The sequence below is a fragment of the Pseudomonas sp. B21-010 genome, assembly GCF_024749325.1.
GTDB classification, from domain to species: Bacteria; Pseudomonadota; Gammaproteobacteria; order Pseudomonadales; family Pseudomonadaceae; genus Aquipseudomonas; species Aquipseudomonas kilonensis.
In genome coordinates, this window is the sequence record NZ_CP087198.1 from 2,517,971 (window position 1) to 2,633,313 (window position 115,343).

The 115,343-nt window shown below is 59.8% G+C and carries 91 protein-coding genes and 5 pseudogenes (2 of these 96 running past the window's edge); 62 read left to right on the forward strand and 34 right to left on the reverse strand.

Annotated features, from left to right (window positions below):
• From LOY50_RS11265 to LOY50_RS11280, 4 genes are all read right to left on the reverse strand, one after another.
• On the reverse strand, window positions 1-3,691 hold the 5' portion of the coding sequence (locus tag LOY50_RS11265) for an AAA domain-containing protein (RefSeq protein ID WP_258690872.1). Its footprint begins 2,618 nt before the window's first position; 3,691 of the gene's 6,309 nt are visible here — the first part of the coding sequence; the start codon lies at window positions 3,689-3,691; the stop codon falls past the left edge of the window.
• Window positions 3,692-3,707: 16 nt separating this feature from the next.
• Window positions 3,708-4,352 carry a 4Fe-4S single cluster domain-containing protein gene (locus tag LOY50_RS11270; RefSeq protein ID WP_253473504.1) on the reverse strand — a complete coding sequence of 215 codons (645 nt, stop codon included), beginning with the start codon at window positions 4,350-4,352 and terminating at the stop codon, window positions 3,708-3,710.
• A gap of 2 nt (window positions 4,353-4,354) precedes the next feature.
• Window positions 4,355-6,187 (reverse strand): AAA family ATPase, encoded by a 1,833-nt coding sequence (locus tag LOY50_RS11275; protein WP_253473507.1) that lies wholly within the window; start codon window positions 6,185-6,187, stop codon window positions 4,355-4,357.
• 504 nt (window positions 6,188-6,691) lie between these two features.
• On the reverse strand, window positions 6,692-7,741 hold the full coding sequence (locus LOY50_RS11280) for a LacI family DNA-binding transcriptional regulator (protein ID WP_258690873.1): 1,050 nt from the start codon (window positions 7,739-7,741) through the stop codon (window positions 6,692-6,694).
• A 162-nt stretch (window positions 7,742-7,903) separates the two neighbouring features.
• Between LOY50_RS11280 and LOY50_RS11285 the strand changes: the two genes are divergently transcribed.
• From LOY50_RS11285 to LOY50_RS11345, 13 genes are all read left to right on the forward strand, one after another.
• The gene (locus LOY50_RS11285; protein ID WP_258690874.1) at window positions 7,904-8,992 is read left to right on the forward strand and encodes a fatty acid desaturase family protein; all 1,089 of its coding nucleotides are present in this window, start codon (window positions 7,904-7,906) and stop codon (window positions 8,990-8,992) included.
• A gap of 36 nt (window positions 8,993-9,028) precedes the next feature.
• Window positions 9,029-9,349: a MocE family 2Fe-2S type ferredoxin gene (locus LOY50_RS11290; RefSeq protein ID WP_018608132.1), complete on the forward strand. Its 321-nt coding sequence runs from the start codon at window positions 9,029-9,031 to the stop codon at window positions 9,347-9,349.
• Window positions 9,350-9,367: 18 nt separating this feature from the next.
• Window positions 9,368-10,600 carry an NAD(P)/FAD-dependent oxidoreductase gene (locus LOY50_RS11295; RefSeq protein WP_258690875.1) on the forward strand — a complete coding sequence of 411 codons (1,233 nt, stop codon included), beginning with the start codon at window positions 9,368-9,370 and terminating at the stop codon, window positions 10,598-10,600.
• A gap of 1 nt (window position 10,601) precedes the next feature.
• Window positions 10,602-11,450 carry a sugar phosphate isomerase/epimerase gene (locus LOY50_RS11300; protein WP_258690876.1) on the forward strand — a complete coding sequence of 283 codons (849 nt, stop codon included), beginning with the start codon at window positions 10,602-10,604 and terminating at the stop codon, window positions 11,448-11,450.
• The gene (locus tag LOY50_RS11305; RefSeq protein WP_258690877.1) at window positions 11,447-11,701 is read left to right on the forward strand and encodes a hypothetical protein; all 255 of its coding nucleotides are present in this window, start codon (window positions 11,447-11,449) and stop codon (window positions 11,699-11,701) included. The genes LOY50_RS11300 and LOY50_RS11305 overlap by 4 nt, the downstream gene beginning before the upstream one ends.
• Before the next feature lie 150 nt (window positions 11,702-11,851).
• Window positions 11,852-12,679 (forward strand): helix-turn-helix domain-containing protein, encoded by an 828-nt coding sequence (locus LOY50_RS11310; protein ID WP_214509191.1) that lies wholly within the window; start codon window positions 11,852-11,854, stop codon window positions 12,677-12,679.
• 223 nt (window positions 12,680-12,902) lie between these two features.
• On the forward strand, window positions 12,903-14,447 hold the full coding sequence (locus tag LOY50_RS11315) for an ABC transporter substrate-binding protein (RefSeq protein ID WP_258690878.1): 1,545 nt from the start codon (window positions 12,903-12,905) through the stop codon (window positions 14,445-14,447).
• A 168-nt stretch (window positions 14,448-14,615) separates the two neighbouring features.
• The gene (locus LOY50_RS11320) at window positions 14,616-15,632 is read left to right on the forward strand and encodes an ABC transporter permease (protein WP_046061801.1); all 1,017 of its coding nucleotides are present in this window, start codon (window positions 14,616-14,618) and stop codon (window positions 15,630-15,632) included.
• Window positions 15,629-16,513: an ABC transporter permease gene (locus LOY50_RS11325; RefSeq protein WP_024616670.1), complete on the forward strand. Its 885-nt coding sequence runs from the start codon at window positions 15,629-15,631 to the stop codon at window positions 16,511-16,513. Before LOY50_RS11320 ends, LOY50_RS11325 begins: the two co-directional genes overlap by 4 nt.
• Window positions 16,513-17,544: an ABC transporter ATP-binding protein gene (locus LOY50_RS11330; RefSeq protein ID WP_258690879.1), complete on the forward strand. Its 1,032-nt coding sequence runs from the start codon at window positions 16,513-16,515 to the stop codon at window positions 17,542-17,544. Before LOY50_RS11325 ends, LOY50_RS11330 begins: the two co-directional genes overlap by 1 nt.
• A gap of 24 nt (window positions 17,545-17,568) precedes the next feature.
• Window positions 17,569-18,525 (forward strand): ABC transporter ATP-binding protein, encoded by a 957-nt coding sequence (locus tag LOY50_RS11335; protein ID WP_253473529.1) that lies wholly within the window; start codon window positions 17,569-17,571, stop codon window positions 18,523-18,525.
• Between the two features lie 6 nt (window positions 18,526-18,531).
• Window positions 18,532-19,770, forward strand: a complete 1,239-nt coding sequence (locus LOY50_RS11340; RefSeq protein ID WP_253473532.1) for a serine hydrolase — start codon at window positions 18,532-18,534, stop codon at window positions 19,768-19,770.
• Between the two features lie 166 nt (window positions 19,771-19,936).
• The gene (locus LOY50_RS11345; protein WP_024616674.1) at window positions 19,937-21,118 is read left to right on the forward strand and encodes a hypothetical protein; all 1,182 of its coding nucleotides are present in this window, start codon (window positions 19,937-19,939) and stop codon (window positions 21,116-21,118) included.
• Window positions 21,119-21,513: 395 nt separating this feature from the next.
• Here LOY50_RS11345 and LOY50_RS11350 read toward each other — a convergent pair whose 3' ends face one another.
• The 4 genes from LOY50_RS11350 to LOY50_RS11365 form a co-directional block, all read right to left on the reverse strand.
• Window positions 21,514-22,143, reverse strand: coding sequence for a DUF2182 domain-containing protein (locus LOY50_RS11350; RefSeq protein ID WP_258690880.1), 630 nt, complete (start codon window positions 22,141-22,143; stop codon window positions 21,514-21,516).
• 169 nt (window positions 22,144-22,312) lie between these two features.
• Entirely contained in the window at window positions 22,313-23,848 is a 1,536-nt protein-coding gene (locus LOY50_RS11355; protein WP_253473541.1) for a tyrosinase family protein, read from the reverse strand.
• 109 nt (window positions 23,849-23,957) lie between these two features.
• Complete coding sequence (locus LOY50_RS11360; RefSeq protein WP_207281777.1) at window positions 23,958-24,380, reverse strand: hypothetical protein; 423 nt, start codon at window positions 24,378-24,380, stop codon at window positions 23,958-23,960.
• A gap of 22 nt (window positions 24,381-24,402) precedes the next feature.
• Complete coding sequence (locus tag LOY50_RS11365) at window positions 24,403-26,577, reverse strand: multicopper oxidase family protein (protein ID WP_258690881.1); 2,175 nt, start codon at window positions 26,575-26,577, stop codon at window positions 24,403-24,405.
• 674 nt (window positions 26,578-27,251) lie between these two features.
• Here LOY50_RS11365 and LOY50_RS11370 point away from each other — a divergent pair.
• Window positions 27,252-28,514, forward strand: a complete 1,263-nt coding sequence (locus LOY50_RS11370; RefSeq protein ID WP_258690882.1) for an SAM-dependent methyltransferase — start codon at window positions 27,252-27,254, stop codon at window positions 28,512-28,514.
• A gap of 356 nt (window positions 28,515-28,870) precedes the next feature.
• Entirely contained in the window at window positions 28,871-29,668 is a 798-nt protein-coding gene (locus LOY50_RS11375; RefSeq protein WP_258690883.1) for an alpha/beta fold hydrolase, read from the forward strand.
• Between the two features lie 4 nt (window positions 29,669-29,672).
• On the opposite strand, the pseudogene LOY50_RS11380 reads toward LOY50_RS11375, so the two are convergent.
• Window positions 29,673-29,771, reverse strand: a pseudogene (locus LOY50_RS11380) (thymidylate synthase); the annotation flags it as partial.
• A 49-nt stretch (window positions 29,772-29,820) separates the two neighbouring features.
• Complete coding sequence (gene lgt / locus LOY50_RS11385; RefSeq protein WP_258690884.1) at window positions 29,821-30,627, reverse strand: prolipoprotein diacylglyceryl transferase; 807 nt, start codon at window positions 30,625-30,627, stop codon at window positions 29,821-29,823.
• Between the two features lie 343 nt (window positions 30,628-30,970).
• On the opposite strand from lgt, the gene LOY50_RS11390 reads away from it, so the two are divergent.
• On the forward strand, window positions 30,971-32,623 hold the full coding sequence (locus tag LOY50_RS11390) for a RopAA-2 (protein ID WP_258690885.1): 1,653 nt from the start codon (window positions 30,971-30,973) through the stop codon (window positions 32,621-32,623).
• Between the two features lie 214 nt (window positions 32,624-32,837).
• Here the strand turns inward: LOY50_RS11390 and LOY50_RS11395 are convergent, their stop codons facing one another.
• The gene (locus LOY50_RS11395) at window positions 32,838-33,575 is read right to left on the reverse strand and encodes an NAD(P)-dependent oxidoreductase (RefSeq protein WP_258690886.1); all 738 of its coding nucleotides are present in this window, start codon (window positions 33,573-33,575) and stop codon (window positions 32,838-32,840) included.
• A gap of 197 nt (window positions 33,576-33,772) precedes the next feature.
• Here LOY50_RS11395 and LOY50_RS11400 point away from each other — a divergent pair, with 197 nt between their 5' ends.
• The 6 genes and pseudogenes from LOY50_RS11400 to LOY50_RS29095 form a co-directional block, all read left to right on the forward strand.
• Entirely contained in the window at window positions 33,773-34,549 is a 777-nt protein-coding gene (locus LOY50_RS11400; protein WP_258690887.1) for an EAL domain-containing protein, read from the forward strand.
• Window positions 34,550-34,681: 132 nt separating this feature from the next.
• Entirely contained in the window at window positions 34,682-35,167 is a 486-nt protein-coding gene (locus tag LOY50_RS11405) for an ATP-binding protein (protein WP_258690888.1), read from the forward strand.
• A gap of 678 nt (window positions 35,168-35,845) precedes the next feature.
• Complete coding sequence (locus LOY50_RS11410) at window positions 35,846-37,018, forward strand: ABC transporter substrate-binding protein (RefSeq protein ID WP_253473570.1); 1,173 nt, start codon at window positions 35,846-35,848, stop codon at window positions 37,016-37,018.
• A 1,294-nt stretch (window positions 37,019-38,312) separates the two neighbouring features.
• Window positions 38,313-39,362, forward strand: a pseudogene (locus LOY50_RS29085) (sensor histidine kinase); the annotation flags it as partial.
• Window positions 39,363-39,575: 213 nt separating this feature from the next.
• Window positions 39,576-39,911, forward strand: a pseudogene (locus tag LOY50_RS29090) (response regulator transcription factor); the annotation flags it as partial.
• Between the two features lie 519 nt (window positions 39,912-40,430).
• Window positions 40,431-40,772: pseudogene (locus tag LOY50_RS29095) on the forward strand (ATP-binding protein); the annotation flags it as partial.
• A gap of 9 nt (window positions 40,773-40,781) precedes the next feature.
• On the opposite strand, the gene LOY50_RS11420 reads toward LOY50_RS29095, so the two are convergent.
• From LOY50_RS11420 to LOY50_RS11435, 4 genes are all read right to left on the reverse strand, one after another.
• Window positions 40,782-43,712, reverse strand: a complete 2,931-nt coding sequence (locus LOY50_RS11420) for a DUF4132 domain-containing protein (protein WP_258690890.1) — start codon at window positions 43,710-43,712, stop codon at window positions 40,782-40,784.
• 31 nt (window positions 43,713-43,743) lie between these two features.
• Complete coding sequence (locus tag LOY50_RS11425) at window positions 43,744-44,184, reverse strand: hypothetical protein (RefSeq protein ID WP_258690891.1); 441 nt, start codon at window positions 44,182-44,184, stop codon at window positions 43,744-43,746.
• A 310-nt stretch (window positions 44,185-44,494) separates the two neighbouring features.
• Entirely contained in the window at window positions 44,495-45,250 is a 756-nt protein-coding gene (locus LOY50_RS11430) for an NADPH-dependent F420 reductase (protein ID WP_258691225.1), read from the reverse strand.
• A gap of 63 nt (window positions 45,251-45,313) precedes the next feature.
• The gene (locus LOY50_RS11435; RefSeq protein ID WP_258690892.1) at window positions 45,314-46,072 is read right to left on the reverse strand and encodes an SDR family oxidoreductase; all 759 of its coding nucleotides are present in this window, start codon (window positions 46,070-46,072) and stop codon (window positions 45,314-45,316) included.
• Window positions 46,073-46,194: 122 nt separating this feature from the next.
• On the opposite strand from LOY50_RS11435, the gene LOY50_RS11440 reads away from it, so the two are divergent.
• Complete coding sequence (locus LOY50_RS11440; protein ID WP_253478486.1) at window positions 46,195-46,776, forward strand: TetR/AcrR family transcriptional regulator; 582 nt, start codon at window positions 46,195-46,197, stop codon at window positions 46,774-46,776.
• A 119-nt stretch (window positions 46,777-46,895) separates the two neighbouring features.
• Here the strand turns inward: LOY50_RS11440 and dctA are convergent, their stop codons facing one another.
• Window positions 46,896-48,203 carry a C4-dicarboxylate transporter DctA gene (gene dctA, locus LOY50_RS11445; RefSeq protein WP_258690893.1) on the reverse strand — a complete coding sequence of 436 codons (1,308 nt, stop codon included), beginning with the start codon at window positions 48,201-48,203 and terminating at the stop codon, window positions 46,896-46,898.
• Window positions 48,204-48,309: 106 nt separating this feature from the next.
• The gene (locus LOY50_RS11450) at window positions 48,310-49,479 is read right to left on the reverse strand and encodes a mandelate racemase/muconate lactonizing enzyme family protein (RefSeq protein WP_253473592.1); all 1,170 of its coding nucleotides are present in this window, start codon (window positions 49,477-49,479) and stop codon (window positions 48,310-48,312) included.
• A gap of 99 nt (window positions 49,480-49,578) precedes the next feature.
• Between LOY50_RS11450 and LOY50_RS11455 the strand changes: the two genes are divergently transcribed.
• A complete protein-coding gene (locus LOY50_RS11455) occupies window positions 49,579-50,454 on the forward strand; it encodes a LysR family transcriptional regulator (protein ID WP_018600329.1) in 876 nt (291 codons plus the stop codon).
• Window positions 50,455-50,563: 109 nt separating this feature from the next.
• On the opposite strand, the gene LOY50_RS11460 is transcribed toward LOY50_RS11455, so the two are convergent.
• The 3 genes from LOY50_RS11460 to LOY50_RS11470 all read right to left on the reverse strand — a co-directional run bounded on the left by LOY50_RS11460 (window position 50,564) and on the right by LOY50_RS11470 (window position 53,382).
• Window positions 50,564-51,490: a sugar ABC transporter substrate-binding protein gene (locus tag LOY50_RS11460; RefSeq protein WP_253473595.1), complete on the reverse strand. Its 927-nt coding sequence runs from the start codon at window positions 51,488-51,490 to the stop codon at window positions 50,564-50,566.
• Window positions 51,491-51,571: 81 nt separating this feature from the next.
• Complete coding sequence (locus LOY50_RS11465; RefSeq protein WP_258690894.1) at window positions 51,572-52,363, reverse strand: TIM barrel protein; 792 nt, start codon at window positions 52,361-52,363, stop codon at window positions 51,572-51,574.
• The gene (locus LOY50_RS11470) at window positions 52,360-53,382 is read right to left on the reverse strand and encodes a Gfo/Idh/MocA family oxidoreductase (RefSeq protein WP_258690895.1); all 1,023 of its coding nucleotides are present in this window, start codon (window positions 53,380-53,382) and stop codon (window positions 52,360-52,362) included. Before LOY50_RS11470 ends, LOY50_RS11465 begins: the two co-directional genes overlap by 4 nt.
• Window positions 53,383-53,575: 193 nt before the next feature.
• On the opposite strand from LOY50_RS11470, the gene LOY50_RS11475 reads away from it, so the two are divergent.
• Both LOY50_RS11475 and LOY50_RS11480 read left to right on the forward strand, forming a co-directional pair.
• Entirely contained in the window at window positions 53,576-55,567 is a 1,992-nt protein-coding gene (locus LOY50_RS11475; protein ID WP_258690896.1) for a sigma-54-dependent Fis family transcriptional regulator, read from the forward strand.
• 301 nt (window positions 55,568-55,868) lie between these two features.
• Complete coding sequence (locus tag LOY50_RS11480) at window positions 55,869-57,770, forward strand: potassium transporter Kup (protein WP_258690897.1); 1,902 nt, start codon at window positions 55,869-55,871, stop codon at window positions 57,768-57,770.
• 30 nt (window positions 57,771-57,800) lie between these two features.
• Here LOY50_RS11480 and LOY50_RS11485 read toward each other — a convergent pair whose 3' ends face one another.
• Both LOY50_RS11485 and LOY50_RS11490 read right to left on the reverse strand, forming a co-directional pair.
• Entirely contained in the window at window positions 57,801-58,751 is a 951-nt protein-coding gene (locus LOY50_RS11485) for a magnesium transporter CorA family protein (RefSeq protein WP_214509220.1), read from the reverse strand.
• A 66-nt stretch (window positions 58,752-58,817) separates the two neighbouring features.
• Window positions 58,818-60,404: a RimK family protein gene (locus tag LOY50_RS11490; protein ID WP_253473610.1), complete on the reverse strand. Its 1,587-nt coding sequence runs from the start codon at window positions 60,402-60,404 to the stop codon at window positions 58,818-58,820.
• Window positions 60,405-60,496: 92 nt separating this feature from the next.
• Here LOY50_RS11490 and LOY50_RS11495 point away from each other — a divergent pair, with 92 nt between their 5' ends.
• Window positions 60,497-61,609 carry a GNAT family N-acetyltransferase/peptidase C39 family protein gene (locus LOY50_RS11495; protein ID WP_258690898.1) on the forward strand — a complete coding sequence of 371 codons (1,113 nt, stop codon included), beginning with the start codon at window positions 60,497-60,499 and terminating at the stop codon, window positions 61,607-61,609.
• On the opposite strand, the gene LOY50_RS11500 is transcribed toward LOY50_RS11495, so the two are convergent.
• Complete coding sequence (locus tag LOY50_RS11500) at window positions 61,593-62,852, reverse strand: MFS transporter (RefSeq protein WP_258690899.1); 1,260 nt, start codon at window positions 62,850-62,852, stop codon at window positions 61,593-61,595. The two genes, LOY50_RS11495 and LOY50_RS11500, sit on opposite strands and share 17 nt — an antisense overlap.
• A gap of 380 nt (window positions 62,853-63,232) precedes the next feature.
• On the opposite strand from LOY50_RS11500, the gene LOY50_RS11505 reads away from it, so the two are divergent.
• From LOY50_RS11505 to LOY50_RS11520, 4 genes are all read left to right on the forward strand, one after another.
• Window positions 63,233-64,252, forward strand: a complete 1,020-nt coding sequence (locus tag LOY50_RS11505; protein WP_214509363.1) for a substrate-binding domain-containing protein — start codon at window positions 63,233-63,235, stop codon at window positions 64,250-64,252.
• Window positions 64,253-64,416: 164 nt separating this feature from the next.
• Window positions 64,417-64,842 carry a YciI family protein gene (locus LOY50_RS11510; protein WP_258690900.1) on the forward strand — a complete coding sequence of 142 codons (426 nt, stop codon included), beginning with the start codon at window positions 64,417-64,419 and terminating at the stop codon, window positions 64,840-64,842.
• 23 nt (window positions 64,843-64,865) lie between these two features.
• Window positions 64,866-65,273 carry a VOC family protein gene (locus tag LOY50_RS11515; protein ID WP_258690901.1) on the forward strand — a complete coding sequence of 136 codons (408 nt, stop codon included), beginning with the start codon at window positions 64,866-64,868 and terminating at the stop codon, window positions 65,271-65,273.
• A gap of 225 nt (window positions 65,274-65,498) precedes the next feature.
• The gene (locus LOY50_RS11520) at window positions 65,499-67,241 is read left to right on the forward strand and encodes an OPT family oligopeptide transporter (RefSeq protein WP_253473626.1); all 1,743 of its coding nucleotides are present in this window, start codon (window positions 65,499-65,501) and stop codon (window positions 67,239-67,241) included.
• 1,002 nt (window positions 67,242-68,243) lie between these two features.
• Here LOY50_RS11520 and LOY50_RS11525 read toward each other — a convergent pair.
• Entirely contained in the window at window positions 68,244-69,401 is a 1,158-nt protein-coding gene (locus LOY50_RS11525; RefSeq protein ID WP_258690902.1) for a S9 family peptidase, read from the reverse strand.
• 1,195 nt (window positions 69,402-70,596) lie between these two features.
• Here LOY50_RS11525 and LOY50_RS29100 point away from each other — a divergent pair.
• Both LOY50_RS29100 and LOY50_RS29105 read left to right on the forward strand, forming a co-directional pair.
• Window positions 70,597-70,893, forward strand: a pseudogene (locus tag LOY50_RS29100) (HAMP domain-containing protein); the annotation flags it as partial.
• Window positions 70,894-70,950: 57 nt separating this feature from the next.
• Window positions 70,951-71,751 carry a methyl-accepting chemotaxis protein gene (locus LOY50_RS29105; protein WP_408980862.1) on the forward strand — a complete coding sequence of 267 codons (801 nt, stop codon included), beginning with the start codon at window positions 70,951-70,953 and terminating at the stop codon, window positions 71,749-71,751.
• Between the two features lie 25 nt (window positions 71,752-71,776).
• Here LOY50_RS29105 and LOY50_RS11535 read toward each other — a convergent pair whose 3' ends face one another.
• On the reverse strand, window positions 71,777-72,688 hold the full coding sequence (locus LOY50_RS11535) for a LysR family transcriptional regulator (RefSeq protein ID WP_253473635.1): 912 nt from the start codon (window positions 72,686-72,688) through the stop codon (window positions 71,777-71,779).
• A gap of 327 nt (window positions 72,689-73,015) precedes the next feature.
• On the opposite strand from LOY50_RS11535, the gene LOY50_RS11540 reads away from it, so the two are divergent.
• The 19 genes from LOY50_RS11540 to LOY50_RS11630 all read left to right on the forward strand — a co-directional run bounded on the left by LOY50_RS11540 (window position 73,016) and on the right by LOY50_RS11630 (window position 95,381).
• Entirely contained in the window at window positions 73,016-73,954 is a 939-nt protein-coding gene (locus LOY50_RS11540; protein WP_253473638.1) for a VOC family protein, read from the forward strand.
• A 15-nt stretch (window positions 73,955-73,969) separates the two neighbouring features.
• Entirely contained in the window at window positions 73,970-74,332 is a 363-nt protein-coding gene (locus LOY50_RS11545; RefSeq protein ID WP_258691226.1) for a Rieske 2Fe-2S domain-containing protein, read from the forward strand.
• A 178-nt stretch (window positions 74,333-74,510) separates the two neighbouring features.
• Window positions 74,511-75,635: an FAD-dependent oxidoreductase gene (locus LOY50_RS11550; RefSeq protein WP_258690904.1), complete on the forward strand. Its 1,125-nt coding sequence runs from the start codon at window positions 74,511-74,513 to the stop codon at window positions 75,633-75,635.
• A 128-nt stretch (window positions 75,636-75,763) separates the two neighbouring features.
• The gene (locus LOY50_RS11555; RefSeq protein WP_024618264.1) at window positions 75,764-77,443 is read left to right on the forward strand and encodes a DUF1302 domain-containing protein; all 1,680 of its coding nucleotides are present in this window, start codon (window positions 75,764-75,766) and stop codon (window positions 77,441-77,443) included.
• Between the two features lie 12 nt (window positions 77,444-77,455).
• A complete protein-coding gene (locus LOY50_RS11560) occupies window positions 77,456-78,820 on the forward strand; it encodes a DUF1329 domain-containing protein (protein WP_214509231.1) in 1,365 nt (454 codons plus the stop codon).
• A gap of 72 nt (window positions 78,821-78,892) precedes the next feature.
• Window positions 78,893-79,996 (forward strand): YCF48-related protein, encoded by a 1,104-nt coding sequence (locus LOY50_RS11565; protein WP_258690905.1) that lies wholly within the window; start codon window positions 78,893-78,895, stop codon window positions 79,994-79,996.
• Window positions 79,997-80,000: 4 nt separating this feature from the next.
• Window positions 80,001-82,529: an RND family transporter gene (locus LOY50_RS11570; RefSeq protein ID WP_258690906.1), complete on the forward strand. Its 2,529-nt coding sequence runs from the start codon at window positions 80,001-80,003 to the stop codon at window positions 82,527-82,529.
• A 126-nt stretch (window positions 82,530-82,655) separates the two neighbouring features.
• On the forward strand, window positions 82,656-83,858 hold the full coding sequence (locus tag LOY50_RS11575; RefSeq protein ID WP_258690907.1) for an MFS transporter: 1,203 nt from the start codon (window positions 82,656-82,658) through the stop codon (window positions 83,856-83,858).
• Between the two features lie 48 nt (window positions 83,859-83,906).
• Window positions 83,907-84,944 carry an aromatic ring-hydroxylating dioxygenase subunit alpha gene (locus tag LOY50_RS11580; protein ID WP_253473653.1) on the forward strand — a complete coding sequence of 346 codons (1,038 nt, stop codon included), beginning with the start codon at window positions 83,907-83,909 and terminating at the stop codon, window positions 84,942-84,944.
• Complete coding sequence (locus tag LOY50_RS11585) at window positions 84,944-85,894, forward strand: PDR/VanB family oxidoreductase (RefSeq protein WP_258690908.1); 951 nt, start codon at window positions 84,944-84,946, stop codon at window positions 85,892-85,894. The genes LOY50_RS11580 and LOY50_RS11585 overlap by 1 nt, the downstream gene beginning before the upstream one ends.
• Before the next feature lie 63 nt (window positions 85,895-85,957).
• Window positions 85,958-86,530: a cupin domain-containing protein gene (locus LOY50_RS11590; RefSeq protein ID WP_258690909.1), complete on the forward strand. Its 573-nt coding sequence runs from the start codon at window positions 85,958-85,960 to the stop codon at window positions 86,528-86,530.
• Window positions 86,527-87,519: a fumarylacetoacetate hydrolase family protein gene (locus tag LOY50_RS11595; protein ID WP_258690910.1), complete on the forward strand. Its 993-nt coding sequence runs from the start codon at window positions 86,527-86,529 to the stop codon at window positions 87,517-87,519. Before LOY50_RS11590 ends, LOY50_RS11595 begins: the two co-directional genes overlap by 4 nt.
• Window positions 87,510-88,517 (forward strand): NAD-dependent epimerase/dehydratase family protein, encoded by a 1,008-nt coding sequence (locus LOY50_RS11600; protein ID WP_258690911.1) that lies wholly within the window; start codon window positions 87,510-87,512, stop codon window positions 88,515-88,517. Before LOY50_RS11595 ends, LOY50_RS11600 begins: the two co-directional genes overlap by 10 nt.
• The gene (locus tag LOY50_RS11605) at window positions 88,504-89,289 is read left to right on the forward strand and encodes a cyclase family protein (protein ID WP_018600389.1); all 786 of its coding nucleotides are present in this window, start codon (window positions 88,504-88,506) and stop codon (window positions 89,287-89,289) included. Before LOY50_RS11600 ends, LOY50_RS11605 begins: the two co-directional genes overlap by 14 nt.
• A complete protein-coding gene (locus LOY50_RS11610) occupies window positions 89,286-90,200 on the forward strand; it encodes a LysR family transcriptional regulator (protein WP_258690912.1) in 915 nt (304 codons plus the stop codon). Before LOY50_RS11605 ends, LOY50_RS11610 begins: the two co-directional genes overlap by 4 nt.
• Before the next feature lie 99 nt (window positions 90,201-90,299).
• Window positions 90,300-91,310, forward strand: coding sequence for an ornithine cyclodeaminase family protein (locus LOY50_RS11615; protein ID WP_258690913.1), 1,011 nt, complete (start codon window positions 90,300-90,302; stop codon window positions 91,308-91,310).
• 28 nt (window positions 91,311-91,338) lie between these two features.
• The gene (locus tag LOY50_RS11620; protein ID WP_258690914.1) at window positions 91,339-92,355 is read left to right on the forward strand and encodes a dihydrodipicolinate synthase family protein; all 1,017 of its coding nucleotides are present in this window, start codon (window positions 91,339-91,341) and stop codon (window positions 92,353-92,355) included.
• A gap of 16 nt (window positions 92,356-92,371) precedes the next feature.
• The gene (locus LOY50_RS11625) at window positions 92,372-93,841 is read left to right on the forward strand and encodes an NAD-dependent succinate-semialdehyde dehydrogenase (RefSeq protein ID WP_258690915.1); all 1,470 of its coding nucleotides are present in this window, start codon (window positions 92,372-92,374) and stop codon (window positions 93,839-93,841) included.
• 406 nt (window positions 93,842-94,247) lie between these two features.
• Window positions 94,248-95,381 (forward strand): FAD-dependent oxidoreductase, encoded by a 1,134-nt coding sequence (locus LOY50_RS11630; protein ID WP_258690916.1) that lies wholly within the window; start codon window positions 94,248-94,250, stop codon window positions 95,379-95,381.
• Between the two features lie 81 nt (window positions 95,382-95,462).
• Here the strand turns inward: LOY50_RS11630 and LOY50_RS11635 are convergent, their stop codons facing one another.
• Both LOY50_RS11635 and LOY50_RS11640 read right to left on the reverse strand, forming a co-directional pair.
• On the reverse strand, window positions 95,463-96,197 hold the full coding sequence (locus LOY50_RS11635; protein WP_258690917.1) for an EthD domain-containing protein: 735 nt from the start codon (window positions 96,195-96,197) through the stop codon (window positions 95,463-95,465).
• Window positions 96,198-96,463: 266 nt separating this feature from the next.
• A complete protein-coding gene (locus LOY50_RS11640) occupies window positions 96,464-96,706 on the reverse strand; it encodes a hypothetical protein (RefSeq protein WP_253473682.1) in 243 nt (80 codons plus the stop codon).
• A 636-nt stretch (window positions 96,707-97,342) separates the two neighbouring features.
• On the opposite strand from LOY50_RS11640, the gene LOY50_RS11645 reads away from it, so the two are divergent.
• Window positions 97,343-98,359, forward strand: coding sequence for a substrate-binding domain-containing protein (locus tag LOY50_RS11645; RefSeq protein ID WP_408980863.1), 1,017 nt, complete (start codon window positions 97,343-97,345; stop codon window positions 98,357-98,359).
• Window positions 98,347-101,370 (forward strand): EAL domain-containing protein, encoded by a 3,024-nt coding sequence (locus LOY50_RS11650; protein WP_258690918.1) that lies wholly within the window; start codon window positions 98,347-98,349, stop codon window positions 101,368-101,370. Before LOY50_RS11645 ends, LOY50_RS11650 begins: the two co-directional genes overlap by 13 nt.
• Before the next feature lie 46 nt (window positions 101,371-101,416).
• Here LOY50_RS11650 and LOY50_RS11655 read toward each other — a convergent pair whose 3' ends face one another.
• The 4 genes from LOY50_RS11655 to LOY50_RS11670 form a co-directional block, all read right to left on the reverse strand.
• Window positions 101,417-101,905 (reverse strand): hypothetical protein, encoded by a 489-nt coding sequence (locus tag LOY50_RS11655; RefSeq protein WP_253473688.1) that lies wholly within the window; start codon window positions 101,903-101,905, stop codon window positions 101,417-101,419.
• Window positions 101,906-102,095: 190 nt separating this feature from the next.
• Window positions 102,096-102,896 (reverse strand): autoinducer binding domain-containing protein, encoded by an 801-nt coding sequence (locus LOY50_RS11660; protein WP_258690919.1) that lies wholly within the window; start codon window positions 102,894-102,896, stop codon window positions 102,096-102,098.
• Window positions 102,897-102,975: 79 nt separating this feature from the next.
• Window positions 102,976-103,560, reverse strand: a complete 585-nt coding sequence (locus LOY50_RS11665) for an aminodeoxychorismate/anthranilate synthase component II (RefSeq protein WP_253473690.1) — start codon at window positions 103,558-103,560, stop codon at window positions 102,976-102,978.
• Window positions 103,557-105,026, reverse strand: a complete 1,470-nt coding sequence (locus tag LOY50_RS11670; protein ID WP_253473692.1) for an anthranilate synthase component I family protein — start codon at window positions 105,024-105,026, stop codon at window positions 103,557-103,559. Before LOY50_RS11670 ends, LOY50_RS11665 begins: the two co-directional genes overlap by 4 nt.
• A gap of 657 nt (window positions 105,027-105,683) precedes the next feature.
• Here LOY50_RS11670 and LOY50_RS11675 point away from each other — a divergent pair.
• The 7 genes from LOY50_RS11675 (at window position 105,684) to LOY50_RS11705 (ending at window position 112,063) form a co-directional block, all read left to right on the forward strand.
• The gene (locus LOY50_RS11675) at window positions 105,684-107,036 is read left to right on the forward strand and encodes a phenylacetate--CoA ligase family protein (protein ID WP_003200644.1); all 1,353 of its coding nucleotides are present in this window, start codon (window positions 105,684-105,686) and stop codon (window positions 107,034-107,036) included.
• An 8-nt stretch (window positions 107,037-107,044) separates the two neighbouring features.
• Window positions 107,045-107,590 carry an acetyltransferase gene (locus LOY50_RS11680; protein WP_214509251.1) on the forward strand — a complete coding sequence of 182 codons (546 nt, stop codon included), beginning with the start codon at window positions 107,045-107,047 and terminating at the stop codon, window positions 107,588-107,590.
• A gap of 1 nt (window position 107,591) precedes the next feature.
• A complete protein-coding gene (locus LOY50_RS11685) occupies window positions 107,592-108,275 on the forward strand; it encodes an iron-containing redox enzyme family protein (protein ID WP_003200648.1) in 684 nt (227 codons plus the stop codon).
• 3 nt (window positions 108,276-108,278) lie between these two features.
• Window positions 108,279-108,890 (forward strand): flavodoxin family protein, encoded by a 612-nt coding sequence (locus LOY50_RS11690; protein WP_214509253.1) that lies wholly within the window; start codon window positions 108,279-108,281, stop codon window positions 108,888-108,890.
• Window positions 108,891-108,895: 5 nt separating this feature from the next.
• Window positions 108,896-109,801, forward strand: a complete 906-nt coding sequence (locus tag LOY50_RS11695; protein ID WP_258690920.1) for a DMT family transporter — start codon at window positions 108,896-108,898, stop codon at window positions 109,799-109,801.
• Window positions 109,788-110,672, forward strand: a complete 885-nt coding sequence (locus tag LOY50_RS11700; protein ID WP_258690921.1) for an alpha/beta fold hydrolase — start codon at window positions 109,788-109,790, stop codon at window positions 110,670-110,672. The genes LOY50_RS11695 and LOY50_RS11700 overlap by 14 nt, the downstream gene beginning before the upstream one ends.
• A gap of 185 nt (window positions 110,673-110,857) precedes the next feature.
• Window positions 110,858-112,063 carry a DSD1 family PLP-dependent enzyme gene (locus LOY50_RS11705; protein ID WP_258691228.1) on the forward strand — a complete coding sequence of 402 codons (1,206 nt, stop codon included), beginning with the start codon at window positions 110,858-110,860 and terminating at the stop codon, window positions 112,061-112,063.
• A 44-nt stretch (window positions 112,064-112,107) separates the two neighbouring features.
• Here LOY50_RS11705 and LOY50_RS11710 read toward each other — a convergent pair whose 3' ends face one another.
• The gene (locus LOY50_RS11710) at window positions 112,108-113,328 is read right to left on the reverse strand and encodes a multidrug effflux MFS transporter (RefSeq protein ID WP_258690922.1); all 1,221 of its coding nucleotides are present in this window, start codon (window positions 113,326-113,328) and stop codon (window positions 112,108-112,110) included.
• A 287-nt stretch (window positions 113,329-113,615) separates the two neighbouring features.
• Window positions 113,616-114,257, reverse strand: coding sequence for a LysE family translocator (locus LOY50_RS11715; RefSeq protein ID WP_258690923.1), 642 nt, complete (start codon window positions 114,255-114,257; stop codon window positions 113,616-113,618).
• A 172-nt stretch (window positions 114,258-114,429) separates the two neighbouring features.
• On the opposite strand from LOY50_RS11715, the gene LOY50_RS11720 reads away from it, so the two are divergent.
• Entirely contained in the window at window positions 114,430-114,699 is a 270-nt protein-coding gene (locus LOY50_RS11720) for a YceK/YidQ family lipoprotein (protein ID WP_253473702.1), read from the forward strand.
• A gap of 49 nt (window positions 114,700-114,748) precedes the next feature.
• On the opposite strand, the gene LOY50_RS11725 is transcribed toward LOY50_RS11720, so the two are convergent.
• Window positions 114,749-115,343, reverse strand: partial view of an EamA family transporter gene (locus LOY50_RS11725; protein ID WP_258690924.1) — the 3' portion only. The gene runs 323 nt beyond the window's last position; 595 of the gene's 918 nt are visible here — the last part of the coding sequence; the start codon falls outside the window, past its right edge — the gene reads right to left on this strand; its stop codon occupies window positions 114,749-114,751.

Below are 115,343 nucleotides of genomic sequence, written 5' to 3' on the forward strand. Positions count from 1 at the left end.
TGCGGAAAAACGGTAGCCACCGCGCAAGGCGCAGACGTTGCTCTTGCTTCAGGTCGAGCAGGGCTGCGACATGGGCCGCTATCCAGTTACGGTACGGCGCCGGGTCGTCGATTTCAAAGCTGGCAGGGTGTGCTTGCAGCGTGGCCTGACGGTTGTGTTCGGCCTGGGTGAAACTGTGCAGATTGTCGGTGAAAGCCTGCAAAGTCGCCCGGTCGGCGGCGAACGACTGCAACTGGGCCAATGGACTGCCTTCGTAGCGTGCGGGTAACCACAGGCGAATCAGAGGGGCGCAGCTTTCCTCCAAACGGGTCAGGCTAGCGAGGTCCAGGGAGGCCAGGCGTTGGCGCAGGGCCGGAAACTCGAGCGGGGCCGGGCCGGATTCCAATTCAATCAACTCGCCGAGCAGCCTGCGATAACTGAGGCCGGTATTTTCATCCAGGCGATGCAGACTCTGGTGGAAGCGGTCGAGCTCGCCCTCCAGGGCCTCGATGCGGGCCGCGACCTGTTCGCGCTGGCGCTGCCAGCCCTGTGCCTGGTTGCCGTTCGTGAACAGGCTTTCCAGTTGTTCGCGAATACCGCGGATGACGGGCTCGCGGTCTCGGTTCACGTCATTGAGCATGACGATGCGTTGGCCGAGGCCTTCGGCGACCAGGCGTTTGTACACTACCTCCAGCGCCGCATGCTTCTGGCAGACGATGAGCAAGCTGCGCTGGCGGCCAATGGCGTCGGCGACCATGTTGACGATGGTCTGGCTCTTGCCGGTTCCGGGCGGCCCCTCGACCAGCAGTCCCGGGCTTTGTCGAGCCTGGATCACGGCCGCTTCCTGGGATGGATCGCTGGCCACGGTGAAGTAACGTTGCAGCTCGCCTGGCGGTGCCTCGTGCGCGGTTTCGGCGGTAGTCTTGAGGCGCAACGCCGTTTCCAGGCCGGTACCGGCGGGCGACAGGGTTTTCAGTTGGCGCAGGTCTTCACCGATGGCTTGCCCCATGAAGGTCACGTGAAACAGCACCGCCGCGCAGTCCAGCTCGTCTTGGTAGGGCGCGATCTCCACGGTGCTGGCGGGAAGGTTGCCAAGGGCGCGTGAGCGAATGGTGGCAAGCATGCCGAAGGCATCCATCACATCCGCTGCACGAATTGACGAGCGGCCCAGCAGTTCATCGGCGGTCTTGCGCCAGCGTTTGCAGGTCTCCGCGCCGAGCACGCTTTCCAGCGCGGGGTTGAGCCGAACTTCCTCACGCTCACTGTCGAACGCTAAGGCGGCGTGACCTCGAGCACCCAGCTCCAGCAGCAGTTTCACGGGCCACAGTAGGAGCGGGATGATCCGCGTACGCGTGGTGCCGCGAGGGTCGCGATTGAGCAGGAACGGGAAGCCCAGGTACAGACCGTCGATGCCGGTGTCGCGTTTGTACAGCGCGCTTTGCCGGTACAAGGCATGCAGGCGCGATTCCAGCTGGCCGTTGAGCTGAAAACTCTCCGGGTCGAGGTTCACTGCCCGGGCATTACGTTGCAACAGGTGATCGAGCAAAGCCGCAGCCGGGCTGCGCTCGCTGTTCAGTTCGTTGACGTCGATCCGTGCGGTGCTCTTGCCGATGCTCATACGCACCAGTGGTCCGCGCATCACTGCGGTCACCACCTTCTTCTCGAAGAAGTCGAGGATCTGTGAGACGTACTGCTGTTTCTGTGGTTCCAGCCAATGACTGGACGGAATGGCGAGCAACACCAGCGCCTGGGCCAACGGCATACGTCGCTCCAGACGGAACTGCTCGGCCCACTCGTCCACTGCCGGCACGCCACAACGGGCAAAGCCTTGGATGCGTTCATCGACACTGCGGTACAGCTCAAGCCGCGAATGGAATAGCAGTTGGGTCGCCGCTTCGGAGTCGAACCAACCGACATCGGCAGTCCTGGCCAACTCGGCGGCGGCCTCTACAATCGAGGCCCCCGAACGGAACTGACTGATCGCCGCGCTGAGCAGCACGATCAGATCTTCTTCGGCGATCACCCGGCGCTCCGACAGTGAGGTCAGTCCCGGATGGTCGGTGTCTGGAAACAGGCGTTGGCGCTCTTGCCATTGCGTGGACAGCTTCGCTCGCGAGGTCGATAGCAGGAATATCCGCAGTTGCTCTTCGACCAACTCGATGTGTTGGTGCAGGGCACGCTGACGTACGTTTTCGGCGCGGGATTTGAGACGCGACAACCAGTTGTCGGTCTGCAATTGCTCCAGCAGGTCCGGGACCGACCCGCTGATCAGGCGATAGCCTTCCAGTGGGTGCTCCAGTAGCCATCCTGGTGTGACGATGTCGCCACGATGAATCAACGGGATTTCCGGATTGAGGATTCTCAGCGCCAGCATGAGACGGAAGTCATCCTCGATCCCTTCGTGCTGGACGACCTGACGTAAGCCGGCAACCAGCGAAGGGGCGAGACCGACCTGTTCGGCCCACGTCACGATCACACCGCGCAGCAAATGGTCCAGGGCCTGTTGCCAGTTATCCGCCTGGGCAGCCGCCAGGGCGAATACGCCGGGCTTGTGGAGGCGGCGCTCGCCCAGCAGTAGGGTCGCGCCTTCACCTTCGTCCGTTTGCTGGACGGAAGAGGCCGGTGCCTCGACCGCAACGCCGTTGAGCCAGCCTTCGACCTGCGGCCATTGCCAGCGCTGATGACGGTCGCGTGCCAGCAGACCTCGCAGCAGCAGGTGCAGGCGCGGGTCAAGGTCGTCGGGGATCGGTACTCCGTTGGCCAGCACGTGAATAAGAAATGCATTGGCATTGATGCCGTCGAAGCAGGCGCCCTGGGTCAGTTGCTCGAGCAGGATCATGCCCAGGCTCCACCAGTCCGAGGCAGCCGCAACGCCGCCAGCGATGGCTTCGGGCGCCATGTAGCGGCTGGTTTCCAGTGGCGATACGATGTCCAGGTCGAACTCGGACAGGCGTGCCGAGCCGAAGCCGCTGATGACCAGGTCCAGCGGTTCGCGGGAACGTACCAGCAGGCTGGCCGGGCGCAGGTCACGATGGCGCAGGCCGGCCTCGTTGAAAGCATGCAGCGCCAGGCCCAGTTCGTTGACCACATGGCGCACGCTGTCGCTGTCGCGGATCACACTGCCAAGTTCTGCCAGGGTCCCGCCGGTGAGTTCTTCAATGACCTCATAGGCACGGTCATCCCAACGGCCGGTGGCAATGATTTCGGGTACGTGCTCGCGTGGCAGTCGGCGGATCACATCATAGATCGCCGGGTCCGGTTCGGCGCCGGGTCGATACAGGGTCAGGACTGCCTGTTGCGCGGTTTCTTCGTGCTTGGCGAGGTATCGTTCTCGCACGCCGTCGGTGCTGCTGATCTGACGGATCAACCGCCAACCATCGATCAGGGTCTGGTGGACTCCCTCTGGTTCGCTGCTGTCTGGCTGGGAGTCGTCGGCCGTTGCTTGTGCAGGTGAGCTGCCACATTCAAGGCACATCAGGTCGCCATCGACCATCGGGTGACCATTTTCGCAGAGCAGGTCGGGGGCATTTCCCTGAATCGAACTGACCGGCGGGAAGGTTTCCTCAGTGAAGACGGCTTGCGGCCGCCAACCGGCGGCATGGATGGGTTCGCCGGCGAGGTCCCAGCCGCAGGGTCGTTCCTGAATGAGCCCTTCGCAGAACATTTCCTGGAGGGCGCGTTCGGTTTTGCAGTTGGGGCAGAAACGTATCATGAGAGGTGTGCTCCAATCAGCGGCGTCGCGACGCGTGTGCGCTGATCTGTAAATGATGGCCCTGTTCATGCAGCAGGTCGCGTAAGCGCAATAGGTCGTCACGCCGTGGGATGCCGGCCATCCAGACGCTGCCACTTTCGTCAAACATCAGGTCGAGCGCCTTGTCGGTGGGTTCGAGCAGGCGTTCGTAATGACCCAGGCGTGCCCGGCCCAGTGGCGTGAGCAGGCTTAGGCGTTGATTGTCACTGCCGCGCAGGGCCATGGTCTGACTGAGTGCTTCGATATAGGGATCGCTGATCAAGGCATCTATCAAGCCCTTGGTCTGGAGCAACGGCGCGTCGAGTTGTTCCAGGGAGTAGCCACTGTAGACCAGGATGTCGAGCTCGCTGAGTCGACGCAGGCCTTCGAGCAGCGATCGCAGGGCGTCGAACTGGTCGAACGGTTCCCCTCCGGAAATGGTGATTCCTTCGGCCTCGTGCAGCCAGGGGGTTATCTGTTCAAGCAGTCGCTCCAGCGACAAGCGTCGGTGCCCGGGCCCCCAGGTATCGGCAGAGATGCAGCCTGGACAGCGGATGCTGCAGCCCTGGAACCAGATACCAATACGCCGCCCCGGGCCGAGGGTAGTGACCGGAAAATGCATGCGCGACAGGCTAAGGTCCATGTTTAGTGACGTTCCATCTTCAGCCCGGTGATGTCCAACTCGGTGATCGTGAAGTGCTCGCCCGGTTGCGCGTCCTGATCGAACAGCGCCCGCGACAGGGGATTGAGCAGGCGTGCTTCTAACTGGTTGCGGATGCCCCGGCCACCGTTGGACAGGTCCTGCAGACAGAGGTTGTGCAGTGCCTGGCGTGCCTGGGGGGCCAATTCGATAAACAGGTTCTGTCCCTGCAGGTCGTCGAAGGTGGCGTTGACCATCTGTTCGAAGATTTGCACTGCAACGCCTTCGCGAATGAAGTCGAAGACGATGATGTTCTCGCCGATTCGATTGAGGATTTCCGGCCGGTTGAGTACCAGCTTGAAATACCGATCGATCTCGCTGTGCACCTTGTCCTGGACTTGTTCGAAGGCTTCGCCCGGCAGGACGTTGGCAACGCGTTCGCCATTGTCGCCCTGGCGATAGATCCCCAGGTTGGAAGTGAACACGATCAGGGCCTCCGAAAAGTACACCCGATCACCGCGGCCTGACGTCAGCACTCCGTCGTCGAGGATCTGCAGGAACTTGTCGAGAATCCGTGGGTGGGCTTTTTCGATTTCATCGAATAACACCACGCTGAACGGTTTCTCGCGGATCGCATTGGTCAGCTCACCTCCAACGTCATAACCGACGTAGCCGGGCGGTGCGCCGATAAGGCGTTGATCGGCATGCTCGGCGCTGAACTCCGACATGTCGAAGCGGATGTATGCACTTTCGTCGCCGAACAGCAGGCTGGTAATCGTTTTGGCGAGTTCGGTCTTGCCCACGCCGGTTGGTCCCGCGAGAAAGGCTACGCCCCGTGGACGGTTGCCCTTGCGACTGGCGCCGACGCCAGTCATCGCACGCTTGACGATGTCGAGCATGTGCGTCACCGCATGCTCCTGGCCTTTGACCCGCTGGTGGACGAGCGCGTCCGCATGCCGGATACGCTGACGGTCGATCTTCAGCCATGGGTCCTCGGTAACACCGATCTTGTAGCGTCGCACCGCATCGGCAATCTGCTCCATGGCGACACCCTCGACCCGCGCCAGTTGCGCAATGGCGCTGAGATCGAGCAGCAGCAATCCCTCGGTGTTCTGGACGAAGGCTTCCACAGCCTGATGCATGACCACCTCACTGGCGCCCTGGCTGCCACTGAGCCCTTTGAGCAACGCCGGTGCCAATGCACGGCGTGACAATTGATCGGGTTTGGACACGGGAATGTGGCGCAGGCGCGGGTTGTCGACCAGCAACCAGTCGGGCAAATCACCTTCTTTTTCCACCAGCCATAGCAGGGTATTGAAGAACGGTTTACGCAGCTGTGTGGCCGGACGGCTGCGAGCCTGATGGGATTGCACCAGGGCCTGGGTGAAGAGCTGATGTTCCGCCGCGCTGAGGGAGTCGTTGCGAACCACTAGGCGTGAGGCGAAATCGATGATCAGCGCGATAGGTTCGCCAGCACGACCCACCAGCCGTGGCAGGGTGGCGCCCAGCAGATCGATCCCTGCGGGTGCTACGCCATTTACCGGAGTCAGGCCAAGTTCCTGAAGCAACGTCTGGCCGGCTTCAGGGGCGGAGCCGGGTTTGTCGACTGCCCGGAAACCGGACACGGGATCCCAGGCGATGACCTGGGTGTAGCCAGCATCGAGCAGGGCATTACAGAGGGTTTGGTTGAAGCTCTGCGCAGTCACCGTGCCGGGCGCCACTTCACTGGCCTGCAGGTCGCGGATGTTGCCTGACAGGACGAATTGGCTCTTCAGCGGCAAGAAGCGGAGAAGATCTCGTAGCCAACGTGGGCTTTCAAATATGGCAATCCCTGACATGTTTCAGCTCGTAACGTTGGGGCGGTACGGGCAGGGTATTGCTCAATGCGCCCATTTGCCAGTGCGCTGCTACGAAAAGTTGTGCTGAGAGAGCGCTTCTGAGGGGGTGCTCGTTCACAGGGGGCTTTATGCAACTTGTGAAAGTCCTCTACACACCCGGCAAGGGGAGGGGGTAGCCAGGGGCAAGGGTGTCGCGGGAGACTGCGAATCTGAAGGAGGCCCGAGACCAAATGCTGGTTTGACGAACAGGAAGCGGATTAGGCGGTGCGGCGGGGTAGGGTAGCCAAAATTGCCAAACCCCAATACTTGCACGGAACGCTGTGACGTAGCTCCGACAGGCATAAGCAGCAAAGATCGCGCGAATTACCCTGGAAGATCTTCCCGTTTGCCACTGTGCTACCGAGCGTCTAGGGGCGGGATTGAATGTGCAGAAGCTAGCTGAAGCTGTAGTAAATGGCGGTTAACCGCGCCATCAAGGGCCGAACAGGTTGTGCTGCCAGCCCATCAGCTTTGGGAATTCTCCGATGTCACAATTTGCAGCGGAATATGCACCCGGTGACGCACAGGATCGAACTGCTGCGCAGTCTGCAATTCCACCAGTAGATCCACCAGCGCCGTTGCAGTCTGGCGCGGCTGAGAATCGATCACCACGTCGACCAGACCCTGGGCCAGGGCTTGGCGTGACAGCTCGGTGGACTCCTGCAAAATGCAACACAGCGCCGGGCGCTTGGGCAGTTGCGCCAAGGCGTTGATAATCCCGTCGCCACCGCCGCCTACCACACACAACCCGCGCAAATCGTCATGCCGAACCAGCAGGTCGAGGGTTGCTTCTTCGGTGATGTCGCAGTTATCCAGATTGATCAGCGGCTCCAGTGGGCGCAAACCAGGTGCGTGTTCGGCCAAGTAGCTGTGCAAGCCTTCGACCCGCTCCTGGTGGCCAAGAAAGCGATGGCCACCGAGCAGAATGCCGATGCTGCCTTTGCGCGCGCCACAGGTGCGGGCCAGCAGCCACCCCATCGTGCGTCCGACTACCTGATTGTCCTGGCCGACATAGGGCTCGGCCGCCGCCTCATGAATGCCCGACAGCAATGCCACCACGGGCACTCCGGCATCGCGAATCTGGGCGAGGGCGGCGTTGATCAGCGGGTGGGCGAAGCTGACCACCGCCAGACCGTCGCACTGCACCGCCAACTGTTCGATCTGGGCGATGATGGCGCTGGGGGTGCGATCAAAAACGTATTCGAATTGGCAGGTCAGGTTGGCCCCGGCGTGGCGCTGCGCGGCCTCGGTGATGGCTTGGGCCAGGTTGGCGTAGAACGCCTGGGCGGTGCCCAGCAACAGGATGCCGAAACGGTACGTGGGGCGGCGTTCGAGAATGCGTTGGCCGATCAGCCGCGCGGCAAAATAGCCCACGGCTTCGGCGGCCTGAAGCACCTGTTCGGCAGTGGCTGGATTAACCGGGGCGCGAGCGTTGAGTACGCGGTCGACGGTGGCGACACTTAAGCCTGCGTGTTCGGCGACCGTGGCGATGGTGGGGCGTTTATTGTTACTCATGATGAACCTTCAAAGCGTCTTGATAGAAAACTATCAAGCCCCGCAGGAGCTGGATGATAGCTTGATAGGGAATGTATTCAAGACCTTGAGGGGGCCTTCCGCGCTCTCTATATTTTCTTACGCAAAGCACCTGACATCTCACGCTTGCGGAGAACAATAACAATGTCTCAAGACAACACAGCCTCTACTCGGGACTATCGCCTGACCGGCCCTGAAGCCGCCCGCGCGGCTGAAAAAGGCCTTGTATCGGCCAGTTGGTACCAGTCGCCCATCTCCCGTCAACGCATGAAGCAACTGATGCAGCGCCGCGACGGCCCGGCCTTGCTCGACACCGCCATCTGGCTGCTGACCCTGGTGATCACCGGCCTCGGCGGCTACTGGTTCTGGGGCACTTGGGCTTGTGTGCCGTTTTTCCTTGCGTATGGCGTTCTGTACGCCACCGCCTCCAACCCGCGCTGGCATGAAACCGTTCACGGCACCGCCTTCAAGACCCGCTGGATGAATGATGCGCTCTACCAGGTGGCGAGCTTCATGTGCATGTTCGAGCCCCATGTGTGGCGCTGGAGCCATGCCCGGCACCATACCGACACCATCGTCGTCGGCCGCGATCCGGAAATCGTCGAACCGCGTCCACCGAGCTTGTTCATGATGCTGCTGAGCCTGTTCCAGATCCCGTTGCTGCTGAAGACGATGGGAGGCGTGTGCCGGCACGCTGTTGGAAAAATGGGTGCCGAGGAACAGACGTTCATCCCTGAGTCCGAATGGTCCAAGGTGTTCCTGGCGGCCCGTATCTGGCTGGTGATTTACGCCGTTGTCTTTGGCGCGGCGCTTTACCTGCACAGCTGGTTGCCGCTGATGTATATCGGCCTGCCCATCCTGTATGGCGGCTGGTTGTCCTACCTGTTAGGCCTCACCCAACATGTGGGCCTGGCGGAAGATGTGCTGGACCACCGTAGCAATTGCCGCACCATCTATATGAACCGGGTACTGCGCTTTCTGTACATGAACATGAATTATCACCTTGAGCACCACATGTACCCGATGGTGCCGTACCACGCCCTGGCGCAACTCCATGAAGAGATCCGCCACGACTGCCCGCCGCCTTACGCCAACATAGGCGAGGCCTTCAAGGAAATCATTCCGACCCTCTTGAAGCAGCGCAAGGACCCGACGTATTTCGTGCGACGCCCCGTCGGTAGCTCAAGGCCTGCCACCGACGCTCATCCACAGGCTGAAGCCACGCTGGGCTGACACCTTCCGGCTGTATCCCGAACAAGAGAAAACGCCATGAACGATCAATGGATCGATGTATGCGCCGTGGGCGAAATCAATGAAGAAGACGTCATTCGCTTCGACCACGGGCCGCATACCTATGCCATCTACCGCTCTGCTGACAACGAGTTTTTTGCCACTGCTGGCCTGTGTACTCACGAGTCGATCCACCTGGCTGACGGCCTGGTGATGGACCATGTCATCGAGTGCCCCAAGCACAACGGGCGCTTTGACTATCGCACCGGCAAAGCCTTGGGGGCGCCAGTGTGCGTCAATCTCAAGACCTATCCGGTACGGGTCGACGCGGGACGGGTTCTGCTCGCCATTTCGGCTTGACCGCCAGGAGTGCACGCCATGAATGCTCCACTGATTATCGTCGGTGCCGGCCATGCCGGTGGCCGTGCTGCGCTGACCTTGCGCGAGCAGGGTTATACCGGTCGGCTGATCCTGATCGGCGATGAACTCCATTTGCCGTACGAGCGTCCTCCGCTGTCCAAGGGCTTGCTGCAGGGCACGATGGACCTGGACGATTGCAGCCTGTGGAGGGATAGCCGGCTCACTGGACTGAACATCGAACACCTGGCGGGCAACCCGGTAAAAAGCCTGGATCCGCAGCACCACCGCCTGCAATTGACCGACGGACGTTGGTTGCCCTACAGCCGATTACTGTTGGCGACCGGGGGGCGAGCGCGTCGCTTGTCCCTGGTGCCTGAACCTCTGGCCAACGTGCTTTACCTGCGTACCCATGACGAAGCCCTGGCCCTGCGCAGCGCATTGATGCCCGGCACGCGCCTGGTGATCATCGGCGGTGGCTTTATCGGCCTCGAAGTCGCGGCAACGGCCCGGACCCTGGGCTGTCAGGTGACGTTGCTGGAAGCCGGGCCACGACTGGCCGGGCGAGTATTGCCTGAAGCTGTGTCCCAGGCCTTGTTGGAATTGCATCGGCAACAGGGCGTTGATGTGCGGCTGAACGTAGCGCTTGAAAGGGTACAAGGCATTGAACGCGCTGAGGCGGTGCAACTGGTGGACGGCCAGGTGCTGCCCTGTGACTGGGTGGTGGTCGGTATCGGCATGCAACCCAACATCGAATTGGCCGCGGCGGCGGGGCTTGAGGTGGGCCAGGGTATTCGAGTCGATGCCCAGTTGCGCACCAGCGCGCCAGACATCTTTGCTGCCGGCGATGTGTGTGAGTTTCGCCTGCACGCCGACGCGTTATTCCAGCGCCAGGAAACCTGGCGCAATGCCGAGACCCAGGGCCGCCACGCGGCATTGAATCTGTTGGGCGGCGAGTTGCCGTTCGAGGGTGTTCCCGGCTTCTGGTCTGATCAGTACGACTGGGGCTTGCAGACAGTGGGCGTGATCTCAACGACGCCACCTTCGGCCGTTCGCACCCTGGCAGGCGGTGGTCTGCTGCTGTTCTACCTGGACACCGAGCAACGTTTGCAAGGCGCCTGCGGTTGGGGACAGGGCAACAGCGTTGCCAAGGACATCAAGTTGTGTGAACGGCTGATTGCCAACTTGACCCCACTCTCTGTGGACGCATTGGCCGACGCCGATGTGTCGCTCAAACATCTGCTGAGGCCCTGACATGCGTGAATTCCTGGTATTTCAGTCCCTGTGGGCCATGCAAGATCACCGTGGTCAATGCGATTTTTCCCTTGAGGCGCAGGTGGAGAAGATTGCCGCTGCTGGCTTCGATGGGATCACCGACCATTTCTGGATCGCGCCACAGGCCGAGCGCCTGCATGCCGCTGCCAAGGCGCAAGGCCTGCAAATCGAAGGTCAACTGTTTCCCCGCACCGTGAGTGACTTGGCGCAAGCGCTTGAGGTTGCCTCCCGCTACGGCTGCCACCACCTCACGTTGCAAGCCGACGTCCGGCCGCGCACGCTGGCACAGGCGATCACACTGATCGAAGGCTGGCAGCGTCTGGCCGAGCAGGTGGACTTTCCGATCCTGCTGGAAACCCACCGCTATCGTCTCACCAGTGACCTGTTGTTCACTCTCGATTTGCTCGCGCAGATGCCAGACCTCAAGTTGTTGGCTGACTTGTCCCATTACGTCGTGGGCCGCGAATTACCTGAGTCGGCCGCGGCCGAAGACGACGAACAGATTCACACCATCCTACGACACAGTTGGGGTTTTCATGGGCGGGTCGCTAATAGCGAGCAGGTCCAGGTGCCCTTGACCTTCGCCCAGCATCGTCCCTGGTTGGACCGGTTTCTGGGCTGGTGGCGCTACGGAATCAAGGATTGGCTGGCGCGACCGAACACACCCGCAAGCCTGTCCTTCACCTGCGAGCTTGGCCCGCCACCCTATGCGATCACAGGGAGTGATGGGCGCGATATAACGGATCGCTGGGGCGAGGCGCTGATGCTGAAGGAGTTGATGCGTGGTGTTTGGGATGAGTGTCAGGCGGGGCGCGGATCTAAGGCATGATTGGTTACTGTTCTGTAACTCGCCAAGAAAAAGAAACCCCTTGGATTTCAACGAGTCGGTCACCAGATGCGAGTCTCGTTTCCCACTCCAAGATTCAGAAAAAAGCCACTCAGATGAGTGGCTTTTTTTTGCCTGAAGTTTATGTGCTGAGGCGTGAGCCGTCTCTCGTCTATCGTGCACTCTCGAATATCGAACCAAAAATTTGCTACCGACGTAATTTTCTGGAGCGCCAGGAAACACTGCATGCGTGAGTATTGTTGAACATTCCCCCACCCAGGCGCTATGGTCGGGCTTAATGCTCACGTCGATCACGAGGCGGCGAAGCCAAGCTTCTGAAAACCGTGATCCAAGCGACGTTTAGTCCAGCGTGTTGTCAATGGTGGCGTTAGGAATACTGTTAAATGCTGAGTTCCAATTCACCTCGGTCGGCGCAAGACTTCAGTCAAAACTTGCGCCTTCTCTGCGGGTACTACAAGTCGGTGGCGATGGTCTGCCGCTCCCTCGATATCAATCGCCAGCAGTTCAACAAATACTTGGGGGCGCAGGCGACTCCCTCACTGTTCACCCTTCGCAAGATATGCGCTTTTTTCGGGGTGGATGAGGATGAAATATTCTCCGACCATGAGTCGTTCCGCGCTTTGCTCAACAGGCAGCGCACGGCGCGAGAGCCGGACAGTGCTGTACCAACCGATTTTTTTCCAAGCTCCGCGCAGGAACTGTCGAAGTACCAGGGTTACTACTTTGTCTATTTGATGTCGCCCTCCGGATCAGGGGAGGTGATCAAGTCGATTACCCGCTTGACCCGTTCCGGCAACAAAATCCTGAGTAAAACGTACGAGCGAGTGAGACTGGGTGATGACCAACTGAAGAGTTTCGGCATCAATAAATATCGTGGGTTCTGCTTTGCCTCATCCGATCTGATTTACATCGTCGAGCACGAATACCTATCGTCTCGGGGCTACATCTGGTCGGCGCTTTACCCCTCCTATCGCAGTCGCTTCCGCTTTCTCAACGGCTTGGTGCTCGGCGTGTCGGGCGACAATTTTCGACGTCCTTTTGGTGCGCAGATTGTGTTTGAGTACCTCGGTGAATCGATCGATCTGCGTAACGCGCTTTCCAGTTGCAGCTGCTTCCCGATTGATGCCCCTGAGATACCCAGCGAGGTGAGGGCGCGGCTGCTGATTCGCCCATCCGAGGGTGAGTTCAACCTCGTTCCGCCGTTGTTCTAACCCCGCTTTAAAAATAGACGCCAGGTGACGCTTTCAAGCGTCATCTGGCGTTTTTTTCTTAGCGCTCGCGAAATTGAGCTGGCGGTGCGGCAGATCAATAATGAGCCACACCGCTCAATAGGCAGTTTCACGAACGGCCAAACACGTCGTTCATTCCAGCTGGATTAACGCCTGCTCGTGCAAGTGACCCGCTGCGCCCATCATAAAAATAAGAGGAACATCGATGAACTTCAAAAGAACCTTGATGGCAGGGTTGATGGCGCTTTCCATTACTGCGCCGTTGACCAGTGGCTTGGTGTGTGCGGCAAACAATACCTTGGTTGTCGCTGATCGAGCCTCTTTCAAGGATTGGGATCCAGCCTCGGCGTTTTCGGAAGAGGTGCGGGTGCTGGGCAATATCTACGAGACGCTTCTGGTCTATAACGCTCCGGGCAGTACCGAGGAGTTTTCCCCTGGGCTCGCCACGTCCTGGGAAAGCAGCGACAACGGCAAGACTTGGACCTTCAAGCTGCGGCACGGCGTTAAGTTTCATGACGGTTCGGCGTTCAACGCCGCAGCGGTCAAAAAATCCATCGACTACGTCAAAGCGCTAAAACAAGGCGCTGCGTATGTATGGAAAGCCCTGGATTCCGTCGAGATCGTAGCTGACGACACGGTAGTGCTCAAGTTCCAGAATCCCACTCCGGCCAATCTGATCGCGGCAGGTCAATACGCTGCTTATATCATTGCCCCGGCGGCGGTGGATAAGGGGCATGACTGGATGATGGCTCCCAACGCTATCGGTACCGGTCCCTATAAGCTTGGGCAGGTCGAACAGGGCCAGCAAGTGGTGCTCGAACGTTTCGATGGCTACTGGGGAGGCTGGAAAGAAGGGCAATTTGATCGCGTCATCGTGAAGGTCGTGTCCGAAGCGTCCACCCGCACCCAGATGATAAAAAATGGCGAGGCTGGCGTTGCCTGGGATATCCCCCTTGATCAGCTCAAGGTATTGGGAGAGAACCCTTCCATCAAGGTCAGTACCGCGCCTTCGTGGAAGAACTTCCAGTTCTTGATCAATACCCAGAAGTACCCTACGGATAACTTGGCATTTCGTCAGGCGCTGCAATACCTTTGGGACTATGAAGGTGTCACCAACGATATTTTGCACGGCTACGGCAGTGTGTCCAAGGGGCCTTTACCCACCAGTATCTGGGGGCATGCCAGCGTGCCTATGGCTTCTTACAATCTGGATAAAGCCCGCCAATTATTGGAAGCCTCTGGCGTACCCAAACAGGACTGGAAGGTCTCGATGCAGTACATCAGTGGCATCTATGCAAACGCCGCTGAGCTGTTCCAGGCGACGGCGTCTCAGGTTGGCGTAGAAGTGGAGTTACGTCCCGGCGAGTGGGGTGTGATCTGGGATAAGGCCAAGAAGCTGGACACCGCTCCCAACCTGCAATCCATGGCTTGGTGGCCCACATATCCGACACCCAGCGATTGGCTTTTCAGCGAGTTCCATTCAGAGAAAACCACGCTATTCAATCTGTCTCATTACAGCAACCCAGGCTTCGACCAGTTGATCGAGGAGGCGGTGGCGTTAGAAGGCAGTGATCGGGCTCAGTCCACTGAAAAGTACCAGCAGGCCCAGCAGCTACTGGCCAAGGACGCTCCTGCGATCTGGTACGCGGACGTGCAGCAGATACGTGTTTCCCGCAAAGACATCAAGGGCATGGAAAAGAGCCTGAATCCCGCTTATGAGGCAATTCTCTACTACAACTTGAATCGCTGAATGCTGAGTTGTTTGTGATGAAGTTGTAGGTGTAGGCCTGATTTACCTTGTAGACCGACAGTCGGTTGATTCGCCCGGTTACTCCTCAAGAGCTAATTTTCTTTTGAGGGCTTTGTGCTGGGCGTAAGAAGTCAGGGCCAAGTTTATTAGCCACAAAAGGTAGTATAAATGGCGAAGTATATAGCCCAGCGATTGATAGTGATGTTCTTCATTCTTCTGGGCGTGTTGACCATCACCTTCGTTCTGAGCCGAGCTCTTCCCGGATCCCCGGTAGAGATGATGCTGGGGAACCACCCCACGGCGGAGCAGATTGCCGTCGCGCGAGAAAAACTGGGGTTGGATAAACCTCTGCCGATCCAATACTTCAATTACATCGGCGATCTTCTCCAGGGTGATTTTGGCACCAGTTTGCGCACCGGGCGGCCGGTGGCGGAGGAGGTCATCAGGCGGGTAGGCGCGACGTTTGAACTTACATTCCTTGCAATGTTCTGGGTGGTGCTGCTCGGGGTGCCAATCGGCGTCATCTCGGCGGCCCGGCAGAACTCAGTGGTCGACAACGTGGCACGAGCGGGGTCCATCGCCGGGACGGCATTTCCCGTTTTCATCTTGGCCATGGGGTTGCAGTTGCTGTTCTACGGCAAGCTCAATTGGTTGCCCCTGCAAGGACGTATCGATGCTTCCATTCTTCTCGATAGCCCCTTTGAGCGAGTGACCGGTTTTTACCTGATCGACACGCTGCTGGCCGGCAATTTCGTAGCACTGTGGAGCGCCATCAAACACCTGACGCTGCCCGTGCTCACCCTGGTGGTCGTGACCTTGGCCACTGTCACCCGGATCACCCGCAACATGATGGTCGAGGTGCTCTCCGAGGAGTACATCCGTACGGCGGTTTCTTACGGTGTACCCAAGTGGCGTATCCATTACGCCTATGCCCTGAAGGCGACAATGATTCCGCTCCTGACAGTGGTGGGCCTGACCTTCGGTTATTTGCTCGGCGGTGCGGTAGTCGTTGAGTTCGTTTTCGATTGGCCCGGCCTGGGCGGCTTCGTGGTGTTTTCGATTGCCCAGAATGATTTCCCCGCTGTGATGGGGGCCACCCTGGTGCTGGCCACGACGTATCTGTCGATCAACCTGATTGTTGATCTCTTGTATCACCTTGTTGATCCGAGGCTGCGAGTCCAATGAGTATCCAAGACGTATCCCTGTCCATGCCCTCGCGAGCCCCATCATGGCGCATCAAGGCCCTGGCTTTTGCCTGCGATAACAAGTTGTTTGTATTTGGCGCGCTGTTATTGCTGCTGATCATCCTGGCGGCCATCTTCGCCCCCTGGCTTGCGCCTTATGAACCCAACAAAATTGTCTTTTCCCAAAAATTAATGGCACCCAACTGGGCACACTGGATGGGCACCGACGAGTTTGGTCGCGACATTCTTTCACGGGTGCTTTATGGCGCACGCACCTCGCTGATCATCGGAGTGAGCGTGACGCTGATCGCGATGCTGATCGGAATTCCGATTGGGCTTGTTTCCGGTTACTTCGGTGGTCGAATTGATACGCTGCTGATGCGTGTCTCGGACGTGTTCCTGGCCTTTCCACCGCTGTTGTTGCCGATCGCTATCACCGCTGCGCTGGGGTCGGGATTGGCCAACGCCATGTTAGCGCTCGCCGTCTCCTGGTTCCCTTGGTACGCGAGGATCATGCGCGGTGCGGTAGTACGGGTTCGTTCAGAAACCTATATCCATGCCGCTCGCTCCATGGGTGTCAGTCATTTCCGTATCTTGCTTCGCCATGTCCTGCCCAATGCCACCACGCCTGTGATCGTGCAGGGCTCCATGGACTTTGGTTACACCATTCTCGCCGCTGCCTCGCTGAGCTTTATCGGGCTGGGGGCCAAGCCGCCCATGGTCGAATGGGGGTTGATGGCCGCGGCGTCGCGCTCGCAATTGCTCGAAAATCCCTGGACGGTGCTGTTCCCCGGCGTCGCGATTTTTGTCCTGGTACTGGCCGTCAACCTGGTGGGTGACGGGCTGCGCGATGTGCTCGATCCAAAGAAGGGGACGCGCTGATGATCAACGAATCCTTGCAACCGTCTACTCCCGAACATCTCGCTGCTTCGAATAACGACGCAGCTCAAGAGTTAGTGCTGGAAGTGGAAGGGCTGACGGTGTCCTTCCCTGGTTTGTTCAAGACCGTAAAGGCCGTACGCGGCATCGACCTCAAGGTCAGGCGCGGCGAGATCCTTGGATTGGTCGGGGAGTCGGGCTCGGGCAAGTCCATGACGGCCATGTCCTGCCTTGGATTGATGCCTGAGGCCGCTCGGCTGGGCGGCAGTGTCAAGGTCGCCGGACAGCAGGTCAACGGTGCGTCGGCATCGCAGTTAGCGGATTTGCGCGGCGGTGGCGCGGCGATGATCTTCCAGAATCCGATGAAGGCGCTGAACCCGTTCTTCACGGTCGGCCGGCAGATGTTCGATGTCATCGGCTGCCATCGGCAACTGAACAAGACGCAAATCCGCGCCGAGGCGCTGAGCTCGCTGGAAGCGGTGAGCATGCCCGATCCTTTTCTGGCGCTAGCCAAGTATCCGCACCAGATGTCTGGCGGCCAGTTGCAGCGAGTGGTGATTGCCATGGCGTTGGCCTGTCGACCGAAACTGCTGATCGCTGATGAGCCGACCACCGCGCTGGACGTCACGGTGCAGGCGCAGATCATCGCCTTGCTGCGCAAGCTGGCGAAGGAGCAGGACCTGGCGATTCTGTTTATCACCCACAACCTTGGGGTAGTGGCTTCGCTCTGTGATCGAGTAGCGGTGATGTACGCCGGCGAAGTGGTGGAGAGCGGTCCGGTGGGCCAAGTGTTCAAGCGACCAGCACACCCCTACACCCTGAAACTGATGGGCACCGTGCCAAAGTTGGGGCAGGGGGCTCAGCCCCTGGGCTTCATCCCTGGGCAGGTGCCGAACATGGCGGCTCCCCCGCCTGGGTGTGCCTTCAACCCGCGTTGTGAGCGCGCCACCGGGCGATGCGTCCAGGCTGCGCCGAGGGTGGAGATCGGCGAGGAACACTGGGCGGCTTGCCACAACACGTTGGTCAAGGTGTGAGGCTTCTTTGAAAGGTAAACGGCTATGAATAACAACAAACAGCCCGCACTGCTGAGCGTCACTCAGTTGCACAAGACCTACGCCAGCCGCGACGGCCTGGTGACCGCCATCGACCACATCAACCTGGAGGTGCAGGCCGGTGAGACGGTCGCGCTGGTGGGGGAGTCCGGTTGTGGCAAAAGTACGGTTGCCGCGACCTTGCTCGGTCTGCTGCCAGCTGACAGTGGGCAAATTCTGGTCGAAGGTCGGCCGCTGCCTACTGATGCCAGGGCGCGGGGCAGAAGCTTGAGCATGGTGTTCCAGAATCCCTACGCTTCGCTGAATCCGAAAATGACAATCAAGGCGATTGTTGCCGAGCCGCTGAAGGTTGCCTTTGGTTTGCGCGGTAGCGCCTTGCGCGCGCGCATCCTCTCGCTGTTGGGAAATGTTGGAATGGGCGAGGAACACATGGAGCGCTATCCCCATGAATTCTCCGGTGGCCAGTTGCAGCGTATCGCTATTGCCCGGGCCCTGGCGCTCGAGTCAAGACTGCTGATCCTCGATGAGCCTACGGCGGCGCTCGACGTGTCGGTCCAGGCCCAAGTGCTGCAATTGCTCAAGACGCTGCAGACCGATAATGGCCTGAGCTACCTGTTCATCAGCCACGATCTTGCGACGGTCGAATACCTGGCGCAGCAGGTGCTGGTGATGTATTTGGGGCGCATCGTCGAGGCCGGGACTGTGGGGCAGGTGTTCGGTCGACCGCGCCATCCCTACACCCGTGCGCTGCTCAATTCAGTGCCCTCCATCGATCCTGATCGTCGTGATCAGTTGCAAATCCTCAGCGGCGAGATCCCCAGCCCCTTGAACCGGCCTACCGGGTGCCACTTCGCGCCCCGTTGCCCGAGGGTCAGTGAGCGTTGTCGCCGAGAGGTGCCAGCCGAGACCCAGGATCATGGCCACCGTTTTTCTTGCCACCACCCTCTGAACGATGAGAGCTGAACCCCTATGTACAATAAAAATGACATGACCGCTCCTGGCATTGGTTATCAGGATTTAAGGCTGATGCAGGGCTATCCGCCGCCCCGGGAAAAGCAAGTCCGTCAGCACAACTGGGACAGTCCACCCTATAACCGCTGGTCGTTCCAGCACATGAGCCAGCTGTTTCCGGTGGCTGCTATTCATCGTGGTCCCGGGCCGGTCAGCGAACTCAAGCGCAACGAGCGTTCACTGGACGACGTACATTTCCAGCGGATCGACGGCAGGCAAACCGATCTGGCGACCTTCCTGACCGATAGCTACACCGATGGTTTCTTGGTGCTTCATCAGGGCAAGGTGGTTTCCGAGCAGTATTTCAATGGTATGCAGCCGCACACGTTGCATCTGTTGCAATCGGTATCCAAGACCATCGTCGGCAGCCTGGTCGGCAGGTTGATAGGCCAGGGCAGAATCGATCCCCAAGCGCACGTCAGCCACTATGTGCCCGAGCTTTCGGCAAGCGGCTATGGCGATGCCCGGGTACAGGATCTGCTGGATATGCGCACGGGCGTGAGATTCAGGGAGGACTACACCGATCCGGATGCTGAATTCATCCAGTTGGATATCGCCTCGGGTTGGCGTGAACGGGGAGAGCGAGAGTCTCCTGACAGCATTTATGGTTTGTTGAAGTCGCTGAGTAAAGACCGTGAGCATGGTCAGTTCTTTGAGTATCGCTCGGTGGACACCGACATGTTGGCCTGGGTCTGTGAGCGGGCCTGCGGCGAGCGGCTCCCCGTTTTATTGAGTCGGGAGATCTGGTCAAGACTGGGGGCAGAGCAAGACGCGAATATCACCCTCGATTGTGTTGGAACTGCATTGGCCGATGGCGGGATGAGCGCCACGCTGCGTGATCTCGGGCGTTTTGCCCAGATGTATTTGCAGGGTGGACATTTCAATTGCCAGCAGATCGTCCCAGAGACGTTTGTGCGTGCATGCGGACGTGGTTCCACACCCGCTTTCGAAGTCCTCTACGGCTACTACACCAAGAGCTTTCCGACTGCGGCTTACAGCAATCAGTGCTGGGTATTGGACAGTGAACAGGGCACCTACTCGGCGCGCGGAGTATTTGGTCAGAGTATCTATTGGGATCCGGCTGCTGAAGTGGCGATCGTAAAACTTTCCAGTTGGCCTGACTTTATCAATCCAGAATGGACGTTGGACACCTTCCGTGCTTGTGCCGCTGTGGTTGAAGAACTTCAGCGCAACTGACGCCGAAGTTTAAACGACTGCGGCTTCTCAAACACCGTTTAGCCCGCTAGCACCTGGACGCTGTTCCAGCCTCAGTCTCGGCGGGTCATACCTATTTCATCCAGACCGCGCTTTGCCGTGGCCGGGATGGTTGTTGCCAAAAATAAAACTTAAAGACGGAGCGACCATGAACTTGAACACCACCCGGGCCTTGCGCTCATTGATCCCGCTGGCGCTGTCGTACGCGCTGTCCACGCCTGCGATGGCGGTACAGGTCACTGACAATCTCAATCTTGGTGGCGCGGTCCGGGCGCGTTGGGACTATGACCCGGATCGCGACATCCAGAAGTTCAACTTCGATACCGTGATCCTCTCCGCCAAGTACAACTCTGATACTTGGATCGGCGAGGCCAAGTACCGTTTCTACGGACGAGCCTACCCTTACCAGTACACAGAAAACGTAGGTGACGTCCAGTTCGCCGAGTTCGCCTGGATCGGCTACAAGTTCAACCCTGACCAACAAATCCAGGTCGGTCTGAACCAGGTGCCGTTTGGTTTGCAGCCGTATTTTGGCAGCACGTTCTATCAAACCCTGGGCAACGTCGTGGGACTGGAAGACCTGGAAGAACTTGGCGCCAAGTACATCCAGCAAAGCGGTGACTGGAATATCCAGGCCGGTTACTACGTTCGCCCTGCCTCGCAGGGCAAAGGCACCAGCAAGGGCGAAACCTACTCCAGCGTTGTCTCCGAAGCGGACAGCTATGTCATCGACGGCAGCAACAACCAGGAACGCAACACCGTGGTACTGCGGGTGGCCAAGGCGATGGACTTGGGGCCGTGGAAGTCCGAAGTCGGGATTTCTGGCCTGACCTCGTCCCTGGAGAACCGCGACACCAACAACGACGGCCGGCGCAATGCCGTGGCGGTGCACTACATCGGTAAAAACGGGCCATGGGGCGTGCAACTGCAAGCTGCGCGACAGCAGATGTCCCCGCGCAACCCCGGCACTGATGAACTGGTGACTTTCGGCGGTTACGACGCCACTTACAACGTCGCCAGTCGCGGCAACTTGTACGTGGCGGATGTGAGCTACGACGTTGGTGGCAAGTACCTGTTCGATCAGATCAGCGGTGTGCAGCTGTACGCCAACTACAGCGCCTTCGATAAATCCGCAGACGACTTCAAGACCTCGCAACGGATGATTTTCGGCACTTCGTTCTCGTTCAGCAAATTGTGGATCGCCACGGAATGGTTGTACGGCAAGAATGATCCGGTCATCGGTGGCAGCAGCCTCACCCAGAGTCTGGGGGCTGGTGGTAGTGATCAGTGGGAAAACCAGCTGTACATGAATATCGGCTATTACTTCTGATTTGGATTTTTTGGGCAACTTACGGATGTTCGCGTAGACCAAATGGCGGGGCTGGGAATCATACCTCTGGTCCTTGATGCCCTTCAAAAACAACTCCAGAGTCAAATCTTTTGCTGCTCCAGCAATAAAAGAAACCCCTTGGAATTCAACGAGCCGGACACCCGATACGAGTCTCGCTTCCCGCTCCAAGATTCAGAAAAAAGCCACTCAGATGAGTGGCTTTTTTTTGCCTGAAACTTGCCTGCGAGCACATAGTTTGGGATTTGTATCTGACGAACTGTGTCGTGCGGGCTCATCCTTTGTGCCGAACAGCGCGTGCGGACCCGGGCTGCATGCGATGAGGGTGGAAGGGAGGGGCCAGGCGGATCGCATGCGTGAAGCCTTGTTTTAAACGGTCAGCCCCAGCGCGGCGTTTTGGCTGCGATGAGCCGTTCAGCCAGCAGGATCGCGCCCGCCAGCAACATCATCGGAATGTGCCAGGACCCGCTGACAAGCGGCACGACCATCCAGGCCCAGCACGAAACGATACAAAACAGGCCGTGCGCCAGGCCTCGGATCAGGCAATCCCTGTTGGCAGCCCAGCCGAACAGACTTAGCCGCCCCATTCGGTGGCCACGATTGAGGGCTGCGCGGTGCCACGGGCTCGCGCTCCACAGCATCGCAACCAGCAGCGCCACGGCCAGGGCATTTTCTGCGGCAGCCATCTGTAGCAACAGCGCCAGGGCGATCAGGAGCGGGCCGGCGGCCATCCACATGGCACCGTAACCGAGCAGGAAGCCGACTGACGCTTGTATTCGCCTGCTTGGCAGGCTGGAGCGCCAGACGTGTATGAGTGGCGTCGCCAGGAGGGGCGGCATCATGGCCAGGAGCATCAAGGCCCAACCGGCCAGGATTCGCTGGGGTGGGTTGAGTGCCAGCTCCGCTTGCAGGGCGGCAGGCCAACTCGTGAAGATCGATAGCCCATCCACAGTGACGCAAAACGCAGGTCCGTTGGTGGTGATGTCGTTGTAGACGGACAAGGCCAAGCCGAGTCCCGCCATTGCCAAAAGCACCGGCCAGGGGTCGTAGGTAAATTGGCGTAGAACAGAGCCTGGGCGCATGAGGTCGTTCTCGACGCTGATGTCTATCTGGCGTTCGTCGACGGCTGAAGCCGGACTTCAACGCCTGAAGTCCGGCACCCTTGGTCCAGCAGCGCTACTGAGTTTGCAGCAATAGATGCACATCAATGACGGGATCGCCCATCAGCTTCTGCGGGAACCGATCGCCGATGAAGTCCTTGTTCACCGGCTCTACCCAGACGCTCAGCTTGCCGCCCAACACGGCCGCCATGGGTAACTCGAAATCGAATTGGGTCATGGCATTGGCCACGCAATTGGCGCAGCTTTGAACCTCTACCGGTTGAAACAATGCTCTGGAGGCGATGGTCTTGCCGTCTTTTTGCAAGTGCACCGAGAAGCTGCCGGGGATCTTCAGGCGATTGATACCGCTGACCCGCACATTGACTCGATCTGCTTCAACCGTGAAGTGTTTGGACGCAGCGAGCGTACGCTGGGTCTTCGGCAGGAAATCGACGTTCGAGCCTGTCGCCGCGGGCGCATAGTCAATGCCGAGTTGACCGACCGAGTCGATGATCGCCAGCGTGTTCAGCTCTAGTGGGGTGCTGGTGAATGGGTTCAGGGTTTGCAGCGCCGTATCGTTGAAGATCTGATAACTGACGGGGTCGGTGACTTCGTTGATGGTCGTGAGCAATCCATGCAGATCGGTGGCCAGCATTTTTTTCTGCCATTCCCAGAACAGCCTGTCCCAATTGCAATGGAAGAACCAGAACACTGGGTCGAAGGCCGCCACTTCCTGGTTCTGCATGGTGGTGCCAATTGAGTTGTGACCACTGTCGTGGGCGGCAATGATGGTGTTGTGGGCGGCGCCGGACCAATAGCCGTGGAAGTCCTCCCAGTCAGTTTTGCTCATGGCTCGGTTCACATCATCAGTCACCCCATTGCTCAGCAGGTTCCGGGCGATCGTGTCGTAGGGGAAACGTGTGGTGACGTAGCCTTCCGGATAATCGGAGCTGGCCGCTTGCTGCAACGTGTACTGGTCGAAGGGCGGGCTTTTAAGCACGTCGGGGAAGGGCGTGGTGATATCCCAGTAGGGCAGGGTGACGTTCGCACAGCCGGGGACCGATCTCAGGGCGTTCTCGAAGCTGACCAGATAGGCTCGGTGCCAAGGGTTGTAGCCCGGGACGTGATGCATGCAATAGGTATTGGGTGCCGGAAACCAGTGATAAGCGGCCTGCGTGAAGTAGCTGTTGGGATCGGTGGGCTCCATGGCCATAATGGCTGAAAACGCCTGTTTGAGCAGATCGAGCTCGGCGCTGGACAGCGTGGTGATGTCCTTGCGGACCCTGGCGGTGGACGCGTCTGCGCTGAACAGTGACCGCGCAGCGAAGTCCGTTGCGTTGGCGCTGGCAGCGGGGACTCCTTTCGGGTAGCCGTTGTTCATCCAGTTGAGAAAGGTACCCACCCAGTCAGCGGGCCAGGGGCGGTTTGGCGGCATATTGCCCCCCGCCACTTGTTGGTAGATATCGCCTGCGTGCTTCATCACCGCGTCGTAGCTGGCCAGGTCGAGGCCTTGCCTGGCCATGTGCGCCTGGTCTACTGAGGTGAACATGTCGCGGATCTGCCCGTACCAGGTAGGTTGGGCGACAGGCGCTGTGGTGGAGGTAGTAGTCATGCCGACTCCTTGTCGTCAATAACGAACGTTGCAGTGGATCGGATCCTGGGTCGCCAGCATTGCTTGCTCTACATCCCTGTCGGCCCGGTAGTATCCCGACAAACAGTACCTAGGTACTTTTGACGCAGATGAACGAGGCGACCAGTCCAGCGGGTTCGCCATTGTGAGGTTTCATGCGGATGACCGACCCGGTGATGGCCGGAACCTGGCTCACGCCGTTGGGCCAACGCTCCGTCAGCGATCCGTCATAATCGTAGAAGTAGTCTTGTGTCGAGGTCCCGGGACGCCCGCTGCCCGCAATGTGCACATGGTCTGGACGACCGTGGCCATGGGTGATGACCCCCTTCAAATCCATGACGGCGTTTGCCCCGAAACTGAGTTCGCCGATGAACGTCTCGTTGGCGGTGTCCTCTACGGTCCATACACCTTCGGCGAACAACAGCGCCTCCAGTTTTTTCGGGTCACCGTCAGTCAACGCGGGGTTGTTGAGAAAACTTCTGTACGTCCATTGTCCTGCGAAGGGATTGCTCATTACCGATAGCTCCTGATCAGGGTTACTTGGAGTCCGAGTGTTGATGTGCCGTGTGCTTCATACCGGCCATGCCAATGCCACCGCCGATAGCAGTGATGTCCGGCACGATCTGGATATTGGTCATCATGCCGCCGTCTTCGTGGTCGAGGATGTGGCAGTGGATGACGAACTCACCGATGTAGCGGTCGTAGTGCGTGCGCACCAGGACCTGATAGTCGTTCTGCACGAAGATGGTGTCCTTGAACTCATGCCACATCCCGCAATATTGATTCTGTAGGCCCAGTTCGTCGGCTGGCACCAGGCACTCGCCGTTGGGGCCGAAGATGCTTTTGGGCTTCTCGCCCGGCTTGGCGTAGAGCACGTCCATCACCTGGAACGGGTTGACGTGGATGTGAAAGATATGAGGCTCGCCCTGGGAGGTCAGAACCCAATCGTCTGTCGTATTGACCTGTCGGGTGAAATCGATGCGGTCCGGATCGTAGGACTTGTAGTTGATGTAGAAGCCGAACGGACCGGTCCACGGGTCTCCCGGTTTCTGCGGCGCGTTGGCGGGCGGTGAGGGCGGGAATGGCGGATTGCCAATAAAAAAGTCGGCCTTCTGAATGTCGTCATTGACCACGGCGTTCTTCAGGTCATCCATCCCGCGCCAGGGGTTCAGGTCTCCGGTTCGCAGCCCTTCCAGCGCTGCGGCAGGGAGCGACTTATCCGTTTTGTTAGCGTCGTACAGCGCTTGCAGGATGTAGCTTTGCGGATCATCAGTCACAACCTGGCCGCCCGACACGATGACCGTGGCCAGCAATTGTGTTTCGTTCGGACCCTGGCCGCCCGGGCCACCGTTGGGGCCTGCATTGGCGCGTTCAGCGGGAGTCGCTGCCTGGTTCAGTACACAGTAGGTGCCGTCGCGGGGGAACATCAGCAGCACATCGCTGCGATAGCCCGGTTGCAGGAAGTTGCTGCCGATGCCGCCGCTCACGCTCTTTTTGTTGACGCCGATGGGGCGAATTGCAGTGCGTGTGAGTCCGTCGGCGGCGATCTCGAACTGAGGTACGAGCTCGACCGGTTTACTGGTGCCCGGAACGGTCGCCGGGCATAGATCGGCGATCACGGCGGCCTGCTCCTTCGGTGTGCCGCTGAGTACACCCTTTAGCGCAAGCGTGGCTTTGGGGCTGGTCGGGTTCATGGGCACGATCTGCAGGTTTATGGTGTCGTGGATACCTGCGTGAATGAAGCGCCAGCGTTGAATTTCTCCTGCGGCGATGCCCTGGAGGGTCGGTTGCACCACGCCGTTGATGCTGGTGAATCGACCGCTTTCATCCCAGACAGTGGCCGAGGCGAGTTGCGCATCGAAGTTCTCTACCACACCTGTCTTGCCGCTGGGGCACGTCCAGGTGTCATCTTTTTGCTTGATGATGCCGCCCTTGTCGTCGAAACACGCATAGGGAATCTGCTGGAACAGAAAGACTTGTTCGGTAAAGGGTTTCCCGGCTGCGTTTTTGAGAATGGTGTCGATGTCTCCTGGCTTGCCGCCGGTGTAGGGTCGGTCACCGCGTACGATCAGGGCGCCCGCAGCGCCGCTGGCGACCTGCAGGGCAGTGGAACCATGCCTGTGCGCGTGGTACCAGAAGGTGCCTGAAGGGTGATCGGTGGGGATGTTGATTTCATATTCGAATTGGGTTTGTGGAGCGATGTTCAACAGTACGTTGTCGCTGTTGCCAGACGGTGAAACGTGCATCCCGTGATAATGCAGATTGATCGTATTGAAGCAGCCCGGCTGGCCATTCGCCGGATCCCCCCCTCCCGGACAACTGGGATCGTCTTTATCCAGCTGGTTGTCCAGGTGGACCCGCAAGGTGTTGCCTGGCTGCACATCGATCAGCGGCCCCGACAGACAGCCGCCATAGGAACGCAGCTTGACCTTGTCCTTGGCACCGTCGGGATTGCCCGGGTTGTAGATATAGTTTTCGCGCTGCTGCACTTGCAGGTTGAGTTCGACGGTTTGTCCGTCGCGGGTAATGTCGCCCTGCGGGTTGCAATCTGTTTTCGCAAGGGTCGACTCAGTTGCCTTCAGCGTGCCCGGCGCGCCTTTTTCAACAAGCCTGGGCGGCGCCAGGAACGGCTGGGCGGCGAGTTCGGCAAACACTGCCTGGGAGGTTGTACAGACCAACAACCCGGCCAGGACTATACGAAGCGAAGTCATATTGTTCTCCCTGCGCCATTGCGCGAATGTGTGCGACAGCCTTGGCGGCCGTGTGTCCTTTGATCAGCTGATTTACATGGGAAACGGCATCGATCCTGCGGTGAGGCTGCATGTTTCCCAGTAAGAATCTTTGCGCTTGAGCACATTGGCGCTGTTCGCAGCCATGCCGGAGGAGTCGCAGGTGCGACCTGCGGCTGGGCGGTGGCCCGGCGATTGGGTGGCGCGAGGGAGGGCGGGGTTGTACGGCGGTCCTCTGCGAGCCATCCGATTGAATGACTCGTAAGGGGCACTGATATCGAGCAAGTCCACGCGATCATGGGCCGCTATTGCAAACAGGTACTGTCCTGGTGCGGACATGGCTCCCTCCTGGGGAACATCATGACGAACGCGTTTGCGTCGCCAGATGTGTAGCTTCCTGCTAATCAGCGTTGTGATGCCCGGACGGCAAGATCGGAGGTCTTGTGGCTCGGAGCCAGTATCCTGAAAGTCAGCTTTGGGAGCATAGCCGGCGCTATTCTATCTGCAAGATATTTTCGTAGGCATTTTCTGAGGGGGAGCCGGTAGGGGTCATTCATAGGGACCTGTCCGATCCTGGGGAAACGGGAATAACCTTAGAGCTATATGAGGTGGGGCTTTAGAATGCGCCGCATAACTGTCCATTTGAAAGGATCGACATGCACAGGCATCAACCCGCACAACCGGCCATCGATCATCCACAAGTGGTGGAGGGCGTCGACATCGCACAGCGCGCCGACCTGTTCGCCAGATACCTGTCACCAACCGAATTGTGTCAGGTACGTCAGCGCATGCTGGACCATGCCGGCGACTGGGAAGTGCTCATCGAGCAGGCCGCGCAGCAGATGGCCGCCGGCGCGGCGCCGCACGACGCTGCAGTGCAGGATTTGGCGCGTCGCTGGGCCGCGCTGTTTCGCGCCTCCTATGCAGGTGATAACGCGGCGCTGGATGGAAAAGTCCGCAGTGCGTTTGCTCACGAACCCGGGCTGTCGGCAAATATCGATATCGGACTGACCGTCTTCATGCAGCGGGCATTAATGCATCTGCATCGGCCGTCCGTCATCCCTAATGGAGTCCGCGACGACATCCCTAAACCGAGTGCGCGCATGACCGCCACGCTGCGGGCCGCGCACCAGTTGCTCGACATGCCGCTGATTCTGGACGACCCGCTGGCCTTGGCGATCCTGGGCCCGACACAGGAGGCCGAGATGCGTGCCGATCCCGATCGCCACAGCAATCCGGTTTCCAACGTAATGCGTGCCACTATGGCGGTGCGCAGCCGGCTGGCTGAGGACAGTTGGTTACAAGCGCAGCGTCAAGGAGTGCGCCAGTACGTAATCTTGGGCGCCGGGCTCGATACCTTCGCCTACCGCACCGGTTCGCCTCAGGATGCGCATCTGTTCGAAGTCGACCTGCCGTCCATGCAGCGCTGGAAACGCGACTGCCTGAGGACGGCGGGCATCGAGGAGCCATCCCACCTGCGCTATGTCGCGATTGATTTCGATCAAACAACTTTGGAGCAAGGGTTGCTTGCATCCAGCTTCAATCCTGATCTGCCGGTCATCTTCTGCTGGCTGGGGGTGAGCATGTACCTGACTGCGGATGTCGTTCTGCATACCTTGCGTTATGTTGCCGCCTGCGCGCCGGGCAGCGGTATCGTGTTCGACTACTTGATGGAACCTGAGCTGCTCACGCTGAGCGAGCGCACCAGCCTGGAGATGATGGCGGCGGGATTGGCAGCGCAGGGCGAACCCCTTCAGAGCCATTTCGACCCCGAGATGCTTGAACATCTCTTGCGCCAGTTCGGCTTCCGGCAGATTGAGCATTTCGGACCGCAGTCGCTGAGCGAACGCTATTTGTCCGGTCGCAGCGACGGCCTGCGTTTGAACGAAGTGTTCCGCATGATTCGGGCAACCGTATGAGCTGGCCGAAAAGCGAAATGCGAGCATCATCTGCACATTCGAGCCCGGGCACGACCAGGCGCTATACCGAACGCCGTCATTTGCCGCACCGGAGCTTCCAAAAATGACCCGCTGAGTTCGGTCAAAACCAGCATTCGCGTCAGACAGAAAACGGCCAGAAGCGATCGTTCAACCAAGGGGCAATGCGGTGACGGGGCGGCGTTTGATGTCTGCATTTCGGCCATAAGCCTGTCGACGCGCTCGCCTATTGACCCTGATCCAGGAGATTGATAGGGTTGCCTCTCTTTCAAAACGCCCTCCCGGTTCGCCGGGAGGGCGTTTTCGTTTTGGTTCCCCAACCACAAAGGAACCATGAAATGAAAGCACCCGTTGAAATCAGCTTCGGAGCTGACACCCGCTTAGGGTATGTGCGGTACGGCAATGGCCCCACTCACGTGCTGGTCATGCATGACTGGCTGGGCGATCACTCCAGCTACGACGCCGTCATGCCCTGTCTTGACGGCCACGCGTTTACCTATGTTTTCGTTGATGTCCGTGGCTACGGGCAATCCATTGAATTGGCTGGCGAATTTACGGTAGAGGAGATTTCCTCCGATTGCCTCATGCTCGCCGACCAGCTCGGTTGGACGCGCTTCCATGTGGTCGGCCATTCGATGACCGGGATGATCACGCAACGTCTTGCGGCGGACGCTCCGTCTCGCGTCGCGAGCGCGATAGCGGTGTGTCCCGTTTCTGCCGCTGGCAATCGGTTGAGTCCAGAAGCCCTGGCGTTCTTTGCCAGCACGATAGAAGACGACGAGGCCCTTCGGCGTCTGTTCAAATTCGTGACCGGAGGTCTCTCCGATGGGTGGGTTGATCTCAAGGTCCAACAAAGCCGCGACACGGTCTCACCTGCCTGCCGGGCGAGTTACCTCGAAATGCTGATCACAGCAAATTTTGTTGATGACGTTCGAGGCCTTGAAACACCGTATTTGGTTATTGTCGGCGACAAGGATCCCGGACTTGATTGCGCGGCTATGGCGCGCACCTTTCTGGCGTGGCATCCGAACGCGGAACTGCACGTTATCCCCAACTGCGGTCACTACCCGATGCAGGAGTGCCCGCCTTATTTCGCAACCGTTATCGAGGGTTTCCTGAAGCGCAACACCGGTTGACCTGAATGGCGCCGGGAAAACTGATGGTGTTCACGCCAGAGCGGTTGGCCTGCTTGGTGCCGTTCTTGATGATGTGGGCGACCCGCTCGAGATATTGCTTCATGAGTTACCTGGGCCCTTTGAATGCAGGGCGCGAGCCCTGTCATTCGAATTTAAAGCGCGGCGCTTTTGCCCGCCGGAGCGCGGTTATACGCCAGCCAGATCAAGATCAGGCCGCCGATGATCATCGGCAGGCACAGTACCTGACCCATGGTCAGCCAGTTCCACGCCAGATAGCCGAGCTGGGCGTCGGGTACCCGGACGAACTCGACGATGAAGCGGAAGATTCCGTAGAACAACGCGAACATCCCGGACACCGCCATGGTGGGCCGCGGTTTGCGCGAGAATAGCCAGAGGATAGCGAACAGCGCGACGCCTTCCAGCGCGAACTGATACAGCTGCGACGGGTGACGCGCCAGTTGCAACTCATCGGTTGGGAAAACCATCGCCCAAGGCCCGTCAGTCGCCTTGCCCCACAGCTCGGCATTGATGAAGTTGCCAATACGCCCGGCACCCAGGCCAATCGGCACCATTGGCGCGATGAAGTCCATCAGCTCGAAGAACGACTTGCCGTTGCGCTTGCCGAACCACCAGGCCGCCAGCATGACCCCGATAAAGCCGCCGTGGAACGACATACCTCTTTTCCACACTTCGAGGATCAGGGTCGGGTTGGCCAGATAGGTATGCAAATCGTAGAACAACACATAACCCAGTCGACCGCCGAGAATAACCCCCATCGACATCCAGAAGACCATGTCGGAGAGTTTCTCCTTGGTCCAGGTCGGGTCGAAACGGTTCATTCGGCGCAACGCCAGCAGCCAGGCACCACCGATACCGACCAGGTACATCAGGCCGTACCAGTGGATTTTCAGTGGGCCAATGACCAGGGCCACCGGGTCAATCTGCGGGTAATGCAGCATTGCGACTCCTCGTTAGTCCGGCTTCGTAGCCTGCTCGGAACGCTTACGCTGGAAGGCTTGTAACGACTCACTGACGCACCGGCCCGCTGCGAGTTTGCGCGCAAGATCCTGTTCCTCGTTTGGGGGTGCCAGGTCAGGGGGCGCGCGACAGCTTTCAAAAGTCTTCCAGGTCATTTTGGTACGCACGGCGAGTGCGCGTGTTATCCAGTAGCCGCTTGGTGTTCATTTTTATCACATCCTTTGGAACGCTTCTCTCGGCACGGTCACTCAGGTGTAAGGATGTCGCCGCTCATACCGGGGTCATTTGCATTCTTCCAGCTGCCGATCACTAAGAGGACATGCCATGGATACGCCTAATGTACGTGCAAGCCGCGAGCTGACTCGTGTACCTGATGAGATACAGCAGGAAGCAACGCAACAGGCCTCTCACTCTCCTGACCTCGGCGCTATCGGGTTAGCGATGAGCACGCGGCTTCAAAACCATTTCGAGGCTCACCTTGAAACAGAAGCGGGCTCCGATCAACCCGCTGCCCCCGCTTCAAGCACCCGCAACACGGAGCTGAGAGCCATTCGCGATGACCGTGCTCAACGGTTGGAGGCAGGCGGCTATAACGTCCATGACATGGAGAAAGCGGAAAAAAACGCAGCCAGGGCCGACAGATTGTTTGCGTCAATAAAGTCAGGGATGGGGGGGACGCCTTTTGCGGCGCTTACCGAGGCAGGAAATTTCCAGCCGTCCATCCTCCAGGTAGCGGGCAAGCATGCCAATACCGTACGCGAAGCGGCTATAGAGAACGCCATGGCATGCTTGTATGCCGGTATGGCGGATGCTGGCGGTAACAAGATGATCGCGGGCTTCAAGCCTGGTTATTACCTTAAGCCCGAGAGCAATACGCTGCACCCGGCGCTTCAAGCATCAGTGGCGGAAAAGCTGCTGGCGTTGGACAAAGGTCCATTGCGTAATGCTTTTGACGAAGCCAATAAGTGGCTTACCGGGTTTGCCGTACGTAATACGGCAATGTACGCGTCAACGCTTGCCATGACGGCTGCTGGCAAAGAGCACCTGGATGCAGTCCTGCAGCCTGCGCTACGACCGGTCACGGCTATCATCGTGGGCATGGCAATCGAGCATTACAATGTGAGCCGCGATCGCACTAACCATTTAGCTGACCCTGCGATGCTCTATGGTCGTCGCGATGCTGTGCCGCAAGGGCAGGCTCATAAGCCTATTGATCAAGATACCGAATGGCTGGATGACTTCAGGACGTTAAAGGATCTCGATGCCACTGCCCTGGTCAAGATGGTCTCCGCACGGCTGGGTGAAGGCGCGGCTACGGCTCTGAATGCGGTCATCAGCGGCGACGCCTTGAAAGAGATAGCAGACCCGGTCAGTGTCTTGGGAAATGGCCTGCTGATTGGCGGTTTTTCTGCCATGGGCGCGGGTACAGCCGCCACAGCCAACTTGGCCAAGTCGAAGGAGCTGGGAAAAATGGCGGCTACCGCAGCCTCGGAGGGTGTAAAAAACGTATTGGGTACCCTGGCTTTCGGGCTGTGGGCAGCTGGCGCCTCGCTAGGTGGATCATTGCCGAAAAAAGCCGTCGCTGCTGTCGATGCCCATGTACCAAAAGCAGTAGAAGGGAGCGCAGATGCAGCTGGCAGGGTGGCGGTCAAGGGCGGTGAGCTTGCAGTCAAGACATCGCTCAGCGGCGCCAGATTTGCCAAGGAGACAGCTGTTTCAGCAACCCACCACACAAAAAGTGCAGCCCAAGCGGTAGGGGATGGAGTCATTGGCGTTGCCAGCGCCATTGGCACCACCTCCCAATCGGCCTGGGACAAAAGCATTGGAGCCCTGAGGCAACGCGCCGCAGCTACCTCACAAAGCCAAGCCGTTCATGGGCAGAGCGTGCCCATGCGGCCGCTCGCAGCTACGCAGGACCAGGCATCGTCCTCAGCGCCCGCGCGTCCGCCTGCTCAGGATGATGGCGATATCGTGTAGCAGCCTTCCTCGTCGAGAGAACGTCATTGAAAAGTATGTGGCTGGCGACGATCGTTGTACGCGACGGCCGGTTCGACAACGGTTGCTGTCCTCGACGCGGCGAGCTTTTGGATCGCAGGTTATTTTAGCGGGCGTTGAATTGGCCGCAGGCATGACCGCGAGTGTTGAGATCATCCCGCTTTGAGGCTTTTGTGCTTTTCAGCCAGCCAATCAATCAGGGGAGGGCACGACCCTCTAAAATCTCGAATCCGTCGTCGATGGGGGTGTAACCAACAACTTCTCGGGTCTTATCAATGGAAAGGCGCTTGTATCTATTGTCTGATACGCCATGAACCACATGGAACCCGTTCAGCTCTGCATCCACGCAACTTCTAAGCAACGCTACGACATCCCTCTCGCTGATAAACGCAGCTACATCTCTGTGGCTGTGAGTCTCTCCATGCTGAAACTCGGCTACGTTTGCAATGCGGACTGCAATGGTTGTCATTTGACCATCGTTTGCATACATCGATGCGAGAGCCTCCCCAAATGCTTTGCTGACCCCATAAAGATTTCCTGGCCTGGGCGACATATGTTCATGTACCTGGACGTCCATCGGGTAACCCTCAATGGCTTGGGCACTGCTCGCAAATATGAACCGCCTGCAACCTTGTGCCTTCGCGGCGAACAGCATGTTGTAGGTGCCAACAATATTTACAGGCAGGAGGGAAGTCATGAAGTTAGCGTCTGGACTCGGGTCGGCAGCTAGATGAATCACGGTGTCGATGCCGTCGCAGGCCTCAAGGCAGCTTGACTGATCCCTGACATCAAGAGAGAAACTTTGTGCGGATTTCGGAAATTTCTGTACGTCTATATCAGCAAGACGCAAATCCAATCTATCGGCTTGCGCTGTCCAAAAAGCAGTGCCAATCCGACCCGCCGCACCTGTGACTAGAATTTTTCGCACGCTCATGTGTATGTGTCCTTACCGTTAAGCTGAATTGAGCATTTGGGATCAGCAGTGCCTGATACATGTCGCACCGATCAAGGTGGGCGGTGGGGGCCGGTCGATAGCGCTTCAGAAACTTCGGCCCGCGCCGACTCAGGTGGTGTCGGCTACAGTTCCTTGTAACCACAGGAATGTATCACGACCGCCACGGAATATTGATCATGACGAAACGCCCTCCGTTCCAATCGCTTGGCTGCGCCGAATGCCGCAACCACGAGGCGTTGGGGTTTGACTTCACCATGGCCTTCCAGCCTGTTTTCAACGTCCGGACACACGCTGCGTTTGCTTATGAGGCGTTGGTCAGAGGTGTCAATGGCGAATCGGCTGGCTACATCCTGGGGCTCGTGAACGACAGCAACCGCTACCGATTCGACCAGGCCTGCCGGGTGAAAGCCATCGAGGAAGCCGCAAGGCTGGGCCTGCTGGAGATTCCCGATTGCTTGCTGAGCATTAACTTCCTGCCCAACGCCGTATACCGGCCAGAGACGTGTATCCGGGCCACCCTGGAAGCGGCGCGCCTGACCCACTTTCCGCCAGAAAGGCTCATGTTCGAAGTGACCGAAGGCGAGAAGGTGGTAGACCCTGAGCACCTCAAATCGATTTTCGTGGAGTACGAGCGCCAGGGTTTCATTACTGCCGTCGACGATTTTGGCGCGGGCTATTCGGGCCTTAACCTGCTGGCCATGTTCCAGCCGCAGGTGCTGAAGATTGACATGGCACTGACCCGAGGCATCGATCAAGACTCGGTCAAACAAGCGATCGTCGAAGGCATCATCCTGGTCGCCAGGCGCTTGGATATCCTGGTCATCGCCGAAGGTGTCGAGACCCGTGAAGAAAGCTTGACGCTTCTAGGCATGGGGATCGAGCTGATGCAGGGATATTTGTATGCAAGGCCCGAGGTCGATCATCTCCCGGCCGGATGCTTTGACTTGGGTTGACGTGTCCAAGCCCTTCATCATGTTTCCTGATGGGTGTGAACACTGCCAGTCAGTTGCCCATTCGCCATTCACCGCATTGTGTCCATGGTATTCGATGGGCCATTATCGGGCCTCGACATAAGGACACGTCCCATGCCCACGCCTGTACTTCACCTCTTGTGCGGTAAAATTGCTTCGGGAAAATCCACGCTGGCCCGATCGTTAAAGGCTGAGCATTCGGCCATTTTGTTGAGCGAAGATCACTGGCTTTCAAGGCTCTACCCTGATCAGATCAAATCGGTAGCGGATTACATCCTGCATGCGCACCGGATCCGGGATGTCCTGGGGCCGCTGGTCATCGACATGCTCTCGACGGGGACTCCCGTGGTTCTCGATTTTCCTGCCAACACTCCAGCAGATCGTCATTGGCTACGCAGCCTGGCTGACGCTGCGAAAGTCCCTCACCGTGTTCACTACATCGAAGTGAAAGATGACATCTGCCGTCAAAGGCTGCACCACAGGAATGCGCGTGCCGAGCATGACTTCGCAGCCAGTGATGCTGAATTCGATCTGATTACGAGCTACTTTCGTGCACCAGACCAGGCGGAAGGGCTGGATGTGGTCATGCACCGAACGTGATCCGTTGAAAATGTCGGGGCATTAAAGGTGGGTTTGCGGCTCGCGAAATACGGGGCATTGACTTCATAGGTTCGCTACGGCAGGGGTCCTTCACGATGCCATCCAGTTATCCAAGAAATCCGTGTGTATGTCTGTGGATAACCGCGCTGAGGCCAGGTAGGCAGAGCGTTTTAACGGGTGCTCAAAAAATGTACAGGCAGATTGGTATCATCCCGCCGTAGGCCATTGAATTTAAACAGGGCGCTGAAAACGGGGATCACCTTGCATGCATGTTCATCGACTCCATTCGAGAAGTGGCGAGCTTGGCAGCTGGAATGTCTGACAACAAAAAGCCCGTGCATGACGGGCTCTCTGTATGGGGTCAAATCCTTTTGTCTGTTCAATCTGTGCTTCGTATTGTAGGTATTTCGTGAAAAGCATGTTGCGGGGCGAAATAATCGGCATTTAGTCGGACTGCGAAGCCAGCTCGGTTTCCACCCAGAACGGGGCGGACGACGATATTGAGCACCGGCCCGCGTTCGCTTACCCAGGTGTTGTAGCCCGGTATGACCTTGTGAGGCGCTCAGTTGGCTGAAATCCTTCCATGGCCGCGCGAAGCGGGCACGTTGAGACTATGCTCATTGCCACTGCAGGCAATGTACTGGTTTCACTTGTCGTCCACCAAGGAAAGGAGTCTGTATGTGTCTGATTCTTCATGCCCGGTTCTATTATCTGAATGGTCGAATGCGCAGTCTGGTAACGCGTGTCCATCGGCGCATTTCGAACACTCACAAAATCTTCTGGCGCTTGGCCGGCTGCGTGACCGGGCTGGCGCTGGTTGCTGTCACTCCAGCCCACGCTGCCGACGGCGGCATCGCCGGCGGCCCTACCGCAAGCTATAGCATTGCCTTCAGCAACTCTTACGCGGGCAGCGATTTCCGCAAAGTGATGGTGCGCAACTGGCAGGAGATTGCGGTCCAGGCGCAAAAGGATGGCTTGATCCGCGAGGCTCCGGTGATCAGTGCCAATAACTCGGCATCGGAACAAGCGGCCCATATCCAGGACATGATCGTCAAGGGTGCCAACGCCATCGTCATCCTGGCCGCGTCCGACACGGCCCTCAACGGGGTGATCCGCGATGCCTGCAACGCCGGCATCGTGGTGGTCGTCATGGCCAGCCTGGTCACCGAACCCTGCGCCTATACCGTGGACTACAACTGGTCCGCCATGGGCCGCGTGGAAATGGACTATATCGCCGGGCGCCTCAAGGGGAACGGAACGCTGCTGGAGATTCGCGGCATTGCCGGTGATGCCACCGACAAGAACATCAGCGACGGCATTCGCAAGGCCGCTGGCGACTATCCAGGCCTGAAGTTCGCCAAGACTGTATATGGGAACTGGACGGCTTCTGTCGCACGCAAGGAGGTGGCGCTGGCGCTGCCGTCGCTGCCCAGCATTGATGCCGTCGCGACTCAGGGCGGCGACGGTTATGGCGCGGCCATGGCGTTCAAGGCGGCGGGACGCCCTTTGCCGATCATCGTGATGGGGAACCGTCAGGACGAACTCGCCCTGTGGAAACAGGAGCGCGATGCCAATGGCTACGAGACCGTTTCGGTCTCCGCTTCCCCGAGCGTCTCCCAGGTGGGTTTCTGGGTGGCCCAGCAGATTCTGGCGGGCAAGCAGGTGCCGAAGTTCGTCGAGGTACCGCTGGTACGCATCGATGCGAAAGACCTGGACACCTGGCTCGCCACGATGCCGGTGGGCGGCGCTGCCAATCCTCTCTACAGCCAGGCTTCCGTTGCGGCGATGATCGACGCGGCCATCAGCAATGTGGCGGCGCCGAAGCCTTTGCCGGAGGTGACGAAGCAGTAGTGGCAGGCGTGGAGCGAGGAGGCGTGGCGCCATGTTGACATTCAAATCCTCCACGGACAGGCCCATTGCCGTCAGGATTGGCCTGGCGGTCGCCGCGCTGGTGTTCCTGATGCTGGTGGTATCGCTCGTGAACCTCTATGGCCTGCGAGGCATGGTGCGTGCGGTGGATTCCGCCAGCCATTCCGCGGAAATTCTGGCCTCGGTCAACGGGGCCACCGGGCGGGTGGAAAACTTCATCGCCACCCGCGACCAGGAAAGCCTGTCCCAGGCCGAAGGTATGGTGGCGACGGCTATCGCCGGCCTCACCGCCATTCCGGTGGCAGAGGCGCAATCGCTCAAGGGCAGTCTGCAACGGCTCGCCGCGGCAATCGCCACCCTGCGAGCGGCGACCCTGACCATGGATGGCGAAACGGAGAACATGACAGCCCATTATGGGCGGATGCGAGAGGCGACGATCCTCGTCGAACAGGGCATCGCCGATGGACTGAAGGGGATTGATGCCCGCGCCGCTGAGCACGAGGCGCGGGTGAGCGGCATCGAAAGTGCCCATCGCATTCTGGATATCCTGCGCGACGGCGAGCGGATCATCATCGTCAATGTGGCCAAGGTGCTGGTGTCCGGTGATGGGGCGGCCGTCACCGCGGCGCGCAACGCCTGCGCGGCACTCCCGCCGGTGGTCGAGCAATTGCGCGAGTGGATGGAGGCGCCGCAGGAGCGAGCGACTTTGGACCAATTGGCGACGGCGGTCGCTGGTGTCAGCCAGGCGGTCGAGCACCTTGGCGAGGCGCCCAAGCTCCGGGGCGACGAGGCTTTGCGGCATCTGGCCGCTGTCGAGGGTGTGGTCGAGCGCCTCGATGCCATTCTGGGTGAAGTGGACGAGCATGTTTCCCGTGACGAAAATGACATTCAGGCAGCAACCGGCTTGTTGCACAACGCAGCCGCGTTGTCCAAGCGTTTCGCCGAACGTGTTGCCACCCTGGAGGCGCAGACCTTGTCGTTTCGCCTGTCACCGTCGGCCGAGGTTGCCGGCTCGGTCGGCGGCATCCTCGACGAGCTCTCCCGTCTCGCGCGCGTTCTTCCTTCGTCCGTGGGGTTGCAAGCCAAGGCTACCCCCCTGACTGTCAGCGACCAAATTGCCGGCTACCGGGCGGCATTCGCCCGGTTTAATCAGGCGAGCAACGCCTTGAGCGGCGCGCGCGACCAGGTTCGCAACGAGGCACGAAGCGCCGGCCTGTTGGTGGCGCGCTTCGCTGGCCAGGCGCGCTCCGACGCCTTGATCCACAATGATCGCGGCATGCTTGCGACGATCGTTGCCGGTACCGTCGCCATCCTGCTGGCCGGCGCCATCGCCTGGAGCACGTCGCGATTCATCGCCCAGCCCATCGTGGCCCTGGCCTCGGTCATGCGTCGGCTTGCGGCCGGCGACCTGAACGCCGAGATCGCCAGCGCCGAACGCGGCGATGAGATTGGAATCATGACCCGCGCCGTACGGGTGTTCCAGGAGAATGCCCTGCGCATCCGGGTGCTGGAGGCCGAGGCCGAAGCCGAGCGACAGCAAGTCCAGGCCTCTTTGGAGAGAATGGTCGCCGAGCGGACCGACACGCTGCACCACCAGACCGAGGTGCTGGAGGCGCAGGCCATCGAACTCATTCAGGCGCGCAACCAGGCCGAGACGGCCAACCAGGCAAAGAGCGATTTCGTGGCCACGGTCAGCCACGAACTGCGCACCCCCCTGACCCTCATTCTCGCTCCCCTGGAGCAACTCTCGGCGGCGACCACCCCGCCTGCGGACTGGCATGTGCAAGTCGACCGCGCCCAACGCAACGCGCTGCGCCTGATGAACCGGGTGAACGACATCCTCGATTTCTCCAAGGCCGAAGCGGGCAAGTTCGAGTTGTGTCCGATGCCAGTTGACTTGAGCAAGACGGTGGGTGTGCTGGCCGAGGATGCCGCCATGGTGGCCGAGGGCAAAGGCTGCACCTTGACCTGCAGCATCGATCCCACACTTGGCACGGTGTTCCTGGACCCCCGGCACTTCGAGAAGATTCTTCTCAACCTGGTGAGCAATGCCATCAAGTTCACGCCCGCTGGCGGCACCGTACACCTGGCAGTGACCGCGATTGATGGCGAGCGATTCGAGCTCGCGGTGCAAGACTCGGGGATTGGCATTGCGCCTGACAAACTGCCGTTGCTGTTCCAGCGTTTTTCCCAGATCGACAATTCCGCCACGCGCCATTACAGCGGCACCGGCATCGGTCTCGCCCTGGTCAAGGATCTGGTCAAACTGATGGGGGGCGAAGTCGGCGTCAACAGCGAGCCCGGGCAGGGCTCGTGCTTCTTTGTTCGACTGCCGCTGGGGGCAGAGCCAAACACCGTACCGACCGAAACCAGCAATATGCACGAGCGATCGTCACCGAGCACAGCAAGCACAACCGAGCAGCGCCACCTGCGTTTCGACGACGGTCGCCTTGGCGGTCGCAACGATCAAGCTACGACGCAAGGCGCAGACGACGAGCAGCACCCGGAACACGCCTTGCGATCCAAGGTGCTGGTAGTCGACGACAGTCCGGAAATGCTTGGCTATCTCCGCGAGCTGTTGCGCGACGACTACAGCGTCGCCACCGCAACTGATGGAGAGCAGGCCTGGGCACTCCTGCAGCTCCACCCCATCGATGTCGTCGTCTCGGATGTGATGATGCCGAAGCTCGACGGCTTCGGCCTGACAGCCAGGATCAAGGCCAGCGCCGGTTTTGCCCATTTGCCCGTGATCCTGGTGACCGCCCGCGGCGGTAGCGAGGCCTGCGTCTCCGGGCTGGAGAGTGGCGCCGATGACTATATCGCCAAACCCTTCTCGCCGCTGGAGCTCAAGGCTCGCGTACGCGCGGCGTTGCGCATGAGCCAGGTGCAAACCGAACTGAATGCAAAATCCCGTCAGGCGGGCATGGCCGAAATCGCCACGACTGTGCTGCACAACGTCGGCAACGTCCTCAACAGCGTGAACGTATCGGCAGAACTGGTCAGCAGCCAGATGCGCACCTCCAAAGCCCAGGGGCTGGGCAAGGTGGCGCAAATGATGAGCGAACACGTCCATGACCTGAGCGATTTTCTCACCAAAGACCACAAGGGAAAGATGCTGCCCGATTACCTGCTCAAGCTGGCGAAAGTGGTGGCGCAAGAGCAAGAGGGCATCATCGAAGAACTCGTGCAACTCACCAAGGGCATTGACCACATCAAGACCATTGTCGCTGCCCAGCAGTCCTATGCCGTCGCCGTCAGTATTGTCGAGACAGTGCCGGTCGCAGAGTTGATCGACGATGCCTTGCGCATGAGTGCTGGATTACTGGCGCGCCAGGAAGTGACGGTGGTCAAGGACATTGCCGACTTGCCCCTGCTGCCCCTGGACCGGCACCGGATGCTGCTGATCCTGGTGAACCTGATCAACAATGCCAAGCAGGCGTTGGACGGCGTGATCGATCGCAGCCGATGCGTCACGTTCAGCGTGTCTCTCGCTGACGGGGCAGTATTGCGTATCGCGGTGGCCGACAACGGCAATGGGATTGCGCCTGAGCACTTGGCGCGGATCTTTTCCCATGGCTTCACGACGCGCAAGGACGGTCACGGTTTCGGCCTGCACAGCTGCGCGCTGGCCGCGCAGGAAATGGGTGGCAGCTTGACCGTGCGCAGCGACGGGGCCGGACAGGGCGCAACCTTTATCCTCGATATTCCCCTTGATGCGCCGCTGAGTAATCGGTGAGCGCCGAGATCAGCCGCCGCGCTGTATCTGCTCCAGTATCAGGCTGTCGGTGATGTTCATGTCGTCCAGCAGCAGAAACATCTTGCTCAGCACCTCGGCCATTTTCCTGTCGGTGTCGGCGAACGGCAGGTAGAACTCCGTGGAGCTGCTGCCTGCGGGCACGATGCACAGGTAGTTGCCAGGTTCGATATGGATGGCCGCGCTGCCCAGGTGAATGCGGTAGTTCGCACGCTGGCCGGTAATGTGCAGAAAATGTCCTTCACATTTAACGTTTCGCAGCCCTAGCCCTTGAATCAACTCACCGACCAGTTCGGCGCGTCGTTGCACGGTTTCTTGGCTGGTGCTGTAGTCGTCCGCGGTGTGGGCCACGGAGACCAGCAGATCGGCGTCGCGCATGATTTCCGAGAACAGCAGCGGTGGTACTTGCTCAAGGGGTAGGGCTTTGTGGTCGCGGTAGAACGCAATCGTGTCGAAGGTAAAGTGTTCTGTTTCCGAGAGGTAATGGCCGGTGTCCAGAAAGTTGAACAGGGCGAAGATGCCGTGCTCTTTGCTCTCGTAGTAGATGTCCTCGACGCTTGAGGTCGACCAGTTGCGGACCTGCAGCAACCGGGCGGCGACTTTACCTTTGAGGCGGTGACCGGCAAAGCGGTTGGACCACAGGCCGGTGTCTCGCTCAGCAGGAGTTAACAGGTACAGCTCGCGAAAGGCCTGTTTGAACGGCTGCACGCGGCGATGGGTCACCACTTCTTTCTGCCAGGCCGACAGTTGTCCGGCCGTGAATAGATGAAAAGGGTGAGCGATACGCAGAGTCCTTTCAGCGACGTATTGGCGACCTTCCAGGTCAGTCACCGTCAGCGTTGCGGCATCGAGCCAGCCCAGCGCAGCGTCGTCGGCCTGCACAATCAGCTGTTCGAGCAGCAGGCGAACCGCGGGCATTTTCAACAGCGGCTTCAGGTCGTCCAGAGCCAGGGTTTCGCCGCTGCTCATCATCGCTTCCAGGGTGCGGCAGAAGCGCGCGATCTGTTCCTTGAGCTGGGTTTGCTGCGTTTTGAGGGCGATGAAGTCTGGGTTTTTGCGCACCGCAGGCGGTGCGGTCTTGAGTGTCTTTGCGGCTTTGCAGATGTGCAACGAGGGCGACAAGCCGTCGATGACGAGCGTGATGTCATAGCCATCGATGGTGGCGGCCGTCAGCGCGGATTCGGCGATCTGCGATTCCATGGCCCACTCCAGGCGAATCGCCGAGGGGTAACCGGCGACACGCGCCAGGTTTTCCAGGCCTGCCTGCACCGCTGCGTGGGAGTTGGCCTGGCGTTGAGCGCCGTATTTGCGCACCTCTTTGTGCAGTTTCTTGAGCGTCAGATAGCGCTGGCGTACGTCGTCCGGCCCCGTGACGGGCAGCAGGCCATAGATGCGCATTGCCGGCTGTGCGTGGCGGGATAACTTCTTTTCCAGCGCCGGTCGACCGATGCCCTGGTAGGCGTCGAGCAGCACACGCGTCTCGGGAAACGCCCAGTGCGAGGGTTCGAGCGCCGCGAGGTATTCGCGCAGGTGGTCGGGGTTGGCCTCGGCCAGTGCCTTGTCCAGCAGGTAGCGGTCCACCACACCCACGGTTTCATCCAGCGTATTGGGCAGGTCGGTGCCCCAGCCGGACTGAGGTGCCAGTGCAATGTTCAGGTATTCACGCTGGAAGGCTTGCAGATCACTCCAACCGAGCGCGTCGAGCACCACTCGGCTGGCTTGTCCGGCGTAGGGCAGGGCGGTCAGCAGGCTATTTCTGGAAAAGCCGGTCAGCGCCGGGAGCAGCTCTTCCGACGGGTGCTTGGGCAACGCCTGAAGCGACAGGAAGCGTTCGAGCACCGCGGCCGTGTAGCCGAATCCGTCGAGAAAGTTATCCGGCGTCATGCCCAGTCGTTCGACGACCGCCAGGGCCTGCAACAACCAGCGGGTCTGATACACCTCTACCGAACGGAAGGTGTCAGCCAGCTTCTCGGCGTTAGCGGGCAATCCAGCCAGGGCGTCCTCGACATAACGAACGGTGAAGTTCACCAGTTCAGGGGGCACCGCAGCAGCTTCTTCAGTGAGGGGCTCATCGCTCTGGGACGACTCATCATCGACGCCTTCATCTTCCGGGGCCTCGTCGTTTGAATCGTCCTCGTCGAACGCTTCCTCGGCGTAGCGATCCAGGTCCACATCATCGCTGTCCAGCCCGGTGTCGTCGGCGTAGAACATCATGGCGCGGCCCCAGGTATTGGCTGCCCGGACGAAGCGAGGGTAGTCGAGGCGGCCCGCTTCCAGCAGGCCCAGCGCGATGCGCTGGATTTCCTTGTGCACGTAGATATACGCGTCGGCGATTTTCCTTTGTTCGTCACAGGGCGCTGAAGGGGGCTGCTCGCGGTTCCAGCTGCCGTCCAGCAACCATTCGGCGAAGGCCTGCCAGGCCGGGGTGGGCGGGTAATTGCTCAGGCGATTGATGCACGCCGGGACGTCAGGCAAGGCCCAGGCCTGATCCGGGCTTCTTCGGTAATAGGCCGGGCCATCTTCGTCAGTGGGCAATGGATAGTCACTGTCCTCGAAGGCAAATTGCAGCATGTGCTGCAGTCGCGCGCAGATCTGCTCCAGTGAATAGGCATCCGGGTGAGCCGTGATCCAAGCATCGCAGAGTCGATATTGCAGGCCATAGCGCTGTTGATCGCGGCGGTCCTCCAGATCGTCCCAAACGGTCGGGAATACAAAACCATCAGCCAGCGCTTTGGGCCCCTCCTGGGGATGCTGCCTGACCCAGTCAGCGGCTATGCGCAGGCAGTCGATGCCGTCCCAGAAATCGGGCTCGAATTGGTCATATTGGCTGAGCTCGGGATAGTCATCCAACGCGCTATCACAGAATGCTCGCAGCGCAGCGAGGCGTGTGGCTTGTTCGGGCACAGGACGGCGTGATTGCATGAGGGTATCCGAGGGAAGTGAACGACGAAGATCAACCGCCAATCAGCGGCACGAGGCGGATAAACGCGAGCGTGGAAGGGGGGCTCAATTCGATTGTCTCAGCGAGACTTTGCAGCATGACGCCGTTGTGCAGAACGCGGAACGCACGCGCTTCAAAACCCTTCAAGGCTCGTTTGATCTCAACGCCGACATCCAGGTCTGGAGCCGCGCTGGCCTGAGGCATGACCACCGCGCCTTCACTGGCTTGCCGAAGAACCTCCCGCTCGCTCAGGTATTGGCGATCGAGCACTTCACGCATCGACGCTTGTTCCAGGCAGTGCTGGACCGACAGCGCGGCGATCTGTTCGGCCACGGTCAGGCGAATGAGTTCGGCGACCGTCAAGGTCAACGAACTCGGTGTCAGGGTGACAGGGGGCAGCAAAGGCTCCTGGCGTGCGCCTTTCAGGCAATAGCTATGAACCACGAACTCCATGACGCATTCCTTGCAAGCCAGGCCAGCCGGGGGGATGGCGCATTAGCATATCCGGGTCTGCAATAAATTTCATCGCGCTGCGTAATGCTAAGGCTGGCCTGTGCTCTTGGTGGAGACAATTTTGCCGTAACGCAGCCATGAGCACCCGAGAACCCCGGTGGGAGCGAGCTTGCTCGCGATAGCGTCGGTACATCCAACATCACTGCAAGCTGACCCTGCTCCCACAGGGGGACCGAGTCAGGCAGTGGTACCCATAGTGGCTTTTCGTTTGTATTGCAGGGGGCGGGAGTAGTGATGCCTGATCCAGTAGTCAGGCTGTCATTGCACGATTAGTGGCAACAATTTGCTCATGCGTGAACTGGCTGCCGGGCGCCATGAACTTGGCCAGAAGTGCGTCCCGGTTTTGAGGCGCCTTCGTTTTATCAGCCGCACATAAGGCCGATTTCAGCGCCGGCAACGTGAGTTCGGTGCAGTACGCAGGGGTACCTGGTTGCTGGCGCCATGAGCCCTCAAGGCTGCCAGCGGCAAGCGCGGTGAAACCGGTATCCTCGACGAGATCCTGCGCGATTGCCTCGGCATTGGCGTCATCCCCAGCGACAGGCAAGGCGATGCGTGTTGAGGACCCGGCGGGTTGGCCTTTGTCGGCAAGCGTCGCAGCGAGGAGGGCGTTCCATGCCTTAACGACCGGGCGGCCAATCTGCTCGCTTACCCAGACGCTCTCGGGTTTGCCGTCGTCAACTTCCTTGATTGCCCCATCCCGTCCCGGATAGTAATTGGATGTGTCAATGACGACGACTTGCTCGGGAACATGACTTAACGTCTGCTTGAGATCAGGGTATTTCGCGAAGGGGATCGAGAGGATAACAACGTCCACCTCGGACACCGCCTCTTCCTTGGTTACCGCCTGTACGCCGATTTCATTGGCAAGGTTCTGAAGGCTCCGAGGGGCCTTCGAGTTTGCCAGTTTGACCTCATGGCCGCACGCAGCGAGCTTACGGGCAAGGGTAGCCCCGATGTTACCCGCGCCGATAATTCCGATTTTCATTTCAATGACTTCCTCGCCTATCAAACTATTCAGTTACCCACAAACGGTGCCCCGTCGAGGCAGGTGCTACCGACATGGTTAACATCATTCTGCCGGTGCTTTGTATCCCGCAAGCATGTTCAATATCTCATCATGGGCACCATTCGCTTCAGCAAGCCGCAATGGCTTGGCGCGTTCGACGACAAGTTCGCGCGGGGTCGGAGAGATCTCGAGCAGTTCGAAGATTTCATTCAAGAACTCGTCCAAAGGCATGGCGTGTTCGTCATTTTCCTGCCCAAGCAAAGTGGTGCGCACACCCGGTGGCGCAAGCTCGATAACCTCGACTGACGAGGCCTCCAGTTGCACGCGAAGGCTTTGAGTGAACGAGTGAACGGCCGCTTTGGTTGCGCTGTAGGTCGGTGTCGCAGGCAGCGGGACGAATGCCAAGGCCGAACTGACATTGATGATCGTTGCACTGGGCTGCTTGATCAGTTGGGGAGTGAATGCGTACACCATGCGAATCGTGCCGAGCAAGTTCGTTGTCACGATATCTTCGGCGGTGCCCAGGTATTGCGGATCAGTCAGGTCCTCCCAGTGCATGATGCCCGCGTTGTTTATGAGCACGTTCAGATTCGGGTGACTGATCGCAAGCGCTTCGCTGGTGCGCTGGATGGATTTTGGATCGCAGACGTCCAGCAATACCGATTCAAGACCTGGATGTTCCGACACGATCTTGTCGAGCAGAGCCTTGCGCCGTCCCGCGATGATGACGTTGTTTCCCGCCTTGTGAAGCCTGAGCGCCAGACCAAGGCCGATGCCTGAGGTGCTGCCGGTAACCAGGATCGTGTTGCCAGTGCTGTTCATAGTAAACTCCGGTAGGGGTATTCAAGCGGACAGCTGTCCACTTGCTGAAAAAACTACCGGACAACTGTCCGCTTTGCAATGCAGCGAAGGAAAAAACTTTGCCCAGGAATGAAGAATTGGCGATGCGTTCTGACGCCAAGAAAAACCGAGAACGAATTCTGAAGGTCGCCGTGGCAGAGCTGACACTCGATCCTGCGGTCCCGCTGAGCGCGATTGCGAAGAAAGCCGGCGTGGGGCAGGGCACGTTCTATCGCCATTTCGCCAACAGAGAGGCGCTGGTATTCGAGGTTTATCAATTCGAAATGCAGCAAGTGGCCTCGCTGGCCGAACAACTGCTCGCTACAAAACCACCTAAGGAGGCCCTGCGAGAATGGATGGATTGCCTCGTTGAATATGCAATGACAAAGTCCGGACTTGCGACCGCGATTCGGCAAGCAGCCTCTACTTACGAGTTCCCAGGGAAGTCGGGATACGCCCCCGTCCAGGCAGCCGCCGAGTTGCTTTTGAGGGCAAATGAAAAGGCCGGAACGATTCGTAGCGGGGTGACCCACGACGACTTTTTTCTAGCCACTGCCGGAATATGGCAAATAGATTCCCAGAGCGAATGGCGCTCACGTCTCGCCAGATTGATGGACCTGGTCATGGATGGTCTATGCGCTGGCAGCCCCGAAAGCCTGAAGAAGAAACCGTCCAGAACTGAGTGACCGCAGGGAAGTAGAGCGGCTATCAAGATCGTCTTTCAAACGAAAACGCAAGATTACTGCTGCTGCATCACGACCGGTCATGCCGTGTTCGAAGCGGCATGACCGGTGCGTTTTGCCGATTACTTTTGTGCCAGCAATGCCTTTCTTGCTGCCTTGTCGTGTTTCATGGCGGCGATTTCACGCTCGCAGGCCTCGACATCGAACGAGTTGTCCCACTTGGCAATGGCGATGGTGCCGATGCCGTTACCGATCAGGTTGGTAACGGCTCGCGCTTCGTTGAGGAACCGGTCAATGCCCAAGAGCAAAACCAGGCCTACCAGGGGAATGGAGTGGATGGTTGTGAGCGTTGCAGCCAGCGTTACGAAACCCGCGCCCGCCACGCCAGCCGAGCCTTTTGAGGTCAGCAGGAATACGCCCAGCAGAATTATCTGATCCACAAAGGTCAGTGGCGTATTGGTCGCCTGGGCGATAAAGATGGCAGCCATGGTGAGATAGATGCAGGTGCCGTCCGCATTGAAGGTGTACCCCGTAGGCAACACCATGCCCACGACGGATTTTTTGCAGCCAAGCTTTTCAAGCTTCACCATCATTCGCGGCAGCACGGCTTCGGTTGAGCAGGTGCCAAGCGTGATGAGAATCTCATCTTTGAAATAACGAAGAAATTGCATCAGCGGCATGCCCGACCATCGAGCAACCGAACCCAGCACCACCACGATGAAAATCAAGGTCGTGATGTAGAGCGCGACCAGCAATTGGCCGAGTGACAGCAAGGTCCCAATCCCGTATTTGCCAATAGTGAAAGCCATGCCGGCACCGGCACCAATCGGAGCCAGGCGCATGACCATTGCAACGACCTTGAACAGGCCTTGCAGGAACAGATCAATGGTGTTGATCAACGGCTTGCTGGTTTCGCCCATTTGAACCAGGGCTATACCCATCAATACCGAAAGCAGGATGATCTGAAGCATGACGCCATTGGAGAAGGCGCCGATGAAGGTTTGCGGGATGATATTGAGAAAGAAATCGATGGCGCCGCCTTGCTCACTGGCAGCTTGGCTGTATTTGTTAATGGCACTTCCATCAAGCGCGCTGGCGTTGATGTTCATGCCGACGCCAGGTTTCACGATGTTGACCACAATAAGGCCGACGGCCAGGGCGATGGTTGAAAGAATCTCGAAGTAGATCAGCGCTTTTACGCCAATTCGGCCGACTTCCTTGATACTGCCCATCTTTGCGATACCGACAACGACCGTACCGAAAATAATGGGCGCCAACAGCATTTTGATCAGTTTGATGAAGCCATCGGCAAAGGGTTGGAGCTTGGCTCCGATATCTGGCAGGAAGTAACCGATTGCTGCACCGATCACGATGCCGATGAGTACTTGCACATACAGCTGGCCATACCAGCGGGATTTGGAGAATTCCACGGAAGCACCTCATTTTATTTTTGTGATGGGCATGTGGCTTGACGTTGGTGGGCGATGCCTGCCTGGTGCTGCGGCCCCTTGCACAGAGACCGCAGGTCGAGGGTGATCAGCCTTCGCTCAACTCACGCATTACAGCGTACAAAGCGGACTTGGCTTCGAAGCCAACACCTGGAATATCCGGCAGGCCGACATAGCTGTTTTCCACCTGGATCCCGTCAGCGAAGCCACCGAAAGGCTGGAACACATCCGGGTACGATTCGTTACCGCCAAGGTGCAGACCTGCTGCGATGTTCAGGGACATCTGGTGACCACCATGCGGAACTACGCGGCGGGAAGACCAACCCATTTCTTCCATCACCTTGAGGGTGCGCATGTACTCCACGAGCCCGTAGGACAGTGCACAGTCAAACTGGAGGTAGTCGCGATCGGGGCGCATGCCGCCGTGGCGCAGCAGGTTGCGGGCGTCCTGGTGGGAGAACAGGTTTTCCCCGGTGGCCATGGGCAGTTCATAGTGATTTGCAAGCTCAGCCTGCAAGGCGTAGTCAAGCGGGTCGCCGACCTCTTCGTACCAGAAGAGGTTGTACTTCTTGATGGCTTCCGCGTAAGCAATACCGGTCTGCAGATCGAAACGACCGTTGGCATCGACGGCCAGTCGACGACCGTCGCCAACCACTTCGAGTACCGCTTCGATGCGACGGATATCTTCGTCCAGCGGCACCGCACCGATCTTCATCTTGACGACGTCGTAGCCACGATCCAGATAGCTCTGCATTTCCGCCTTGAGCTTGGTCTGGTCTTTGCCAGGGTAGTAGTAGCCGCCCGCTGCATAGACCCAGACCTTGTCATCGGCCACGCCGTTACGGTAACGGTCGGCCAGCAGGCGATACAGCGGTTTGCCTTCAATCTTGGCGACGGCATCCCATACGGCCATGTCGATGGTGCCCACTGCGACCGAGCGCTCGCCGTGGCCGCCTGGCTTTTCGTTGGTCATCAAGGTTTTCCAGATGGCGAACGGGTCCAGGTTGTTGTTGGCATGGTCGATGAGCGTGTCTGGATCCGCTTCCGTAATGCGCGCCAGGAAACGATCACGCATCAATGCGCCCTGGCCATAGCGTCCATTGGAGTTGAAGCCGTAGCCGATGACAGGCTTTCCGTCGCGAATCACATCAGTGATGACAGCGACAACCGAGCACGTCATTTTCGAAAAATCGATGTAGGCGTTAGCAATCGGGGAGGCAATGGAAACAGTTTTTTCACGAATGTCTACGATGCGCATGGCGGGGTCCTCTTGTTGTTTATGGCCCCACGTTAGGCTTTGCGATGTCACCCGCCCAATGCTATTAATGCCGCACCCTATGCACAGGAGGCATGGCCCTTGGAACTCGTTTGGCTTGAGGATTTTTCAGCGCTTGCGGAGTACGGCAGCTTCGTTCGGGCGGCTGAAGCGCGGCACGTTACCCAGCCGGCGTTCAGTCGCAGAGTGCGCTCGCTGGAGAGCTGGATGGGGGTGCAATTGTTCGTTCGAACGCCTCAAGGCGCGACACTGACTGAAGCCGGCAGGCAAATTTTGCCGAGTGCCCAGGAGGCTGCCAGGCGCTTGTACAGAATGCGCAACGAGGCTCAAGAGGTTGCTGGGATGGCTGCCAGGTCGCTTCAGTTTGCGGCAACGCATTCCCTGTCGTTTACATTTTTTCCCAGGTGGCTTCGAAGCTCGGAGAGCGGTGCTCCCATCGAGGCTGTGCAACTGCACTCCGATAGCATGGCTGTCTGTGAGCAGATGCTGATACATGGCCAGGTTCAGTTTCTGCTTTGCCACCGCCATCCCGACGTTCCACCGCTACTGGCCCCTGATCAGTTCATCGGCAAGAAGGTGGGTGAAGACGTTCTTGTTCCTCTTGCGAGTGCCTCCGCCAACTTCGGCACCTCGCCTGCGGCCTTGCCATACCTGGCTTACACCCATGAGTCTGGGTTGGGGCGTATCGTCGCCCACAGGCTGCGTGGCAAAGAAGATTACCTTCACCTCAAACCCCTTTTCAGCAGCCACCTTGCAGCGGTGCTGATGTCCATGGCCCTGGAAAGCAAAGGCGTGGCCTGGTTGCCCAAGAGCCTCACCGAGCAGGAAATGCTGGATGGGCGCTTAGTCAGGGCGCTCGACGAAAGCTGGGACATACCGCTGGAAATTCATCTGACCCGTCCATCGGCGCCGCTCAGTCAATCTGCCGAAGCGTTCTGGGCCCGGCTGGGGCAGTGACCCGGCGCGTTTCATGTAACGCGCTGCGTTGCTCAATAAAAATAGAATTTGAGTGTGCAAATCGCCGCTGATCCCTTGCCGGGACCACGGCGAAGTGCCGAGCGTGTCGCTACTTGTAATGTTGTTCAAACACCGCCAACTGCTCAGGCTTGATCAACTGAAAGGGCACCCAGACGTCCGTTTCCACCGGCTCTCCCTTGATCATCTTGAGCGCTGCCTGTACTGCACTGGTCGCCTGGGCCTTGGGGTCCTGGAACACCGAGGCGACCAGCATCCCACGCTTGATCGCTGCCAGGCCGTCAGGCAAGCCGTCGATGCCGACAATCGCGATCTCGCCCTTGGCTTTGCCGGCCTGTTGCAAGGCCATGGCCGCACCGATGGCCATCTCGTCGTTGTTGGCGACGATGGCATCGAAACGACTGCCCGCCAATAGCCAGTTGCTGGTCAGGTCCATCCCTTTGTTGCGCTGCCACTCGGCGCTTTGCTGTTCGACAATCTTGATCCCGGGGTAATCCTTGAGCACCTGTTTGACGCCTTCGGTGCGGTCGTGGGTGGCGTTTTGCGCCAGGTCGCCCATGATGATCGCAAGGTTGCCCTTGCCGCCGAGCTTCTCGGCCAGGTAGCGCATTTGCAGCTGTCCGGCCTCGATGTCATTGGACGCGACCGTGACGACGCCTTTGGGCAAGGTGCGCTCGTCCGGGTGACGGTTGACGTAGACCAGTGGCGTCTTCGCTTCGACCGCGGCGCGGGTGATGTTGGCCGTGGCGGAGGTGTCCACCGGCAGGACAATGACCGCATCCACTTTCTGGTTGATAAAGCCCTGGACCTGGTTGAGTTGGCGCACCACATCGCCTTGGGCGTCCTCGAACTGGATCTTCACGTTTTCCTTTTTCGCGGCCTCGTCCAGACCATTACGCACGTAGGTCATGAAGTTGTCGTCGACCCTGGCGATGCTGACGCCGATGCGATAGTCGGCGGCGGCCCATTGGCTGAACAGCAATAGCAGGGTGGCGAAAAGCAGTGTGCAACGACGCATGATGGTTTTCCTTTTGTTGTTATGAGTTGTACGTCACCAAGAGATGAAAATCTGCCGCACGTGTTGAATTCGGCGCGGGCTTTATCCATCAAGCGTGAAGGCCTGCCGGAAACGCTCAAGCGCGACCTCGCTGTCACCGCTGGCCCAGCCTTCGAGGCCGACGACACCGCTGTATCCCATGCCGAACAAGGCCCTGGCAATGGCGGGATAATGGATTTCACCGGTGCCGGGCTCCATGCGCCCCGGGACGTCGGCGACCTGGATCTCGCCGATGGCGCTGCCGGCGCGCTGGATCAGTTCGATCAGGTTGCCTTCGCCGATCTGTGCGTGATAGAGGTCCAGGTTCATCTTCAGGTGCGGGCTGCCCACGGCCTCGATCAACGCCAGGGTGTCGTCGGCGCGGGCGAACGGCGTGCCTGGGTGGTCGACTTCGGTATTGAGGTTTTCCAACAGGAATACCCGACCCGCGTCTTCGCCCAGGCGGGCGATTTTTTCCAGCGTCTTGCAGGCGCTCAACCACATGCGGCCGGTGGCCTGGGCCACGGGTTTGACCGGCAAGCCCTGGTCACCCAGGCCGGTGCCATGCAGGTTCAGGCTGGGGCAGCCCAATTGAGCGGCGACGGCCAAGGATTCCTGGGCGCTGTCGAGCAGGTGCTGGATGCCCTCGGGATCGGTAAGGTTGCCGGAGATGTAGCCGGTCATGGAGGTGAAATCCGCGCCGGTCGCCACGAGGGCCTGAATGTCCTTGGTCGTCCAGTTCCATATCTCGACGCTGAAGCCCAGCGCGCGGATGCGTTTGACCCGCTCGATAAAGGGCAGGTCGAGAAAGACCATCTCGGCGCTGATCGCCAGTTTGAACGGCGTGAAACTCATGAAAGCGCTCCTTGCACACGCACTGTTTTGCCCTGTTGGAAAGATTCGATACAGGCGCGGGCGATGGCCAGTGCCGCCCGCGCGTCTTCACCGCTGGCCAGCGGTTTCTCGCCGCTGCGCACGCAACTGACGAAGTGGTTGAGCTCGGCCACATAGGCATCACGCAGCAGGTCGGTGTCCATGCGCTGGGTGTCGGCCTGGACCCCATTGGCCAGGTACCGCAGCAAATCAGAGTCGTTGACGTTGCCCATGGTCAGCATGCCAGCGCTGCCGAACACTTCGCCGCGGACATCGTAGCCATACACGGCCTGGAAATTGGCCTCGGCCGTGGCGATGGCGCCGTTATCGAAACGGATCGTGACCACCGCGGTGTCGAGAAACCCTTTGTCCTTGTAGGCCGGTGCGATCAGGGCATCGGCCATCACAAAAACCTCAACCGCCTCGGCGCCCGGATTCAGGTAGCGCAGGGTGTCGAAGTCATGGATCAGCGTTTCCAGGAAGATCACCCATTGCGGCGAGGCGGCCGGGTTGTTCAGCGCTGGGTCGCGGGTCAGCGAGCGCAGCAGTTGTGGCGTACCGATCCGGCCGCCGACCACGTCCAGGTGAGCGGTGCGGAAACTTTTGGCAAAGCGACGGTTGAAGCCGACTTGTAGTGTTACCCGTGCGTCGGCAGCGGCGGCGATGGCGCGGTCGGCTTCGTCCAGGGTGATGGCCATCGGTTTTTCACAGAACACCCCTTTGCCGGCCCGGGCCGCACTGATCACCAATTCGGCATGGCTGCGTGCCGGGGCGACAATCAGCACGGCGTCGATGTCCGGGTCATCGAGTAATTGCTGTGGGTCGGTATAGACCTTCTGCACGTCCAGTTCTGCCGCCAGGCGTGCGGCTTGGCCGGGGGTAGGATCGGCGATGGCGGCGAGGCAGGCGCCGGGGATGTGCCGGGCGGCGGTCAGGCCGTGAAAACTGCCCATGCGGCCGGCGCCGATGAGGCCAAGGCGAAGGGTTTTGGATGTGCTCATGAACATGACTCCCTTTATTGTTTTTACGACTCGGCGGTAAGAATGTCCTCGTCTGTGCAAGCAGGGAGCAAGCGCTGTGCCAAAAATTAACTGATTGATATTTAAGGTTTTTTATCTTCTTGTTTTTGAAATAATGTTCATTTTTATGACATGTCTATACTGACATGTCGAAAATATGAACATGTGGCCGAATATGAACCAGCAACCTGCAGCATTGAGCGCCGAAGACCGTGACTACCTCACCACGCTGGGCCCTGCGTCGTTGAACGAAGGGCCAGGCATTGCGCTGGATGGAGCATGGCGCGCGTGTTTGCAGGGGGGTACCGAACGGCCTGCCGGGATCCGCCGGGTGATTTGGGAGTCCTGGTTGCGCAGCGTCGATGCCGGCCTCGATCCGGAAGACGGCGAGTACCGTTTTGTCGCGCCTGCCGACCTGACCGCGACCCTGGCAGCCAACCGGGTGCTGATCGCCGCGGCGGCGCAAGTCATGCGCGGTTTGCTCGCCTATAACCCCAGGGGCCATATCAACCTGACCGATGCCGAAGGCACGACTTTGTATTTCTGTGGCCTGGACCTCACACCCATTGGCAGTCGATTGCTGGAGTCGGTACAGGGCACCAATTGCACCGGGCTGGCTATTGTCGAGGACCGTTTGGTGTATGTGCTGGCCGAGGAGAACTTCGGACTTGGCCTGCGTCAGCGCCGCATGCATTGCGCCGCCGCGCCCATCCGCGATGCACAGGGCCGGACGCTGGGCATGTTGACCTTGACGGCAGAGCCCGGCTGGTTTCATTTCCATACGCTGGGCACGGTCCAGGCCGCGGCCGAGGCGGTCTCGCGGCAGATGGCGCTGCAAGCCTTGCTGGAAGAACAACAAACAGTCCTTGAAGTGCTCAACGAGGGCTTGGTGGTATTGGATGAGCAGGGCTGCATCAAGGCGCTCAACCATTACGCTCGGCAGTTGTTCCGCGTCGGCCGTGACCTGCTCGGCAGTCCGTTCAAGAGCCTGGGCCAGAGCGAATTGACCGATGCAGTCCTGCTCGCGGGCGGGGAAGGCGTGCGCGACCTGGACTGCACCTTTGAGCTGCACGACCGCAGCCATCTGGCCTGCCTGGTGTCGGTCTGCCCACTGGAGCAAGGCGGGCGGATTGTGTCGTTGCGCGAGAACCGACGCATCCGGGAAATCACCCGGCGGATCATTGGCACCCAGGCCAGCTACACCTTCGAAACCATCCTTGGCCGTTCACAGGCGATTGAGGATGCACTGCACCTGGCGCGGGTTGCCAGTCGCAGTGATTCGACCACGCTGATCCTCGGTGAGAGCGGCACTGGCAAGGAGTTGTTCGCCCAGGCCATCCATAATGGCAGCGATCGATGTGGCGGGCCTTTTGTGGCGGTCAACTGCGGGGCGATTCCCCGTGACCTGGTGCAGAGCGAACTGTTTGGTCATGTCGAAGGCGCGTTCACCGGAGCGGCGCGCGGTGGGTCGGCAGGCAAGTTCGAATTGGCCGATGGCGGGACGATCTTCCTCGATGAAATCGGTGATATGTCCTTCGATGCACAGGTCAGCCTGCTGCGTGTCCTGCAGGAAGGCGAGGTGACACGGGTGGGGGCGAAAAAATCGCTGCGGGTCAACGTGCGCATCATCGCCGCCACCCATCGCAACCTGAGCCAGGCAGTGGCCGAAGGCGCCTTTCGCGAGGACCTTTACTACCGGCTCAACGTGCTGAACCTGACGGTGCCGCCACTGCGAATGCGCCGCGAAGATGTGCCGTTGCTGGCGCGGCATTTTCTTGCGCGATGTGCCCGGTCGCTACGCAAGTCGATGCAGGACCTTTCGCCCGCGGCGCTGGACATGCTTGGCGCCTATCACTGGCCAGGCAATGTCCGTGAGTTGGAGAACGTCATCGAACGGGCGACCAACCTGGCGATGACTGAACTGATCGAGCCGAGCGATCTTGCCCTGGATATCAGGCAGCGAGGGCGCTCATCGATATGGGGAAGTGCCCCTGAGCCGCGGATGGCGCCGGATCTTGGTACCCATGAGATGAATGCCATCATCGCCGCCCTCAAAGACACACGCGGAAACATCCGCCTGGCTGCTCAGCGGCTGAATGTGTCGCGGGGTGGGTTGTACAACAAAATGAGCCGGTTTGGACTCAAGGTCGATGCGTTCCGTTCTTAGCGGGATGCTGTCGTAAATGCTCTGGAAATTGCCACGATCCCTAGCTGGGCTGCTGGTATAGAGCGTGCGCGATAACGCGTAGCTGCCGTGATGGGGAGGCGTTAACGCGCAGTCCTGACGATGACAGACCAACGGGGAATGTAAAAATTTTACGGTTTTTTTACGGTAGGTGTTTTGGCCCACAACGATACTGGCCGCGATTTTCAGGTCGTCCGAGCGCCTTGCATTTCCAATGGCCTTGGCAAATCGTATTGCTCAAGGATGGCATACACTTCCCCCCGTAATTTGAGAGACGCAACCCTTGAGCGAAGCAGCGATTCCCGCCCATGAAGACTCCCATGCCAAAACATCAGGAGTGGGCTTGCTAGTTGCCGCGGTGGGCGTGGTTTATGGGGACATTGGCACCAGCCCGCTTTACACACTCAAGGAAGTGTTCGCCGGTCACTACGGCGTCCAGGCCAACCAGGACGGTGTACTGGGTATTCTGTCGTTGATCTTCTGGTCACTGATCTGGGTCGTCTCGATCAAGTACGTGCTGTTCATCCTTCGCGCCAACAACCAGGGTGAGGGGGGCATCATGGCCTTGACCGCATTGGCACGTCGGGCTGCGGCACCGTTTCCCAAAATGAGCAGGGTCCTGGTATTGCTCGGGCTCTTCGGCGCGGCACTGTTTTACGGGGACAGCATGATCACCCCGGCCATCTCGGTGCTCTCGGCGGTCGAAGGGCTGCAGCTTGCGTTTGATGGAATCGAACAGTGGGTCGTTCCGCTGTCCGTGGTCATCCTGATAGCGCTGTTCCTGATCCAAAAACATGGCACGGCGCGTATCGGCATCCTGTTCGGCCCGGTCATGGTGCTGTGGTTCATGGTGCTGGGTGCGCTCGGCATTTACGGCATCCTGCAACGACCGGAAGTTCTGCAGGCGCTCAATCCTGCGTGGGCAGTGCAGTTTTTTGTGGTGCATCCGGGGATTGGCGTGGCCATTCTGGGCGCCGTGGTGTTGGCATTGACCGGTGCTGAAGCACTGTATGCCGACATGGGCCACTTTGGCCGCAAGCCCATTGCTCGCGCCTGGTTCATTCTCGTGTTGCCCGGCTTGGTGCTCAATTACTTTGGCCAGGGCGCCCTGATCCTGGGAAACCCGGAGACCGTGCGCAACCCGTTCTATTTGCTGGCGCCTGAATGGGCACTTTTACCGATGGTCGCGCTCTCCACACTGGCCACCATCATCGCCTCTCAAGCCGTGATCTCCGGTGCTTTTTCCCTGACTCGCCAGGCCATCCAGTTGGGTTACGTCCCTCGCATGTTTATCCAGCACACCTCCAGCCAGGAACAGGGACAGATCTATATCGGTACGGTTAACTGGGCGTTGATGGTGGGCGTCGTGCTGTTGGTGATTGGTTTCGAGTCGTCCAGTGCGTTGGCCGCAGCTTATGGCGTCGCTGTGACGGGGACCATGTTGATCACGACAATCTTGTCCTCGGCCGTCGTCCTGCTCCTGTGGAAAACGCCGCGCTGGCTGGCCATCCCGATGCTGCTCGGATTCTTGCTGGTAGACGGTCTGTATTTCGCGGCCAATGCATCCAAAATTTTTCAGGGTGGCGCGTTCCCGGTGATTGCCGGCATCAGCCTGTTCATTTTGATGACGACCTGGAAGCGGGGCAGAAAGATTATTGTTGAGCGGCTGGATGAAACCGCACTTCCTCTACCTCTATTCATCGCCAGCATCCGTACGCAGCCTCCCCATCGGGTGCAAGGTACGGCCGTGTTTCTTACGGCCAGGACAGATGCTGTTCCTCATGCACTGCTGCACAACCTGCTGCATAACCAGGTTTTGCATGAGCAAGTGGTATTGCTCACAGTGGTGTCCGAAGACAGCCCTCGTGTGAGTGCTGACCGACGGTTTGAGGTTGAAGCCTATGGGGAAGGGTTCTTCCGGGTCAGTCTGCACTTTGGCTTTATCGAGGAGCCCGATGTCCCCTTGGCCTTGAGTCTCTGTCACTTGGCTGAACTGGACTTCAGTCCGATGCGCACCACCTATTTCCTCAGCCGGGAGACGGTGATCCCGACCAAGCGCATCGGAATGGCCCGTTGGCGAGAAACCCTGTTCGCGTTTTTGCTGAAGAACGCCAATAGCAACCTGAAGTACTTCAAGTTGCCGTTGAACCGGGTGATAGAGCTGGGCACACAGGTCGAGATGTAAAGGAGTCATCGAGTATCCAGAGGGGCTCGTTCAATGCGGGCCATTCATGCTGGATGAACCACGCGTCAGACGCTTGAGCGCGATAACCATCAGGCCCCCGGCTACAACCATTCCTGTGAGAAAAAGCGGATAGGCAATCCACCAGGGAACGGCTGAGGTCATCATGCTGAACTCGGACATGCCACCAATGCTGGCGATCAGGTTGAGAGGCAGGAAAACCACATTGATCAGCGTCAGTTTGCGTAACAGGTTGTTCATGGTGTTGTTCATCAAATTGCCGCGTGCGTCGATCAAGCCGGCAAACACCCTGGAGTAGATTTCCGCCTGTTTGTTGCACTGGGTATTTTCGATGATCAAATCGTCGATAAGCGCAATCGCCTCGACGCTGAAGTGCTCTTTTTCCGCATGGTTGCGCAGCCGAGTCAGGACAGCGCCATTGCTGTGAATCGCATTGATGTAGTAGATCAGGCTTTCGCTGAGGTTAAACATCTGGACCAGATGTCGATTCTCCATCGAGGCGTTGAATCTCTGCTGCAGCTCGCGAGCCACCATCTTGATCACCTTGAGGTGGCCCAGGTAGTGGTGGAGGTTGTTGAACAGTATGTCCAGCAGCACATCTTGCGTTGTGTGCAAGGGGTGCCGCTGCCCCAATCCACTCAACTGGGAGTCGTCAGTCGCGATTATCAGCAAGCGTGTTTTAGAGAAGAGCAAGCCGAACGATGAGACCTCAAAGGCCAGGCTATCTCCGCCCGAGTAACTTTCCGGACGCTTCCAGATCAAGAACAGGTTATCCGGATGGAATTCGATGCGTGAGACTTCGTCCGGATCCAGTGCCGAAGCCAGCGCGTGATCGTCCAGTTTGAACTCGCTGCGCAACAGATCTCGTTCTGCCGCATCGGGATTACTGAACAACATCACATCAGCATTGAGCTGTTCAACCGGTACCAGCGCCCCGTTGGCGAGCAGAAAACTCTTGATCACGTCTGACCTATGGCGTTGTTGACAGAGGAAGTCAGTGTCTTGCAGGTCGTGTAGCGGATCAAGTATTCACCAGGCCTGACCGCGACGTTTCAGCTCAAGACGGCGAATGAACTCTTCCAGAACCAGGGAATACAGGTCGTCCTGCAAGTAGGCGTCTTCGATGCCCGCGTCCATGTTCGGGTTGTCGTTAACCTCGATGACCACCACCTTATCCCCCGACTGTTTCAGGTCGACCCCGTACAAACCATCTCCAATGAGATTTGCGGTCTTCACCGCCAGCTCCACCACCGCCCGCGGTGCTTCGTGAACCGCCAAGGTGCGGCATTCCCCATTAATGTCCTGACCCTTGGCCTTGTGGTTGTAGATTTGCCAGTGACCTTTGGACATGAAGTACTGGCAGGCGAAAATCGGTTTGCGGTTGAGTACGCCGATGCGCCAGTCGTACTCGGTGTAGAAGAACTCCTGAGCCAGTAGCAATACCGAGTGCTCGAAGAGCTCAGCGGTGGCATCCAGCAGCGCCTGTTGGCTTTCAACCTTGATTACGCCACGGGAAAAACAACCATCGGGAATCTTCAGCACTAATGGAAAGCCCAGGCGTTCACCGACTCGCTCGAAGTCTTCCGGTCGCTCCTTGTAGAGAATCTCGGTTGCCGGCATACCCAATTGATGGCTCTTGAGCAGATCAGTCAGGTACACCTTGTTGGTACAGCGCAGGATTGAAGTGGGATCGTCCATCACCACCAGGCCTTCGCTTTCCGCCTTCTTGGCGAAGCGATAGGTGTGGTTATCCACGCTGGTGGTTTCGCGAATCAGCAGGGCGTCATACTCGGCGATTCGCGAGTAGTCTTTCTTTTCGATCAGATCGACATCAATGCCCAGGCCTTTGCCCACCCTGATAAAGCTTTCCAGTGCCTTGGCATTGGAAGGCGGCAACGATTCTTGTGGGTCATGCAATATGGCCAGGTCGTAACGGGCCACGCGGGGTGACCGCGGTACTCGCCAGATCTTGCGGCTGAAACTGTCCAGCGAGTTGGCAAATTGATCCTCCTGGTCTTCGCGTAGCTTTTGCAAGACGCCAGGCTTTATCCCCTCAATGTGCCAACTATTGCTTTTACGGAACTCCACCAGGAGGATCGGACATGGGAATATTTCGAAAATTTGCCGGGCCAGTTCCTGCAAGGGCTCAAGGTTGGTTTTACCAAAGTAAAGAGTGAGCGTGAATCCTTCGGTATTACTATAAAGGTGGTTGTTCAGTGCTTTGTCCAGCGCCTTGTCCAAGTCATCCAGCGCGAGGCTGTACAGTGATTTTCGGGTCAACTCGCTGATGGTCCGCACAGACGGAATAACTTTATGGCCGCGTGCTTCTGCCAGCAATGAGCAGTAATACCCGTGTCCTAGGTACTTGTAGCTCCGACACAGATTAATAACCTGAACACGCTTGCCCGCCTCGCTTTCAAGGGGTTGCTCGAGATACTCCTGGGCACTCATCACATCGTCTGATGGAAAATAAGACGCCCAGTCTTCTTTACGCTCAACAATAATAACGACTTGGCTTTGCTGCCTCTGTGCACTCGATAAATAAGTAAGGTTTGATATTGCCGCTAACCGATTTTGCTCTGATACTTCACGCCGATCACCCTGTGCCGCTGACATATGAGAAGGTCCGTTGGAGAACAAGTCCTTATCTATTAAGCACGATACTTTTTAGAAGTCTCGTTTCGTTACGCAATTTTTACGGCGGCTATATGAACCTGGTATTTCGCAAGGCGACACACGATGATCTGAAGTCTCTGCTGGAATTGGAAAACCAGTGCTTTACCCATGACCGGCTGACGCCGCGCAGTTTCCAGTGGATGATCGGCCGAGCCCATGCCAGCCTGATCGTCGCGCAGGCCGAGAGCCAATTGATGGGCTACTGCCTGGTCTTGTTCCACCGCGGCACCTCGCTGGCGCGTCTGTACTCCATCGCCATCGCCACCCATAGTCGTGGCCTGGGCTTGGGGAAACAGCTACTGGATCAGGCGGAAGAGTGCGCACGCGCGAACGACTGCGCCTACCTGCGACTGGAAGTCCGACCGGATAATCCGGTTGCCATCAGTCTTTATGAGCGCAATGGGTACCGGCGCTTCGCCGTGGTAAACGACTACTACGAAGACCATTTGCATGCACTGCGCTTGGAAAAGCGTGTTGTGCAGCCTCGGGAAAACCGTGAGCTCCAGGTACCTTACTACCAACAGACCACTGAGTTTACCTGCGGCCCGGCTTGCCTCTTGATGGCCATGAAGGCATTGCAACCCGATCGTTTAATCGGGCGTAGGGACGAACTGCAGATCTGGCGTGAAGCCACCACGGTGTTCATGACTTCAGGGCACGGTGGTTGCAGTCCCCAAGGGTTGGCACTCGCGGCCTGGCGCCGGGGGTTTCGAGTACGCTTGCAAGTGAGTATCGCAGGTCCGCTATTTCTCGACGGTGTGCGCGACGAACATAAAAAAGAAGTAATGCGCCTGGTACATGAAGCGTTCTGCAGCGAACTCGCGCAGAGTGATGTGGAGCAGGTGAGTAGCAACCAACTGGACCTAGCTCAGGCACTGAAGGAGGGCGGTCAACCCCTGGTGTTGATCAGCAGCTACCGACTGACGCGCTCGAAAGCCCCACACTGGGTCATTGTCACTGATTACGATGAGGACTTCGTCTACCTGCATGATCCAGACATTGATCATAGTCAGCACCGTCAGGCACTTGACTGCCAGCATCTTCCCGTCAGCCACAAGGCATTCGACAAAATGTGTGTTTTCGGCGGCAATAAGCTACGCGCCTCCGTGACGATTTACCCTCGTCAATCTATGCCCATGGTATGAAGCGATACCCACCCCTGTTTCGGTAATGAAGTGGATAGAACGACCAAATGGCGAGCCCCTGCACGACGACTGCTGCTGTCACGACGGCGACGATGGCGTGATTCGGATCGGTGAAGAGGGAGCGCACCAGGCCGAACAAGGCCGGGGCGAAGGCGTAGGTGGCTTGGCTGATCGCGACCATCAGGGCGATCACCCTGGCGGTTTGTTCTCGGCTGAACTCGGTCTGGGCTATCAGTGGCGGCAAGGAGGTGGCATTGCCAATGCCCGAACCGATCAACACCACGGCTATCCAGGCCACTGTCGGGTGAAGGTCCAGACCGAGAAGCATCAGCGTGCCCAGCATCTGGATGGCATAACCGAGACAGGCCAGTTGTCGGCGGTTCATGCCTTGGATCATCAGGCGTGCGGCGACGTATCGGCCGCCCATCGCACTGGCAGTGGCCAGACCCATGGCGAATGAGGCGTCATGCGCCCCCATGCGACCCACCAGGATCGAGTACAGGTGCGCGATCAAGCCGATCTGGGCGAATAGCCCCAAGGACATGCCGGCTGCCAGGGTGCGGAACCTTGCCGACCTGAGGGTCTGCATGGCGGTCCACGGCGTGGCGTCGGTGCTGATCGGCACGGGTTCCGGTTGGTCTGCATTGTCGGGATGTTGTCCCAGGCTTTGTGGGCTTTTGTTGAAGACCAGGAAAGCGAAGACGCCTATGAGCAACACCGCGACAATGCTGATTACCAGCGCCGCCATGGCAAAGCCGAAACGCTCGATCAGCAACACCCACAGCGGCGAAAAGATCACGCCACCCAGGCTGGCGCCGTTGTAGGCCTTGCCCAGGGCCTTGGGTCTTTCCTTGACGTACCACGGCGCGATCAGGGTGTTAACGGCCGCGGCACCCAATGTCACCCAGCCGATACCCGAGCAGACGGCGCCCGTATACAGCACCCATAACTGGTTGGCGTGAGCCCAGATGTTCACGCCGATACCCAGGAGGATGCTGCCCAGCAGGGTGATGGCGGGTATCCCGAAGCGTGCGTAAAGGCGTGGCAGGTTGGCGATGACAAGCGTGCCGCTGAGAAAGTGCAAGGTCACGGCAGCCGAGACCTGGGCGATCGGCCAACCCGTGCGCTCCATGACCGTTTGCATATAAATCGGCGGCCCATAGAAGCCGATTCCCCAGCCGATAATCGCCAGGATGAACGTGCAGGCCAGTACAGTTTTTCCAAAAAAACGGGTGCGTGTCATCGCCATCTCCTCCATGTTTGGCTCATAGGCTATGGGATCGACAGGCTCCTCACTTCGTGGTGCGTCGAACAATGGATGTCGAGCGAGGACCGGGGCTGGAAGGATGTTACAAACTTGCTATTCCCCTTTCGGGCCGATGACAGCAGAACCGACTATCCTTGCGGACACTGAATTTGAACACTGCATCCATAAAAAAAAGAGACGCCATGACACATTATGATCGCGCCATCGGCTCCAGACCCGGCATCACACGCTGTGATCAAACCTGTAAGGCCAGGTCCCGGTTGCTCAAGATAATTTCAATGACGGCTTTCTGTCTCTTCGCGGCAACGCCCGGATACGGCCAGGATCTACCGGCAGCGACGGACGCCACAGTGACGGTGAATCAAGCACAGGAAATGGTTGCCAAGGCCACTCTCGGCGCCGTTCCCTGGAGTGGCCCCGAATCCGGCCCGCGCGCCCAGCGCGGCAAGAGTATCGCCATTGTCGCAGAAGATATGCGCAACGGAGGTATTGTCGGTGTCGCCCAGGGCGCTCGCGAGGCCGCCAAGGCGATGGGCTGGACGCTGAGGGTATTCGATGGCGCTGGCTCCTCGGCCGGGCGTGCAAAGGCCTTTGCCGATGCCCTGGCGGCGAACCCCGATGGCCTCATTCTGTGCGGTGCCGACGCCCTTGAAAACAAGGCGGCGCTGGCCGTCTTCGCCGACAAGGGCGTGCCAGTGGTGGGCTGGCACGCCGGAGAGCGGCCCGGGCCGATTGATGGGACGCCGATGGCCATGAACGTCACGACCGACCCGCTCGAAGTGGCTCGCATCACGGCCATGGCGGCAGTGGCGCAGTCGAACGGAAAGGCCGGGGTGGTCATCCTGACCGACTCCAGGTACAGCATCGCCATGGCGAAAGCCAAGGCCATGGAAAACGTGATTCGGGCCTGTCGGGAGTGCTCGTTGCTGGAGGTGCGCGATGTCGCGATCTCCGAAAGCCGCGAGAAAATGCCGGCGATCACCACGGAACTGCTTCAGCGCCATGGCAAGCGTTGGACCCACACGTTGGCCATCAACGATATCTATTTCGACTACGCGGTGGCCACCTTGGCCAGCGCCGCGATACCCCGCGACGGCATCAGTCTGATGTCGGCCGGTGACGGGAGTGCTTCGGCGTTCTTGCGCATACAGGAAAAAAACTACCAGACCGTCACCGTGGCCGAACCGCTCAATGTGCATGGCTGGCAGGTGATCGATGAATTGAACCGACTGATGGCAGGTCAGCCGGTGAGCGGTTTCGTGGCACCGGTTCACTTGGTCAATGCCGACAATATCACCTTGGACGGCGGGACGAAGCTCCTGTACGACCCCAGCAATGGTTATCGAGACATCTATCGATTCCAGTGGAATCCCTGAGCGCTGGACGTGGCTCACGGCCAGGGAGCCTGGGTCTCCCTGGCCGCCAACGGTCTATCGAAAAATAATGGCGTCGACCTGTCGATTTCGGCCATTGCCATTCGATTAGTCCGTAGAGCCGCCACAAGGGCGGCTTGATCCATCCATTCTCAGGAGATACCAGCATGCGATTTATGGTGATCGTCAAAGCCAGTCCGGAATCGGAAGCCGGAGAAATGCCCAGCGCGGACCTGCTGGCCGCCATGGGTGCCTACAACGAAGAACTGGTCAAGGCCGGGGTGATGCTCGCCGGTGAAGGCCTGCATCCCAGTGCCGAGGGCGTGCGCGTGCAGTTTTCCGGCAAGGACCGGACGGTGATCGACGGGCCCTTTGCTGAAACCAAGGAGCTGATCGCCGGCTTCTGGATCTTCAAGGTCCAGTCACTGCAGGAGGCCATCGACTGGGTCAAGCGCTGCCCGAACCCGATGGTCAGCGACAGTGAAATCGAGATCCGCCAGCTCTTCGAGCTCGAGGAGTTCGGCGAGTCCTTTACCCCTGAATTGCGCGAGCAGGAAGAACGCTTGCGGGCGCAGATGTCCGGCCAATCGTGAAACCGACTGCAGGAGACCCGACCATGAGAATCATTCCTTACCTGACCTTCAACGGTAACTGCAAGCAAGCCTTCGCTTTGTATGAGGAGGTACTGGGCGGCGAACTGTTTTCCATGTCTTTTGCCGAGGCCCCCGAGGAAACCGGGATGCCCAAGGATCCCAACCTGATCATGCACACTTGCCTGACCGTCGGCGCTTTCAGCCTGATGGCCTCCGATTGCCCGCCAGGCCAGCCGTTTCGCAAGCCGCAAGGCGTGTCGGTTTCCCTCAACGTCGACAGCGTGGGGGAGGCCGAGCGGCTATTTAAAGGCTTGAGTGCAGGTGGCAGCGTGTACATGCCCTTGGAGAAGACCTTTTGGGCGGAACGCTTTGCCATGTTCGAAGACCGTTTCGGGATTGCCTGGATGGTCAATTACGAGGGGGGAAAATAAGTCGAGCGCAGCCCATGGATGGACGACTCGGGTGAACCTTGCGCCAATACTGCGTTCACTTATTGAGGTGCCGTTTTAAGTGGTCCTGTGGGAGCGAGCTTGCTCGCGATGGCGGTGGATCAGTTACGGGGATGGAGACTGACACTCCGCCATCGCGAGCAAGCTCGCTCCCACAAGGGATCAGGCTGAATTTGGCCGCTGCCTCAGTGCCGATAAGGAATTCGCATGCATCCAACCTCGTCCACATTCCCCTTGAACGCCGCCGTCGAACGCGAGCTCAGTCCGCGTGCGGTCAGTACGGGAATCGTCCTCGGTATCCTGCTGACGCCTTCCAATGTCTATGCCGGGTTGAAGATCGGCTGGTCGTTCAATATGTCGATCATTGCCTTGCTGGTTGGCTATGGCATCTGGCAAGGCTTGGCGAGTCGATCGGTGGGGCGACTGCCCTGGACGCTGCACGAAAGCAACATCAACCAGACCGTGGCCTCTGCCGCTGCGTCGATCATTTCCGGTGGGCTGGTCGCGCCCATCCCGGCCTATACCTTGCTGACCGGCCAGCAGTTGGACGCCATTCCCATGGTGGCCTGGGTCTTTTCGGTGAGTTTCCTGGGGATTTGGATTGCCTGGTACCTGCGGCCCTCATTGCTCAATGACAAGGCGCTGAAATTTCCCGAGGGCATGGCGACCCTGGAAACCCTGCTGCATATCTATAACCACGGCCACGAAGCCGCGACGCGCTTGAAGGTGCTGCTCAGCGCCGCGTTGCTGTCCGGGCTGGTCAAGGCGGTCGACACCTTCATGTGGACCATCCCGCGCTGGTCTCCGAGCGCCCAACTGGAGCGCCTGACGTTTACCGCTGACCCTTCGCTGTTGTTAGTGGGGTTCGGCGGCATCATCGGTATTCGCGTGGGCCTGACCCTGCTGCTCGGTGCCTTGCTGGCGTGGGGCGGGTTGGCGCCGTGGCTGCTGGAACAAGGCTTGGTGCGGTTGCCGCACGGTAGCAGCGGCCCGCAGTTCGCGGCACTGGTGGAGTGGTTGCTCTGGCCAGGGGTGAGCCTGATGGTCTGCTCGACCCTGGCCTCGTTGGCGATTCGCTTGTGGGCATTGCACCGGTCCACCAAGGCGGGCGGCGGGGCGATCTGGACGATACCGAAGCCTGGGCCTGCCACTGGTTTTGTACTGTCGATCATCCTGGTGGTGAGCCTGCAAGTGCTGTTGTTCGGCATCAATCCGTGGATGGCCTTGTTGACCATTCCCTTGGCGATCTGTCTGGCGGCGGTGGCCGCCCGGGTGGTGGGCGCCACGGGCATTCCGCCGATCGGGGCCATCGGCCAATTGTCCCAGTTGAGCTTTGGCATCGTCGCGCCGGGGCAGGTGCCGATCAACCTGATGAGCGCCAACACCGCCGGTGGTTCGGCCGGGCAGTGCACCGACCTGATGAATGACTTCAAGGTCGGCCGGGCGATCGGCGCCACGCCTCGCAAGCAGCTGATCGCCCAGACCCTGGGGATTTTCGTCGGTAGCATCGTCGGGGTGTTGGCTTACCTGGCGCTGATCCCGGACCCGCAAACCATGCTGCTCACCGAAGAGTGGCCGGCCCCGGCGGTCGCCACCTGGAAGGCCGTGGCGCAAACCCTGACCCTGGGCCTGGACTCGTTGTCAGCGAGCATTCGCTGGGCGATTTTCATCGGCGGCCTGGTTGGCTTGCTGTTGGGAGTCCTCGACAGCCTGCTGCCGGCGCATCGGGCCCGCTACTTGCCAAGCACGGCGGCCTTGGGCTTGGCTTTCGTCTTGCCGGCCTCGGTGTCCCTGATGATGGCCCTCGGTGCGGTGCTGACGTGGTTGGTGAGCTGTCGCTGGCCGAGCCTCACGGAACGCTTCGCCATCACCGCTGCGGCGGGGTTGATTGCCGGGGAGAGCATTACCGGGGTGGGGGCGTCGTTGTGGCAGATGCTTGGGAATGGGTGAGATGGAGTAACTATCGACGGTTGGTCTCGTCAATGCGATGGGCGCGCTTCAGAGTGGTGTGTATATCCGTTTCTGCGGTAACGGCTGCTTAGGGTTCCGCCCTTACGGCGGGTCACTTTTGGAAGAGCGCCAAAAGTAACCAAAAGCGCTTTGCCCCACCACTCGGCACCTCGCCTAGGCTCGGTTTGCCCTCACTCCGGCATTGCTCCGTGGGCCGCCGCGAAGGGCCATCCATGGCCCAGCGCGGCTACCTCGGCATCCATGCCGGGATGCCCACTCCACAATGCCTGCGTTCGGCCAGCGTGGTTTAACGGGGCGTCCAGATCAAGATCAAAAGCAAAGCAAGAGCGGGGCATGTCCAACATCTATGTGGCTGCGCCATCGCTATCGCGAGCAAGCTCGCTCCCACAAGGGATATTTAGCAAACACCAAACCGATATACACCCAAGATCACCTGTGGGAGCGAGCTTGCTCGCGATCAGGCCGGCATATCCAACATCACCGCAAACTGACACACCGCTTTCGCGAACAAGCCCGCTCCCACAGGAGAAACGCGGTCCCACCAAGAACCAGGTCGGCTACCAGGCCGCCTCGCGGTGGACGTTGATCTCGGGCGCCCCGTTAACCACGCTGGCTGAACGAAGGTATTGCGCAGTGGGCAACCCGGCATGGATGTCGGGTTAGCCGCGCTGGGCCATGGATGGCCCTTCGCGGCGGGCCCACGGAGCAATGCCTTCGTTCAGGCATGCCGAGCCTAGGCGAGGCACCGAGTGGTGGGGCAAAGCGTTTTTGCTTACTTTTGGCGCTCTTCCAAAAGTGAGCCGCTGTAAGAGCGGAACCATAAGCGGCCGTTACCGCAGCAACGGATATACACACCAAAGCAACTAGACACCGAGCTTTCTCAAAAAAAACCAAAAAAAAACGGCGCTTCCCATTTCTGAAAGAAGCGCCGTTTTTCCTAAGTGAACAGCATTACAGTCGTGCCGGGACGTTCAACCCCTCTCATGCAGTACGACCACCGAGCACTTCAGCCACCCAATCGGCAATGTACTGACCAGCATTGATACTGTTATCGAAACTCGAATGCTGCACGCCACCCTCACGTTCGGTGAAGACTTTCAGCTCGCGCTTCGGACTGTTGACCAACTGCTCGTAGGTACGGTGTGCCCACTTCAGCGGAATCTGCGAATCCTTTTCACCGTGGGTGACCAGGAAAGGCACCTTGATGCGATCCAGGATGCCGTCCAGATGAACATTCTCGGCGATGGCCATGAACTCATCGGTGTCATTGGCGCCCCATACCCAGGCCACGTGCGACCAGTAATGCGGCACCGGGAAGCTGCCTTCCTTTTCCAGGCGACGCTTCTGTACATCACGCCAGTCATGGTTGGCACCCCACACCACGCCGCAAGCGAAGCGCGGCTCGAAGGCGACCGCGCGCGGGCAGTAGTAGCCGCCCAGTGACACACCTTCCAGTCCAATGCGTTTGGCATCGACATCGTCGCGGGTTTCCAGCCAGTCCACTACACGGCTGGCCCAATGCTCACTGTCGAAACGCGCCGTCAGGTGATGCAGGCGCAGTGCTTCGCCTGTGCCAGGCTGGTCGATGATCAACGACGACACACCCCGTTTGGCCAGCCAGGCGGGCAGGCCGACGCGGTATTTCATTTCTTTGGTGGAATCCAGTCCATTGACCTGCACCAGAATCGGCGCCGGGCCGCTGACGCCTTCGGCACGGACCAGCAGGCCGGAAATATGTTTGCCTTCGTAAGGGATTTCAACGCGCTCGCAGTTTTCTCGTGCCAGTTCGATACCGCGTTGGAAGGTGTGCAGAAAGCGCTGGTACAGCTCCGTGCGGCCAGGAGCGCCATGGGCCTGCAGGCGTTCGCAGCTCAGGTAGTAGGTGGCGGCGCGGTTGTATTTTTCACCGGCAGACAACATTCGACCCTTGCCTTCGTCTTCTTCAGCCAGGCCGCACAGCTTGTCGGCCATGTTCGCCCAGGTCTCACGGAAGGCCTTGCTACCGGCGGCGTCCGGTTGTTTGGCGGCCTCCTGCAGCGGCGCGCACATCTCTTCGATTTCGCCGATGCGGGCGCCCATTTCAATGGCCAGGTCGACGGAAAGATTCCACACGTAGTTGGTCGGGAAGTAGCGGAACATGATTGTTATTGTCCTTGTGCAAGCAACGGCAGGCGGCCAGGTCCGGCGCGGGAATGGCCAGGCCTGACGGTTCGAAGCAGGCTAAGGGGAGGCCAATGGTTTGGCCAATCGCGAGTCGGGATGGGAGGTATTGCGAACGCTGATAGAGCGTGTGTGCGCCATGGCCTAAGGGTTCTCTTCTCACCGTTCAAGCCGCAAATCCGGATACCTATCATCGTGCTTTGCGATTGCTCATAACGCAGGATGCGATTGGTGTCGTCGAGGTACGACTCATTAGAGTTGCGGCTACACCGCGCTATTGGTCGGAGTCCCTGGCGCGCACAACAACAAGAATAAGGTATCGGCAGATGAGTGAGTCCAAACCCGGCACAGCGATCAGCCTGGGCGCCAAGGGCAGGCTGTTTTTCCATGACCGTGCGAGGAGTCGGACATGCCTGTACTGAGCCGTGTGTTTGGCAATCTATCGGTGGGGGCCAAGCTGTCGCTGGGTTTCGGCCTGGTGCTGCTGGTGACGTTGGCGGTGGCGGTCACTGCTTTTCGTTCCCTGGGTGTGTTGCAGCAGCGCGGTGAACAGTCGCGTCAGGAGTCGTCGATCCAGGCACTGATCCTGCGTGCGCGTATCGCCGAGAAAGCATTCGCCCTGGACCTTGCTCCACAGCGCCTGGACCAGGTCCGCGAGGTGATCGGCACACTGAACCGGCAACTCGATGCTGAGCCCGCCAATAGCGCAGTACGCACGGCCGCTAGCACGTATCTGGAGCAGTTTCTCGGCTATGCCGATTCGTTGCGTCGGGCTCGGGAGGCGCGCTTGCGCATGCAGGCACTGGCGCAGACGGCTGGCGACAGTTTTACCCTGCTGTTTCTCGATCAACTGGATGTGCTCAACACCCGGTTGGGGCAGGGGACACCGCCGGACAGCGATCAGATGGTGCGGCTTGAGCAGACGGCCGCGTTGCGGGACAAACTCGCCAAACTGCGTGACAGCGAGCTGTACTACTCGCTCGATGGCGAGGAGCGTTACCGCAGCGACTGGGAAATGAGCATGAGTGACCTGCTGGCCGCCATGCAGGCACTGGATCTTGGCGAGCAGCAAGGCGAGTCGCTGCAGGAGGCGAGCACTGCCCTGGGCGACTACCGCAAGGCCTTCCGCGAGTTCGTCGACAGCCGTGGGCAAAGTGCGCAAAGCAGTGCGGCGATGAACGCGCAGACCGAGCAGGTAAGCAAGCTGCTGGCCCAGGCCGATGAGCAGCAAAGGCAGGCGGTCCTGGACGATAATCGCAATGCCGATCGCCAATTGGGTTTGATCACTGTTCTGGCACTCGCCTTGGGCATTGGCGCCAGCCTGCTGATCCGCCAGTTGATTGTGCAGCCGTTGCGCCAGGCCGTGCAGTTGGTCCAGCGCGTAGCAGCGGGGGACTTGAGTGATCCGCCGTCAGACAGTGGTCGTCGTGATGAGTTGGGCCAACTGTTGGGCACCGTGGGCAGCATGTTGGGCAGTCTGCGGGGATTGGTCGGGCGCATCGACCGAGGTGTCGGCTCGCTTAACGGCATGGCCGGCAGTTTGGCCGAAGTGACCTTGAGCAACAGCCGTGGTGTCGAACATCAACGCCAGGAAACCGAACTGGCCGCCACCGCCATGCAACAGATGGCCGCCACGGCGCAGGAGGTCGCGCGCAACGCGGGTGAGGCCAGCGAAGCGGTGGCGCATGCCGACCAACAAGCACGTGAGGGCGATGAACTGGTTCGCCAGGCGGGTGGCAAGATCGACCACCTGGCCGTGGAGATGAGTGGTTGTGCCGAGGCCATGCGGTCTTTGCTGGTGGAGAGCGCGGCGATTGGTGGTGTGCTCGATGTCATCAAGGCGGTGGCCGAGCAGACCAACCTGCTGGCGCTCAACGCCGCCATCGAGGCCGCGCGGGCGGGGGAGCATGGTCGTGGCTTCGCTGTGGTCGCCGATGAGGTGCGTGGCCTGGCACGACGCACACAGCGCTCGACCACGGAAATCGAAGGGTTGATCGTTCGTCTGAGCAGTGTTGCCCAACAAGCCGCCGAGCGCTTGCAAGGCAGCCATGTGCTGAGCGATGAAACGGTGGTGCTTGCCGCACAAGCCTCCCAGGCACTGGCGCGGATTACCCGGGCGGTGTCCCGCATCGAGCAGATGAACCAGCAGATTGCCGCGGCTGCCGAGCAGCAGAGTGTGGTGGCCGAGCAAGTCAGCCAGAGCATGACGCGGGTGCGCGAAGTGGCCGAGGGCAGTGCCAGGGAAAGCCTGCAGCTGCAAGTCTCGACGGCCGATTTGCAACAGGTTGGCAGCGAGCTCAAGGCGGCCGTCGGGCACTTTCGTACCTGACCTCGCCCGCGAGCAATGGCTGCTACTACTGTTCCAGCTCGTTGATGATCTGACTGATTTTCGCCCGCAGCCAACGGTGCATCGGATCCCCCTCCATGGTCCGGTGCCAGAGCATGAACTCACGCATCACCGGGATTTTTACCGGTGGTTGCAGGATGCGCAGCGGCAGGTAGTTGGCGTAGAGCCTGGCCATGCGCTGGAGCATGGTAGCGACGCGTTGGGTACCGACGATCAGTTGCGGCAAGGTGTTGAAGTCGTGGGTCACCACTTCCATGCGACGGGTGAAACCGTACTGGCTCATCAGCCATTCTTCGACGCTTAACTGCCGGTTGCGGCCAAAAATCACCGAGACATGGCCCATCTCGATGTACTGATCGAGGCTGATGCTGTCGCCCACTTGGGTGTTGCCGTCCCACACCACGCAAACATGCTCTTCTTCGAACAGCAACTGCGATGGGTGGCCTTCGATGAGATAGCGCTCAGGCACGATCATCATGTCGGCCTCGCCGCGCATCAGCAGCTCGGTGGACGTGTCGCCGGGGCCGAGCAGTTCGAAAGTGATGTGCGGGGCCTCCAGGGATATTTTCTGGATCACCCGGGCAAACAGGACGCTGATCAGATAGTCCGACGTGATCAGGCGGAAATGGCGCTTGCTGGTGGCGGGGTCGAACACCGGTTTGGCGGTGATCGAGGACTGGATCGTCAGCAGTACCTGGCGCACGGGCGCCGCCAGTTCACGGGCATAGGGCGTGGGCTGCATCTTGCGCCCGACCTGCGCCAGCAGTTCATCTTCGAAGTAGAGGCGCAGCCTGCCTAGTACGCCGCTGGTGGCGGATTGGGTCATGTGCAGGCGTTCGGCGGCGCGGGTGATGTTCTGCTCTTCCAGTAACACATCAAGCGCCACCAGGAGATTGAGATCCAAGTGGTTAAAACGCATGGCGGTCTCGATTCTTGTATTTATTTTGTAAATACCTTCCGACCTTCCTATCGCGGCGTCAAGTCCCATGAGTGGGCGAATCGAGCGACGCCTGTTCGATTTTTCACGGCACTTGGCGCGGTGCAGCCAGGTATCGCATTTGCCGATAGGTCGCATCCCGACAAGCGATTAGTCAGTGCGTTTCTGCCCCTTCAGTATCGGCCCACAGTCGGTTGGCCGTGAGGCTTTATCGACTCCAAGACCAGCCTCGGCAGCGCTCCGCCTGGCACGGCTCCCGCAAGCGGGGTGCTGGCCTGCGCTGAATAATTACAATGGAGTGGTAACTCAATGAACATCATTGGCCTTGATGCCTTGATTTTTGGCGTCGACGATATTCAAGCTTGTACTCATTGCCTGCGTGACTACGGTCTGCTGCCTGTCGATGTCGACAGCGAGGGCGGTCGTTTTGAAGCCCTCGACGGCACTGCCGTGATTATCCGTCGTGCGGACGATGCCAGTCTGCCGGCGGCCATCGGGCCTGCGCCTTCGATTCGTGAAACCGTTTACGGCGTGGCCAGCGCGGCTGATCTTGAGGCCATCGCCGATGAGCTGGGGCGTGATCGCCTGGTGACCCGCGGTGCCGAGGGTTCCGTGCACAGTGTGGACGACATGGGCTTTGCCATTGGTTTCCAGATCAGTGTGCGGCGTGCGTACAGCGCGCCGGCGGACCTGACCAATGCGCCGGGCCATGCCCCCCAGCGCCCGGTCAACCAACCGGGCATCAGCCCCGATATGCAGGCCCTGCCGCGGACCCTGTCCCACGTGGTGTATTTCGTGCCGGATGCGGCCAAGGCCGAGGCCTTTTACAAACGCCTGGGCTTCGTGACCACCGACACCTTTGTTGGCGCGGGTCCGTTCATGCGTCCCGCCGGTTCCGATGACCATCACTGTTTGTTCATGATCCAGACGCCACCGCATATGAAGGGGTGCGAGCACTTCACCTTTCACATGGGCAGCGGCACGGAAGTGCTGTTGGCCGGGCGCCGCTTCGAGCAGCAAGGCTGGACCAGCTTCTGGGGACCGGGCCGTCACCTCTTTGGCTCCAACTGGTTCTGGTACTTCAACAGCCCGCTGGGCTGCCACATCGAATACGACGCAGACATGGACAAGCACGATGACGCCTGGCAAGCGCGGCAGGCGCCATTGTCGGCGGATAACTCGCAATTGTTCCTGTTCACTTCCCGGGAAAAATGGTTCCCCAGCGGCCCGCCGCCCAAGCAGGCCTGAGTGCGAATGTCGTCCATGAGTCACGACGCCATTGTTCTCTGTCACCTGGATGACGTGGTCGAAGGGCAAGCCCGTGGGTTCGATCCCCTGGGCACGGGGAAGGACAGCGTGTTCGCCCTGCGCCATGGCGGCGAGGTGCGGGTCTATCGCAACAGTTGCCCGCACCTGGCGGTGCGGCTGGAGTACCGCAAGGACCGTTTTCTCAGCGCCGATGGCAGCCAGATTGTCTGTTACGCCCATGGTGCCCGGTTCCTTCCAGACAGTGGCCTGTGTGTCTACGGGCCTTGCCTGGGGGAACGCCTGAGTGCGCTGCAATGGCATGCAGAGGCCGATTGGCTGGTGCTCGAAGCGGGTCAGTTGGAAGCGTGTGGACCTTAGTTAACGTATCGCGGTTGCTGATACATCGTATCCCTACATGCGATTAGTCAAACGCCTGCTTTGCCGAGAAAGTGAACACAACGCGGTAGCGAATGCGTGCAGAAACAGCCGGTCGTGAAGCCTGGGAACGCTCCGGCAGAACGCTTGCGTGAATAACAAGAATAAGAGTGGAACGAGCATGAACGCAGTGGAAAAGGTGCTTATCGTCGGTGGTGGTATCGGTGGCCTGTGTGCCGCAATCGCTTTGCGTCGCAAAGGCATCGTCGTCGACCTTGTCGAGCTCAAGGCACAGTGGACCGTCTACGGCGTTGGCATCATCCAGCAGAGTAACGTCGTGCGTGAGATGGCCAAGTTGGGTGTGCTGGACGGCTACCTGGACGCCGCCTACGCGTTCGAGGATCTGACCATCAATACCACGGCTGGTGAGCAGCTGGCGCGAATCCCCGGTCAGCGCCTGGCTGGCCCCGAGTATCCGGCCAATGTCGGTATTTCGCGCCTGGCCCTGCATCAAGTCCTCAGCGAAACCACCATTGCCCTGGGCGCCTCGATTCGCCTGGGCCTGAGCGTCGAGACGCTGGAGCAGGTGGGCGAGGGCGTTGATGTGCTGTTCACCGATGGCAGTCGCGGTCGTTACGACCTGGTCGTGGGCGCCGATGGCCTGTACTCAACAATGCGCGGCTTGCTGTTCGGCGACCAGTACCCGCCGCGCTTCACCGGCCAGGCGGTGTGGCGCTACAACTTCCCGCGTGCCGCCGGGATCGATCATCTGGCCACCTTCCAGGGACCCGCCGGTAATGCCGGGCTGGTGCCGCTGGGTCGCGACCAGATGTACCTGTTCGTGACCTCCCACGAGCCCGCCAACCCGAGGATGGATGCCGCCACGCTGGCGACCCGGATGCGCCAGCGCCTGAGCGGCTTCACTGGGCTGATCGGCGAACTGCGCGAGCAAATAATCGACAGCGAACAGGTGGTCTACAAGCCGCTGGAGGTGGTGTTCGTCAGTGAGTCCTGGTACCGCGGCCGTGTCGTGTTGATTGGCGACGCAGTACACGCCACGACACCGCACCTGGGCCAGGGCGCCGGCATGGCCATTGAAGATGCCGTCGTGCTTGGCGAAGAGCTGGGCGCCGGTGGCAGCGTCGAACGGCAGCTCGAACGCTTTATGGCGCGCCGTTATGAGCGCTGCAAATTCATCAGCGAAAGCTCGGTGTTGGCCGGTGACAAGGAAATGGCCCACGACAGCGGCTTCGACCGGATCGGCCTGGTCAGGCGGATGCTCGAGGTCACGGCACAGCCCATCTGAGGCGCCGGCAAAACCGAATTCGCTCTCCCATGGATGCTTCATGCCTGTGCAGGCTTGGCCCGGTTCGACTGCGGGCGCCGTTTCACCAGAAGAGCTGACATACAACAACAATAAAGAGGGTTACTTCGATGGCTACTCGCAAGATCGCTGCGTCGCGGCGCGTCCCCTTCACCCTGACCCTTGCGGCCAGCCTGGGGCTTGGCGCCTCGGCCGCCCAGGCCTTTCAGATCGATACCGGCAACCCCGATCTCAGCTTGCGCTGGGACAACACGCTGAAGTACAGCGCGGCCTGGCGCCTGAAGGACCCCAGCAGCAAGCTCAGCGAAGGGCAGACGGCGTTGAACCAGAATGACGGCGATCACAATTTCGGCAAGGGGCTGATCTCCAATCGCCTGGATATTCTTTCCGAACTGGACATCGGTTATCACAACTTCGGTGCCCGCCTGAGCGGTGCCGCCTGGTATGACACTGTCTACCAGGACCGCAACGACAATAACGACGCGGCCAGTGCCAACCAGCGTTCGGTGGGCTTCGATGAATTCACCAGCGACACCCGTCATCTGCATGGCGGCGACGGCGAACTGCTGGATGCCTTTGTCTACTGGAACGGTGAGCTGGCCGACCGCTCCTTATCGGTTCGCGCGGGGCGCCACGGCCTGATCTGGGGTGAAAGCCTGTTCTTCGGTGGCAACGGCATTGCCGGGGCCATGGCGCCGGTGGACGTGGTCAAGGCGCAATCGGTACCCAATACCCAGTTCAAGGAAATCACCCGGCCGGTCAATCAGCTCTCGACCGCCTACCAACTGACCGACGATGTGTCATTGGGCGCCTTTTACCAGTTGGAGTGGGAGGCCACCCGCTTGCCGGGCGCCGGCAGCTATTTCTCCACCAGCGATACCATCGGTGAAGGCAATGAACGGCTGATCACTGGCGGGCCATTCCCGGATTTCCTTGGCGGTAATGCCAACAGCCCGGCCGCGTTTTTCCATGGCAAGGACAAGAAAGCCAGGAGCTCCGGCCAGGGCGGCCTGCAGCTCAAGTACAACACCGGGACGGCGGATTACGGCCTGTACGCGCTGCAGTATCACGAGAAAACGCCCACGTTGTATTTGAAACCGAATGCCACCGGGCCGAACTTCAGTACCGGGCAAGTCGGCGAATATTCCTGGGTTTACCCGGAAGACATCCGTGTCCTGGGCGCCAGTTTTGCCACAACTGTCGACGAGTACAGCTTTGCCGGTGAGGCGTCCATGCGCTGGAACATGCCGTTGGTGTCCAACGCCCAGACCGTCCTGGCGGGCGTCGATGCGGACAACAATGATGACGCCTTGTACGCCGTCGGCCGGACGGCTCACGTCAACCTCAACGTCCTGGCATCGCTGGGCCCTTCCTTCGTCGCCAATGAGGCCAGTCTGGTCGGGGAGATCGCCTGGAACCGCCTGCTGGCCGTGACCAGGAACCGCGCCGCCCTCGACCCTAACGCCACTGATGACGGCCTGGGCTTGAAGCTGGTGTACACGCCCACCTATCGCCAGTTTTTCCCTGGCGTCGATATCAGCGTGCCAGTGGGCATCAGCTACTTCCCCATGGGCAAGTCGGCGGTGATCAGCGGGTTCGGCCCCGATAGAGGAGGCGACATGAACATCGGCGTCTCCGCCACCTACCTGGACCAAGTGACCGTGGGGCTGACCTACACCCACTTCTACGGTCCCGAGGACACCAGCCTCAACGCCGCCAACCAGTTCAACTACAAGCAGTCGTTGAAGGACCGGGACTACCTGGCTTTCTCCGTCAAGACCACGTTCTAAGAGGATTCGCGCATGACCATTCAGTTCACTCTAAAGGCCTTGTGCTTAACCCTGCTGGCCGCTGCCGCGCCGATGACCCTGGCGGCCAGCGCTGAACAAGCGGCCGCGCTGGGCAAGACCCTGACACCCTTCGGTGCCGAGAAAGCCGGCAATGCCGACGGCAGCATCCCGGCCTGGGATGGCGGCTACACCAAGGTCGATCCGGCCTACATACCCGGCGGCAAGCGTGGCGATCCGTTTGCCGCGGACAAACCCTTGTACAGCATCACCGCCCAGAACCTGGCCAAGTACGCCGACAAGCTCAGCGACGGCACCAAGGAGCTGTTCAAGCGTTTCCCGGACACCTATCGCATCGATGTCTATCCGACCCGGCGCACAGCCGCCGCGCCGCAGTGGGTCTATGACAACACGCTCAAGAACGCGACCCGCGCCAAACTGGTCGACAGCAGCGCCGGCCTGATCCCCGACGGCGCCTATGGCGGGATCCCGTTTCCGATTCCACAGAACGGTACCGAAGCCATCTGGAACCACCTGCTGAACTGGCGCGGCACCTCGGTGGCGGCGCATTTTCGCCACTACCTGATGACGGCCGACGGCAACCAGGTGATGACCAGCGACGGCCTGTTGACCCAGGAGATGCCCTACTACTTCGAGGAGGGCGGTCCTGAAAACTATTCGGGCGACTACTGGCAGGTGCACTTTGTCAATTCCGGCCCGGCGATTCGTGCCGGCGAACAGATCCTGGGGCGTGAGAACATCAACGGCGAAAAATCCCAGGCCCATGTCTATCTGGCCGGTCAGCGCCGGGTGCGCACGCTGCCCAACGCCTGCTGCGATACACCGACGCCGTCCACCGCCGGGGTCATGTCCTTCGACGAACTGTTCGTGTGGCAGGGCCGTACGGACCGGTTCGACTGGAAACTGGTGGGCAAGCAGGAAATGTACGTTCCCTACAACACCAACAAGGTGCAGACCGCTGCCCAGCCGCAAGACCTGTTCGCCAAGCACCATCTGAATCCTGACTACGTGCGTTGGGAGTTGCACCGCGTCTGGGTAGTCGAGTCGACGTTGGCCGCCGGTAAGCGTCACCAGTTGCCCAAAGGCCGCTACTACCTCGACGAAGACACCTGGCAAGCCCTGCTCGGCGACCGTTGGGACGCCAGCGGTCAACTGGCCAAGACCCTCTGGTCACTGCCTTCCGTACTGCCCGACCTGCCAGGCCTGGTGCAACTGTCTGCCGGTTTTTATGACCTGACTTCGGGGGCGTGGTTTATCCAGAACGTCTACGCCGGATTGCCGGATCAGTATCACGCGGTCGATCGCTACAAGGCCTCGGAGTTCTCGCCAGCGGCGATGGCCGGTCGCGGCGTGCGTTGAGTCTGAGCTGAGCGTGAAGGGCAGGCCTGTCGGTCTGCCCTTGGGGTGCGAGTGTTTTTCCGAGGTTAGGTTATGAACAGAATCAGTCAGGCGGGCGCTGTGCTCTTGGCCCTGTATTTGCCCTTCGCCACCAGCGATTGCCTGGCAGGGCCGACTGCCGTGGGCGCGCCGTTGAGCACCCCGGCCATGCCGGTGCCGGCGGCGCAGAAGAGCGTATTGATCGATCTGGCGCGGGCCGGCACACGTCTGGTGGCGGTGGGCGAGCGCGGCCTGGTGCTGCTCTCCGATGACAACGGGCAAAGCTGGCGCCAGGCCCCGGTACCGGTTTCGGTCAGCCTGACGGCGGTGCAGTTTGTCGATGCGCGCAATGGCTGGGCAGTGGGTCACGCTGGCGTGGTATTGGTCACCCGCGATGGTGGCGAGCACTGGACGCTGCAACTCGACGGTGCGCGTGCGGCTCAGCTCGAACTGGACGCAGCCAAGGCTGACCAGGCCACCGCTGCCAACCCGGATGACGCATTGGTACGCGTACAAAGTGCCGAGCGTCTCGTTGCCGATGGCGCTGACAAACCCTTCCTGGCACTCGAATTCATCGATGCACAACACGGGCTGATCGTCGGTGCCTACGGCCTGGCGCTGTGGACCGCGGACGGCGGCGCCACGTGGCAGTCGCTGATGGGGCACATCGCCAACCCGAACGGGATGCACTTGTATGCCATCAGTCATCAGGATACGCGCTGGTTCCTGGCTGGCGAGCAGGGTTACCTGGCGCGCTCGGATGACGACGCGGTTTCGTTCAACCAGTTGGAAAGCCCCTATGAAGGCAGTTTCTTCACCTTGCAGAGCCGCGCCGATGGCGCCCTGTTGGTGGGTGGCCTGAGGGGCAATGCCTTTATCTCCAATGACGGTGGCGCCAGCTTCCAGCACCTGTCTGTCCCTCTGCCGATTTCTTTCAACGACGCCACCCGCCTGGCCGGCGGCCAAGTGCTGCTGGTCAACCAGGGGGGCGCGCTGTTTCTCAATGGTGAGCAGACCGGGGCGACGCTGCAGTCACTGGGCGAGCCCTTGGGCAAACCTGTTTCAAGTGTGATCGAGGCCGCCGATGGCAGCTTGATCGTTGCCGGTTTCACCGGGCTGCAGCGTCTTGCGCAGCCATCCACTGCCGCTTCGGAGTGAGGTTATGACGTCCCCTGGAAATTTTTCCCAGTCCCCCGCGAATGCGTTCGAAGACTTTGATCCGCGTTCCGGTTCGGTGCTCGAGCGAGCCCTGTTCAACCATCGCCTGTGGGTGTTGCTGCTGTGCCTGGCGACCACGCTGGTGCTGGGTTGGCAGTCCAGTCGTGTCGAGCTCAATGCCAGTTTCGAAAAAATGATTCCTACCCATCAGCCCTATATCGCCAACTACCTTGAGCACCAGAAGGAACTGAGCGGGCTGGGTAACTCGGTGCGCATCGCGGTGGTCAACAAGCGGGGCGACATCTACGACAGCGCCTACCTCAAGACCCTGCAGGCGTTGAGCGACAAGATCTATCTGCTGCCCGGTGTCGACCGTGCGTACATGAAGTCGCTCTGGACACCGGCCACGCGCTGGGTGGCGGTGACCGAAGCGGGCCTGGACGGTGGGCCGGTCATTCCGGATAACTACGATGGCGGCGCTGCGAGCCTGGCGGCATTGCGGCGCAATGTGCAACTGTCCAACGAAATCGGCCAGTTGGTGGCGTTCGACCAGGCCTCGAGCATCATCCAGGTACCGCTGCTGCAGCGCACCCCCGATGGCCAGCCGTTGGACTACACCCGGCTGTCGCAACAACTCGAATCGCTGCGCAGCCAGTACCAGAGCGACAGCATCGACATTCGTATCACCGGTTTCGCCAAGAAAGTCGGTGACCTGATCGCCGGCCTGCGGCAGATCCTGGTGTTCTTTGCCGTGGCGATCCTGATCACCGCCGTGGTGCTCTACTGGTACACCCGCTGCATTCGCAGCACCTTGCTGGTGGTGTTCTGCTCGCTGGTGGCGGTGGTCTGGCAGCTCGGCCTGCTGCCGCTGTTGGGCTATCAACTGGACCCCTATTCGGTGCTGGTGCCGTTCCTGGTGTTTGCCATTGGCATGAGCCATGGCGCCCAGAAGATGAACGGCATCATGCAGGACATCGGTCGTGGCATGCACCGTGTGGTCGCCGCACGCTTCACCTTCCGCCGCCTGTTTCTCGCCGGTCTCACCGCGCTGCTGTGTGATGCGGTCGGCTTTGCGGTGCTGATGATCATCAAGATCCAGGTGATCCAGGACCTGGCGATGATCGCCAGTATCGGTGTGGCCGTGCTGATCTTCACCAATTTGATCCTGCTGCCGGTCCTGCTCTCCTACGTGGGCGTCAGCCGCCGTGCCGCGCGACTGAGCCTGAAAAGCGAGCACGCTGAACAGGCCGGTCAGAGTCGCCACGGGTTCTGGCGCTTTCTCGACCTGTTCACCCAGCGGCGCTGGGCGGCGTTGTGCATCGCCCTGAGCCTGGCACTGGCGACGCTCGGCTTCATCGTCAGCCTGCAATTGAAGGTTGGGGATCTGGACGCAGGCGCGCCCGAGCTGCGGGCGGACTCGCGCTACAACCAGGATGACGCGTTCCTGACCCGTCATTACGGCGCCAGCAGCGATCTGTTCGCGGTCATGATCAAGACGCCAGCCAGCGCCTGTTCGCGCTACGACATCCTGCGCAAGGTCGACGCGCTCGACTGGCAGTTGCGCACCTTGCCTGGGGTCGATTCGACCAACTCGCTGGCGCTGCTTAACCGCCGGATGCTGGTGGGTCTGAGCGAAGGCAGCCCGAAGTGGTATGAGCTGCAGAACAACCAGGCGATGCTCAACATGGTCACCGCTGGGGCGCCGCGCGGGTTGTACAACGAAGACTGCAGCCTGCTGACGCTGTACGTCTACCTCTCCGACCACAAGGCGCAAACCCTGAGTCGCCTGGTGGATCACGTCGAGCAATTCGCCGCGGCGAACAATACCGACGACGTCCAGTTCCTGCTGGCTGCGGGCAATGCCGGGATCGAGGCCGCGACCAACATCGTCGTCAAGCAGGCCAACCGCGAAATGCTGTTCTGGGTCTACGGCGCCGTGATCCTGCTCTGCCTGATCACCTTCCGCTCCTGGCGCGCCACGATCTGTGCGGTGATCCCGCTGATGCTCACATCGATCCTCTGTGAGGCGCTGATGGTCTGGCTGAACATCGGCGTCAAGGTTGCGACCCTGCCGGTGATCGCCCTCGGCGTGGGCATCGGCGTCGACTACGCGCTGTACGTGATGAGCATCCTGCTCGGTCATATGCGCCAGGGCACCAGCCTGTCGCAGGCGTACTACCGGGCACTGCTGTCCACCGGCAAGGTGGTGATGCTGACCGGTGTGACCCTGGCGATCGGCGTGGCCACGTGGATGTTTTCGCCGATCAAGTTCCAGGCCGACATGGGCGTGCTGCTGGCCTTCATGTTCGTCTGGAACATGGTCGGTGCGCTGGTGCTGTTGCCGGCCCTGGCTCACTTCCTGTTGCCGAGCAAACGTGTCAGCACGGGGCAGGCCGAGGCCATACCCAACCACCCGACGAGCCTGCCGCTGATGCCGGCCGTAGCCGAGGAGGGGGCCTGCGTGAAGCACTCGCTGCGCCTGGCTTCGGGACACGATCAAACGACAACCGCCGCCAATCCCGTCGCCTCATAACAACAAGAAAGGACTTTCCCATGCCTCGCGTATCGCTGTTCCAGCAGTCTTTATGGATTGACCTTATCGCCGGCCTGAGTGCCTTCGGCATGGCGTTCTGCGCGGCCCAACCCGCGGAGGTGCACGATGAGCGTTGAGCGCCAGGCAGGTTTGCCACAGTCGTTGTTGCTGCTACTCGGCAGTTGCCTGCCGGTGCTCGGTGCGGTGCTGCTGGCTCCCATCCTGCCGCGTATGCAGGAGCACTTCGCCGACACGCCGGGTGTGGCCGTGCTGGTGCCCATTGCCCTGACGCTACCGGCATTGATGATTGCGCTGTTGGCACCCGTGGCCGGGATCATCGCCGACCGACTGGGGCGCAAGCCGTTGCTGATCGGTGCGATGTTTCTCTACACCGTCTGTGGGGTGCTGCCGCTATGGCTGGAGTCGCTAGAGGTCATCGTGATCAGCCGCGCCGGCATCGGTGTGGCCGAAGCGGCGATCATGACCTGCTGCACCACGATGATGGGCGACTACTACAGCGGTGCGCGGCGTGAGCGCATGTTCGCCCTGCAAATGGTTGCGACCTCGTTGTCGGCGGCGATTTTCATTGCCGTCGGTGGTGTGCTCGGCGAGCACGGCTGGCGCACGCCGTTTGCCCTGTATGGGCTGGGGCTGGTGTTTCTGCCGCTGATGGTCTGGTTGCTGTGGGAGCCGCGGGCGCAGGTCGTCACCGCGACAACCGCGGCAGGCAGGGCATTCCCCTGGCGCCCCCTGGCACCGTTGTATGCCCTGGCATTCCTGGCGGGCTTGAGCCTGTTCATCGTGCCGGTACAAGTCGGTTACCTGCTCAACCTGCTGCATGTCGAAGGTTCGCAGCAGATCGGCATGACCATGGGCGCCAGTCAGTTTGGCGTCCTGGTCGGCGCCCTGAGTTTTCGTCTGTTGCGTGGTGTCCCTGCGCACCGGCAGATGCTCCTGGCCTTCGTCGCGGCCGGTATCGGTGGCGCTCTGCTGGCGGTGGCCAACAGTCATGGGCTGGTGGTGATCGCCGTCCTGGTCAACGGCCTGGGCATCGGTCTGATGATGCCGACCCTGCTCACCTGGATCATGAGCCAGGTCGACTTCCAGCAACGCGGCCGCGCCGCCGGCGGCTTCACGGCGATGTTCTTTGCCGGTGAGTTCGCCAGCCCGCTGGTGGTGCTGGCGATCACCGGGGGAATGATCAGCGCTTTGCCCTCCGCACTGGGAATCGTCGCGGGCGTTCAACTCTTGGTGGCCCTGGCCTGCATTCGGTTGCGTGGCCGCAGGTCAGCTTTTCCCGCTGCGGTGGCCGCAGACGCTGATCGCTGATCTGCCCATTCGACGCTTCATCAAAATAAGAAAACCGAGGAGAACATCATGAGCTATTTGCTCAACACCTGGTACATCGCTGGATGGGCTGACGAGCTGGAGCAAGGTGGGATGCTTGGCAGAACCATCGTCGAGCAACCCATCGTGTTCTTTCGCAATAGCCAGGGGGCGATCCAGGCGCTCGCCGATCGTTGCCCGCACCGTTTTGCCCCGCTGCACATGGGCAAGATTGTCGGCGACAGCGTTCAGTGTCCGTACCACGGCTTGCGTTTCGATGGCAGTGGCCAATGTACGCACAACCCCCATGGCGATGGGAGTATCCCCAAGGCTGCCTGTGTCCGCGCGTTCGCGGTTGCTGAGCGCCATGGCGCGATCTGGGTCTGGCCTGGCGATCCGAGCTTGGCCAACGATGCGCTGATTCCTGATTTCTCCTTCTTCGAGCAGGCGCCAACCGATGCCAAAGGCCATGGGTATTTGCCTACGCGCGCGCACTACGAGCTACTGGCCGACAACATCATGGACTTGAGCCACGTTGATTTCCTGCACCCCGATACGCTCGGTGGCGGGGCGTTGTCACGCACCCGCGCCACCATCGAGGAGTTGCCCAACGATCGCGTGCGCATCAGCTGGTGGGCGCCTGATGATGTACCGCCACCGGCTTTTGGCGCCCACCTGGAAGATCCGAGCCGGGCGGACGTCTGGGCCGAGGTCATCTGGCACGCCCCCGGCCTGATGCTGCTGGGCAGTGGTGCCACGCCTCCAGGGCGCCCCAGGGAAGAGGGGCCCGTCACGTGGAACCTGCATCTGATGACACCGCAGGACGCGACCAATACCCATTACTTCTTTGCCAACACGCGCAGTTTCGAGCAGGACAATGCGCAGCTGAATGCCTTCGTCCAGGAGATGTTGATCGGTATTTTCGCCGGTGAAGACAAGCCCATGGTCGAGGCTCAACAGCGTCAGATTGGCGAGGTCGAGCTGCTTGGCCTTAACCCGGTGCTGCTGCCAGTCGACGCTGGGGCTGTGCGTTGCCGACGTGTCCTGCGTCGGTTGATCGCCGCTGAACAGCCAATGGGTAGCCAGTGATGATCGATGTCGTTGTGACCCGCAAGCGCCCCGAAGCCGAAGGCATCTACAGCTTTGAACTGGCCCCGGCCGAGCATTCCATCCTGCCGGCTTTCAGCGCCGGCTCGCATATCGACGTGCACCTGCCCAATGGCATGGTGCGCCAGTACTCGCTGTGCAATCACCCCGAAGAACGCCACCGCTACCTGCTGGGCGTGTTGCTCGACCCGGCGTCTCGCGGCGGCTCGCAGGCCATGCACGAACACGTGCACGAAGGCAGCCGGCTGCGCATCAGCGAGCCACGCAACCTGTTCCCGCTGGAGCATGCGGCCGGGTACAGCGTGCTGTTCGCAGGCGGCATCGGCATTACGCCGATCCTCTGCATGGCCGAGCGCCTGGCGCGGATCGGCGCGCCTTTCGAGCTGCACTACTGCGGTCGCTCGGCCGGACGCATGGCCTTTATCGAGTACATCTGCCATTCGGCGTTTGCCCATTGCGTGCACGTTCATGTGGACGATGGTGAGGATGCTCAGCGTCTGGACAGTGCTCGGGTCTTGTCCGCGTCGGCGAGTGACCGTCACCTGTATGTCTGTGGCCCTACTGGCTTCATGGAGCACGTGCTCGGCACGGCGCGCGAGCGGGGCTGGGCCGAGGCGCAACTGCACCGTGAGTACTTTACCGCCGCTGTCCCGACGGGTGAGGCGGGCAGCTTCGAGGTGCAACTGGCCAGCACGGGACAGTGTCTCCAGGTGCCGGCCGCGCTCAGCGTTGCCCAGGTGCTGCTGGAGGCGGGGATCGATATTCCGTTGTCCTGCGAGCAGGGCATCTGTGGCACCTGCCTCACGCGCGTGCTGGAAGGCGAGCCGGACCATCGCGACATGTTCTTGACCGATGCCGAGCGAGCCCGCAACGACCAGTTCACGCCCTGTTGCTCGCGTGCCAGGAGTGCGCGGCTGGTGCTCGATCTTTAAGGTTTTTCCATGAATCCATTTTTACCTGCTGCTGTGCTTCGCCAATTGATTGAGGAGTCGAACATGCAACAACTTCCTGGTTTCAAACGCGTGGTCACCGGGCACGATGCCCAGGGCCAGGCGGTGGTCGCGCTCAGCGGCCCGACGCCCAACAGCTTCGCGCTCAAGGCCGTACCCGGCACGGTCTTCCATGAGATCTGGAACAGTGGCGCCAGCCCGGCCGTGCTGGACAACGGCGACGACCCCACCTGCAAACCGCTTCAGTTGAGTCCTGCACCGCTGGGCAGTGTCATCCGCGTGGTGGATATTCCGCCTGACAGCGTGCAGAACCAGGTCAGCGCCGAGGATGCGGCGGCGGCCTTCGCCGAAATAGGCCAGGCCCATGCCGGCACGGGGCAGGCTGATTCCAGGCACAAGCTGATGCACCGCACCGAAACCCTCGATTACGGTGTGGTCACCGAGGGTGAGGTCTGGCTGGTGCTCGATGGCGAAGAGGTGCATCTCAAACGCGGTGACATCGTCGTGCAGCGCGGCACCAACCACGCCTGGAGCAATCGCACCGAGCAGATGGCCCGCATGCTCTTCGTGCTGCTCGATGGCCGCTTCGCGCCCGGGCTGCAAGGAGAACAGGCATGAAGCTCAGTACTCTCAAGAATCACAACCGCGACGGTTGCCTGCTGGTGGTGTCCCGCGACCTGGCCTGGGCGGTGGATGCCAGTGATATTGCCGCGACGCTGCAGGATGCCATCGATCATTGGTCCAGCGTCGAGGCCGCTTTGCGCGTGCGGTATGAGGCCTTGAATGAGGGCACCCAGGCCGGTGCCTTTGCCTTCGATCCAGCGCAGGCCGCTGCACCCTTGCCGCGTGCCTGGCAGTGGTTGGATGCCTCGTCGTTCCTCAGCCACGGGGAGCGGATGCAGAAGGCGTTTGCGCTTGATCCGATCGAAGGCGTTGAACACACCCCGCTGATGTACCAGGGCTGTGGCGATGATTTCCTGGGCCCCCACGACGACATCGTTCTACCGAGTGAGGCCCACGGCATCGACTTTGAAGGCGAGTACGCGGTGTTGGTCGATGACGTGCCCATGGGCTGCTCGGCAGAACAGGCCGCCAGTCATATTCGGCTCATTCTGCAAGTCAACGATATCAGCCTGCGTGCGCTCGCCCCCCGTGAAATGAAGACCGGCTTCGGTTTTATCCAAGCCAAATCCTCGTCCAGTTTTGCCCCGGTGGCGGTCACCCCCGACGAATTGGGCGAGGCCTGGCGCGATGGGCGTGTGCACTTGCCGCTGAAGGTTGAATGGAATGGCAAGTGGTTTGGCCATGCCCATGGCGGCGCCATGCATTTCGGTTTTCATCAGTTGATTGCCCACGCGGCATTGACCCGGCGCCTCAGGGCGGGCTGCCTGATCGGTTCCGGCACCGTCTCCAATGCCGATCCCACGGTGGGCGCTGCCTGCATCGCCGAACGTCGTGCCGTGGAGATGATCGAGCAGGGCGCGCCACAGACACCCTTCATGCGCTTCGGTGATCGCGTGCGCATGGAAGTCTTCGACCCACAAGGGCAGTCGGTCTTCGGAGCGATAGACCAGCGTGTCGTGCACGGAGGCCTCCCATGCGCGTGATGATTACCGGGGCCAATGGTTTTGTCGGCCGGGCGCTGGTGAAACGATTGCTCGAAACCAATGAGTTACAAGGCCGGTCGATCAGCGCGTTGATCCTGCTGGATAAAGAGTTGGTGGGCTTTGCTGACGATAAGCGCCTGCGCCGGCATTGCGGCAGTGTGACCGACGCCGCGTTATTGCGCCGCGCGTTGGCCGATGGCATTGATGTGGTTTTTCACTTGGTCAGCGTCCCGGGTGGCGCGGCGGAGCAGCACTATTCGCTGGGCTATCAGGTCAACCTGTTGGCAAGCTTGGAATTGCTTGACCAGTTGCGCGAACAGCCGGGTCGGCCGGTGCTGGTGTATGCCAGCAGCGTGGCGGTGTACGGCGGCGATCTGCCGACCCGCATGGATGAGCGTGCGGTGCCGAGCCCGCAGCTGAGTTACGGTGCGCACAAGGTGATGGTGGAAATGGCGCTCAACGACCTTGCCCGACGAGGCGAGGTGGACGGTCGTGCCGTGCGCCTGCCCGGCATTGTCGCCCGTCCACGTGAACCCAATGGACTGCGTTCGGCGTTCATGAGCGACCTGCTGCACGCCGTCGCCGAGGGCCAGCCATATTGCTGCCCGGTCTCGCCGCAGGCGCAGGCATGGTGGATGTCCGTGCGGTGTTGCGTGGATAACCTGCTACGGGCCGCCGAACTGCCGGCTGCCGAGCTCGGTGAGTCACGCGTCTGGCAATTGCCGCTGTTGCACCTGTCCATTGCCCAGGTCATCGATGCCTTGGCCGCGGCCTATGGCCAGGAACGTCGCGGGTTGATCAGCTTCGCTCCGGATGCTGGGCTGCAAGCGTTGTTCGGCAATTTTCCAGCGATGAAAACCCCTCTGGCCCGCGCCCTTGGCTTTCGCCATGACGGCTCGGCAGCCGCCTTGATTCGTAACAGCTTGAACACGGCTACCCCGACGCGTCGTGCGCGTGGGCGGGTGGCGCTTGGAGTGAGCGAAAATGCAATCAACTAAACGCCGCCTGGTGGACCTGTCCGTTACCCTGGACAACAACCCTTACACCGATCCACCGCCGTTGCTGCCGAAAATCGACTACATGGACCATCAGCAAGGCTGGCCGGAGATGGCCGCGATGTTTCCTGGCCTGTCCAAGGCGCAACTGCCCGGCGACGAGTCCTGGGCGGCTGAGCGCCTGCAGATCACGACGCACAGCGGTACGCATATGGACGCCCCTTGGCACTACGCCTCGACCACGGACGGTGGCAAGCCGGCTTTCGGCATCGACGAACTGCCGCTGGACTGGTGCCTGCAACCGGGCGTGAAGCTGGACTTTCGTCATTTGCCGGATGGTCATGTGGTCAGTGCCGCCGAAGTGCAGGCTGAGCTGACGCGCATCGAACACGTCCTCCAGCCGTTGGACATTGTCCTGGTCAACACCCGCGCCGGGGCGCTGTTTGGCCAGCCTGGGTATCTGGATGCCGGGGTCGGCATCGGCCGCGAGGCCACGTTGTATCTGCTCGAGCGCGGCGTGCGCGTGGTCGGCACCGATGCCTGGAGCTGGGATGCGCCGTTCAAGTACACGCGCGAACGCTTCGCCGCCACGGGCGACGCCTCGATCATCTGGGAAGGGCACAAGGCCGGACGTGACATCGGCTACGGCCAGATGGAGAAACTGGCCAACCTGGAATGCCTGCCGGCCCATGGTTTCCAGGTGTCCTGTTTCCCCTACAAGATCAGGCACGCTTCGGCTGGTTTCGTCCGTGCCGTAGCGATTTTCGAGGAATGAGCGTGACTGCGGACGCTGCTTTGACGATTGTCGATCCCCGCTGGACATTGTTTGTGCGGGTCGCGGCGGCTGGAAGTCTCAGTAAAGCGGCTGTTTTACTGGATATGCCGCAGTCCATGGTCAGTCGAAACATTGCTCAGCTCGAATCGCAATGTGGCGAGCGGCTGTTTCATCGTACCGGCCGTGGGGTGCTCCTGACTGAGTTTGGAGAGCAGTTGCTGCCTTGCGTATCGAGTCTTCTCGTGGACGCCGAAGGCCTGGCCGATGACATTCGTACCCGGCGTGGAAAACCGGTGGGGGAGGTAGTCGTAGGGATGCTGCCTTCGGCGGTCCGGCGGTTTGCCGGTACGCTTTTCGCGGCGGTACAAGCACAGATGCCGGGTGTGAGATTGCACCTGATCGAGGGCGCGAGTGCGCAACTCGAAGAGCAGTTGCAGGATGGTCGTCTGGATATGGCGCTGGTCCTGCGCGAGAACGAAACCAGCATCGGCGAGGCGTATCTACTGGCCAGGCTGGCGCTGCATTTGATAGGGCCCGCCTGTGATCCGCTCCTTGCCGAGCGAGACATTGCGTTGAAGCGGCTATCCGGATTGCCACTGGTAGTCCCGGGGCGTCCCCATCTGTTAAGGGCCAGGCTCGATCATCTGGCCGCCGAACAGTGCGTGGAGTTGTGTGTTGCCGTGGAAGCCGACTCCGTCCAGCTCCAGTACGAAGTCGTCGCGGCTGGCGGAGGTTATGCGATTGCCTCTGTGCTGCCGGGCTCGCTGGATCAACGACTGATTTCATCGCGCATTATCGAGCCCGTGCTGGAGCGCTTTGTCGTGCTGGTCGAGTCGCCCCGTCGCCCCTTGACCCGTGCTTCCCGTGAAGTGCGACGGCTGATTTGCAATCTGTCCATGCCATCGATTTGAGCGATAGCTGCTTTGCATCCCCAGCAGTATTCGGTGGGGGGCGCGCCTCGTAGGGTGTCAGTCAATCAACGACTGATCCCCGATTGCGAGGTTAGCGCTATGCATCACGCCCAAGAGCCCCAAGTCATTACCCCGACGCTTTTTCTCAGCGATGCCGATGTCGCCTCGCTCGCCGACTGGAGCACAGCCGTTGCCGCGCTCGCGCAGGCGTATGCCTGCCCCACGACGGATGCCATGGTGCCGCCTCGCTCCATGGCCCGCGGCGACGGTATCTGGCTACGCAGTTTGACTGCTGTACCTCCCGCAGGCGGCCAAATGGGCTGCAAGTTGATCGCGGCGTCCATGCGGGCGCGCTGCGCCAGCTACCTGATTGCATTGTTCGACCAGCAAACCATGGCGCTCAGTGCCCTGATCGACGGCAATCGGGTGACGGGCTTGCGCACCGCTGCAACCGCTGCGCTGGCGGTTGATCTGCTGGCGCCTCAACGAGCGCTGCGGGTGGGGGTGATTGGTGCCGGGTTTGAAGCGCGTGGCGCGCTTGACTGCCTCAAGGCCGTGCGCGATGTCGCCCGTGTCCGGGTGTTCAGTCCAACGCCCGCGAGCCGCGAGCGGTTTGCCGAAAGCTTCAGGCCGGGGCTGGATATCCAAGCGGTGAACACTGCGCAAGAAGCCGTGCAGGACTGCGATGTGGTGATCTGTGCCGCACGCAGTCGTGACGAGTCTCCAGTGTTGCAAGGGGCATGGCTTTGCGCAGGCGTGACGGTCGTGTCGTTGGGTTCCACCTTGCCTGAGCAACGGGAGGTTGACCCGGTCACGATGGAGCGAGCCGTCTGCATCGTCGCGGATATGCCGCAAGAGGTACTTCACGATACCGGCGACGCCATTGCTGCGATCAGCGCCGGTGTTTATGTCGCCGACAAACTGGTCGCGCTGTCGGATCTGGTCGCGGGTCGCGTCAATCCGCGCCAGAAAGAAACCGACATCGTTCTCTACAAATCGGTTGGCTCGGCGCTGCAGGATGTCGTCATCGCACAAGCGTTGTACGAGCGCGCCAGGCAACAAGGCCTCGGCATCGAGCTGCCAGCCAGCATTGTCCCTGTCTCGAAATAACCCCTCCACTGTTCGAAGGAAAATCATCATGGCCACTTACAAAAAAGCTGATGCCCGCGCCTGGGCCCGTGAAAACCTGGTGGGCTGCTCGGCTGTCACCATCCCAAGCTTCAGTGCTGATCTGAAGCGTCTCAATGAGCGTGGCATTCGCCACGACATCGAGCATACGGTTGGACTGGGTTACAGCAGCACGTTGCTGTGCAGCGAACTGGCGATCTCTGCCCAGGATAACGCTCAATTCACCGCCTGGGCGCGTGAGTCGGGGAAAGACCTGATCCTGTTCTTCCACGCGGCTTTTGGCACGCTTGCCGAGAACATCGAGGCGGTGAAACTCGCTGAGAATGCCGGCGCCGACATCGTCCTGCTCTCCTACCCGCCGCAGTTCTGGCCGACCAGCGAGCAGGAAATCTACGACTACACCAAGTCGTTCTGCGATGCCACGGACCTGGCTGTCATGCTCTTCCCGATTCCGCTCTGGGGCTTTGAGCGCGTGCATCCGGCGGGTATGTCGTTGGAGTTGGTCCGTCGTCTTCTGGCCGATTGCCCGAATATCGCCGCCATCAAGTCCGAGCAAGGGTTTCCGTTGCCAGCGGGCATTTGCGAGATGTACTACCACTTCCGTGATCAGGTGGTGATCAGTTGCCCGATCGAAGCTGACGCAATCCCGTTGATGAGCCTGATGAAACTGCAGTTTTCCGGCACCAGCAACACCGCCTGGATGAGCGACTACTACCCGAAAGCTTTCGAACTGGCCCGCACGGGTCGCTTCGAAGAAGCGATGGAGCTGTATTGGAAGGTCAACCCGGCACGCAGTGCCAATGGCGCCGCCGCGCAAAGCTATGCCGGCGGCACCGGGGTGCTCAATCGCACGATGTGGAAATACCAGGACTGGCTTGCTGGCTTCAACGGCGGCCCGCTGCGTGCCCCGGCGATGCGCGTGCCGGATCGCCTCATGAAGTCTTTGCGCCAAGGGCTGGTTGCGGCGGGCCTGCCGGTGACTTCGGACCCGGATAGCGCGTTCATGATCGGGCGTCACCCTTGCTGATTAAGAGGATTGCAAAGTGAAGCATTTACTTAAGGATCCGACGCTGTGGCGCACGGGTGCCTACATCGCCGGCGAGTGGCTGAACGAGACGCCGCACGGTCGGTACACGCTGCGTAATCCGGTGGATCAAGCGGTGCTGGCCGAGTTGCCACGCTGCCGCGAAACTGAAGTTCGGCACGCCATCGATGCCGCGCATGCGGCCTTCGGTCCATGGCGACGCTTGACGGCTAAACGCCGGGGCGAGGTGTTGCGCCGTTGGTATGAGTTGATGGTTGAGCATCGGGAGGATATCGCCACGCTGATTACCCTGGAGGAGGGCAAGCCGCTGGAGGAGGCGCGGGGCGAGGTCGATTACGCTGCGTCGTTTGTGCGCTGGTTTTCCGAAGAAGCCACGCGGGTGCGCGGTGATTTGATTCCCGGCGTAAAGGACACTCAGCGCATTGTGGTACTGCGCGAACCCATCGGCGTTTGCGCCGCGATCACGCCCTGGAACTTCCCCGCGGCCATGATCACGCGCAAGGCCGCTCCGGCGCTGGCGGCGGGCTGCACGATGGTCGTGAAACCGGCCAGCCAGACGCCCATGACCGCCCTGGCCCTCGCTGAACTTGCGCAGCGCGCGGGTGTGCCGGCTGGTGTGTTCAGTGTGATCACGGGGAATGACACCCGAGACATTGCCGGTGAACTCACGGCCAACCCGTTGGTGCGCAAACTCACCTTCACCGGGTCCACGGAAGTGGGCCGGCTGCTGTTGGCGCAAGCGGCGCAGACGGTCAAGAAATGCTCCATGGAGCTGGGCGGCAACGCGCCGTTCATTGTCTTCGACGATGCCGATCTTGATGCGGCAGCCGATGGGGTGATGTTGGCCAAGTTTCGCAATGGTGGGCAATCCTGCATCGGCGCGAACCGGGTGCTGGTGCAGTCAGGGGTCTATGACGCACTGGCCGAACGTATCGTCGAGCGCATGGCGCGCTTGAAGGTGGGCAATGGTCTGGAGCCGGGTGTACAGGTCGGGCCGTTGATCGATGACGCAGCGGTAGGAAAATCCCAGGCCCTTGTTGATGATGCACTGGCGCAAGGTGCTCGACTGCTGTCCGGCGGCAAGCCTCATGCGCTGGGTGGGTGTTTCTTCCAGCCCACCTTGTTGGCTGATGTGACTCATGAAATGCGGGTCGCTCGCGAAGAGATCTTCGGCCCGGTCATGCCACTGGTGCGTTTCGACAGTGACGACGAAGCCATTGCCATGGCCAATGACAGCGAGTTTGGCTTGGCGGCGTATCTGTACAGCCGTGACGCGGCCCGCATCTGGCGCAATGCCGCTCGCATCGAATCGGGCATGGTGGGCATCAACTGTGGCTTGATTTCAAATGAAGTCGCACCTTTCGGCGGCGTGAAGCAGAGCGGTCTGGGGCGAGAGGGATCTCACCTGGGGATCGACGAGTTCCTTGAGGTGAAATACCTCTGCTGGGATGGCCTGGAAAGCGTGTGAACCGCTATCGCGAGCAAGCTCGCTCCCACATGGGTTTGTGGGTGTTCACCGCACCTGGACACAACACAAAAACCTGTGGGAGCGAGCTTGCTCGCGAAGGCGTCGGCACATCCAACATCACCGCCAACTGACTCTCGGCTTTCGCGAGCAGGCTCGCTCCCACAAGGGGACTGCGGGTTTTCAGCAGCCGAGCAGGCATACCCTCTGACACCCATCACCTCCTGCGATACCTCGGATTGTGGAAAGCGATTTCAGCGCTGATAGTCAATTCGATAGTCTCGTCGTTGATCCGGCATTTCGGTCGGAACTTCATGAGTCTGCGGCATTGAGTCGATAGCGCTGCAGAGCCCGTCGGTGTGCCATGCGATGTCAGCCCGATTGAAATAAGAATAATTAGGAGAGCGTGATGATTGCAGCAGTCAATAAGGTCCTGGTAATCGGAGGCGGGTTCTCCGGTATGACCGCGGCTATCCAGCTCGCCCGCCAGGGCGTCGAAGTGGACCTGGTCGAGATCGATCCTCTGTGGTGTCCCCTGGGGGCCGGTATTACGCTCAGCGGGCCGACGTTGCGAGCGCTTGATACGGTCGGGATTCTTGAACGAGTGGCCGCAGAAGGGTATCTATCGACCAATTTCGATGTGTTTTCACCGGTTGGCGAACTGATCGTGCAGTTGGCGCTTCGACCGCCGGTCAGCGATAAACCGATTCCCTGTGGCGGCGGCATCCTGCGCCCGGTACTGGCTCGCATTTTTGCCGACAAGACGCGGGAAGTAGGCACCCACGTGCGCCTGGGCATAACGTTTGACAGCATCATCGAGCATGCCGATGGCGTTGAAGTGTCTTTCACTGACGGCACCTCCGGGCGCTACGATCTGGTCATCGCCGCCGACGGTGTGCATTCGCGGATGCGAAAGGAGTTTTTCCCGGAGGCGCCCTCGCCAAAACCCATTCACCAGAGTGTCTGGCGCGCGGTGTTGCAGCGTCCGCAGGAAATCGTACGGCCCAGTCATTGGCTGGGGCGCACCAAGGTCGGCGTCAATCCGATTTCCGAAACGCATATGTACATGTTCCTCATGGAAAATCGCGAGTTTTCCGAGTGGATCGATCCGGCCAGTTGGCCAGGCGAAATGGCGCGTCTGCTGGGTGAGTTTCCCGCCCCGATCCTGCAAACGCTTGTGCCGCAACTGTTCGAGCCGGGTGCCAATATCGACTACCGCCCGCTGGCCAATCTGTTGGTGCCGTTGCCATGGCATAAGGGTCGCGTCGTGATGATTGGGGACACGGTGCATGCCACCACGCCCCATCTGGCTTCCGGGGCTGGGATTGGCATCGAGAGTGCCATCGTGCTTGCTGAAGAACTGTTCGCCGACAGCGATCTACAGGCTGCCCTGAGCCGGTTCGAAGCGCGGCGTTGGGAGCGTTGCCAACTGGTGGTCGAGAACTCTGCACGGCTGTGCGAGATAGAAAAAAGTGCGGGTGACAAGGATGAGCATGCCCAGATCATGCGAGAGTCCACTGCTACGTTGGCTGAACCTATCTGAGTGATTCAGCCCCTTCGGCTGGATGCCCTTGAATCACTTCAGCATCCAGTTCGAAGAGGGGTTAATTAACTCATTAAATGTTTACTGGCCCAGATCGAAAATGACGACCTCCTTGACGTATACGAAAAAAGATTCCGACGGTAGCAAGACCCCTACGTCAGACAGCTGCTGGAACAGTGCTCGCTGATACTGACGAAAAACAGAAAGATCGGCTTCATTTTCAAACCACAGGCTGGAAGTGCCTTCGTATACCGCGATGTCTGGCCCGAAATAGGACGTCACTCGGTCGCCCTCGGGGAGGTATCTGGAGCGAGCGTGCCGACGTAGCACCTTTTGGAAGTCCGGGTATTGATTGGCAACTGTGTCGTGAGCTGAATCCCAGGCGGTGAAAAAGGCCTCCAGTTGCACCGTTGGGTTCTTCTTCAGGAAGACGATCGCCTTCCATTTTGAGGGGGCGGCACCGGTATTGGAAATCTCGACTTCATCCATCAGCTGAGCGGCCTGTTTAGACAGGTCGGCGAAGTTTTTTGCATCAGGCCCAACAGTTTGTTGGGTATAGGGATCACTGAAGGTGTGAATCAAACCTGACATGTCATCAAAAAATAATTCGGTGACGGAGTCCCGGTGAAATGTTTGTGTGTAGGTGTTATCAGCGTCAACGCCGAAAGCTGAGTCGATGACATGATTTTGCACGTATCGTTTGACGCCTAAGGGTTTAGCCCGGGCGATTTCTCCATGCTGGTGTTCTATATAGTTCAAGAACTCAGCATGCGTCATGCCGGGTTTGCGGCGTACGGCAGCTAGCATTTTAATCATGGGGCGCTCGCGTCTGGTTGGGGTTGATGACATTGGTCTTATCTTTCTAAACATCGAATGCGCTTTTGCAGGCGGTATTCACCATGGTGATGTTTTAGAAACAAGATAAGACCAACGTTGTCCTCCAAACCAATCAGGGTTTCTGCTAGCAGGTATCACGTAAGAACATGCTTGATGCGTCTTTACCTGGCTGAGGCCTCTGCCAATGCTGTGCGGATAAGCCCGGCGCCTTCCTCTGCCGGACCCGTCCGGCGAAAAACATATTGCTAAGGCTGGACTTCGGTCTTGGTGGAGACAATTTTGCCGTATTTTTCTGCTGGCGGTGTCTCATGGACCACCAGCATACGTTCTTTGCGACACTTGAACTTCACCCCTTTGCGCGGCGCCATGACTCTGGCCGTCTCCATGCACATTGCCTTGGAAGCAAAAGTTGGCCCTGGTTGTCGTTCATCGACACAGCCTTCGAAGCCACTGCAGATCGTCATCACAACAAAATAAACAGTCATCATCTCGGTGTTGCTCCATTGAGTGATGCGATTGATTACTTCCTGTAGTCCAGGTCGGCGGCCTAAACGTTTTGCGGGGGGTGCTTGCGGATGATGAGCTTCGATTTGAACCCCCAGCAATGGCACATTGGTACCGTGCGTCGGGAAACCGTCACTGTATTAGTTTATTTTTGTTTGCCTGGTTTTTCTGCCAATAAGTTGGCGTCATGCGGGCTGAAATGGACGCTTTGAGGAACCGTTCGGGATAGCCTGCAGGCACCGATATTCGGGCGTTAAAAAGGAAAAGGGTGGGATAAAGGAAAATGCCGCTCAGTCAAGAAACGAACCCTGTGGAACGGGCTCGCTCCCGCTGGAAATTCCCTTTACCCACAAAGAACCTGATGGCAGCAGAACCGACTATCCTTTCGGAACACTGCATTCTTGGCAAAAAGGGATGTCATGCCAGACATTGATCGCGCAACCGGCCCCGGACACGGCATCACATGCGGTGATCGAACCTGTTCGATTGGGCCCAGGTTTCCAAGATCCTCGTTACTCCGGATGGCTTCAATAACGGTTTCCTGTCTTTTCATGGCAACTTGCGCATACAGCCAGGACCTGCCAACCGCAGCGGGGCTCGAAAACACCAGGGTCACGGTGATGCAAGCGCAGGACGTCGTTGCCAGGGCCACCCTTGGCGCCGTGCGCTGGAGCGGCCCGGTATCCGGCCCGCAAGCCCAGCGGGGCAAGAGCGTCGCGCTTGTCGCAGAAGATTTGCGTAACGGAGGCATTGTCGGTGTCGCGCAGGGCGCCCGGGAGGCCGCCAATGCATTGGGCTGGACGCTGAAGATATACGATGGTGCCGGCTCATCGGCCGGGCGCGCAAAGGCGTTCTCCGATGCCCTGGCAGCGAAGCCCGACGGCCTTATCCTGTGTGGCTCCGATGCCCTTGAGAACAAGGCGGCGCTGCTGCTCTTCGCCAACAAGGAGGTACCGGTGGTTGGCTGGCACGCCGGGGCAAGCCCGGGGCCGATTGACGGCACGTCGGTGGCGATGAACGTCACGACCGACCCGCTTGAAGTGGCGCGCCTCACGGCCATGGCGGCAGTGGCGCAGTCCAATGGACGCGCCGGCGTGGTCATCCTGACCGACTCCAAGTACAGCATCGCCATGGCGAAAGCCAAGGCCATGGAAGACGTCATTCGGGCCTGTCATGAATGTACGTTGCTGGAGGTGCGCGATGTGGCGATCTCCGAAAGTGGCGAGAAGATGCCGGCGATCACCAAAGAATTGCTTCAGCGTTATGGCAAACGCTGGACCCATACGTTGGCCATCAACGACATCTATTTCGACTACTCGATTGCCTCGCTGACCAGCGCTGCCATACCCAGTGACGGCATTAGTCTGTTGTCTGCCGGTGACGGCAGCGCTTCGGCTTTCTTGCGCATACAGGCAAAAACCTACCAGACCGTGACTGTGGCCGAGCCGCTCAACCAGCATGGCTGGCAAGTGATGGATGAATTGAACCGGTTGTTTGCAGGTCAGCCAGTGAGCGGCTTCGTCGCGCCGATTCACTTGGTCAATAACGACAATATCGCCTTCGATGGCGGGAAAAAATTCCAGTACGATCCTGACAATGGCTATCGAGACATCTATCGCCACCAATGGAACCCCTGACGTTGGACATGACTTCCCGGTTTGGACGCCAGCTATTGCCCCAATCGCTGCGCGCACAATTCACCCTGGCGTTCCTGACGCTGGCGCTGCTGATCCTGGCAGGCGGTGCTACGGCGGTCTACGCGCTGCGCACCTCAAACAGCGCTACTCGACAGCTGACGGATGAACGACTGGTCCGCATGCAAAATGGGCAAGACATGGTGCAGCGCACCTTGCTGATCGAACGCCAGACCGACCAGCTTCTGACAACCCGTTCCCCGGACATCCTGCATTCAAGCTATGCGACGACCGTCGAACAGCTTGAAGCCCTCGATCAACTGGTGCAGCAACTGACTGCCGCAAACAGTGGCGTGGCGATACTCGACATGCATCAGTCGAGTCAGATGTTCCGCAATACCGCCAACATCGTTGCGCAACTGCGAGAAAGCCTGCTGCAAACCGAGGTCACCTTCGCGCAGGCCCTGGAGAATCGCACCGCCCGATTAACGGCGACCAAGACCCGGGCCAATCTGGAACTGGCGGTGCTGCTTTTCGATCTGCCGCAGGCGGTTGACAGTGAGGCCGTTAAACGGCTGCGGGCCCGATATGAGCGCCTGCCAGGCACCGCAGGCGCGTTATCCGACGCGGATGTGCAGACGCCGGATCTCTTCTCCCTGCGCCAGACGCTCATCAATCAACATGACGTCCTGCAGCGCTTCAACGAGCAACTCAAGAATGAGGCCGGGGTCCTGGTCGCGGTCGCCCGTACGCAATCGAACGCCTACACCCAAGACTATCGTGAAGCGGTACAGCGCCTGGTCGAGGCCTCGAATCGCAGCCAGCAATGGGTATTGATCATGTTGGGCGCCAGCCTGGTGTTCGCCTGGTTCGTGACCCGGGTTTTCATGGGCCGCCATGTGCTCGTGCGCCTGAATGAAATTAGCCGGCAATTGCGTCAGGAACACACGGACAAAACGCATTTGATGATGGCCGACCATGGGAAGGACGAGATCGGCAACATGGCGCGGGCGGTGAATCAATTTTTCGAAGACCGACTTCAACTGGAGAAAAAAACCGCTCAATTGAGCATCGCTACAGAGCGGCTCGCCGTGCAAAACGATCGATTGGAACAAGAAGCGATCATCCGCACCGGACAAGGTCATGTCCTGGAACTGATCGCCAGGAGCACCGAGCTTGCAGAAGTCCTCGATAGCCTGGCGCACCTGGTCGAGTCCCAACTGGAGGGCATGAAGGTCTCCATCCTGCTGCTGGATGAGGAGGGCAAACACCTGCTGCACGGGACTGCACCTAGTTTGCCGAAAGCCTATAGCCAGCTCATCGACGGAATTGAAATCGGTCCGAGCGTCGGTTCATGTGGCACCTCGGCCTATCGACGAGAGCCGGTCATCGTCACGGACATCGAGCAGGATCCGCTGTGGGAAGCGTACCGTTCACTCGTTGCGCCCTATGGGTTTCGCGCCTGCTGGTCGACGCCGATCCTGTCCCATGAGCGAAAGGTCTTGGGTACGTTTGCCTTGTATGCCAACACCGTACGCAGCCCCACCGCGGCCGAGACGCAACTGATCGACATGGCGACACCGCTTGCCGGCATTGCGATAGAACGCCAACTGACCGAAAAGCGCATTCGCTTTATGGGCGACCATGACGCCCTGACCGGGCTGCCGAATCGCACGCTGCTCGAAGACCGCCTCAAGCAGGCGATGCTATATGCCCAGCGCTACGACCGGCTGGTGACAGTGGTGTTTCTCGACCTGGACAAATTCAAACTGGTGAATGACAGCCTTGGGCACAGCGCCGGGGACGAACTGCTGAAAACCGTCGCCCAGCGCATGCAGGGGTGTGTACGGCGTACCGACACCGTCGTGCGACTGGGTGGCGACGAGTTTGTGATCATCCTGTTCGACCAGCCCTCGGACCTGGACGGCGTGACACCCGTCCTGCACAAAATCCAGGAAGCCATCCTGCGGCCGATTCAACTGAGCGGCCATACGCTCCACGTCACCTGCAGCATGGGACTGGCCACTTACCCTGCCGACGGCACTGATACCGACACGTTGCTCAGCAATGCGGACGCCGCCATGTACCGGGCCAAGGAGCTGGGACGCAACAGCTTCCAGTTCTATACGAGCGAGATGAATAACAAGGTCCAAGGCAAGCTCGCCATGCAAGACGGGTTGCGAAGCGCACTCAACAATGACGAGTTCCTGCTGTTGTACCAGCCACAGGTGGATTTGCAGTCAGGCCAGATCATCGGCGTGGAGGCATTGATCCGCTGGCAGCATCCCGAGCTCGGCATGGTCTCTCCCGTCAAATTCATATCCCAGGCCGAAGAGACCGGGTTGATCGTGCCCATCGGCGACTGGGTGATCCATACCGCCTGCAGACAGAACAAGGCGTGGCAGGATGCCGGCTGGCCGCCGATCACCATGTCGGTGAACATCTCGGCTCGCCAGTTCGTCGAAAGGGACCTGATCGACCGGATCATGCATGCCTTGCAGGAATCCGCGCTGGACCCGATGTACTTTGAGCTGGAGCTGACCGAAAGCCTGATCATGCAAGATCTTCAGCAAGCCATCAGCAAAATGAAGGCCCTGCAAGCCATGGGGATCAGCCTCTCGATTGACGACTTCGGCACCGGCTATTCCAGTCTCGCCGCATTGAAAAGCTTCCCGATCGCGAGGCTCAAGATCGATCAGTCTTTCGTGCGCGATCTACCCAACAACGAGAACGACAAAGCCATTGCCACCGCTGTGATTTCGTTGGGGCACAAGCTGAACCTCAAGGTCATTGCCGAAGGTGTCGAAACCGAGGAGCAGCAAACCTTCCTGCGTGAAAACGGCTGCGATGAAATCCAGGGGCACTTTTTCAGCAAGGCGGTCAGTGCGGAGGAAATCAGCCGGTTACTGCGTACGTCCGGAGTGTCTGAACCAAGTCGCCTTGCCAGTCCAGGTTCGGTCAGGCAAAAAAAACGCGATGTAAAACGCCCGAGCGGTCCAATGTCCGGGCATTGATGACTCTGCCTTTCTGTATTTCCGGGGGAGAGGGTATCGCCGGATCTCAGGAAGCATCCTGCTCATAGCTGCAACCCACGTAGAGATCGCTGGCCTTGTCTTCCGTGGAGACCACTCGCAGGGTAGCGCCGTTACCGAGGCTGCGCTGATAGTCAACGTAGCCGTCGGTATCCAGGGTCTTTTTCAATTTCAGGGTGCTGGCGAGCTTCTCTGCATCGGCCTTCGGGCTGCTGCTTTTGGCCTGGAGAAAGAAGCTGAAGCGGTCGGTCATCACCAGGGTGGTCGACGACACGCCGTGCACCGTCAACGCCGGGGTGGCTTGCCAGGCGCCACCGCCCCACGGGCTGTGCGCTTCATCCTTGGAGAGCGTCAGTTGCTCGGCATCAACCAGGTCGTTGAACTCGCCCACCTGCTGTGCATTGGCCTGGCACTGCGCCAGGGCCTTGAACAAATCGCTGTGGCTCGAGCCAGCGGCCGAAACAGCAAAGGTGGACAGGCACCCGGCCAGGGCGACGAGACCAAGAGAGATTTTCATGCCGACATCCTTGTTTCAGTTGAATAACAGGTGATGGATACCCGAGGTCAATGGCTGCAGGCTTCGGGAATGAACGTGCTGCCCGGCTGTACACGGGCCTGCGCTGCAGGTGGGGAGCTTGCCATTGCTGACTTGAATATGCCATCAGGTTATCCCTGAGGATGGACTGTCGTAGAAACCATTTTTGTGCTCATTTCTGGCACCGGTAAGTCGGCGAGATAACGGTCGGCATGACCAGCCCACAGGCCACCGCAGCACTGACGGCCTGCTGGCGGTTTACCGACCCCAGCTTGCGTCGGGCATTGAGCAGGTGGAAGTCGATGGTGCGTTCGGAGCAGGTCAGGATGTGGCTGATCTCCCAGGTGGTCTTGCCTTCGCTGGCCCAGTACAGGCAGTCCATTTCCTTGGGCGTCAGGTCCTGGCGCGGTTGGGCAGGCCGTTGCAATTGATGTCGTATCCCGGCGAGCAGGTAGGGAATGAGCATGAACAGTTGATAGACGGCGGGGTTGGAAAACCCTTTCTGTTCGGTGTTCTGTGTGTCGTCGAAGGCCACGCTCAAGGTTCCCCTGAGCATTTCGTAGCGCAGCGGAATACTCACGCCGCTGCGCAGGCCGTGTTGCTCGCGTTGCTCCCAGAAGTGCCGGGAGCGTCCCCGGGCGCGCCGTCGCTCGCTGTCCCAGAAAAGCGGCACCAGCTCGCGTCGACAGTGCCTGAGTATCGGGTCGATCTCGATCAACCCGTCACAACGGTAGTGTTCCAGCCAGCGTTTGGGAAAGGTGGTGATGAGGCCGGCCAGAGGGTCGGTATCCCTCGGCGCTGCCGGCCCCAGGCTGATGAGGTAGCTGCCGAAGCCGAGTTGGCGCAGCACTTTGTTCAGCAGGCGCTCCCAATCGCAACGGTTGGCATCCTTGGCGAGGCTCGTGAAGGCGGTCAGCGTAGCGGCACGCTCTGCCTGGGTCCGGCTGCAGGCGGGGGAGTGGTGTTTGTCCATAAACGGATCGCTCTAGTTGTCGCAGGAATGAAGCAGTCGCAGTACGGGAAAGAAGGGGCGCATGCCCCTTCCGGGTGGATCACTTGTGCACGTGACACCGGATGAAACTGCGGAACAGGTCCAGGCCGTTTTCGGTGAGGATGCTTTCAGGGTGGAACTGCACACCCTCCACCGGCAGGTGGCGATGGCGCACGCCCATGACATAGCCGTCGTCCGTGGATCTGGACGTGATCTCCAGGCAGTCGGGTAACGGCTGCTCGCTGATCATCAACGAGTGGTAGCGGGTCGCCCGAATCGCATGTGCCTGGGTGTGGTCATAGACGCCCTTGCCGTCGTTCTGGATGGTGCTCACCTTGCCGTGCATCACGTGCGGGGCCCGGCAAACCTGGGCACCGAAGGCCAGGCCGATGGCCTGGTGACCCAGGCACACCCCCAACAGCGGCAGGCGCCCCTGAAAGTGCCTGATCACTTCGATGTAGCCCACATCGGCCGGATGCCCAGGCCCAGGGCCCAGTACGCAGAAATCCGGCGAGAACGCTTCAATGCGCTGGATGAGGTCCGGTACGTCGTGACGCTCGACGTGGGTTTCCAGCCCCAGTTGTTCCAGGTATTGGCTGATGATGAAGACGAAGCTGTCATAGGCGTCGATCAAGAATACTTTCACAGTGCGATCTCCTGGCCGGTCACTGCCCGATAGACGGAACCCATCTTGTACAGCGTCTCTTTCCACTCAAGCTCTGGCACCGAATCGGCCACCACTCCGGCGGATGCACGCAAGTGGTACGTACCCTCGTCGAAGACCGTCGAGCGAATGCACAACGCGGTGTTGACGCTGCCATCGAAACCGACCAGGCCAAGGGCTCCGGCATAAATGCCCCGGCGGTTGCTTTCCATCCCTTCGATCAGCTCCATCGCCCTGACTTTGGGGGCGCCGGACATGGTGCCCGCGGGGAACGAGGCCTTGATCACGTCGTAGGCATCCAGGCCCGGGCGCAGCAAGCCGCGAACGTTCGACACCATGTGGTAGAGGTGCGAGTACTCTTCCACGAGCATGAACTCATCGACCTCCAGCGAGCCGGCCTGGCACACGCGACCGATATCGTTGCGACACAGGTCGATGAGCATCAGGTGTTCGGCGCGCTCCTTTTCGGAGCGGGTCAGCTCCAGGACCAACTGAGTCGGATCGACGCCAGGCTTCTTGCCCACGGTGCCGGCGATCGGGCGCATCTCGATCAAGTCATCCTTGATCCTGACGAACAGCTCCGGACTGGCGCCGATCAGGTCGATGCCGCCTACGTGGGCCAGGTACATGTAGGGGGAAGGGTTGCGCAGGCGCAGGTTCTGGTACACATCGAACGGTGAAACCTGCGAGCGGATGCGAATCTCATGACCGAGCTGGATCTGGTAGACGTCGCCGGCGCGGATGTGCTCCATCGCCACTTCGACACGCTCGACGAATTGCTCCGGGGTCACCGTGCGCTCTTCCTCGAAGCCCTCGGGGTACGGTAGCGGAGCCAGCGCCTCGGCGGCCGGGGTTGTGCTCAGGAAGGGGTAGTCCTCCAACGTACGGGGCGCCCAGAGTTCGTGGTTGTTGATCAGGGTTTCGACGATGCCATTGCTGTGGAAATAAACCAGCGTCTGATAGACCGACAGGGCAATGAGCGGGTAGTCGTAGGTCTGCTTGGCCAGATCGGGAAGCCGCTCGATCAGGCGAACGCAGTCGTAGGCGAAATAGCCGAAGAAGGCCAGGCTGGAAGGGGCATTGGACGCAGGCTGGAACGTTGCCTGGATCGCCCGGAGCAGGTTCCACGCCGCCTCGCTGTCGGGCAGATGGATCTTGTGTTCCTGGTCGACCTGCATGCCCGCTTGCCGCAGGCTGGCGGACAAATGTTCACACAGGGCGGCGCAGCCTCGCAGTTGGGCCTGGCCCTCATTGATACACACTTCGAAAAGCGGTTCGAGCCCGACGATCGTCGCCCGGCGATCACGGCTTGGGCCGGACAGTGATTCAAGAATGAAAACAGACTCGCGACCCAGTTGTTCCAGTGCATTTGCATATATGCCAAGTGCATCCGTAGGTCGACGTTCTTCGCGGCGAAGAACATTCACGCCAATTAGATTTTTATTCACGGTTAATACCATATTCAAGGTGTAACGATTCAGGCGCTCGATTAAGAGAGCGCCACGGGAATATAAAGCGCGCAGGCACTTTAAATACGTGTTGACGGATATTCTGAATAGACGGGGCGGACGCTGTTCATGTCGCGCGCACTAAAAAGCTTGCAATGGATTGCAGCCAATTGTTGCGCAGGGCACAAGGCGCGAGCGCCTTCGATTTCAGAGGGGAAAGATCAGGACGTTGCTGGCAAGCAGCAGACAGGCTCCGGTCTTCGCTAGATTAGCGACGCCAGATATTGCTTTTGAAGATGGCCAGAATGGCCCGGGAACAGCTGTCGGGATAGCTGTGGGAGGAACTGATAGCAGAAAGGTGATAGTACATTTTTAGACATCCCAGTCTTGGCTAAGCACTGCGGGAATAATTGGCAGTGCGGCGAAATTACCAGCGTGCCCTGGGGCTGTCAACTGCTGAGGGGATATTAATATTTCATTCATTTCTGAATGTCGACGAGGCGAAGAGCTATCCCTACGCGTATGTAACCGCGCGTGCTTTTAACAAGAAACTCGTGCGCGCACAACTGCGAGATAGCGCAGCTGGGTATTTGTAAGTTCTGTTACTAACGTAGCGGCCGTTGAGTTCCAGTAACCCATCAAACCTGAGCGGCTGAAATGAAAGAGCATTTAGAGACATTCAAGAAGCGGTACGATCCGATTCATCATGCCTATTGGACCGACGTCCTCAGCGACACCGAGCTGGCGGCCTGGCACCAGGCACAGTTGCGGGAAGTGGTCGGCCACGTGAAGCGGTCCTCGCCGTTTTATTCCAGGCACCTTGCCCAGGTCGACGAGCGTTCGCTGACCTTGGATGACCTCGCCACCTTGCCCTTCACGACCAAGGATGATCTGCGCGAAGCAGGCTTCGACATCTTGTCCGGCCCGCTGGAAGACAGCATCTTCTATTACGAGACCACGGGGACCACCGGGCCCGCCACGCCATGCCCGCGGGACCGCAAGGAGAGCTACGCGAGCAATCGCCAACTGGCCATGGCCTACCAGGCCGTGATCGAAAAGCATTTCCCGGGCGAAAAGACCGTGGTCGGCATCATGGGACCTACCGAGGTCCATTCCTTCGGTGACACCCTGGGCGATGTCTGCACCCAGCTCGACCTGTGCAACGCCAAGATCTGGCCGCACTCACCGGTGATCGGTTGGCCCAAGGCACTGCAACTGCTCAAGGACCTGCGGATCGGCGTGCTCGCATCGGCGCCGGGGCTGCTGCTGGCCATGGCCAAGGAAGCCGAGCGCCAAGGCTTGAACCCACGCGAGGACTTCGCCCTGCGCGCGTTCATGATGAGCGGCGAGCTGTGCACCCCTGCATTGAAGAACAACCTCTACAGCCTGTGGGGCGCGCAGGCCTACAACAGCCTGTATGGCTCCCAGGAAGCGATGATCATCGCGGCCTGCAACGCCAACGACCAGTTGGTGCCGCATCGCCTCAACTACATCATCGAGGTGCTCGATCCCAAGTCCGGGGAAAGCCTGGGCTGCACCGGCGACGGTGAGTTGTGCGTGACCATGCTGATCCCGGGCAGCAAGCCGCTGATTCGCTACCGCACGGGTGACCTGGTCTCGATCCAGTCGCGCCCCGGCTATCCGCAATCGATGCGCCAGACCGTCAAGGTCGTCGGTCGGGTGAAGGATGCCGTGCAACTGAACGATCGCGCCTTCTCGGCCGCACAGATCGAGCAGGCGCTGCTTGAAGGCGTCGAACAATGCCTTGGCTACCAGATCATCCTCAGTCGCGCCAATGATCGCGACACCGTCATCGCCAAGCTGGAAATGTCGCGCTTCTTCGAAGGCGATCGTGGACGCCTGGTGCTGCTGATCAAGGAGCGCCTGCGCGAACGGCTGGGGGTCGATGCCACGGTCATGGTGGTGGGCGATCTGGCCGAGCATGTGAACCTTGGCAGTTGGTTCAGCTGGAAAGAAGCGCGCATCGTCGATCAGCGTCAAGGCCAGTGAGGTCAGCGATGAGCCTGTCTGTTCGCGTGATCGACCACGCCAATGAACTGTTCGAGTCCGTCCGGCAACTCAGGAGTCGCTACCTGGGGACCAATCCGGCACGGGAGGATGACTTCGAGCGCAGGGAGCAGGTGCGCGACGCCTTGTCCTATCACCTGGTCTACCTGGACAAGGACGAAGTGGTCGGGACGTTGCGCGTCACGCCGCTGGGTCATGGCCTGAGCTTCGTCGAACGGGCGGTCGACGTGCAGGCCTATTTCGAACAATCGACGGATGCCTTCGATGCCAATCGCCTGGTGCTGGACGAGCGATACCGCGGCGGTCGGCACCTGCGCATGTTTCTCCTGCAAGCGGCCATTTGGCTGAAAGCCAACACCCACCTGCGATTCATCTCGGCACTGTGCCGCGGCCAATTGGCTGCGCTCTATGTCGGCCTGGGCGGGCGCGTGCTGGTGGATGACGTTACCTGGACCGGGGAACAGGTCGAGCGGCGCTACAGCCTCGTGTACCTGGAACTCGAAAGTGTGTACCTCAATGTTAAAGGAGCCAATTGAAATGCAAGCATTCTTCAAGGAACTCGACGCTATCGTCGACGCGGGCTGGGCCCAGATCAAGCAGGGCGCCTACTGGAAATTCAGCCTGGACAACCCAACGCCGCCAGCCCTCTACCAACAGCTCATGCTGCAGGTCTACCACTACACCCGCTACAACTCGGTGAACCAGGCCGCCTGCGCCTTCAGTGCCGATCCAGAGGAAACGACGCTGTTGCGCTTCGTCTACAAGCACGCCCTGGAAGAGCTGGGCCACGAGCGCATGGTGCTGCGCGACCTGGAGTCGGTCGGGCTGCTGCCGCAAGCCATGCCGGCGCCCCTGGCGCCGACCCAGGCACTGATCGCCTTTCTCAACGATGTGGCCATCCGCAAGGGGCCGATCGCTCGCCTGGGCTACAGCTACTGGGCCGAGGACGTCTACGAGCACATCCAACCGATCCTGGAGCGGTTCCGCGCCGACCTGGGCTTGAAGGATGAGCAGATGACCTTCTTCGTCGCCCACTCGACCATCGACGAGAAACACGCCGAGGAAGTGCGTATGGCGATGCAGCGTGCGGTGAAGACCGAAGAAGATCGTCGTCAGATCAAGGAAGTGGCACGCGTCACGCTGTGGCTGACCGGGCAGTTGATGGAAGAGGCTTTGCGCGCCTACCTGGCTGGCGAAGAAGGGTTGCGGGAGGCGTCCTGAATCATGAATCTGACCATCATTGTCGGGTCAAGCCGACCTTGTGGTGTCAGTGCACGGGTGGTGGCGCTGGTGCGCCGCCACCTGGGCGAGGAGGTCGCGGTCGATGACATCTGGCTCAAGGATTACCGGATCGACTACTGCGACGCCGACAACGCCTGCTCCGACCAGGACTGCCAAGTGCAGGACGACGTCGGGCAGTTGGTGGCGCGGCTGGACCGCGCCGATGCGGTGCTCTATCTCCCCGTCATGCATGCCTATGGCACCAACAGTCGCTTCCAGGCGTTTCTGGAGCGAGTCGGCTATGGCTTCCTGCGGCCACGGGAGCGTCCGCTGCGCGACAAGCTCGCGGCGATTGCGGTCGTTGGCCGACGCTATGGACACACGGCGGTTTTCTCCCAGGTCGCGCTGAATGTGCTGCTCAATAAAATGATTCTGGTCGGCTCGGGATTTCCGCCGTGCTTCCAGACCCAACTGGCCCACGATCCTGAAGCGGAAGAGGCCCTGCGCGAGACATTGGACCGGCTCTGTGAGCATCACTGTCGACTTAACCCCCCAGCACTTGCGACAGGCAAGCCGGAAAGAATCCTGCGGCCGATTCAATTTCAGAAGGGATAACTGTCATGCCATTGAAAGATTCATTGCTCGCGTTACTGGTCGCGTTTCTCTGGGGCGCGCAGGTCACTGCAGTGAAAATCGGCGGTGCCGAGTTGCCGCCTATCCTCATGGTCGCCATGCGCTACGCGATCATGGCGCTGTTTCTCCTGCCGCTGCTCAAGCGCGTCAAGCGTGAACAGTTCGCGTCCGTGGCCCTGGTCGCCACGATTACCGGGACCTTGCATTTCGGTTTGCTGTATTGCGGTATTGCCCGGGTAGACGCTTCTACCTCGGCGATCATCTATCAACTGGCGGCGCCGTTTACCCTCGTCCTGGCATTCGCGTTATTGGGGGAAGTCCTGAAACTGCGGCTCCTGGCGGGCATCCTGCTGGCGTTCGCCGGTGTCCTGGTGCTACTGGCTACGCCATCGGCGGGCGGGACGTTCATCGGCATGTTGCTGGTGGCGCTGGCGGCCTTGGCATTCGCTGCCGGGTCAGTGTTGACCAAGCGTCTCGGGCCCCTGGATCCGCTGGCCTTGAGTGCCTGGACGGCGGTCATCGCCGCACCGCAACTGTTGTTGTGGTCGTTCGTCCAGGAAGGCGAGCAATGGACACGCGTCTATACGGCCAGCGCCCAGGCGTGGTGGGCGGTGCTCTACACCGCGCTCAGTGGTGGCCTGCTGGGGTTCGGCCTGTGGTTCTGGTTGCTCGGCCGCAACTCGATGCAGCAACTGAGTCCGTACCTGCTCCTGGTGCCGGTGTTCGCGATTGCTGTCAGCCAGGTCATGCTTGCCGAAGGTTTCAGCCAGCGCCTGGTGATCGGCGCCGTGTTGACGCTGTCAGGCGTGGCGCTATGCCAACTGCGCCTGCCGGCAAGATTCTCCCTCAAGGCGGCTAACAAAGGACAAGGAGTGGTGGATGAACCGCGTTGATCGACTGCTGCTCGGCACCTTGCGCCTGGTCCACCGCTGGCAGTTCGGTTTGAAGCTGCGCTGGCACAGCGGTACGCATGGACGCTTGGCTTATCTGCAAAGCCCTGCACGGCAACAGCGGACGACGCTGGTCATGTTCCATGGCTTGGGCGCCAGCAAGGATCAGTGGGGCCCTGCGATGCTGGGCATGGCGCGCCATCACCATTGTGTTTTCGTCGATTTGCCGGGGCATGGCCAATCCGTGTACGAGGCGGGCGCTAGCTTTGGACCCCAGGCAATGCTGGCGGAACTCGAAGGCCTGCTGGATACGCTCGTCGAGGGCCCCTTCGTGCTGGTTGGCAGCTCTTTGGGTGGGTGCGTGGCCGGCCTGTATGCCGCCAAACACCCGCAGCGTGTCAGTCACTTGGTCTTGCTGGCGCCTGCCGGTCTGGGCGAGCAAGCGCTAGGCCCCACATTGAAAGCCAGCCTGCAAGGGGCGGGAACGGTGTTTGGCTATCGTACGGTCGAGGAGATGAAGCGCTTCTGGAGCCTGGTGTTCAAGGCGCCGCCCGAGGTGGGAGGGCGCTTGGCCCAGGCCATGGCGGCCAGCGGCAGGTCGAGGTTTGCCGCGGTGCAGCGGGTCGTCGAGGATTTCCGTCGTGAAGGCCTGGACGTGCTGCTCGAACGGTTGCCACAGATTGCGGCCAAGACGCTGGTGATCTGGGGGCGGCATGACCAGGTGTTCCTGCCGGCAACCCTGGAGAACCTGCTCCAGCAACTGCCCGATGCACGCGGCGAGTTCATCGAGGACTGCGGGCATGTGCCTTATCTTGAACGGGGCGCCGATGTGGTGGCGGCCATTACACGGTTCATTGCGACGTCCAGGGTTTAGCAGGATTGGATCAAAGCCTGGCCGCCAAAGTCCCCTTTCTGACCTCCCATAGCCTCAACAGCCGGGTACCGCTGCCGTAACGTGCATCTGACTGCGCACGCGGAGGGAGCGTCTTGATGAATCGTAGGACCTTTATGCTCGGCACCGCCGGAGTGGGTGCGTTGATGGTCGGGGCGGGGGCGCTGTTGCGTCCGAGCGATCGGGGCAGCCCATACAACGAGTACTTCCGCGCGTTGAACCAGGAGCTGAAGCGCCATGGGCCGATGCGGCCCGTGATGCTGATTGACCTGGACCTGCTCGATCACAATATCAATGTGGTCAAGCAATCCGTCACCCGCGCCGGTAAACACTTGCGCCTGGTGGAGAAGTCCCTGCCATCACCGGGACTGCTGGCGTACATCGCCAAACGTACCGATACCCGGCGGCTGATGTCGTTTCATCAGCCGTTCCTCAACCACGATGCAGTGGCATTTCCCGAGGCTGACATCTTGCTCGGCAAGCCTCTACCGGTACGCTCGGCCGAGGTGTTTTACCAAACCCACAAGGGCGCCTTCGACCCTTCCAGGCAACTGCAATGGCTGCTCGATACCCCCCGGCGGCTGATGGATTACCTGGCATTGGCGCAAGGCCTGGGCACTCGGTTGCGGATCAATATCGAGCTGGATGTCGGCCTGCACCGCGGCGGAGTCGCTGACCACGCGGTGCTCGGCGAGATGCTGACGCTGATCGGTGCCCATCCGCAGCAGCTCGAATTTTCAGGCTTCATGGGGTATGACCCGTTTGTCGGCATGGGCGTGCCCAGGGTCCTCGGTTCGTCCCAGGCGTTGTTCGACAAGGTGATGGTCATTTACAACGGCCATGTGAATTACCTGCGTAAACACTTCCCTGCGCTTTGGCACGAAGGGCTCACGCTCAATACGGCCGGCAGCCCCAGCTACGGTATACATGAGCAGGAACGCTTGAGCAGCGAGGTCTCGGTGGGGACGGCGTTTCTCAAACCGACCCATTACGACCTGCCATCGCTGGCCGAGCATGTGCCGGCGGCCTTTATCGCAACGCCCGTGCTAAAAAGCACGGGCGCCGTCAATTTCCCAGCCCTGGATGACAAGTCCCGATTGTTCTCCTGGTGGGACCCTAATCAGCGCGCGACATTTTTCCTCTACGGCGGTAACTGGATGGCCGAGCTCGAGTCACCCAAGGGCCTGCAAAGCAATGAGCTCTATGGTCGCAGCTCCAATCAGGAAATGGTCAACGGCTCCCCGTCCGTAGGGTTGAACGTGGAGGACCAGGTGTTTTTACGGCCGACCCAGACGGAGTCCGTGCTGCTGCAATTTGGTGATTTGCTGGCCGTGCGCGGCGGGAAGATTGTTGAAACCTGGCCCGTGTATTGATCGGAGCCTGAAGGCGAGCTTTTGGCTTGGCCGGGAAAGCGCCCTCAAAGACGACCCCGCAACAGAAACAGCACCAGCGCCACCAGGCAGGCCGTCGTCTGAATCCCACCCAGCGTCGTGACTGGCGCGAAGCTCAAGACCGAAGCCAGCCAGGTGGTCAGCGCAGCCGCACCCATGGAGAGAAAGCCCAGCAGTGCGGAGGCCATCCCGGCTTCCTTGCCGAAAGGCCCCATGGTGATTGCCGTGCCCAGCGGATTGGCCAGGCCCATGCCCCACAGGAACGTGATCATCGAGAGGGCATACCACCCAAGACCAGGCGCGGCTGGACCGACGAGCAGCAGGCCGCCGCCGGCCATGGCGCAGGCAATGCCCACGAGTGTGGCGATTCGGGCGCCATGACGATGCGCCAGGCGCGGAGCCGCCATGCCGGCGGCGAACACGACGAATACCGTCGCGGCGAAATACAGGCCGGTCTGCAACGAGGTCAGGCCGATACCTTGCATCAGGATGGCGGGCGCCGCCGCAAAGGAGGCGAACAGGCCGCTCATCAGCAGGCTCATTGAAAGGGCAGGGAGGATGAAGCGCCTGTCCAGCGCCAATCTGCCATAGGCGAGCACCACACTCTTGGCCGAGTGCGGCGCCCGGCGATCGGCGGGATGGGTTTCTCCGAGGTCGCGCACGTAGAAAAAGGCCAGTATCACGGCGGCCAGTCCCACCAGGATGAAGATGGCACGCCAGCCGAGCGTGACGGACAGGACGCTGCCGGCCAGCGGCGAAAAACCCGGCGCTGCGGCAGTGGCGATCATCGTCAGCGACAAGGCGCGGGCGAGGGTCTCGCCTTCAAACAGATCCCTTGCGATGGCACGCGACAGCACCGAGGCTGCGCACACGCCCAACGCCTGGACGATGCGTCCGGCGATCAGCGCATCAAGGGTGGTGGCAAGGCCGGCGATGACGGTGCCGACCACGAACACCGAGAGGCCACCGAGCACCAGTTTCTGGCGCCCGTAGCGGTCGGCCAGTGGCCCGACCACCAACTGGCCCAAGGCGAATGTGATGAAGAAGCTGGACAGCGTCAGGCCGAGCTCGCGAGCGGTCACGCCCAGGTCTTCGCCGATATCCGCAAACGCCGGGAGAATGATGTTGGTAGACAGCATGCTGATCGCCGCCAGGCCTGCAAGCAGCGCCACGACTTTGCCGGTCAATGGTTGTGTGGAGGCGTGCGGTTGCGTAGCGGTAATCGCCAATGAAGTTCTGGCTTCCATACAGCCTCTCCTGTGTTTGGTTGGCGGGCAAAGACGTTGATGCCAAGCGCCAAGACAGTGGTTCGCGATCTCGGCGCAGTGACGTAGGCTTGCACATGACGTTCATAATATTTTTATAAATATGATGATCGTAATCTCTGGCGTCAAGTTAAATATCTGGCGTGCGCAGGCAGGATTCACTGTTGCCAATAAGTGGGGGCGAGGTAGAGCGGATGGGGAGGGTGTGAGGTCGGCGCTTTTCAAGCGCCGTGACCTCGGTATCGGGTAGGTTCGGATCGAAAGATGCCCTAAACGGCCGGCCGACGCATCGCCAGAATGGCGGCACCGAAGCCGATGAACGTCGAGCCGACGAGCCTGCTGATCCACACGGAAAATTCGGGCCGTTTCAGCACGCCTTTGGCCTGGGCCGCAATGGCGGCATACAGGCTCAAGGAAACCAGCGACAAGCCGGCGAATATCGACGTAAGAATCAGGAATTGCGGCAGCAGTGCGGCGCTCTGGTCGATGAACTGCGGGAACAGGGCGGTGAAGAACATCGTCGCCTTGGGGTTGGTGATGGCTGTCAGGAAGGCCGACTTGTACAGCTTTGAACGCGATGGCTTGCTGGTTTTGCCATCGGTTTGTACATCCTGCGCGAGGATCGGGCTTTTTTTGAACAGCTGCCTGGCGCCCAGGTAGAACAGATAACCCGCCCCGAGGACCTTCACGGCGTTGAACAGCCATTCGGAGCTGGCGAGCAACGCGCCCAGCCCGAGCATGGCGGCGGCCGACAAGCAGAACAGCCCGCTGGCGTTGCCCACCGACGACCACACCGCGTAACGCGGCCCGTAGGCCAGGCTGTTATTGATCGCCATCAAGGTGGCAGGTCCAGGACTGGCGATGGCGACGGCCGCGACCAGGGTAAAGGCGAGAATTGAGTGCAGTTCCATTGATCACATTCGCGACTGATTGAGAGGATGTGCATCCTACAGGAGAACCTGGGGTTGTCTGAATACAGCCGCCACAACGTTTCTATCGGTGCAGCCGCGCTAGCCTTGAGCACTGAGCCGCTGAGGCGGCTTTAATGCTACAGTCCGGCCTTTCCTGGGGGAGGGGCGCGTCATGCGGATCGTAGTAATGGCTTTTACGATGGCGCTGCTGGGCGGATGCGCCACGGCCAACGAAACCTTTGGCATGGGACAGCTCTGCGGCCTCCATCCTTACTGCGGTGCGGCGACCGATATCGAGATCATCAAGGCCTCGACGAATGACAACGACGTGTATTCACGCGCGCTGGCACCGTTTGCAGTCGTCGACCTTCCTTTCAGCATCGTCGCCGATACGCTGATCTTGCCTTATACGATTTTTCATATGAGGCCTGCCGAGGAATAGTGGAATTGCCTCGACGGCTTGAATCCAAAACCCAAGGCGGCCGGCCGCATTAATCGCCTGCTTTCTGCCGTTTCATCCTCGTCCAATCAACACGTGCGATGGCGCAACGCAGCACCTGTAATTGTCCTGAGCTCAAGGCAATTGCCAGTAGAATCAGCAAGATCAGCCCCCAATCAGAGGGGCTTGGGTATTGGCCGAGGATCGCCATTGAACTGAAGATGCCAAACACCGGGATCAGCAGTGACAACGGCGCTACGCGTGACAGTGGGTATTCACGCAACAGCAGGTTCCATCCCCAGTAACTGAAATGCGTCGCGGCGTAGACCTGGAACGCGAGCGAAAGCAACGTCGTTGCATTGAGCTGCGAAGGGAGTGCGTTGAAGGGCGCTGAGCCATGCAACAGCCACGTCAACAGCAAGAGCGGGATGGGTGCAAACAAGCTGGCCCACACCACGAAAGCGAAGACCTCACGCACCTTCGATACTTTGATGATCACGTTGCCGATGCTCCACGCCATTGCGCTGCCAATGACGAGTGCGAAACCGGCCTTCGACGAGTCGCCAGGGCTGCACAGTACGATCCCTCCCAACCCTATGGCTGCCAGCAGGCTGCCAATCCGTTGAGGTTGCCCCAGGCGTTCGCCA

Excerpts from the sequence above, each read along its gene's own strand:
- LOY50_RS11580 (WP_253473653.1), top strand. The coding sequence starts at position 83,907 with ATGAGCTATTTGCTCAACACCTGGTACATCGCTGGATGGGCTGACGAG.
- LOY50_RS11490 (WP_253473610.1), bottom strand. The coding sequence starts at position 60,404 with ATGTCAGCGGCACAGGGTGATCGGCGTGAAGTATCAGAGCAAAATCGG.
- LOY50_RS11720 (WP_253473702.1), top strand. The coding sequence starts at position 114,430 with ATGCGGATCGTAGTAATGGCTTTTACGATGGCGCTGCTGGGCGGATGC.
- LOY50_RS11365 (WP_258690881.1), bottom strand. The coding sequence starts at position 26,577 with ATGACTTCGCTTCGTATAGTCCTGGCCGGGTTGTTGGTCTGTACAACC.
- LOY50_RS11500 (WP_258690899.1), bottom strand. The coding sequence starts at position 62,852 with ATGACACGCACCCGTTTTTTTGGAAAAACTGTACTGGCCTGCACGTTC.
- LOY50_RS11310 (WP_214509191.1), top strand. The coding sequence starts at position 11,852 with ATGCTGAGTTCCAATTCACCTCGGTCGGCGCAAGACTTCAGTCAAAAC.
- LOY50_RS11425 (WP_258690891.1), bottom strand. The coding sequence starts at position 44,184 with ATGGAGTTCGTGGTTCATAGCTATTGCCTGAAAGGCGCACGCCAGGAG.
- LOY50_RS11410 (WP_253473570.1), top strand. The coding sequence starts at position 35,846 with ATGTGTCTGATTCTTCATGCCCGGTTCTATTATCTGAATGGTCGAATG.
- LOY50_RS11400 (WP_258690887.1), top strand. The coding sequence starts at position 33,773 with ATGACGAAACGCCCTCCGTTCCAATCGCTTGGCTGCGCCGAATGCCGC.
- LOY50_RS11435 (WP_258690892.1), bottom strand. The coding sequence starts at position 46,072 with ATGAACAGCACTGGCAACACGATCCTGGTTACCGGCAGCACCTCAGGC.
- LOY50_RS11320 (WP_046061801.1), top strand. The coding sequence starts at position 14,616 with ATGGCGAAGTATATAGCCCAGCGATTGATAGTGATGTTCTTCATTCTT.
- LOY50_RS11515 (WP_258690901.1), top strand. The coding sequence starts at position 64,866 with ATGAGAATCATTCCTTACCTGACCTTCAACGGTAACTGCAAGCAAGCC.
- LOY50_RS11340 (WP_253473532.1), top strand. The coding sequence starts at position 18,532 with ATGTACAATAAAAATGACATGACCGCTCCTGGCATTGGTTATCAGGAT.
- LOY50_RS11685 (WP_003200648.1), top strand. The coding sequence starts at position 107,592 with ATGCAAGCATTCTTCAAGGAACTCGACGCTATCGTCGACGCGGGCTGG.
- LOY50_RS11270 (WP_253473504.1), bottom strand. The coding sequence starts at position 4,352 with ATGGACCTTAGCCTGTCGCGCATGCATTTTCCGGTCACTACCCTCGGC.
- LOY50_RS11585 (WP_258690908.1), top strand. The coding sequence starts at position 84,944 with ATGATCGATGTCGTTGTGACCCGCAAGCGCCCCGAAGCCGAAGGCATC.
- LOY50_RS11300 (WP_258690876.1), top strand. The coding sequence starts at position 10,602 with ATGCGTGAATTCCTGGTATTTCAGTCCCTGTGGGCCATGCAAGATCAC.
- LOY50_RS11675 (WP_003200644.1), top strand. The coding sequence starts at position 105,684 with ATGAAAGAGCATTTAGAGACATTCAAGAAGCGGTACGATCCGATTCAT.
- LOY50_RS11695 (WP_258690920.1), top strand. The coding sequence starts at position 108,896 with ATGCCATTGAAAGATTCATTGCTCGCGTTACTGGTCGCGTTTCTCTGG.
- LOY50_RS11555 (WP_024618264.1), top strand. The coding sequence starts at position 75,764 with ATGGCTACTCGCAAGATCGCTGCGTCGCGGCGCGTCCCCTTCACCCTG.
- LOY50_RS11305 (WP_258690877.1), top strand. The coding sequence starts at position 11,447 with ATGATTGGTTACTGTTCTGTAACTCGCCAAGAAAAAGAAACCCCTTGG.
- LOY50_RS11635 (WP_258690917.1), bottom strand. The coding sequence starts at position 96,197 with ATGATTAAAATGCTAGCTGCCGTACGCCGCAAACCCGGCATGACGCAT.
- LOY50_RS11325 (WP_024616670.1), top strand. The coding sequence starts at position 15,629 with ATGAGTATCCAAGACGTATCCCTGTCCATGCCCTCGCGAGCCCCATCA.
- LOY50_RS11520 (WP_253473626.1), top strand. The coding sequence starts at position 65,499 with ATGCATCCAACCTCGTCCACATTCCCCTTGAACGCCGCCGTCGAACGC.
- LOY50_RS11660 (WP_258690919.1), bottom strand. The coding sequence starts at position 102,896 with ATGGACAAACACCACTCCCCCGCCTGCAGCCGGACCCAGGCAGAGCGT.
- LOY50_RS11655 (WP_253473688.1), bottom strand. The coding sequence starts at position 101,905 with ATGAAAATCTCTCTTGGTCTCGTCGCCCTGGCCGGGTGCCTGTCCACC.
- LOY50_RS11710 (WP_258690922.1), bottom strand. The coding sequence starts at position 113,328 with ATGGAAGCCAGAACTTCATTGGCGATTACCGCTACGCAACCGCACGCC.
- LOY50_RS11405 (WP_258690888.1), top strand. The coding sequence starts at position 34,682 with ATGCCCACGCCTGTACTTCACCTCTTGTGCGGTAAAATTGCTTCGGGA.
- LOY50_RS11605 (WP_018600389.1), top strand. The coding sequence starts at position 88,504 with ATGCAATCAACTAAACGCCGCCTGGTGGACCTGTCCGTTACCCTGGAC.
- LOY50_RS11315 (WP_258690878.1), top strand. The coding sequence starts at position 12,903 with ATGAACTTCAAAAGAACCTTGATGGCAGGGTTGATGGCGCTTTCCATT.
- LOY50_RS11630 (WP_258690916.1), top strand. The coding sequence starts at position 94,248 with ATGATTGCAGCAGTCAATAAGGTCCTGGTAATCGGAGGCGGGTTCTCC.
- LOY50_RS11280 (WP_258690873.1), bottom strand. The coding sequence starts at position 7,741 with ATGAGTAACAATAAACGCCCCACCATCGCCACGGTCGCCGAACACGCA.
- LOY50_RS11450 (WP_253473592.1), bottom strand. The coding sequence starts at position 49,479 with ATGCGCATCGTAGACATTCGTGAAAAAACTGTTTCCATTGCCTCCCCG.
- LOY50_RS11510 (WP_258690900.1), top strand. The coding sequence starts at position 64,417 with ATGCGATTTATGGTGATCGTCAAAGCCAGTCCGGAATCGGAAGCCGGA.
- LOY50_RS11680 (WP_214509251.1), top strand. The coding sequence starts at position 107,045 with ATGAGCCTGTCTGTTCGCGTGATCGACCACGCCAATGAACTGTTCGAG.
- LOY50_RS11610 (WP_258690912.1), top strand. The coding sequence starts at position 89,286 with ATGAGCGTGACTGCGGACGCTGCTTTGACGATTGTCGATCCCCGCTGG.
- LOY50_RS11375 (WP_258690883.1), top strand. The coding sequence starts at position 28,871 with ATGAAAGCACCCGTTGAAATCAGCTTCGGAGCTGACACCCGCTTAGGG.
- LOY50_RS11565 (WP_258690905.1), top strand. The coding sequence starts at position 78,893 with ATGAACAGAATCAGTCAGGCGGGCGCTGTGCTCTTGGCCCTGTATTTG.
- LOY50_RS11550 (WP_258690904.1), top strand. The coding sequence starts at position 74,511 with ATGAACGCAGTGGAAAAGGTGCTTATCGTCGGTGGTGGTATCGGTGGC.
- LOY50_RS11335 (WP_253473529.1), top strand. The coding sequence starts at position 17,569 with ATGAATAACAACAAACAGCCCGCACTGCTGAGCGTCACTCAGTTGCAC.
- LOY50_RS11640 (WP_253473682.1), bottom strand. The coding sequence starts at position 96,706 with ATGATGACTGTTTATTTTGTTGTGATGACGATCTGCAGTGGCTTCGAA.
- LOY50_RS11595 (WP_258690910.1), top strand. The coding sequence starts at position 86,527 with ATGAAGCTCAGTACTCTCAAGAATCACAACCGCGACGGTTGCCTGCTG.
- LOY50_RS11460 (WP_253473595.1), bottom strand. The coding sequence starts at position 51,490 with ATGCGTCGTTGCACACTGCTTTTCGCCACCCTGCTATTGCTGTTCAGC.
- LOY50_RS11715 (WP_258690923.1), bottom strand. The coding sequence starts at position 114,257 with ATGGAACTGCACTCAATTCTCGCCTTTACCCTGGTCGCGGCCGTCGCC.
- LOY50_RS11285 (WP_258690874.1), top strand. The coding sequence starts at position 7,904 with ATGTCTCAAGACAACACAGCCTCTACTCGGGACTATCGCCTGACCGGC.
- LOY50_RS11470 (WP_258690895.1), bottom strand. The coding sequence starts at position 53,382 with ATGAGCACATCCAAAACCCTTCGCCTTGGCCTCATCGGCGCCGGCCGC.
- LOY50_RS11615 (WP_258690913.1), top strand. The coding sequence starts at position 90,300 with ATGCATCACGCCCAAGAGCCCCAAGTCATTACCCCGACGCTTTTTCTC.
- LOY50_RS11290 (WP_018608132.1), top strand. The coding sequence starts at position 9,029 with ATGAACGATCAATGGATCGATGTATGCGCCGTGGGCGAAATCAATGAA.
- LOY50_RS11570 (WP_258690906.1), top strand. The coding sequence starts at position 80,001 with ATGACGTCCCCTGGAAATTTTTCCCAGTCCCCCGCGAATGCGTTCGAA.
- LOY50_RS11370 (WP_258690882.1), top strand. The coding sequence starts at position 27,252 with ATGCACAGGCATCAACCCGCACAACCGGCCATCGATCATCCACAAGTG.
- LOY50_RS11540 (WP_253473638.1), top strand. The coding sequence starts at position 73,016 with ATGAACATCATTGGCCTTGATGCCTTGATTTTTGGCGTCGACGATATT.
- LOY50_RS11475 (WP_258690896.1), top strand. The coding sequence starts at position 53,576 with ATGAACCAGCAACCTGCAGCATTGAGCGCCGAAGACCGTGACTACCTC.
- LOY50_RS11355 (WP_253473541.1), bottom strand. The coding sequence starts at position 23,848 with ATGACTACTACCTCCACCACAGCGCCTGTCGCCCAACCTACCTGGTAC.
- LOY50_RS11390 (WP_258690885.1), top strand. The coding sequence starts at position 30,971 with ATGGATACGCCTAATGTACGTGCAAGCCGCGAGCTGACTCGTGTACCT.
- lgt (WP_258690884.1), bottom strand. The coding sequence starts at position 30,627 with ATGCTGCATTACCCGCAGATTGACCCGGTGGCCCTGGTCATTGGCCCA.
- LOY50_RS11395 (WP_258690886.1), bottom strand. The coding sequence starts at position 33,575 with ATGAGCGTGCGAAAAATTCTAGTCACAGGTGCGGCGGGTCGGATTGGC.
- LOY50_RS11545 (WP_258691226.1), top strand. The coding sequence starts at position 73,970 with ATGAGTCACGACGCCATTGTTCTCTGTCACCTGGATGACGTGGTCGAA.
- LOY50_RS11575 (WP_258690907.1), top strand. The coding sequence starts at position 82,656 with ATGAGCGTTGAGCGCCAGGCAGGTTTGCCACAGTCGTTGTTGCTGCTA.
- LOY50_RS11690 (WP_214509253.1), top strand. The coding sequence starts at position 108,279 with ATGAATCTGACCATCATTGTCGGGTCAAGCCGACCTTGTGGTGTCAGT.
- LOY50_RS11700 (WP_258690921.1), top strand. The coding sequence starts at position 109,788 with ATGAACCGCGTTGATCGACTGCTGCTCGGCACCTTGCGCCTGGTCCAC.
- LOY50_RS11525 (WP_258690902.1), bottom strand. The coding sequence starts at position 69,401 with ATGTTCCGCTACTTCCCGACCAACTACGTGTGGAATCTTTCCGTCGAC.
- LOY50_RS11650 (WP_258690918.1), top strand. The coding sequence starts at position 98,347 with ATGGAACCCCTGACGTTGGACATGACTTCCCGGTTTGGACGCCAGCTA.
- LOY50_RS11645 (WP_408980863.1), top strand. The coding sequence starts at position 97,343 with ATGCAAGCGCAGGACGTCGTTGCCAGGGCCACCCTTGGCGCCGTGCGC.
- LOY50_RS11440 (WP_253478486.1), top strand. The coding sequence starts at position 46,195 with ATGCGTTCTGACGCCAAGAAAAACCGAGAACGAATTCTGAAGGTCGCC.
- LOY50_RS11560 (WP_214509231.1), top strand. The coding sequence starts at position 77,456 with ATGACCATTCAGTTCACTCTAAAGGCCTTGTGCTTAACCCTGCTGGCC.
- LOY50_RS11495 (WP_258690898.1), top strand. The coding sequence starts at position 60,497 with ATGAACCTGGTATTTCGCAAGGCGACACACGATGATCTGAAGTCTCTG.
- LOY50_RS11600 (WP_258690911.1), top strand. The coding sequence starts at position 87,510 with ATGCGCGTGATGATTACCGGGGCCAATGGTTTTGTCGGCCGGGCGCTG.
- LOY50_RS11465 (WP_258690894.1), bottom strand. The coding sequence starts at position 52,363 with ATGAGTTTCACGCCGTTCAAACTGGCGATCAGCGCCGAGATGGTCTTT.
- LOY50_RS11590 (WP_258690909.1), top strand. The coding sequence starts at position 85,958 with ATGCAACAACTTCCTGGTTTCAAACGCGTGGTCACCGGGCACGATGCC.
- LOY50_RS11535 (WP_253473635.1), bottom strand. The coding sequence starts at position 72,688 with ATGCGTTTTAACCACTTGGATCTCAATCTCCTGGTGGCGCTTGATGTG.
- LOY50_RS11295 (WP_258690875.1), top strand. The coding sequence starts at position 9,368 with ATGAATGCTCCACTGATTATCGTCGGTGCCGGCCATGCCGGTGGCCGT.
- LOY50_RS11275 (WP_253473507.1), bottom strand. The coding sequence starts at position 6,187 with ATGTCAGGGATTGCCATATTTGAAAGCCCACGTTGGCTACGAGATCTT.
- LOY50_RS29105 (WP_408980862.1), top strand. The coding sequence starts at position 70,951 with ATGGCCGGCAGTTTGGCCGAAGTGACCTTGAGCAACAGCCGTGGTGTC.
- LOY50_RS11330 (WP_258690879.1), top strand. The coding sequence starts at position 16,513 with ATGATCAACGAATCCTTGCAACCGTCTACTCCCGAACATCTCGCTGCT.
- LOY50_RS11360 (WP_207281777.1), bottom strand. The coding sequence starts at position 24,380 with ATGAGCAATCCCTTCGCAGGACAATGGACGTACAGAAGTTTTCTCAAC.
- LOY50_RS11345 (WP_024616674.1), top strand. The coding sequence starts at position 19,937 with ATGAACTTGAACACCACCCGGGCCTTGCGCTCATTGATCCCGCTGGCG.
- LOY50_RS11620 (WP_258690914.1), top strand. The coding sequence starts at position 91,339 with ATGGCCACTTACAAAAAAGCTGATGCCCGCGCCTGGGCCCGTGAAAAC.
- LOY50_RS11420 (WP_258690890.1), bottom strand. The coding sequence starts at position 43,712 with ATGCAATCACGCCGTCCTGTGCCCGAACAAGCCACACGCCTCGCTGCG.